This window comes from Bacillus sp. MT94 (assembly GCF_058792475.1).
The window spans coordinates 527,023-642,365 of the sequence record NZ_JBXAEZ010000003.1 but is presented as its reverse complement, the minus strand read 5'-3'; the positions used below and the strand labels follow the sequence as shown (position 1 = coordinate 642,365).

The window sequence follows — 115,343 nt, the reverse complement described above, 5'->3', positions numbered from 1 at the left end:
CATGGAAGAAAAGAGACGGAAGAAGCAATTGCTGATTTAGAAAAAGTTCCTTTGAAAGAAATACAGTATAAAGGAAAGGTATTTTATGAGCTTGATGTGGAAGGAATAAAAAAACGCGCGCCGCAAGTAGTCGTAGTGGATGAACTTGCGCATAGTAATGTTCCTGGTTCTAAATATAAGAAACGTTATATGGATGTGCAGGAATTGTTAGAGGCTGGTATATCGGTATTATCAGCTTTTAATATTCAACATTTAGAAAGTGTTCATGATATTGTAGCTCAAATTACGAATGTAAAAGTAAGAGAACGAATTCCAGATTTTATTTTACAAAAAGCAAATGAAATTCAGCTCGTTGATGCAACACCGGAAGTACTTCGGAAGAGGTTAATAGACGGAAAGATATATAAAGAAGAAAAAATTCAGCAAAGCTTACAAAATTTCTTTACGCTTAATAATTTAGGAGCACTCAGGGAATTATCGCTTCGTGAAGTCGCTGACGATATGGACGAAAAGATTAGTCAAACAGTGATAGAACCAATCGGAGTGAAAGAAAAAATTCTCGTTTGTGTACAATACAGTTCAACAGCGGAGAAATTAATAAGACGGGGATGGCGCATGGCTGATCGGTTAAATGCTGAATTGTATGTATTAAATGTTGAAAGAGAAAATATAGACTCTCTTTCAGCTGGTAAAAAACAAACAATTGAAGAGTGGAAGACGCTCACGAATCAATTTGATGCAAGTTTTGTATTAGAAGAAGCAAGAGGGAGAAAGCCAGCGGATGTTATTATTGAGGTTGCGAAAAGATTACAAGTAACGCAAATTTTACTTGGGCAATCGGCAAGAACTCGTTGGGAAGAAATACGAAAAGGTTCGATTGTAAATGAGATTATGAGGCAAACGAGGTATATTGATATTCATATTGTTGCGGATCAAAGAGGATAAATAGAGCCGACCTTTTTGGGGGCTCTATTTTGCTTTTTGTACAGAATGAAAACTTAGCATTTTCATTGCATATAAGATTACAAGTAAAAACATAATTGCGCCTAGGAAGAAAATCCAAAAGTAATTTTGGTTAAATAAAAGAAATCCACCTATAAGTGGCCCTGTGCCCATACCAAGATAGCGGATGAAGTTGTACATACCGATAGCTGTTGCACGTTCTTGCACGAATTCTTCTGTTAATAAAGTAGTGTGAGTTGGCATAGAAAGTCCCATACTAAAACCGTACAAAGATGTAACGATAATGATGAATGGGATATTGATGCTATATGTGAAAGAGAATAAAACGACACATATAATATTGAAGAAACTCGTAATAAATAAAGTTTGCTTTGTTGTGAGGCGTTTTTGCAAAAACTTGTAGCAAAAACTTCCTAGCATGATAGAAAGAGACATTGGTACAAACATAAGACCAATTTCATTTGCAGCTTGATGAAATGAATTTGCTAAAATGCTCGGTAAAAAAACGAGAAAGCAAAAGTAAATACAAAATTGAATGAAGCCAATAAGAGTAATAGAAAATCCAGTTTTATTTTTTAAGATAAGAGAGTAATTCTTTTGTGCTTTAGACTGCTTAATTACATTCGGCTTTGTTTCTGGAAGTAGTGAAATGTTTATAATTAATAAGATAATGCCAAGTGTAGATAAAAAGAGAAATACAGATAAGTGACCATTTATACTGCCAAGAAATCCACCTATGAGAGGAGCCATTGTAGGTGCGAGGGCAAGTAACATTTGGTATAGGCTCATCGCTTCTCCGCGTTCTTTTCCTTCAAATAAATCGCCGATAATCGTTGCTGAAACTACAGGTATAGCCGCTATTCCTATAGCTTGAACAGCTCTAAAAAAGAGAAATAAATAAATGTTTGCCGAAAAAGCACATCCGATTGAACCAATTGTACTAATGACTAAACTAGGGATAAGGACAGATTTTCTCCCTTTTGTATCAATTAAAGGTCCATATACGAGCTGCATAATTGCAAGAATGAATGTGAAAAGTGAAACTGTTACATTTACAAGATAAAGAGAAGTGTGAAAAGAATTTTGAATCATCGGTAAGATAGGTGTGTAAATATTTTGAGCGAAGGAACCGAGTAAGGCACTAATACAGACAACATATAAAATGAAAGTTAGTTTAGATTTTTTCATCTTGTTAACCTCCTTGTATTTTAGTTTCCTCGGAAACTAAATTTATTTTAACATGATTTTCTCCCTTGTAAAGATGAAAAAATAATTTTAAAATGGTATATAGTTAAATTGTTTCTTCGGAAACTTAGGAGGCGAACGGATTGAAGCATACAACGAAGCAAATGGAAATACTGTCGGACATTCGTACACTTTTGCATAAAAAAGAAGAACATTTAAAACGACAAAACGAGAAGTTTCTTTATGAGACAGGTGTAAGTAGTATGTCTTTATCTGAGTTACATGTAATCGAATGTATCGGAAAAAATGGTTTGATGAATGTAACGGCAATTACGACAGAAATGGGCATGACGAAGGGAGCAATCTCTAAAATTTGTACGAAGTTGTTTCAAAAGCAATTCGTTGAGAAGATGCAAATGTTAGATAATCAAAAAGAAATCTTCTTTCGCTTAACGGAAAGCGGCAATGAAATATATAAAGCTCATGAAAAATTGCATAAGCAAGCTGAAGAAAAGTGGTTGTTACTTTTAGATGGATATACGAAAGAAGAGCAAGACTTTATTCAAAGGTTTATAAAGGATGTCTCCGATCATTTGGAAATATAATTGGAAGAAAAAACTCCTTTTTCTCAAGTCTTTTAAATATAATTTCTGAAAGAACTCATATATAATAGAAAAAGATACTTAACATGGTGAATAATTAAAGAGTCAATATATATAGAGGAGAGAGTAACATGCTTGAAAATACGGGGTTAGTATTAGAAGGCGGCGGTATGCGTGGTGTATATACGGGTGGGATATTAGAATACTTTATGGAACAAGGTTTATATTTTCCATATGTAATCGGTGTATCAGCTGGTGCTTGTCATGCAGCGTCGTATCTTTCCAGACAAAGAAATAGAAATAAAACGGTCAATATTGATTATGCATCACATCCGAAATATTTGTCGTATAAAAACTTATGGAGAAAACGTCAGCTATTTGATATGGATTTCATTTTTCATGAAATTCCAGAAAAGCATGTTCCGTTTGATTTTGAAACATACTTTAATAGCCCAGAACGTTTCCTTGTAGGAACGACGGATTGTGAAACAGGACAATCTGTTTATTTTGAGAAAGAAGGAACGAATGATGATGCACTAAATTTATTACAAGCGTCTAGTTCATTGCCTTTCATTGCACCAGTAGTAAATTATCGTGGTAAGCAGTTATTAGATGGCGGGATTTCTGATCCAATTCCAGTTCGTAAGGCACAGGAAGATGGATTTAAAAAATCAGTCGTTATTTTAACGAGAAATCATGGTTACGCGAAGAAAAAATCAAAATTCGGATGGATTGCAGGAAAAGCTTATAAAAAATATCCGAATCTTGTTAACACGATGTTGAATCGTTATGAAGTGTATAATGAAACACTTCACTATATTGAAAAAGAAGAGCAAGCTGGTAATTTATTTGTTATTCGCCCAGAAGTGCCGCTTCAAGTAGATCGTATGGAAAAAGATACAGCAAAACTACAAAATTTATACGAGCAAGGCTATGAAGATGCAAAGAGACAGTTTGCAGATTTGCAGGCGTTTTTGCAAAAATAATAATTAGGCTGTGGAGATGGAGTTCTCTGCAGTCTTTTTTATTATTGGTTTCAATACCGAATGTTGGTTATACACGCTTTTAGGTTATGGTATAATATGGATGAAAGTATGTAGAGAGGTGATACATATGGAAAATGTATATAAAGGACTTGGACATACTGGATTTATCATGATGCTTATTTTTGGTGGTGTATTTTTACTTCGCTGGTTTATTCATGATGAAATATTATTAGATCAACTTATTGGTTTTAGTGTGGGCATAGTAATGGTTATTTCATCAGTGTTCATTCAAAAGTATAGTAAAGAATTACAGGTAGAAGAGAAGTATTAAAAGGTTATAAGCTCCTTCATATTTTGGAGGTGCCTTTATAGTTTGAATGATTGTTATAAAAGAAAAGTAGAGCATCGGATTTCGATGCTCTACTTTTTTAATGTGGTAAGAAAATCAATTGATAAGCGAACAAGATGCCGAATACATACACAAGTGGGTGAACAGCACGGAATTTACCTTTTGCTACTTTCATAAGTGGGTATGAAATAAATCCAAGTGCGATACCTGTTGCGATACTTGATGTAAGTGGCATGCTTAAGATTACTAAAAATGCTGGGAATGCTTCATCAAATGCGTCCCAATCGATGTGGCGAACTGAACCCATCATAAGACTACCAACGATAATTAATGATGGTGCAGTAATAGCTGATACACCAGAAACAGCACTTACTAATGGGCCGAAGAATGCTGTTAGTGCGAATAGAACAGCTACTGTAACAGTTGTTAAACCAGTACGACCACCAGCTGCAACACCAGCAGATGATTCAATGTAAGCTGTTGATGGTGTTGTTCCGAACATAGAACCAATAGTTGCTGAGAATGAGTCAGATAGAAGAGCTCGTCCTGCTTTTGGAAGCTTTCCGTCTTTCATAAATCCACCTTGTTGTGCAACGCCAAGTAATGTACCTGTTGTATCGAATAGTGTAACAAGGAAGAATGAGAATACAACGCCATATAATCCGTAGTTAATTACGTCAGATACAGCAGTAATTGGATTTGAAACGATAATTCCTTCTGGTAATCCAGGCATTGATGTAACACCGTTTGAGAATGTTAACTGTCCTGTGAAGAAAGCGATAATACCAGTTAATAGCATACCGATAAATAGTGCGCCATTTACATTTAAAGACATAAGAACAATAGTAATTCCAAGTCCAGCTAGTGCTAGTAGAACTGGAGCAGAGTGAAGATCACCAAGTCCAACTAAGTTTGCATCATTTTTTGTAACGATACCTGTTAAACGTAAACCGATAAAGGCGATGAAAAGACCGATACCAGCAGTAATTGCATGTTTTAAGTTTTCAGGAATTGCTTCCATTAATTTTGTACGGAAAGATGTAAATGATAGCAAAATTAAAATCATACCTGCTACGAATACAGCAGAGAATGCAATTGCGAAAGTCATGCCTTCATGTGCTTTTACAACAGAGTAAGAGAAGTAAGCATTTAATCCCATACCTGGCGCGATTGCGATTGGTAAGTTTGTAAAGATTGCCATAAATAATGTTCCGACAACAGCAGCAATAATTGTTGCTGTAAATGCTTGTTCAAATGGAACACCTGCATCTCCAAGGATAACAGGGTTTACGACAATGATATATGCCATTGTTAAGAAGGTAATAATACCTGCCATAATTTCAGTTTTAATAGAAGTTTTATGTTTTGAAAGGTTAAACATATAAACATCCTTTCTGTTTACGAATAATTTTCACAACAGTTATATATAATATTCGTTTTTTAACTATTTTGCAATAGTTTTGCATAAAAAGTTTATAACAATTCATATTTTGTGTCTTAAATTCGAATATTAATCGTAAACCAATGTGTGAATTTCAGCTTTTTATTGTGCACATGCTAAGAAAAAGGAGTTGAAAGTAGCTATGCCACAGCAAAAAAACTTTGTAACAATGCCAGCGCAACATCAAAATAAACAGCCGGGGATTGAATCATTAATGAATCCACTTCCGCAGTTTGAAGATCCAAATTATAAAGGAAGTGAAAAGTTAAAAGGAAAGAATGTGTTAATTACGGGAGGAGATAGCGGAATTGGACGCGCAGTTTCCATCGCTTTTGCAAAAGAGGGAGCAAATGTTGCGATTGCTTATTTAGATGAGGAAGAAGATGCTAATGAGACGAAGCAATATGTTGAGAAAGAAGGTGTAAAGTGTGTATTGTTGCCGGGTGATTTAAGTGATGAACAGCATTGTAAAGATGTTGTTCAAGAGACCGTCCAGCAGCTAGGTAGTTTACAGGTTTTAGTAAATAATGTCGCGCAGCAATATCCGCAGCAAGGACTAGAGTATATTACAGCAGAACAGCTAGAAAAGACTTTTCGTATTAATATTTTTTCTTATTTTCACGTTGCGAAAGCCGCACTTTCTCATTTAAAGCAAGGGGATGTTATTATAAATACCGCGTCTATCGTTGCATACGAAGGAAATGAAACTTTAATTGATTATTCCGCAACGAAAGGAGCAATCGTAGCTTTTACAAGATCACTTTCACAATCGTTAGTGCAAAAAGGGATTCGTGTAAATGGTGTTGCACCAGGACCGATTTGGACACCACTTATTCCATCGAGCTTTGATGAGAAGAAAGTCTCTCAGTTTGGGAGCAATGTCCCTATGCAAAGACCTGGTCAACCATATGAATTAGCGCCGGCATACGTATACTTAGCGTCTGGCGATTCATCTTATGTTACTGGACAAATGATACATGTAAATGGGGGCGTTATTGTAAATGGATAGTTTTCATTTATAAGAGCAAAGTAATGTTAATTCCACTTATTATAGTGAGCGCTAGGGGGGATATAGCTGAAAAAGTTATGTTTCGTCATACTATTATTTTTCATCCTACCAGTTAGTGCTTTTGCTAATACAGATCATTTAATATTAGTGAATCTTACGACAAATCAATTGTCTTTTTTTGAGAATGGAAATTATACAAAAACATTTCTAGTAACGACTGGAAGAGATCGTACACCTACGCCTGAAGGTAATTTTTGTATTATAACTAAATTTAAAAATAAAGAATACCATCGAAAAAAAATACCTGGGGGTGCACCGAATAACCCTCTCGGTACGAGGTGGCTTGGACTAGATAAGAATGAATATGCGATTCACGGGACGAACCGGGAATGGACGATTGGAAGTAGGGAATCAAATGGCTGTATTCGCATGCATGACAGGGATATACAATGGTTATATGACCGAGTACAATTACAAACAAAAGTAATCATTTCTCGTTTTCATACGAGCCCCGAATATGAAGCGAATAAGCTTGGTTATCGCGTTGTGAGCTGGAATGGTCGAAAAATAGAAAAAGAACAAATTGGAGTACTTACGTTAGTAGACCGCGCGGATATATATTGGCAAGAACCAAATGGACAGTTAACGAAAGTAAAAACTGTATTGCCAAATGAAAGATATCCGGTGTACTCAGAACGAAAAGATGGAATATATTATATAGGAAACAATTCGTATATTATAGATGAAACAGGAGAGAAAGTTCGTTACGAGCAAATTCCTTCTTCAATTTTAAGTAATATATATAAACGGAAATACAATGTTCCGTAATGGCTACCGTATTATAGACGGTAGCTTATTTATACTTGGAGTTTAACTGCAACTATTGTATTTTGCTGAATATAATACAGTACAGATAGGGGGCGGTTATATTATGAAAAGTGAATTTGCGTTTAAAGTTTTCTTAGTAACGACCTGTTTATTTATCGTGTATTTATATGCGTTTCTCGTCTTTTCTTTTTATGTTCCATATGTTGATTTAATATTGTTCTTCGGATTTATTTGGGCGTTTGTGAAAGCGAGGGAAGGAGAGAAGAGTATATATCGGCGCATTACCCTATGCGGGACGGCCGTTCTCGTTATTTTGTACTTTTTTATTATGCATGATTTTTGGAGAGGGATGTAAAAAAGCATACGATGAATCGTATGCTTTTTATGTTTAATATTTAGGCTTAAATGTATGACAACAAGTCTCTACACTCGTTGCTACAGAACTTTCTAGCGTCTCGTTTGTTAAAACAGCAGCTGTATATGAATCATTTTCAGTTTGACCAGTTTCATCTGCATCAGGCTGAACGATGATCGCACTTGCTTGACAAAAGTTACCTTGTCCCCAAAAAGAACAGTTGGAAACAGAACATCTTACTTCTGGCATAAAACCCCCTCCTTATACATTAGTGTGGGATTTTACGCCCATTTCATGTGTAGAAGGAGTTTCCTTTTCTCGTTACTTTTTCGTTTGCTCAAGCCATTCTTTTAATTTGTCTTTCGGCTGTTCACCACTAATACGGCTCACTTCTTTGCCATCTTTAAAATGAATGATTGTTGGTGTACCTTGAATTTTATATTCATCCCAAGGAGCATCTAATTTTTCAATATCCATAACTTTCATATCAACGTTCAAGTCTTTAGCCATTGGCACTACGACAGGAGATAATTTTTGGCAATGAACGCAAGAGGTTTGATAAAAGTATACTGTTTCTTCTTTTTTCTCTTTTAAATTCTTTTGAAGATCTGAAAGAGAGATTTTATTTGTGTAGTAGTCAGGACCATCTGTTTGACTACCAGTAGCACTTCCTCCTTCCATTTTTTGGCTGGTAGTAGTTTTTTCTTCCATTTGTGTTACAGCGAAAATTGCCGCAAACAAGGCGATAATAATACCACCAAATATGAGCATTTTTTTCATTCTTTCATCTCCTTATTTGTTTTTGATGACAATAAAGCTACAAACAGCGATTGTAATAAAGCCGATAAGTGCTAAAAACGGGATTGTCACAAAGCCGAACCAGTTTATGTATTCTCCCGTACATGGTACACGTCCACAAGCTGCCCCAGCAGCTGAAAATGCTGCGACTTTTTGAATTGCATAGTGATATAAAGAAATACAAGCACCAATAGTTGCGATTGGTAAAGAATAATTTGCGATGCGATAGTCTTTCTTTGCCACAGCGATACCGAGCCATAAAACGAATGGATACATAAAAATACGTTGATACCAACAAAGAACACAAGGCTCAAATTTCATGATTTCGGAAAAGTACAGACTTCCTAGTGTAGCGATAAAAGAAGCTCCCCATGCGGTAAGTAAAGCATATTCTTGCTTTTTTTCTCGTCCCATATTTTATACCTCTCTTATAATAGTTACATACTAAATTATAGTATGAAGTGGTATGGAAAAGAAAGAAAAAATATGTTTATCAATAAAAGTTTTATAAGGAGAAACTTTTATTGATATAAATATTTTAAAAAAGCGCCATTCTCCGGAAGAGAATAGCGCTATAGTTTACATTTGAATTTGTTCTACTTCTTCTACATGAGACTTTTGGGATGCGTGGTCAATATATTGAAATAGGAGCTGCAATTGTTTATCAACTTCTGGGAGTTCTTTACTGTATTGATAAGCGTGTAAAAAATGCTCAATACGCTTAGAAAATAATTGATCGTTCGTTTGAACCATGAGAACGAGTAATTTATCCCAATTACAGCAATACGTGTAATAGAGAGCTTTATCATAGTCGTTATATGTTTGCACTGTGTACCCTCCTTACCGAGAGTTATATATAGTGTGTGATAAGTAAGGAGAAATACACTTGAAAGAATTTGTTAAGAAAAAAAGTGAATGAAAAGAAAAAACGAGGAGTTTCCTCGTTTTTTAAGCTTTTGGCATTGGCGTAGGTGTTGGTTTACCATAGCCTTCTTTGTATTTATTATCGATATAGTTACGAATTTCAAGCGTTGATTTTCCTTTTTGTTTCATGGAAGCAGATTCAACTGCGATTTCTAGGCAATTGACGCAAGTCGTTGCGTGGGAGTCCCAAACAACTTCACCATTCTTTTTAATTTCACGAATAAAGCAGTTTTTATTATTTTTATGTCCTACACTTTCACCGCAACCACAATAGCATGGAATCCAATCTAATAGCTCTGCATTTTGTCCAGCGACAGTGTAGATATCTTTCATTTGTGGATCAAGCTTATCTAGGAAGGTAGGAAGTGTGTCGACTCCTTTTGTTTTCTCTTGAATGTCAGCTTGCTGAGTGTGCGATGCGTGGTCATGTTCTTCTTTTTTTGATTCAGAAGATTTTTGGTCATTTGTACCAGTACTTCCGCATCCAGCAAGAATTAAGCTTAGTACTGCAAGTAAAGAAAATACATACTTTTTCATTCGCTTGTCCCCTTTACAAATGTATTAATCAAATTGTATCAGAGATTACGGTGTATCGGTTGAAGATTTTTTTGACTGATTTTTGAAGCGCCATCTTAGCGAATGGAATAGAAATAAAATTGGGATATAAGCGTATACAATATATAAACCCGCTTGAGATAGTACGGTATTTAATGTGTTGATACTTTCACGGTTTGTGAAAAGTAGAGAAGCTGAAAATATGATGAAAATAAAAAACGGTAATGTAAATTTAAATGAAATATGAAAGGAACGCTTCATCGTTTGACATGATGACCAAATGGTTAAGCAAAGGTTTGGTAAAATAATTAAAAACCAAACGAAAATAATAATATATTCAAAGCGCTGAATAAAAGGAACTTTAATTATTTTTAACATCGTTAAAGTAGGCCAAATAGTACGGTTTAATTGACCCTCACTATAATACATAAAAGATACGATAGCTAAAACTACATAAATTAAGGTGCTAAAAGCAATTCCAGCATGGGCCCATCGCTTTAAAAATTTTCCTTTTTCAATAAAGGGATAAAAGATAAGAATTGTTTCAAACCCTAGAAATTCCAATGCAGAGTGTTTTGCAGATATAAGCATGTCAAAAGGTGAATGTGTAAAAATTGGTAAAATATTACGGAAATGAGCATATTTCATTGGATAGATTAAAAAGAATACAACGAAAATAGGAAGAACAATACCCCAAAAACATATCCCTGTCACAGAACGGAAGCCACCTTTTATAATGTAGTAAGTGACTAACAAAAACATAAGCGTAAGTTTCCATAACTTAATGGTAGGGAAAATCCAAACTTGTATCACTTCCATATATGTACGAAGAACAGTAAGGCAAAATAATAAGCAATAAAGAGTGAAAATTACAGAAAATATAGAGCCAAACCACTTTCCAAAGGTTGTTGTATGGATACTAATTAAATCTCCGTCTTTTTCAAGCATTTTTAACATACAAAACAGCACAATATGAGTTGCAATTCCCGCAATAATAAGAGAAATCCAGGCATCATAACCAGCGTTTTTTAAAATTACACGTTGATATCCGAGAATTCCTATACCAATCTGGAGAGAATGCAATAAAATAAATGCAAAATATGGAGAGACTGTCTTTGTTTTATTCATTGTATTCATTGCTTATTTCACCTCACTATTCTCCGATTCCAGATTGTACAATATTAAGATCTAAATTTATATCTACCGCTATATTTTTATACATATTTCGAATTTGTTTTATATTCCATTTTCTCGTATGGCTTCTAATTTCATCTCGTATTCCTAAAGGATCAATTTCCTTTTCTTGAAATTGTTTTATTAAATCTTCACAGTCTTTTTCGACATTTCGTTCAATTTGTTTTTTTATATAGTTGATATTTGTTTTTTTTCTTAGATCAATCCAATTAGGAGAGTTTTTAATTAATCCATTTAATTTTAAATGGATTTTTACTTTTGGTATGTCGCCAGTTTGATCTATATCATACTTATTTTCCCCAGCTAAGTTTTGTATAACAACCATACCTTTATGTTTATCCTTTGTTATCGCTGCTTCGTAACGTCCATTTTTCGTAGGGTTAATAAGTAATTTTGCTAAAACAGAATGTCTTTTATCCGTATACATGACGACTTTATCGCCTTTTAAAAAGGCAAGTCCTTTGACAGCGACAGAATGATTATCGTCCATTTTAATATAAGGAACATAGGCATCACATACAGAAGAGTAATAATTATATAAAAAAATGTTTAATTCAGTTTGTGGAATGTTCTCATTTCTTATATTTTGCTCGAGTAAATCAGCAATATATAAAGACCCATTTTTTTTTCCGTAATTTAAAAGCTCTTCAGCCGATCCATCTACAATTGCTAGTTGTACATCACGCCCGATATTTGGGTCACGTTGTAAGTTAGTAATAATCTCTCCCATTCCGCGTTCCCCTAGAGCCTTTCCAAATAGGACGACACGCATTTGACCTACAACAACATTGTGAGGAGATTTCGCATTTAATCGTGAAGCAATTGTTTCAAGTGAACGGGCAGATGTTGTTTGCGTCTCTGGTTTAGACTTTACACCATGTGTGTACTCTGGGAATAGAATAGTTCCTTGGAATTTTTTGTTTTTTGTGATGTCAAATCCAGCAATATGAATAATACGCTGTGCATCCACTATATACGTTTGTGTACAGCCAGTTTGTAAAACGAAGAAGATAATGATAAGGTGCAATAAAAATTTTTTCATTCATTCTCACCATCACGTTTTTGCTTCGATTTGTTTGGATTGTAGCGCCATTTTGATTTTGGTCTAAGAAAAGAAGGTCTTTGTGCCGTTTGACTAAATGGTAATCGAAGAAAACCTTCTGCTGTACCTAAACCACGAAATGGATATAAAGGTAATAAATAAGGTGATCCAAGTGATTTTAATTTAATTAAATGAGCTAAAATAAATACAAATCCGACAATAAGGCCTAATCCTCCGAATGCACCGGCTAAAAGAATAAGAGGAAAGCGTAACAACCGGATAGTAGAAGACATCTTTACAGTCGGTGTTGTGAAAGATGCAAGAGCGGATAAAGCAACTGCAATTAATAAAATTGTACTTGTCAAAGCCGCTTCAACAGATGCTTGGCCAATTACAATCCCCCCAACAATCCCAATCGTTTGTCCAACTTTTGTCGGTAAACGCGCTCCCGCTTCACGAAGCAATTCGATTGTAATTTCTAAAAAGAGTGCTTCTAGAATAGGAGGGAAAGGTACGTTAGCTCTCGAGAAAATAATAGGACCTAGTAAATCGGCAGGAATCATTTGATAATGATATGTTAAAGCCGCTGTATAAATAGCGGAGGAAAACAGAGAAAATATAGCTCCGAAAAAACGAATAATACGAAAGAACGATCCAATCATCCACGGTAAATAATAATCTTCTGGTGAAATGAAAAAATCCAGTAACGTTGTTGGTCCTGATAAAGCATATGGAGAGCCATCTGTTAAAATTAAAACTTCCCCGTTAATTAACGCAAATACAGCTCGATCTAATCGCTCTGTAGGTAATAAAACAGGAAAAGGTGAATTGCTATTATCACTAATAAATTGCTCAATCATAGTTGAATCAAATGGGACATCAAAGTCAATGTCTTCTAGCCGTTGTATTGCGGTGTTGATGAATTGTTCATTTGTAATTCCTTCTATATAAGCAACTGCTACTTTCGTTTTTGATATAGATCCGACGGTAACTTCTTTAAAAATGAGTTGCTCCGTTACGATATTTCGGCGTAATAAGTGGATATTTGTATCAAGGTTTTCAACGAAACCGATTTTAGGCCCGATTACGCTATACTCATTTTCTGTATCGTTATATAATCGTTTTCCTAAAACAGTACTTTCGGCACGAATTAAAGCATATTGATCAGGATTCGAATTGTTTTTTAATCGTATTAAAATATATCCACCTAATAATTTTTCACGAATATCATCAATAGAAGGGGAGGTAATAATGTCTTCAATAGAGATGATATTACATAAATCAGAGATGTTTTGGATTTGTTCCGATTCCTTTTTTATAGGAGTTAAAATGAATTGTTTAATAATAAGTGCTTCCACGACAGATTTATAATAAAACAAGCACAACGTTTCATCTTTAAGTATGTTATAAGAGACAAAATCGCTTGATTCTTTCATGGTTTGTATAAATTCTGGAATAGAACAAAGTGTTTTTGTATTAGTCTTTTTTGATTTCTTAGATGATAAACCGAACATTTTCTCACCCCTAACTTACATCATTTACTTGTGTTAGTTTTTGGGAAAGACGGGAATTTATACTTAAAAATTGAAAGTTCATAAAGAAAAGGAAGAGTGGTGAATGGCTCTTCCTTTTTAGCATTTTAATTTGTTTTTTGTTCTTTAATAGACTTCACTAATTTCATCATTTCCGCTCGTATATCTTCTTTTTTTACATTTAATTTTTCGGCAATTTGTTTAATGTCCATTCCATCTTTTTTCATTTTTAATACATCGTCAAGAGGGGTATTGCTTTTTTGAGAGATGATTGTTAACACAGTAAGATGACGCAATTTGATGTTATATTCTTTCATTTTTTGCTTTAGCTGATCCGGTGTGGATTTTTGCATAGTTGCTAACTGTTGTAGCAGTGCTTGCTTTGTTTCTTTATTCATATGATGCTTTTTCAGCTTACTTGGATCTACACCGAAATGCTCGGCTGTTTTCTCCCAAGATTTATTTTGCTTATAGTAAGCTAAAACATCTTTTATTCCTTTATTACTAATTCTTGCAATATGAGCAGCTTTCCAAATTTCATGTTTGTTATAGCCGATTTTTTCTAGCGATTGCATTTCTTCTTCTGAAATTGGTTTATGGTGATGCATTGTTACTGCTTTTGGCGTGGCAGCGGATGTAGGGAAGGTGGATATCCCGCATAATAATGCTGCCATAGTCATACAAACAGCGATTTTTTTGTACATGTAAACTCCTCCTAGATGGATAATGTAGAAAACTGTACACATATCATTTCCATAAAATGTGAAATACTTGTGAACAAGTTAAGTTTTTTTATTCACAGCATAGAATGACGTTTTTAGAAGTTTTCCAACATAAAACATTGATTAATAGTAAAAAACTAAGGTATAATCGAAATTGAAAATCAATATCAATACTAACGATAAACTTATACATATAGATAAAAATAAGGGAGAGATAAATATGACTACATATACTTCCATCGCTAATGTGATTAAAGAAAGACGCTCTGTTCGTACATTTACAGACAAAGCAGTAGAAAAAGATTTATTAATTGAACTATTAAATGATGCAACATGGGCACCTAATCATAAGCACCGTGAACCATGGAATTGTAAACTATACATCGGAGAAGGCCGCAAGAAATTAGTAGATGCAGTATTAAATTCTTTCACAGAAGAAGAAAGAGCGAAACGCGGTAAAATTTTATCAGATCGTTTCTTAAGCACGCCTGCACAAATCGTTGTATATATAAATGAAGATCCGCGTCAAATTCAACGTGATGAAGATTACGCTGCAACATGTGCATTTATGCAAAACTTCCAACTTCTTGCTTGGGAACGTGGATTAGGTTGCGTTTGGAAATCAGGCGGATTAAACTACAATCCATTATTTATAGAAGGAATCGGTTTAACAAGAGGCCAACGTATCGTTGGAATTCTTCATATCGGCTATTTCGATAAAGCGCCAGAAGGAAAAGCTCGTACTCCGATTACGGAGAAGATGGAGATTATTGAAGGTTAATAGATGAGACATTCTCGTTTTTGCGGGGGTGTCTTTTTATTATGCAATCAATCCTCATGAAAGCTTGTTTTTCATCATACACTTTCTTAAGGGAAAGTGTAAGGAGGGAAAATAATGAGAGCAAGTGACGATAAAGCACTGCAATATGCGATTGCGGAAATTACGGAAATTGCGACTGGATTTGGGCTTGATTTTTATCCAATGCGTTATGAAATATGTCCAGCGGAAATTATTTATACATTTGGTGCATATGGGATGCCGACAAGGTTTTCACATTGGAGTTTTGGAAAACAATTTTTCAGAATGAAATTACAATACGATTTGGGACTTAGTAAAATATACGAACTCGTTATTAACTCTGATCCATGTTACGCCTTTTTATTAGATACGAACTCTTTAATTCAAAACAAATTAATTGTAGCGCACGTTTTAGCACACTGTGATTTCTTCAAAAATAATATTCGTTTTTCAAATACGAAGCGAGATATGGTAGAGAGTATGGCGGCAACAGCGGACCGTGTGAAAGCGTATGAGCATAAGTACGGAAAAGCAGAGGTAGAAACATTTTTAGATGCCGTACTTGCCATTCAAGAGCATATTGATCCGTCGCTTATGCGTCCGAAGCTCGCATGGAGTATTGATGATTTAGAAGAGGACGAAGTAGAAAAGAAAAAGGTATCACAATACGATGACTTATGGAATTTAGATAACCGAAATAAAAAACAAGAACGCTCTAATATACGTAAAAAGAAGAAAATCCCGCCGCAACCAGAGAAAGATTTACTCCTCTTTATTGAAGAATATAGCCGTGAGCTAGAAGATTGGCAGCGTGATATATTAACGATGATGCGTGAGGAAATGTTATATTTTTGGCCGCAGCTTGAAACGAAAATCATGAACGAAGGCTGGGCGTCCTATTGGCATCAACGCATACTTCGTGAAATGGACTTAACATCTGATGAAGCAATTGAATTTGCGAAATTAAATGCGGGTGTTGTACAGCCATCAAAAACAAGCATTAACCCATACTACCTTGGGATTAAAATGTTTGAAGATATTGAAGACCGTTACAACAACCCAACAGAAGAAATGAAACGACGAGGCGTAAAACCAGGATCTGGCCGTGATAAAATGTTTGAAGTACGCGAAATTGAATGGGACGTATCGTTCCTAAGAAACTACTTAAATAAAGATCTTGTTATGCGAGAAGATATGTACTTATTCCAGCGCCAAGGAAAAGAATATAAAGTAATAGATAAAGAATGGGAGAATGTGCGTGATCAACTCGTAAATATGCGGACAAATGGTGGGTTCCCGTACTTAGTAGTAGAAGATGGAGACTACTTAAAGAACGGAGAATTATACATTAAACATAGTTACGAAGGAATCGAGCTCGATTTAAAATACTTAGAAAAAGTATTACCATATCTTCATCAGCTATGGGGAAGAACGGTGCATATGGAGTCCATCGTGGAGAGTAAGGGCGTTGTGTTTTCTTATGATGGGAAGATGGTGCACCGGAAGTATGTGTGAGGGGAAGAACGGACATAGGATACTGTGTCCGTTCTTTTTATTTGGAACCAAGTTAAATATGCTATTCTTGAAAAAAGGGAGTTATATAGAGAAATGGAGCGATTAAAATGAGCAAAGTAGGGGTATGTAAGGTTGATATTACGCCGCCTGTAGGTATTGATTTTGTCGGATATCATAGAGAGACAGGCATAAATAATGTTGAAGAGCGTATTTATGGGACAGTTTTTGTATTTGAAAAAGATGAAATGAAAACGAATCCATTTTGAAAAATATGAATCAAAGTGGATTCGTTTTTTGTTTACCAGACAGGTCGTATATTTGATGATAATTTCTCTGTATTTTCTTTAGTAACGAATGTTGTTAAATCCTCTTTCAGCATTTGCATTCGTTCTGTACCTATGTTTTCAATCCATCGCTGTTCTATTTCAGCTACTATTTCTTCTTTTGCTCTCATTACTGACAAACCACGTTCGGTTAAAACGATGATTTTACCTCTTTTATCAGTAGGATGTGTTTTGCGTGTAACGTAGCCATTACTCTCAAGAGAATCCACCATTTTACTTACAGCTTGTTTGGAAATCCCCAAATACTCAGCTAGCTCTATACCAGTTGCCCCATTAGGAAGGATGCGTTTGAACATAAAACCATGTGCTGGCCTAATATCTTCAAATCCTAATTCACTTAATTTGTCATGTAGCTCAGTGATTAATGTGCTAAATGATAATGATAAAAGCGATGTAAGATCTAACTCGTTGAATGTTTGATCCATGTATATAACCTCCGCGTTTGTAGTCAATTAAGTTGACTATATGTAATACCTATTGTACTATGTATAATATAGTCAATCAAATTGACTATATTATGTTGGTAGAACAAATAATGATTTATATAATATAGAATCAATGGAGGTTTCACATGGTTAATATCGTGAAAATTAGAGGGAGTGTATTTGCACCGTATGCATCGCTGGAACCTATTAAGGACCCTGCAACAGGAAGAGTGTTTGAATATGCTGGAGATGCACGTGAGTTTACACCACAAGCTGTGAACACAAAGCGTTCAAGGTTAGAACAAGAAGTAAATATTGATTTTTATAAAAGAGAAATTTTCACATATGCAGATGCTTGTATCGTCACCGTGAAGATTACAAATCCAGATGGCTCAATTGAGTATCAAAAGGGAGAAACAAGTACAGAAAACATTGTATGTACAAATATTGTATGGAGTGAAGATGAAGTTTCATTTGAAATGAGAGCAAGTGCAAGTAATCCTTTAAACGCAGCAGCACCTGCAGCTGATTATTTTTTGACTATACGAGCTAATGAAAGTGGTACTGTGAATATTGAAGGTGTACATGATGGTTTCCCTTGCTATGAATTTTATAAACAAGTAGATTTTGGTTCGTTTGAATTGATATACAAACATGATTTCAGAAAAACGGATGATACCCCAGCAGCACTAGCTGGAGAGATGGAATATAGCTTTAAAACGATAATCTAGCTGTAAATATAGCGCTATTTTTCAGAAGGAAGTAGCAAGCGTAAAAGAGAAAGCTATTTATTATGATAGCGAGATTGTGGGCTGTTTTACTCAAGATTATGCCGTATCTAAAATAAAATTATAGAGGTGTTTCTTATGACTAATATCGTGAAAATTAGAGCCAGTGTATTTATTCCAATGTCTTGGACTGAGGCTAAGAAGGATATGGAAACAGGAAAAGTAATTCAATTCGAAGGTGATTCACGTGAATTCACACCGTATGCGGTAAATGCGATGCGCTCTAGAGTTGAGCAAGAGGTAGTAGTGGATTTTTATAAAGAAGAAGTGTTTTCATATGCGAACACGGGTATTACGACAGAGAAGGTTACGAATCCAGATGGTTCTGTGAATAAAAGAACAGGAAAAGCGAGTACTGAAAATATTGTGTGCACGAATATCGTATGGAATCCTGGTGGTGTGCAATTTAAAATGAGTGCGAGTGCAAGTAATCCATTAAATATATATGCACCTCCTGTAGATTATTTATTACATGTATGTGTGAAAAAGGATGGTAGTATTGATATTCAAGGAGAGCATGATGGATTCCCTTGTTTTGAATTTTATAAGCAAGTAGATTTCGATTCATTTGAAAAAATATATACACATGATTTTAGAGAAACTGGTGATACAGCTGCAGCACTAGGCGGGAACATGGAGTATAGTTTTACAAAGAGATTATAGGAAGTATGAAAATGGAACGATGGATTGCTTCATTCGTAAAGAACTTGGAGATATCTAAGTTCTTTTTTATTTGTTTCAAATTTGTGAAAGAAAGACATATTGATTGAAATTAAATTTTTTATACTCTATTATATACCCATACGGGTATATGTTTTTGTGGTACATGAGAAAATTAAATAATATGGAGGTTTAAAATATGTCCAGAAAAATAGTTGTAGTAGGCGGAGTTGCCGGCGGGGCATCAGTAGCTGCAAGGCTTCGTCGTTTAAGTGAGGAAGATGAAATTATTATGGTTGAACGCGGTGAATACATTTCATTTGCAAACTGTGGATTGCCATATTATATTGGCGGTGTCATTACAGAAAGACAAAAATTATTAGTACAAACTGTTGAAAGGATGTCAAAGCGTTTTAATTTAGATATACGTGTATTGAGTGAAGTGGTAAAGATTAATAAAGAAGAGAAAACAATTACTATAAAGAATGTAACTACAGGTAAAACATATAACGAGGAATATGATGTTTTGATTCTTTCACCAGGGGCGAAACCAATTGTTCCACCTATTCCGGGCATTGAAGAAGCGAAGGCGTTGTTTACGTTACGAAATGTACCTGATACAGATCGTATAAAAGCGTATATTGATGAGAAGAAACCACGCCATGCGACGGTTGTTGGTGGTGGATTTATTGGAGTGGAAATGGTTGAGAATTTAAGAGAACGTGAGATTGAAGTTACTCTTGTAGAGATGGCGAATCAAGTGATGCCACCAATCGATTATGAAATGGCAGTATATGTACATGAGCATATGAAGGTGCACAATGTTGAGCTTGTTTTTGAAGATGGTGTAGATGCATTAGAAGAGAGCGGGACTGTTGTACGTTTAAAAAATGGTTCAATTATAGAGACAGATATGATTATTTTAGCAATTGGTGTACAACCAGAGAGTAGTTTAGCGAAAGATGCAGGATTAGCATTAGGAGTTAGAGGAACGATAAAGGTAAATGAGAAATTTCAAACATCTGACCCATATGTATATGCAATTGGTGATGCGATTGAAGTGAAAGATTTTGTTACAGAAACAGAAACGATGATTCCTTTAGCTTGGCCAGCTAATCGTCAAGGTCGCATGTTAGCAGATATTATTCATGGTCATACGGAGTCTTTATATAAAGGTACGATGGGAACTTCTGTGGCTAAAGTTTTTGATTTAACAGTTGCTTCGACTGGAGTAAATGAGAAAATATTAAAACGATTAAATATACCCTATGAGGTAGTACATGTACAGGCAAATTCTCATGCGGGATACTATCCGAATGCTACGCCAGTGCTAATAAAATTAATCTTTAATAAAGAAAGCGGAAAAATTTACGGAGCACAGGCTTTAGGGCGTGATGGAGTAGATAAGCGTATCGATGTTATTGCAACGGCAATGAAGGCAAATTTAACTGTAATCGATTTACCAGATTTAGAATTATCATATGCCCCGCCGTATTCTTCTGCAAAAGATCCAGTAAACATGGTGGGATATGCTGCAAGTAATATAGTAGATGGTTTTGTGGACACAGTGCAATGGCATGAAATAGATCACATTGTTGAAAATGGTGGGTACCTTATTGATGTTCGAGAACCTAATGAACTAAAACAGGGAATGATTAAAGGCTCTATTAATATTCCGTTAGATGAATTACGTGATCGATTGGATGAAGTACCAATGGACAAAGAAATTTATATCACTTGCCAACTTGGTATGAGAGGGTATGTTGCAGCGCGTATGTTAATGGAAAAGGGATATAAGGTAAAGAATGTAGATGGTGGTTTTAAGTTGTATGGGACAGTATTGCCAGAACGTGTTGTATATTGATATTTTTCATCTTCTACTTCAAGATTTAGTGGAAGATGAAAATCTATAGATTAAGGTTTTATTTTTTGGTTTGCGAACATATAAGACAAAAATTAAAAATAGGGGTTTACAAAATACCCTATAGGGTATAATATATTGTCATAGGTTATAAATGGTGACATAATGGTAATGAGGTGATTATAGAATGGAATATAATCAAGATATGAAAAATAGATTGAAACGTATTGAAGGTCAAGTTCGTGGTGTGCTTCGTATGATGGAAGAAGGAAAAGATTGCCGAGAAGTTATTACACAGTTAACGGCATCTCGTTCTGCCCTTGATCGTACAATTGGGCTCGTTGTTGGAACGAATTTAGAGCAATGTTTGCGTGAACAGTTTGAAAGTGGTAATGGTTCAAATGAAGAGTTAATTAAAGAAGCTGTTCAATTACTTGTAAAAAGCCGATAATCTGTCAAACATAATTGTTGACAGATTTTCAAAAACGTTTTAATATACCCCTGCAGGTATATGTATATGGATTGTGGAGGAATCGATTATGAGTATAAAAGTGGATATGAGTTTAGATTGTAAAGGTTTGGCTTGTCCGATGCCTATTGTGAAAACGAAGAAGGCGATAGAAGGATTGGCACCAGGGCAAGTGATTGAAGTTAAGGCAACAGATAAAGGATCTACGGTAGATATAAAAAGTTGGGCGAGTAAAGTAGGACATCAATATATCGGGACGAAACAAGAGGGGGATGTATTGGTGCATTATGTTAGGAAAGCAAACGAGCATGAAGTGAATGAAGTTGTGAAATATCCTCATACAATTACGAATGCAGAATTACAGTCTATATTGTCTCATGGAGAAGAGAGCATTGTATTAGATGTTCGCGAAGCAGCGGAATTTGCTTTTGGCCATATTCCATCCGCCATTTCGGTACCATTAGGTGAATTAGACAGCGCAGTGTTAGATGAGACGAAGCAAATTTATGTTATTTGCCGAACTGGTAATCGCAGTGATATAGCTTGCCAAATGTTGAATGAGAAAGGTTATTTAAATGTGAAAAATGTCATTCCAGGTATGGTAGAGTGGCAAGGGAATATAGAGAAGTAAATTTTTTTGAACGAAAATATACCTATGGGGGTAATTAAATGAATGTTAAACCGTTACAAGCAAAAGATGTGGCAGAGAAAGTTTTATTCGGAGAGTTATTTATTTTAGATGTTCGCAATGAGACGGATTATGAAGATTGGAAAATTGAAGGGAAACAAGTTTCTTCTATTAATAGACCTTACTTTGATTTGTTAGATGGTGTAGATCATATTGTAAGTGAATTACCTAAAGATAAAGATGTTTTAGTAGTATGTGCAAAAGAAGGGTCTTCTATATTTGTAGCAGAGCAATTAACAGAGGCGGGATTACAAAATATTTATTATTTAGCTGGTGGTATGAAAGCTTGGAGTGAATATGTGAAGCCGTTAAAAGTAGGGGATGTACAGGGCGGAGGAAGTATATATCAATTTAATCGTCTTGGAAAAGGCTGTTTATCTTATATGGTTGTTTCTAACGGTGAAGCAGCAGTTATTGATGCAGTAAGAACGGTTGAAGCATATGAGGAGTTTGCGAAAGAGCATGGCGTTACGATTACGAATGTAATGGATACACATTTACATGCAGACCATATTTCCGGAGGACGTAAGTTAGCTGAAAAGGTAGGTGGTACGTATTGGTTACCGCCAAAAGATGCCGAGGAAGTCGTTTTCTCATATGAACCACTTGTAGAAGGATCTGTTATTACGGTGGGGGGTACAAAAATTGAAATTGACGCGTTATACTCACCAGGGCATACGATTGGAAGTACGTCATTCATTGTAGATGATTCTTATTTATTATCAGGTGATATTTTATTTGTAGATTCAATTGGGCGTCCTGACCTTGCTGGTAAGGCTGAAGATTGGGTGAGTGATTTACGAAATACGTTATATACGCTGTATAAGGAACTGTCTCAAGATTTAATTGTTTTACCAGCTCATTATTCAAAAATAAGTGAAATGGATGAAAGAGGCATTGTGAGTGCGAGCTTACAAGAGCTATTTAAAGAGAATGTAGGGTTAAATATTGTTGATGAAATAGAGTTTCGTAAAACTGTGACAGAGAACTTACCGCCACAACCAAATGCATATGAAGAAATTCGTCAAACGAATATGGGGAAAATTCATCCGAGTGTGGAAGAAGAGCGTGAAATGGAGATTGGCCCAAATCGTTGTGCAGTGCATGAGTCATTATAAAAATAACAAATTGGAGGAATTGATGATGAATATAAAACAAGTATTAGATGCGAAAGGTTTAGCATGTCCAATGCCGATTGTAAGAACAAAGAGAGCAATGGATACTCTACAAACTGGAGAAGTGTTAGAAATACACGTAACGGATAAAGGGTCAGTTAAGGATATTCCAGCGTGGGCAAATAAAAGTGGTCATGACATCGTAAAGCATGTAGAAGAAGCTGATGTGCTGAAGTTTTGGATTAAGAAGGCGTAGGAAAAAAATATTGTTATAAATGCAGAGAGGTTGGTTATATGAACACAATATTAAGTACGCTTTTCATTGTACTTGCTGCATGGTTTGTTATTTCACGATTTTTACCAGTGAAAGGTGTGCAAAATATCAGTGGAAAAGAATTAAAGAATATAGTGGAAAAAAAGGGGAAACAACGTATCGATGTTCGTACAGTAGGTGAATATAGAGGAAATCATATGAAAGGATTTCAGAATATCCCGTTAAATGAGTTAGCTAGTAGAGCAAGTCAGTTAGATAAAAATAAGGAAGTAATCGTTATTTGCCAAAGTGGAATGAGAAGTAAGCAAGCTGCAAAGATGTTGAAAAAACTAGGGTTTCAGCAAGTAATAAACGTTTCGGGTGGTATGAATGCTTTGTGAGGAGGGACTTTAAAATGAAAGAAATGACAGCAAAAGAATTAGAAGAAAAATTGTTACGTAAAGAAGCAGTAAATATCGTAGATGTCCGTGAAGTAGAAGAAGTAGCAGAAGGGAGAATTCCAGAAGCATGTAATATTCCGCTAAGGCTATTAGAGTTTCGAATGCATGAGTTGGATAAAAAGAAAGAGTATATTATCGTTTGTCGCTCTGGCGGAAGAAGTGGAAGAGCAGTTCAGTTTCTAGAGAGCTACGGTTTTCAAGCAATCAATATGGTAGGTGGTATGTTAGCGTGGGAAGGTAAAGTCATATAGTGAAGTAAGTGATTTGGGCCTTTTTATAAATAAATAAATACCCCTATAGGTAATTGGAGGGAGAACAATATGGAACAACAGAAGAAAACAACAATCGTTTTATTTAGCGGGGATTACGATAAAGCAATGGCTGCTTATATTATTGCAAATGGCGCAGCGGCGTATGATCAAGAGGTAACTATTTTTCATACTTTCTGGGGATTAAATGCTTTAAGGAAAGATGAACATGTGAATGTAAAGAAAACATTTATAGAAAAAGTATTTGGAAAAATGATGCCACGCGGTGCTGATAAGATGGGATTATCCAAAATGAATTTTGCTGGCATGGGGCCGAAGATGATTAAAGGCATTATGAAAAAACATAACGCAATGCCTTTGCCAGATTTAATTGATTTGGCGAAAGAACAAGGAATTAAACTTGTAGCTTGTCAAATGACAGTAGATTTATTAGGGTTAAAAGAGGAAGAGATTATGGAAGGGGTAGAGTTTGCAGGTGTAGGGGCATATTTAGCAGATGCTTCGGATGGGAATGTAAACTTATTCATTTAAATCACCTTCTTTTTAGAAGGCGGGGGATGTAAGATGAGCTTAGTCGTATTACTTTTTATAATTGGGTTTATAGGATCGTTTATATCAGGAATGGTTGGGATTGGTGGCGCGATTATTAATTATCCGATGATCTTATACATTCCAGTATTGCTAGGATTTACTGGCTATACGTCACATGAAGTGAGCGGTATTACAGCGGTACAAGTATTCTTTGCAACTTTTGCAGGCGCGTGGGCATACCGGAAAAGTAATGACATGAATAAAACGTTAGTTATGTATATGGGAGCTAGTATATTAATAGGAAGCTTCATAGGGAGTTTCGGTGCTAACATATTAGAGGAACATACAGTCAATGTTGTTTATGCAGCATTAGCTACAATTGCAGCTATTATGATGTTTGTACCGAAACAAAATAATAGTGGAGATGTGAAGTATAATAAATGGTTAGCAAGCTTGTTAGCGTTCGTTGTAGGGGGAGCTTCAGGCATTATAGGAGCTGGAGGTTCGTTCCTTTTAGTTCCCATTATGCTAGTTATTTTAAAATTACCACTGCGCATGACGATCGCGACATCTATCGCTATTACGTTTATTTCCTCAATAGGGATTACTACAGGAAAAGTGATTACTGGGCAAGTAGTTATCATTCCAGCTCTAATTATTGCGGTTGCCAGTATATTTGCTGCGCCACTTGGAGCACGAGTCGGGAAGAGGCTAAATCAAAAAGTACTGCAATATGTATTGTCCACTTTAATTGTAGGCACTGCTGTTAAAATGTGGATCGATATGATATCAAAATAAAAGGATGGTGCTGCTTACAGCCCATCCTTTTATTTATTGTCCGTAAACCTAACGGATTATAGTTTTACTTTATGCCCAAATAACTTTCATTAAGTTTTTATATTCGTCATTTGCTAACTTATATAGCATTCTCGTATGTTCAAAGACAAGTGCTGGATTAAAGTTTGGTTCTGAGAATGCAAGAGATGCTGAAATATCAATTGCATTTTGCTTGTTTAATGTGAATTTTGCAAAGCGATAAGATGTGTTTAATTCATTAATAACATGTAAAATATCATTTGTTGATGTTGCATCAGGCACGTGAGCAACATTGAAGCAGTATATATCTACCGTAGGATGTTCGTTTTGGAAAGCAGCGATAAGTTGAATTTTTGCGCCAGCTTCTGTCTCTAATCCTACTGAAAAATGAACAGAGCCATCATTTTCATCTATATTTTCTTCCATGTATATATCGTTGGATTTTAAGTAGTCTTTAAAATCTGAGATGTTATGTTTTACTGCAGCTTTCATATGTATGAGCCCCCTGATAATTGGAATAGATTGCTACTATTTATTATAATTTAAAAATATTAAAAAAGATAGTTAGAAAGTTCTGATTTTTGATTCTGAAGAAATAAAAAGAAGCAGTACTCTACCTCCATAGAGTACTGCTTCTTTACTATTCATTGTCGTTAGACGATGGTTCTGTATCTTCACTGCTATTTTTGTTCTTATTTTTCACTTCATTGTTACTTGATTCGCGTTCACTTGAATTTTCAGACTTAGATTCTTTTGTCTTTTTCGAATCAGAGTCTGAGTCAGACTTTGTATATGCAGGTAGCCCAAGATGAGTACGAAGTTCATTTGTAACATTAGCTAATTCTTTTTTATCTGGATTGTAGTAGTAAGTTCGACCACCACCAGCAGATTTGCTACATGTATCGTCACCTTTTGCCATATAGCAATCATCACCTTGGATTTGTAATTTCTCAATTTCCGAATCCGATCCATATTTATAGAATGAAAGCATATCATCAAATGTTAAGTTTGTAACGAATTGTCCGTTAATATCATCAATGATGTTGCCAACTTTTGTTACAGAACCAACACTTGTTAGTTTCTTTAAAATAGCCTCGATAACGAGTTGTTGACGTTGTCCACGCATTGCATCGCTATCGATGTGTCTTGTTCTAGCAAGAGCAAGAGCTTCTTCGCCATTTAACTTTTGAACACCTTTTTCTAGATGAATTGCCTCAGCATTATCATTGCTATCTTGCTCAGTAAATTCAACTGGTACATCAACTTCAACACCGCCCAAGTCATCGACGATTTTTATAAATGATTTAAAGTTAAATTTCACAAAATAATCGACAGGAACATTCATTAATTTTTCAACTGCATCAATGCTTGCTTGTGGTCCGCCATTTTTTCCGTTTTTAGCAGAACCGAATGCATGAGCGTGTGTAATTTTATCTTTTTTCTTTTCTATTGGAATATAAGTATATGTATCACGTGGGATACTCAATAGTTTAACAGTTTTGCTATCTTTATTAAATGTTGCAAGTAAAAGCGCATCTGTTCTTATAGCTTCACCATATTCTTTTCCTCGGACATCGCTTTCATCAACACCCATTATTAAAACAGAGACGTTATTTGTAATAGGTTTTACAGCTTTATCTCGTAAATCAGATTTATCACCGCGTGCTAAATCGTGTGCGGCATTTCGAACAGCAGAAGATGCTTTATTTACTAAAAACCAAGTATAACCGCCGCCTATTAATAAAACGAATAGTATAGCGCTTATAATAATTTTTATTTTTTTCTTATTTTTTTTCGGTTTACTGCGTGTATTTTCTTGCAAAGATGGGTTTTGCTCCATTTCTTGTACTCCTTCATTTGGATTGAAATACGACACTCATATCCACTTATTATAATGAAATTTAGCGAAAAAAAACATTACAAATCATTTACATTTCGTAAAAATTCAATTTATTTATAAAAAGTCAGATTTTCTATATATTATTTTGTAGATGTAGAATAAGTATAAGGGCTATTAGTAGAAATGAAAATATATATTATGAGAAAGAGATAGGGAAGTAAGATTTGTTGAAATATAGCCAAGAAGAAATGAGTAAGCTTACTTATTTCTTCTATATAATAAAGAAGAATTTGACGGATAAAGGAGAGAGCATAATGAATCATACATCATTCCGAGCAATCGTTGTGAACGAAACGGGAAATCATCAGTTTATAAGAAAAGTTGTTGAGAGAGAAGTAAGTAGTTTACCTGAGGGAGACGTACTCATACAAGTTCATTATTCTTCATTAAATTATAAAGATGCTCTTTCAGCTACTGGTAATAAAGGTGTTACGAGAACGTATCCCCATACGCCAGGAATTGATGCCGCAGGAGAAGTTGTGAGTAGTGAAGATAACTCCTTTAAGGTAGGAGATCAAGTTATTGTAACGGGATATGACTTAGGTATGAATACTTCTGGTGGTTTCGGAGAATATATTCGCGTCCCATCATCTTGGGTCGTGCCTTTACCAGAAGGAATGTCATTAAAGGAAAGTATGATGTATGGGACAGCGGGTTTTACTGCTGCTTTATCGGTATATAAGCTTATTGGAGCAGGAATCAAGCCTAGTATGGGAGATGTTTTAGTAACGGGTGCTACAGGCGGCGTAGGGAGTGTAGCTGTTAGTATATTAAGTAAGTTAGGGTTTAACGTAGTAGGAGCGACAGGGAAAATGGAAGAGGAAGAAATGCTACTACGTCTAGGAGCGAAAAAAGTGATTCATCGCGCGGAATTAAATGATGAATCAGGAAGACCGATGTTAAAAGGGATATACGCGGGAGTTATCGATACTGTAGGTGGACATATGTTAGAAACAGCTTTAAAAACAGTAAAGTATGGTGGTTGTGTAACGACATGCGGTAATGTGGCAGGCCAGGAACTACAAACCACGGTATATCCGTTTATTTTACGAGGTATAAGCCTTTTAGGGATAGATTCCGTGCAATGCCCAGTAGATGTGAGAAGAGATGTGTGGACGCTTTTAGCGAAAGAATGGGGAAATAAAGAATTACTATCTTATACAGAAGAATGTACATTAGAAGAATTAGAGAAGAAGTTTGCACTTATATTGCAAGGAAAGTTAAAAGGAAGAACAGTTGTTAAAATATAATGAAAAAAGAGACGCTTAAGTTAGCGTCTCTTTCTTATTATAATGATTGTTTTAAATTGATTTTTCCTTGTTCGCCTAAAACACCGTCAGCGATATTTACAGCGTGATCGCCAATGCGCTCTAAGTTACTTACCATATCGACGAAGATGATACTTGCATCACCTGAACAGCTGCGTTCGTTTAGACGTAATACGTGACGTTTACGAAGAACACGTTCCATTTGATCGATTTTGCGTTCTTTTGCAATAACAGTTTGAGCTAGTTCAGTATCGAAGTTTGTTAAAGCTTCAACTGCGTCTTGCAGTGTTGAAATCGTTAATTCTAGCATTTCGTTTAATTCAGCTAATGCTTCATCTGATAGTGAAACACGGTTTGAAATTTGGAAATCTACAAGTTCTACAAGGTTTTCTACATGATCACCGACACGTTCAATATCTCCAACAACACCTGCTAAAACAGAATGTTTTTCAGAATCCGTAGGTGAAAGTGGCTTTTCTGATAGTAAAACTAAATACTCGGTAATTTTTTTATCTAAATTGTTAATAGCTCCTTCTAATTGAGTAGCCATGTTTGCGTGTTTTTTGTCTTGTGTATTTAAAAATTGATTTGCTTCTTTTAATCCATGTAATGAGAACTCAGCCATACGGATAATCTCTTTTTGAGCTTCAGTTAAAGCGATGGCTGGAGATTGTTCAATAAAGATTGGATTTAAATGTTGCGGTTTGAAATTAATAGCAGAATCTTCGCCGCGAATAATTTTTGTTACAATCCATGCTAATACTGCAATGAATGGGAACTGAATGATTGTATTTGTTACGTTAAATGTTCCGTGTGCAAATGCAATGGTCATTTCTGGATTCAAGTTTAATGATGTTTGGAAATATTGAATTAAACTTGTAAATGGTACTAATAAAATTGTAAAGATAATGGTACCGATAATATTAAAGATAACGTGAACTAATGCTGCACGTCTTGCTGCAATTGAAGTACCGATTGCTGCTAATACTGCTGTAATTGTCGTACCGATGTTATCACCGAATAATACAGGAAGAGATGCTTGTAAATCGATTGCACCTTGACCGAATAGTTCTTGTAAAATACCGATTGTTGCACTTGAGCTTTGTACAATTAAAGTGAAGACTGTACCGACAACAATTCCTAAAATTGGATTATCACTCATGCTAATCATTAAATCTTGGAATGACTCTAAAGAACGAAGAGGTTTCATACCTGCGCTCATTAATTCTAAACCGAAGAATAGCATACCAAAACCGAATACAACTTGACCTACAGAATGTACTTTTTTATTTTTAAAGAAGAATAGTAAGATCGCTCCAACTGCCATAACTGGGAGAGCATATTCTCCGATTTTAATTCCGATAATAAATGCAGTAACTGTCGTACCGATGTTTGCACCCATAATAACACCGATTGCTTGTCTTAATGTCATAAATCCGGCACTTACAAGTCCGACTGTTAAAGCGGTTGTTCCTGAACTGGATTGGATTAATACAGTAACTAACATACCTGCTAGTACACCCATAAGTGGGTTTGTTGTAAAACGATCTAGAATATCACGAAGACGATCTCCAGCTGCTTGTTGCAGTCCATCGCCCATGTATTTAATCCCGAATAAGAAAATACCTAATCCACCAATGAACTGGAAGATCATATCTTGAACATTATATTCCACGCATTCCACTCCTTAAATTTCATGTACGATGTAATTATTAACTGAACCTTGAGGCACTGTAAACGGTTTGGTAGTAAAATTTACACTAATTTTACAAAGAGAAGAAAAGTTTACAATCCCTTAAAGAAACAGCTGTATTTTATTGGTTTTCATCTTGTATAAATCTTAATTTTGTAAAGAAATCACACTTTTTAGAATAATAATGTCCAGTTGAATATCAAGGAAAGCGTCTGCGAGTTCATCGTATATTTTTTGATGAAAGTTAAAAAAATATGTAGGAAAATGCATGTAGTTTTATAACAGCAAAACGAGGGGGAATAATTTTTTAACACGATAAAAAAGCCACTGATTTATCCAGCAGCTTTTTCCGTGTTTTTATCGCTATGCTTTTGTTTTCTTATGCTTGTAATGTAAATGAAGAGAAAAGCAATAAGTAATAGAGAGGAGTAACGATATACAGTTGCATAGTTTGTAAAATGAGCAATAAATCCAAATATAATAGCTCCAGCGCCGATTCCAAGGTCAAATGCGGAGAAGAATGTAGCCGTTGCTACGCCGCGTCGATGCGGTGCTACGCGGTCAATCATCCATGCTTGTAGTGCAGGTTGGATCGCTCCAAAACCACTTCCGTAACATGCTGCAGCAATAATTAAGCTCGGAATTGTCGTCGTATACGACAATAAAATAATACCTGTAAACGTTATAATAACTCCCGGAATAATGACGAATGTATGGCCTTTTGCATCATATAGCTTTCCAGAGAATGGACGAGTTACAGCGATTGCTAGTGCGTTACATAAAAAGAAGAGGCTAATATCAGCTATGCCCACTTCTGTAGCAAATAGTGTGATAAAACTTCCGATTCCTCCGTACATTAATGTAATACATAATATTAATAATGAAGGAAGTAAAGCTTTACGCTCAATAAATCCATCGAGAAAAGTACTAGATGATTGTTGTGGAGGCTGTTTCGTTTTTTGGATTTGAAGTAGTTTCGTTAATATTAATGAAACAATTGTGCACGATAATGCACATAAAAAAAGAATTGTGAAGTTATATGTTTGCATAAGCCATAGTCCGATAAGTGGACCGAGGGCCATTGCGATTGTTCCAGAAAGACCAAAATATCCCATGCCTTCTCCGCGGCGAGCTGAGGGAATTAAATCAGAAACGACAGTTCCATATGTAGTCGTTGTAATACCGAAACCAGCTCCGTGTAAAATACGAACAGCAAGCAAGAGAAAGATAGTTGAGGCGAAAAGGTAACTGCCCATAGCAAGTAAACAAATAGCAGTACCGATCATTAAAATGATTTTTTTATTGAATTTTTGCAAGGCGTTCCCAGTTAGCGGTCTAACAAAAAGTGCCGCAACGGTAAACATGCCGACAACCAATCCGATATTGGAACTTGTGCCACCAATTTCTTTCACATAAACAGGTAAGGTTGGAATTAACATTTGAAACCCTAAAAACATACATAAGTTTGCAAAAATTAAAGCAACAAACTCTTTTGTCCATAACGGTTCTCGTTTTACGAGTATTGCTTCTCCCATATATTCATCCCCTATATAAAATTTTCTCTTTTCTTTCGAGTATATGTATTGGCCAATGCAACAGTCAAGGAAGGTGTCTTGAAAACGGATAACAATTTTTAAGGTGAAAAACTGACAAATTTGTGTAAAGGCTACACAACTATGAAAAAAAGATGTAAAGTATAGATGTATAGACTTGTAGGTGTTAAGAATGATAGAAATTGTTTTTTCTTTAAAGAAAGCGGATTCAAAGGAGTAGTGAACAAGAAGGGGATATATACTTTTTCACTACATATATTTGAAAAGGTTTACAATATGATGAAGAAAGAGGCGTGTACATATGAGACGATTAGGTATTTCTATTTATCCAGAACATTCAACAGTAGAGAAAGATAAGGAGTATTTAACATTAGCAAGTAAATATGGATTTACACGTGTGTTTACATGTTTATTATCTGTGGATGGAGAAAAAGAGAAAATTATAGAAGAATTTAAAGAAACGATCTCTCATGCGAATGCATTAGGGTTCCAAGTATTAGTTGATATTAGTCCATCTGTTTTTGAACAATTAGGTATTTCGTATAATGATTTATCATTCTTCCATGAATTGGGTGCGTACGGTATTCGTTTAGATGTTGGTTTCTCAGGATTAGAAGAATCAATTATGACTTATAATCCGTATGGTTTGAAAATTGAGATTAATATGAGTAATGGTACGAAGTATGTAGATAACATTATGAGTCATAGACCAAATCGTGAAAATTTAATTGGTTGTCATAATTTTTATCCGCATCGTTATTCAGGGTTATCATACGATCATTTCATTAAATGCTCGAAACAATTTAAAGATTACGGTATGAGAACGGCTGCTTTTATTTCATCATTTGATGCAACATACGGACCTTGGCCAGTAACAGAAGGGTTATGTACATTAGAGCAGCATCGTGAATTACCGATGACAACACAGGCGAAGCATTTATTTGCGACGGAATTAATTGATGATATTATTATTGCAAACGCATATGCGTCAGAAGAAGAATTACAAGCACTAGGTGCATTAAATAAAGAGAAACAAACATTTGATATAGAACTATATGATACAACGACAGAATTAGAAAGAATTATCGTATTAGACGAACCACATTTTTATCGCGGAGATGTATCTGAATATATGATTCGTTCTACACAAAGTCGTGTGAAATATAAAAAAGAAGAGTTTAAACCTCATAATACGCGTGAAATTAAGCGTGGAGATTTATTAATTGATAATGAACAATATGGCCAGTATAAAGGCGAATTACAAATTGCATTAAAAGATATGGTGAATACAGGAAAAACAAATGTAGTTGGTCGAATTGTAGAAGAAGAGATTTTCTTACTAGACTATTTACAAGCATGGGATAAATTCGGATTCACATTAAAGAAATAGAGAGAATATAAAGGGGAAAAACTACTGATTTCAGCAGCTTTTCCCCATTTATATATAAAGAGCGAGAGGAAGAGCTATGACAAAGGTGCATCAGCGATTAATTTCTATTTTAGAGGAGTTTTTAGAAGAGAAATCGATGTTAAATCGAGCTTTTTTAGCGGGCCGTTTACATGTATCGACGAAGACGATTCAAAAGGATATAAAATTATTAAATGATATATTGGAAGAAAACGGAGCGAAAATCGAATCGCAAAGAGGGACTGGGTACGAATTAGAAATTATACAAACGAAGAAATTTGAAGACTTTTGTGTGAGTCTATTTCAAAAACAGACGGAAAAGATCCCAACTTCTTATGAAGAAAGAATAGCGTATATTCTGCATCGTGTTTTAACGACAGAGGGATATGTGAAGCTTTCAGAATTAGCAGAAGAGATTTATGTGAGCAAATCAACGGTCAATTTAATTATGAAAGATGTTACAGATATATGTAGTCGCTATAAATTACAAATTGAGAAGAGACCGTATTATGGTATACGTATTGTTGGAGAGGAATTTAATATTCGTTCTTGTTTATCACAATATGGTTTACCGCGTTATGACCATACTCCGTTTCATGAGCAATTTGAGCAGACGGAGACGTATTTATCGCTACCTCATATATCACTCATTCGTTCAATTATATTAAAGTATATTGAAGGCGGAACAATATATTTATCTGATATAGAAATTGATAATTTGGTCATTCATATTGCAATCGCATTAAAGCGTTGTCAAAGTCAACATTATATGAAAGGACTGCATGCGGAGCAATCAGAACTTATAATAAAGAAAGAATATACAATTGCGAAGCAGATTTTAGGAGATTTAGAGAAAGAGTTAAAATTTTCATTTCCAGAAGAAGAAGTATTATATGTGACGATGCATTTATTAAGTACTGCTGTTACAACGAGAGATCGCTATGAAAATGTAGAAGAGCTATTAGGGAAAGATATATATGCATTTATGCAACATATTCTTTTTAAAGTAGCGGAAGAACGGAATCTTATTTTTTATTATGACGAAGAATTATTATTTGGATTTGGTATTCATTTAAAAACGTTATTAAATCGTTTGAAGTATAAGTTAAATACGAGAAATCCTCTTTTGGCAGAAGTGAAAAAGAATTATCCGTATGCTTTTGAAATTGCGGTTCTTGTTGGAGATATCATTGGTGAATATACGGGTGAATCGATCCCTGAAAGTGAAATTGGCTATATTGCAATTCACTTCGGCGGAGCGATGAGCCGTTTGCAGGAGCAAAATCAAAAGAAAAGATGCTTATTAGTTTGTGCGACTGGTCAAGGAAGTGCACAACTATTAAAATATAAAATTTTATCACAGTTCCGAGATAAATTAGAGATTGTAGGTATTACAGGCTATTATCAATTGAAAGTAGAAGATCTTTATAAAGAAAAAATAGATTGTATTATTAGTACGATTCATATACCGAGTGGCTTGCCTGTTCCAGTTATAAAAGTGAATTCAATATTTGATGATAAAGAGATTAAATCGATTGGTCAGCGGTTGTTTACGCATGTGAATACTAGTGTGCAGCCTTATATTAAGGAAGATTTAATCTTTTTAAATCATAGTGCTTCTACGAAAGAGGATGTTATTCAGTTTTTATGTGAGAAAGCTGCTGAGAAACATTATGTACAAGAAAACTTTTATGCTTCTGTTATGGAAAGAGAAAATACGTCTCCGACAGCGGTTGGGAATTCAGTTGCAATCCCGCATCCGATGCAGTTATTAAGTGAGGAAACTTTTTTGATGTTTTGCACACTTGAAAAGGCTGTTGATTGGGGAGATAAAAAAGTACAAGTAATTATTTTATTTAGTGTAAAGCGCAATAATAATGAAGATTTGCAAAGGCTTTATGATTTTTTATATGATATTATGTCTAGTCAAACTACGATAGAGAAACTTACTCAGACCGAGGTAATTGAAGATTTTCAAGAGATTTTATTATCATTTTGAAAAAGTATATAAAAACTTCCGTTACATAACGGAAGTTTTTTATGTTTAATTGTATGCGTTTTCATAATAAGATAAAAATATAGAAAACATATAGCTTGGGGGAATTTAAAATGGCTGATATGCAAACTCCATTTGCGTTAATTTTACATGGTGGCAATGCGAGAAGTGCAGCGCTTGAAGCAATCGCTTTTGCAAGACAAGGAGATTTTGAGAATGCGGGTGAAAAGATGAAACTTGCTAGTGAGGAAATTTCAGCAGCGCATCGTATTCAAACGGATTTAATTCAAGAAGAGGCAAGAGGAATTCATGCAGAAATCAGTTTACTGTTAGTGCACGCACAAGACCATTTAATGAATGCAATTACAGTGAAAGAACTAGCTGAAGAATTTATTACTCTTCATAAACGAGTAGAAGAGAAAGTGACAGTATAAGATGTATATTTTATTATGTTGTGCAGCAGGTATGTCAACGAGTATGGTCGTAAGAAAAATGCAAGAAGAGGCAAAGAAACAGGGGAAGAATTATAAAATTAAGGCGGTTGATTCAGAACTTGTGAAACTTGAAATAAAAGAAGCCGATGTCGTTTTAATCGGTCCACAAGTGAAATATTTATTTCCAGCTGTAGAGTTTCTTGCAAACTCATACAACATACCAGTTGCAATTATAGACCAACGAGATTATGGCATGTGTGATGGTTTGAAAGTGCTTAGGCAAGCAGAACAATTAGTTTTAGCATAATTATATCTTTTTAAATATAAACATTATAATGTTATAAAGTTTATTTCATTCTTTTATAGTAGAGAGAAAGAGGAGGGCTATTGATGAATGGGTTTATGAGTTTTATGGAACAAAAGATTATGCCAACAACGCAAAAAATTGCAGGACAACGACATTTATTGGCAATTCGAAATGGGGTTATTTCTACATTACCGTTAACGATCGTCGGGTCATTTTTCGTTATCTTTTTAAATTTACCAATTGATGCATATATGGAATGGATTGCACCGTTTCGCCATATTTTAGATATTCCATTCCGATTTACAGTAGGACTAATGGCCTTATACGCAGCGTTTGGAGTAGGGGCTTCGCTCGCGAACTTTTATCAGCTCAATCAATTAAGTGCAGGGCTACTATCTGTACTCGCCTTTTTACTAGCATCAGTTGAACCAATTCAAATTACGAAAGCTGTACCAGGTGTTATTGATGCAGGTCGATATATTTCAGTAGGAACATTAAGTGCAACGTCTTTATTCGGCGCAATTGTTACAGCATTAATTGCAGTAGAAATTTATCATTTTATGATTAAGCATAATATTTCAATAAAATTACCAGACAGTGTACCACCAGCAGTTTCAAATTCGTTTGCAGCATTAATTCCAACATTAGTAGTTATTCTTTTATTTTGGGGCATTCGCTACGGTTTGAAATTCGATGTAAATACAACAATTACATATTTAATCGCACCATTAAAATCAGTACTAGTAGGAAATAACTTATTCGGTGGTTTATTAACAGTATTCTTAATCGTGTTCTTCTGGTCATTTGGTATACATGGACCGGCGATTTTAGGACCAATCATTCGTCCGATGTGGGATTCAGCAATTCTTGAAAATATGGAAGTGTTCACGGCTACAGGAAATGCACATCAGTTACCAAACTTATTTACAGAGCAATTCATTCAATGGTTCGTATGGATTGGCGGATCAGGCTCAACGTTAGCTTTAGTAATTATGTTTATGTTCTCTAAATCTAAGTTCCTAAAAGAGTTAGGTAGATTATCATTCGTACCAGGTTTATTCAATATTAACGAGCCAATTATTTTCGGGGCTCCGATTGTAATGAACCCAATCTTAATTATTCCGTTCGTTATTACACCGCTAGTGACAACGACAGTATCATATTTCGCAGTTGTTTCAGGTATGATTCCACTCATGATGGCGAAACTGCCATTTACGATGTTAGCACCAATTGCAGCGATTATTAGCACGGACTGGACAATTATGGCTGGTGTACTTGTACTTGTTAACTTTGCGATCTCATTCGTTATTTACTATCCATTCTTCAAAATGTATGAGAAACAACAATTAGCAGGAGAGGAGAAAACAGAATGCTCGGAGCAATTATCATCTTAATTACATTCGTGGTCGGACAGTGTATTGCCCATTATTCGAAATGGGTACAAAGTAAATCTTTATTAGTGTTACTACTAGTATCAGTTTTATTTATCAGTTGTTCAATGGGTGCATATGTAATGTTAGGATTGCAATCACCTTACGTAATTATTGTACCGACAATTTTATGTGCAACGTGTTTATCTGCAAAATATAGATTTACGAGCATGGCATTAATACAACGTGTGAAGGAGATGCAAAAGCATGGAGCGTAAATTAGGAATTTCACTTTACCCAGAACATTCAACGAAAGAAAAAGATATGGCTTATATTTCCGCAGCGGCACGACACGGTTTTTCAAGAATATTTACTTGTTTGTTATCTGTGAATCGTCCGAAAGAAGAAATTGTAGCTGAATTTAAAGAAATTATTAATCATGCGAAAGATAACAATATGGAAGTTATTTTAGATGTAGCTCCGGCTGTGTTTGATCAGCTTGGTATTAGTTATAGCGATCTATCATTTTTCGCAGAGTTAGGCGCAGACGGTATTCGTTTAGATGTAGGTTTTGACGGATTAACGGAAGCGAAAATGACGAATAATCCGTACGGTTTAAAAATTGAGTTAAATGTAAGTAACGATATTGCGTACTTAGAGAATATTCTTTCGCATCAAGCAAATAAATCAGCTTTAATTGGTTGTCATAATTTTTATCCGCAAAAATTCACTGGTCTTCCGTACGATTATTTCATTCGTTGTAGTGAACGCTTTAAAAAGCATGGTATTCGCAGTGCAGCATTTATTACATCACATGCCGCAAACATTGGTCCATGGGATATTAACGACGGATTATGTACGTTAGAAGAGCATCGTAATTTACCAATTGAAGTACAAGCGAAGCATTTATGGGCAACAGAGCTAATCGATGATGTCATTATCGGAAATGCTTATGCGAGTGAGGAAGAGTTAGAGAAACTAGGAAACTTAAATCGCTACATGTTACAGCTAAAAGTGCACTTTGTAGACGAAGTGACTGAAGTAGAGAAGAGAGCTACGCTGCAAGAATTACACGTAAGACGCGGCGACATAACAGAGTATATGGTACGTTCTACAGAAGTACGTAAAAAGTACAAAGACTATGACTTCCCAGTGCGTGAAAGTGTGCTACAGGAAAGAGGGCAAGTTGTAATTGGAAATAATTCATTTGGTAAGTATAAAGGTGAACTGCAAATCATTTTAAAAGAAATGCCGATAGATGAACGGAAAAATATCGTCGGTACAATTGCGGAAGAGGAGCTATTCTTACTAAATTATGTAGGAGCTTGGACGCAGTTTACTTGTGTGGAATAGGGAAGATAGGGGGCGTTCCAAATTTTGGACCGCCTTTTTAATATTAAAGTACTTTTAACGTCAAAATTTGTCGGTAAATCGATATCTCTTGTCGAATCGTTGATATATTATAAGTTACGATAGATATATTCGAAAAATCGTTGATATATTGTAGGTTACGATAGATATATTTGAAAAATCGTTGATATAATTTCATTTACTATGTCATTTTTCAGTAGTTTAATAGAGTAAAAAAAGAGCCAGCCTCAACGATGAGACTGACTCTTTTTTACTAACTAGTTTAATACTTTAACTGTAACTGTTTTACGTCCCCAGCTACTTGATGTACCTTTATCTGGCATTAAAACGTCGATTTTATTACCTTTAATAGCTCCACCAGTATCACCAGCGATTGCTACTCCGTAACCTTCAACCCATACTTTTGAACCTAATGGAATTACACTTGGATCAACTGCAATAAGTTTCATGTTTGGATTAGCTGTTAAGTTATGACCTAAAGCTGATTTTACTTGGTCGCCTGCTTTATAACCATTTTCAAGTGGATCTGCTGTGTAAGCTGTTGCTACAACTTGGAATTCACGAGAAGAAGATTGTGTGTTTTTCTCAGTTTCTTTTGCAACAGGTTGTTGTGTAGCTGGTTTTTGAACTTTATTAGCCGCTTCACGATCAGCTGCCTCTTGAGCCTTAGCTGCTTTACGAGCCTCAGCTGCTGCCTCTTGAGCTTTAGCTGCTTCACGAGCTTCAGCATCTGCCTGAGCTTTAGCTTCTGCTTGAGCCTTAGCTGCTTCTTGAGCTTTAGCCGCTGCTTGAGCTTCAGCTGCTGCCTGAGCTTTAGCTGCTTCACGAGCTTTAGCCGCTTCTTGAGCTTTAGTTTCTGCTTGAGCTTCAGCGTCTGCCTGAGCTTTAGCTTCTGCTTGAGCCTTAGCTGCTTCACGAGCTTTAGCTGCTTCCTGAGCTTTAACTTCTGCTTGAGCTTCAGCCGCTTCACGAGCTTTAGTTGCTTCTTGAGCTTTAGCTTTTGCTTGAGTTTCAGCTACTTCCTGAGCTTTAACTGCTTCACGAACTTTAGCTGTATCTTGAACATTAGTCGTTTTTTCAACTTTAACTACTGGTTGAACTTTAACTGGTGCTTTACCTGTTAAGTAAGGAACATGAACATAAGCTGTTTTTCCGTTATATTCAAATTGAATCCAATCATTCTGTACTTGGTGTGTTGTTTCAATTACATCATCTTTTTTCAACTTACCAAGAATTTCTGAGTCTGTGTTTGCTCCAGCACGTACGTTTAATACGTTTGCTGTGACGTAGTAAGTGTCTTTTGTATAGTCAGCGCTTATGAAAGCTTCTTTACCGCTATTCAATTGAACTTTTGACCAACCATTTTCTGTATGTAAAACATTTACTTTATATCCATCTAATAATTTTCCTACAACTTTTGATTCAGTAGTTGGGTTTTCTCGTACGTTTAGTACGTCAGTCGTTACGATCGTTTCTGCTTTAGCAGATGTTGTGAAAATCCCAAGACCAAAAACCGCTGCTGTTGCTATACCCATAAATTTTTTCATAATAGCCTCCATTGCATTTGTTTTCGTTGACCTCATTATAGCAACCATTATTTTCTTATTTGCGAAAAACATATAATTACAAAGCTTTCGTAACGGGGCATTAATATTCTGTAACAATTCCATAAATATCCTGATAGCGCTTCCTTGTTGTTTTTTGGCGTATCAGGGCATGTAAAACACAAAATGAGTAGTATTTCAATTACTGTAACATTAATAATGTTACAGTAATGTTTCTTGAGGATATCTATAGTGTTACGAAAACAGCTTATTTTACTGTTTAAATGAAAAAATAGTTATGGGATAATAACCTTTTTAGATGTGAAAAGATATAAATGAGGTGAAATTTAATGAAATATCGATATAATTGTTACAAAATCAGTCGAAGCATGGAAAAAATTACGCCTTGATTTTCGTCTGTTACATAGTATTTTTGCAATAATAGGATTAGATAATAGCCTTAGTACCTATAAATAATGAAGAGTATTAGAATGATAGTTGTAACATGAAACATATATAATAGAAGAAACTCGATTTAATAGGTAAATAAAAAACGTAGGAGTGTAAACTCCTACGTTTTTGTTTATTCATATCGTAAACATTCAATTGGATCAAGTTTTGCAGCTTTGTTAGCTGGTAATAGTCCGAATGCAATACCGATTAGCATTGAAATACCTACTGCAAGAAGTCCAAGTTCTTTTGAGACAACGAGTGGCCATCCAGCAAAGATTGAGACGATCCAAGCGAAGAAAATACCGAGCATGAATCCGATGAAACCACCAAGTCCTGTTAAAATACAAGATTCGATTAAGAATTGTGTTAATACTTTACCACGTGTTGCACCAAGTGCTTTACGAATACCAATCTCGCGTGTACGTTCTGTTACAGATACAAGCATAATGTTCATTACACCGATACCACCAACAAGTAAGGAGATAGCAGCAATACCACCGAATACCATTTTCATCATACCGATTGATTCGTCTAGTTGTTTCGTAAATTCACCTAAGTCTTGTGCTTCGAATTTGTGCTCAAATTTAGGAGCTTTCATTTCGTTTAAAACAGAAACAGCTTGTTTTTCTACACTTTTACGTTCTGTCGGAGAGGTCATTGTTAATCTTACAGAGTCATACTCATTTACTCCTGAAATGACAGGCGCATTTTCAAGTGATGTATAACCTTCAGGCATAGGCATTCCAAAGTCGTTTTTCGTTTCGTATACACCAACTATTTTATACGGCTTTCCTTTTATATCTGTGTATTGATTGGATTCCCAACCACTACTAAATAATTTGTTGAAAGCTTCTTCATTTAATATAACAGCAGGGATTGCTTGGTTTAGTTCACTGTCATTTAATTCACGACCGTGAACTAATTTTATTTTCGAATCTGTCATAAAGGAGCCTGTTCCACCTTTTAAATCAAGATTTACATCTTTTGAACCAGCAGCTGCTTTTACTTTCATACTTACGTCTGGATACACATCTTTAACGCCTGGTACAGTTTGCAGACGGTTTAGCATATCAGGTGTGATTTTGGCACTATCTGTTCCGTAATCAGGATTGTTGTAGTAAATCGTTACTTCATTATCTTTTCCTTGGCCTAATTCTTTTTTAAACTTTGCGTTTGTACCATCACCCATCGAGATGATAGTAATAATGGCACTAATACCGATAATAATACCTAACATTGTTAAGATAGAACGCATCTTATGAGCAAAGATAGAGGAAAGGGCCATGCGTATATTTTCACTCGTATTCAAAATTAACCCCTCCAATCTTGGACGATATTTCCGTCACGAATTACAATTTGACGTGCTGCAGCTTCCCCGATTTCACGATCATGGGTAATCATAATAATTGTTGAGCCTTGTTTATTTAATTCGTAAAAGAGGTCCATAATTTGTGTGCTTGTTTTCGTATCAAGTGCTCCCGTCGGTTCATCGGCTAAAATGAATTTTGGGTTATTTACGATTGCACGTGCAACAGCGACACGCTGCTTTTGCCCACCGGACAATTCGTTCGGTAAGTGAGTAGCGCGATCAGCTAAGCCTACTTTTGTTAAAGCAGCTAACGAGCGCTCACGTCTTTCTTTTTTATCGACTCCAGCGTAAATAAGAGGTAGCTCTACATTTTGAAGTGCTGTAAGTCTAGGTAATAACATGAAGTTTTGGAATACGAATCCGATTTCTTTATTACGTACGTGTGCAAGTTCTGTTTCAGACATGTTTGAAATGTTTTGACCAGCTAGTTCGTACGTACCTGTCGTCGGTTTATCTAAGCAACCGATAATGTTCATTAATGTTGATTTACCAGAACCAGAAGGTCCCATAATCGAAGTGAATTCTCCTTGGTTCAGTGTTACATCAATTCCGTGTAATATTTGAACGGACTCTGCACCATTTTGGAAGGATTTCGTGATGCCTTTTAAGTTAATCACTGGGCGACAACCTCCATACCATCTTTTAAGTCTTTTTCAGGCTTAGAGATAATTTCCTCTCCTTTTTTCACTCCAGAAACTTTTGCTTCGCTATCAGTCTCGAATTCAACAGTAACTGCTTGTTCTTTCGCTTTACCGTCTTTTACAACGAAGACAACATTTTTGTCACCTTTTTTCACGATACTGCTTTTCGGAACAATTGTACCAGTTGCTTCGCCAGATTTACTTGTTACGTAAACGTGGAAGCCGTTTTGTAGTTCGTCACTATTATCTAATGTGACAGTGAATTGGTAATTAGAAACAGTTTTATTTTCATCCATGCTCTTTAAAGGTGTAGAACCGATTTCTGTTACTTTTCCTGTCCAAGTCTTACCAGCGACAGTTTTTGATGAAACAGTTACTTCTTGCCCAACTTTCATACTAGCAAGCTCATATTCAGAAAGTTGACCTTTTACTTTAAATTGACCAGCGTGACGAAGAGTAATTCCGCTCATACCTGTTTTTTCGTCAGCAGTTTTTACGATATCATCAATTACGCCATCAGCAGGACTTGTTACAGAAAGATTGTTTACTTTCTCTTTTGCTGCTTTAATCATTTCATCAGCTTTTTCAACTTCAAACTTTTTCATTTCAATTTGTGATTCTAATTGCCCAACTTCGGCTTCTGATGCTTTTAATGCTTCAGCAGGAAGGCCTGCATTTTTATCTTTTTGTAATTTTTGTTTCGCTGCATCAATTTGTTTTTGGAGCAACGTTACTTCTTTTTGTGCGATTTTCTTTTGCATTTCTGCTTCTGTTACACCTTGTTTCGCAGTCGGATCATTGTATTTAAATAGAAGCTGACCCTTTTTCACTTCATCGCCTTTTTTCACAGCTAATTCATATGTTCCTTTTGTTGGATCGAATGAAATAGTTTCAATTCCGTTTGGAATAACTTCGCCACCAAATTTTTGCGCGTTTTGGATTTGTTTTTCAGTTACTTTATATCCGCTATATGCCATCGCTACATCTGAACCGCCCCCAGCAAATGCAAAGTATGATCCAGCTGCAATTCCGATTGCTACTACACTAGTAATTAACACTTTATTTTTCTTCTTCATCTATTTATCACCTTTTCGTTCGTTTTAGTATCTACATTAAGTATAGAAGAGGTGAAGAATCTGACAAATCGTTTTAGCTTACAATAACCTTACAGTTTTGTAAGGTATGAATATGTAAATGTAAGGTAGAGCTTGTCCAAGTGTAAGCAAATGAATTGACTCGTCGTTTCTTTCTTACAATAATATTGTATGAAGGAGAGGAGGAAGGAAGATGGAAGCTTATTTTAGTGCGCATCCATTAAAATCGTTTATTCCATACTCAAGGCAACATGCCATTATATTATTTATTATGTTGGTGGGGATATTTTTTCTGTATCAATACCAAGATGTATTACGTCAAAGTGAGTGGAATATAACGGTTCGATATGCAATTGCATTTTTATTTATAGGTAGTGAAATTGGGCTTCATATGTGGGAGTGGAAAGCGGGGATTTTTGAGCTAGCTACTTCATTACCGTTTGAATTATGTACGATTAGTTTATTATTAGCGTCGATTATGATCGTAACGAAAAGTTACCGCATATATGAGATTGTATTTTTCACGGGAATTATTGGTGCATCACAAGCTATTTTAACGCCAAACTTGCAGTATGCTTTTCCGCATTTTCGTTTCATTGAATATTTTATCGCGCATATATTGCTCATTTGGGCACCACTCTTTATGACTTGGGTGGAAGGATATCGTCCGACAGTACAATCTATTAAACGCACAATGATATTTTTAAACATATTGATTCCAATTGTTTCGTTTGTAAATTACAAAACAGGTGGTAATTATATGTTTTTAGCTCATAAGCCAGAAACAGCTTCATTACTTGATATGTTAGGGCCGCATCCTTACTATATTATTTCATTAGAAATAGCTGCGCTTATTGGATGTTTTATTTTGTATATGCCATTTGTGAAAAGAGAAGGGCATGCGCATAAAGAATCACTAGGATCATAACCTAGTGATTTTTTTATATAAACATTTACAATTCAGAAAATTAAGAATAAAATTAGGGGGTAAATTATATAGAGAGAGAAGGGAAAACGTGGTCAAAAAAGTTTTTCTGAATGGGATGGAAGTGACGGTTCAATTTATTATTTCGATTTTGGGTATTATTTGTTTAGGGGCACTGCCGAAATTATTTTATGGATTTGAGCTGCATGCATCAAGGTACATACAGAGTTTAAAAGAAGTGTTTGTGAACTTAATGGATATTTCCAATTTGCAATATGTGAAAGGTAAATTTTTATTTCCGCAGTTGTTCGTCCATTATAAAGAAACGATTATTATTTTTTTAGCGGCTTTTTTTATTTCATTATTTGTAGCATTTTGTATTGTTTATGTAATTATGAGTAGTTCACCGCGTATACAACATCGAATTAAATCATTTCTTATCTTCCTAGAATCCATTCCAGATATCCTTCTTATTTTAGTATCACAAATTTTAGTTGTATGGTTTTTTAAACAAACAGGTTTTTTACCTTTTCAAATTGCTTCAATTGGAGGCGAGTCGATTAGGGGGTTGCCAATATTGTGTTTGAGCATCCCGACTACGATTATGTTTGTAAAAATGGTCGTGCTTCGTTTTGAAAATGAACTAGAAAAAGATTATGTACTATTTGCTAAGGCGAAAGGGCTGGGGCGCTTTCATATTTTAAATCGTCATATTTTACGAAATGTGTTGCTTAGTACATTATTCTTTGCGAAAACGAATATCTTTTTTATGTTATCTAATTTATATATTATAGAATGGATTTTTAATACGGGTGGTATTTTTATGTTTTTGAAATCGTATTTCGGTATTAGAGTTGAGGTTTTCATCGTTAGTGTGCTTCTTATATATATTCCGATTTTTATTTTATTTAAATTGTTTCATTATCTCATTCCGGCTGCGATGAAGGAGAGATTATAATATGTGGACGTATATAAAACGTGATAAAAGATTTTGGATAAGCATTGGGTTTCTTCTCCTATTAGTTCTTTTGAGCATCGGAAATACGTTATGGAATGATGGACATATTAGACAAGTTACATTGCAATATGATGCGGATGAAAATCCACAAGTGCCACCGTTTCCACCTTCATTACAATTTTTACTCGGGACAGACCGGAAAGGGTATGACCTGTTACATTTAGTCATTGAGGGCGCGAAGTGGACGATTGGTATATCTATTTTAATTGCGGCACTTAGAATGGTAATAGGTGTGTTTTTCGGTGTCGTACTCGGAACGTATATAAAAAGAGGATTTTCAAAAATTGAGGCTTTCTTTGATAGTTTTACAGTTATTCCGACAGTTATGATTGCGTATTTTTTTCTTCAATCTGCAAATACATTTGGAAGCGGAGAGGAGACAACAACCTTTTTTGAAAGGGCTTCGTTTCAAGTGGTATTACTTGTACTGCTTGTAATGCCAGTTATTGCACTGTATGTGGCGAAGGAAGTTCGTAAATTGCGAACGGAAGAATTTGTTGATGCCGCGCGCATATTAGGTGGATCGAGAAGACATATTGTTATAAAGCATATTTTCCCGCATCTCTATATGACGTTTATACTTGTATTTTTTCAGCAGTTTACGCAAACTCTTACTATTTTACTGCACTTAGGATTACTGGAAATATTCTTTGGCGGAACAGTTCAGTTTTTAGGACCGATAGAAGAAATAGACTCTTACACACATGAATGGTCAGGTTTAATTGGAGTCTATTTTAGATCATTAACAGTGAATCCATGGATCCCTCTCGTCCCAATTACATTTTTTGGACTTACTATTTTTTCAGGAAATATGATTGTAAAAAGTATCGAAGAGGCGATGATGAAAGTAAGGTTAGGAGGAGAGCTAAAGAAGGATGTTGTAGAAGAGGAACAATCTGTTGTGCAGTCGAAAGAAGAGTTGTTTACGTTTAAACATACGATGTAAAGAACCTAGGAAACTAGGTTCTTTTTATTTTATTATATTACAATATCGTAAGAGAGATGTAATGAAAATCGATAGGGGAGAAATACAATTTCGTATACACTTTATGTATAGAGAAATACGAGAGCGGGTGAAGGTATACGATGGATTTTTTAGAAGTATCAAAACGTAGTATAAAACGAAATATAAAAGATTATTTTCTATACTTTATTTCATTAGTAGGTAGCATTATTATTTATTTTACATTCGTATCGATTAAACGAAATGAAAGTGTAGTAGCTCTTTTAAAAGAATCGGATAAGGTGGAAACGACATTTACGTTTGCACAAATATTGTTAATTATCTTTTTAACGGTATTTATTTTTTATTGTAATAGCTTCTTTTTGCGAAAGAAGAAAAAAGAAATTGCGCTATATAGTTTACTAGGTATCCGTAAAGAGGAAATCGCGAAGTTACTTTTTTATGAAACATTATTAGTTGGTGGTGCGGCAAGTGTATTAGGTATTCTTGCTGGTTTATTTATAGCGAATATGTGCGCGGGGCTTCTCGTGAAGTTAATGGGAAGTGCGTTTACTTTTACATTTACGATTTCATTTGTATCTATAGTAGAAGTTCTTATAACGATAGGCGCAATTTTCTTTATTGCATCATGGAAAAGTAAAAAGTTAATTTATGAGCATCGTTTAGTTGAATTACTATATGGTGAAAATCAAAAAGAAGAGGCACCTACGTATTCAAGTAAGAAGGCAAAACGAGCAATTGTTTTATTAATTACAGGTTATATCATTGCGTTACTTACACAAGTTTTTGGATTTGGAGCAATTTTTATTACAGGTCTACTTATTTTTGGCTGTATTGTAAAAGGTACGTTTTTACTATTTGAGCAATATACAGTGAAATCACTCCATACAATCAAGGGAGATAAAACGAAATATTGGAATGGAACGAACATTTTATCGATTTCTTCATTGTTCTTCAGAATAAAAGGAAACGTAAAGATGCTTGCGTTATTATCTTTATTAAGTGCGGTAACATTATGCACCATTGGGGTGAGTTCCAGTATGTATTATGGGGCGCAGAAGACAGCGACCTTAATGAATCCAGTTAGTTATGAGTATGTAACAACTGGAAAGGAACTAGATAAGAAGGTTAGAGAAGAAATTCAAAAACATGAATTAGCAATTAAAAATGAAACGTCTGTAGCTATGCTGTCTATGCAAGGGAAGATAGATGGAGAACAAATATTAACAGGGTATTTAATAGGTAATGGTAATGTGCAAATGATAAAAGTGACAGATTATAATAAATCAGCTTCTATATTAGGCAATAAACAAGTTATTCTCGGTTCTGAAAAGGAAGTTGTTTTATTAGATCCGTATAAATCATATAACATCGAAAAGAATTCGCTTGAAGGAAACAATGTGTTCTTTGAAGGGATGAAGGACGATATTACAATCGTTAATCATCGAGAGGAAACAATTATGAGTGCGAAACTTGCACCAGTGGGGCTTGTTGTTCGAGATTCGTTATTTAATAAGTTGCAGCAAGGAAAGGATGTTTCAACAGTTAGTGGATTTATCGTTGAAGGAAACGGTAATAGAGCGCTAACGAAAGAGCTAGGGACAATCATTCCTAAAGAAGTGAAATTCCAATCATTTGAAGAGGCGAGCCAATCTGAATTGCAAGATGGTGCAGTGTTATTATTTGCTAGTATATTTTTAGGGATTGTCTTTATTCTTGCAACAGGCTGTATTTTATACTTTAAACAAATAACAGAAGCGATGGCAGAGCGACCGGCGTACGGAATGTTAAAGAAAATCGGACTAACGAAAAAGGAAGCAAGGGAATCTGTAAGAAAGCAAGTAGGTGCAATATTCTTAGTACCACTATTTCTTGCGATTGTTCATACGTTCTTTGCATTTTTAAGTTTGATGGGTTTTACAGGAATGTTTGAATATAGTCTTCCCTTACTAGGTAGTATAGGAGTGTATATCATAATCTACTTTGGTTATTATATGTTAACTGTTCGTTCTTACACAAATACTGTATTTAATAATAGAAGATAAAAAGAAGCAAGCATGGATTTCATGCTTGCTTCTTTTCTTTATTTTGTAGAGACTTCGCCTTCCGCTTCTGTTTGCGGAATAAAGTATCCAATTATACCACCGATTATTGCTGGAATGATCCAGCCAATTCCTAAGTTATAAAAAGGAATCGTGTGTACAATATTAGCGATAAAACCTGGTATCATTTCCACATTATCAAGTGCATGAATACAGCTAATAATAAATGCTGCGATCATCGCTCCAATGTAGACAGAAGGTTTACGTTTCGTATATTTATCGATAAATGATACGAAAACTAAAATGATCGTAATTGGGTACAAAATAATTAATACAGGTAGTGTGATTTTAATTAATAAGCTTAATCCTAAGTTTGAAATAACGAAACTAAAGATACAAACGTATAGCACAAGCTTTTTGTATGAAACATTTGTTAGCACTGTTGTGAAGTAATTTGCAAATGCACTTACAACACCAATTGCCGTCGTTAAACAAGCGAAGATAATGGCGATACTTAATAAAATATTACCGCTTGTCCCAAAGAATTGATACATAACAATAGCTAATAGTTGACCACCGTTTTCGAATTGCCCTAAGTTCCCGTTTGAAGCTCCGATATAACCGAGTAAGAAGTAAACAATTGTTAAGAATAGAGCAGCAATGCTTCCGCAAATGATTGTATATTTTGCGATAGATTTCTTCTCTTGTATACCGTTTTGACGAATTGCATTTACAACAATTGTTGATAGTACGAGAGCGCCAATTGCATCTAATGTTAAAAATCCTTCAAGAAATCCTTTGAAAAACGGGATGTCTTTATAGTCACCGATAGGCTCTGCAAACGTTCCTGGTGAAAGAATCGCTTTTGTTGCCATAATTGCAATAATTACAAGTAAAATTGGCGTTAATATTTTACCGATATGATCTACTAGCTTGGATGGATTTAATGATAAGAAGTAAACGACTGTGAAGAAAATCGCACTAAAAACTAACATAGAATACCATTGATCTGGGAAAAGTGGTGCAATCCCGATTTCATAAGATACAGATCCAGTTCGTGGAATAACAAATAGTGGGCCGATTGAAAGATAAATAATGATAGCGAATACTGCTGCGAATTTTGGATGAACACGGCTCGCTAAAGTGTTAAAACTACCACCAGCAAGGGCAACAGCAACGATAGCAAGTAAAGATAAACCGACGTCTGTAATAATAAACCCTGTAATGGAAACCCACATATTTTCTCCGGAAGAAAGACCAAGAAGGGGCGGGAAAATCATATTACCAGCACCGAAGAAAACTGCGAATAGTAATAAACTAATCGAAAGTATTTGCGCTGGTTTTAAAGTTGTATGCATATAAAGAAAATCCTCCTAATGAGTGTTTTTGTCGAAAATTCAAATAATTTGTCGAGTAACTGTTATTATTTTAAAGGTCTGATGACTAGAAAGCAATAGGGAATTTTGAAAATATTAAAAAATAATGCATTAAATCGAATAAATATACTATTTATATGTTTAATAGGAAGGATTTAACTTTTAACATAAAAAAACACATATCGCTAGGATACGTGTTTTAAAAAAATATTTTTTTATCGCGTTCTTCTTTTAAAATTTCAACTGCTTCTCGGAAACGTTGTGAATGGACAATTTCTCGTTCACGTAAGAAGCGTAGGCTGTCATTTATATCTGGATCATCTGATAAGTTAATGAGCCATTGATATGTTGCGCGTGCTTTTTCTTCAGCTGCAATATCCTCGTATAGATCGGCAATTGGATCACCTTTAGCCTGTATATAGGTTGCAGTAAATGGAACACCAGCAGCGTTATGGTAATGAAGAGCACTGTCATGATCAGCGTAATGAGGGTCAAGACCAGCAGCTTTCATTTGTTCAGGGGTCGCATCTTTCGTCAGCTTATAAACCATCGTAGCAATCATTTCAAGGTGAGCAAATTCTTCTGTACCAATATCAGTAAGTAGGCCAATGACTTTATCAGGAATTGTATAACGTTGATTTAAGTAACGTAGTGCAGCAGCTAATTCTCCATCTGCACCACCGTATTGCTCGATTAATAATTTTGCAAGTGCGGGATTACAAGTTCCCACTTTAACTGGGTATTGTAATTTCTTTTCATAAATCCACATAGTTTCTCTCCTTTATATTTGCCATGGCCAAGGACCTTTACTCCATTCCCAAGGGGCATTAGAATAGCTGTTTCCAAACTGTTGGAGTGGTCCGTATTTTTCTTCCATCTTTTGTTTTAATACTCTCCGCTTATAGGAAAAGTCATTAAATTGATTAATCGCGGCGGTGTCATCTGGATGTGTATCTAAATAAAGAGTGAGTTCAACTAGTACAAAGTCTAATTCTTGAAGCTCCAGTAAAAGCTGATAGTATTCTTCTGGTAGCGATTGATTCACGTCAGTAGTCACCGCCCTTTTTTATAAGGATTTTCATAATAGTCATAAAAAACAGGCCATAAAGTCCCTTTTTGTAGTGCTTCTTTTGGTGTGAATTGAGGCAAGTTTGGCGGTTGAAAGCCTAAAAATAAATTAGGAGGAGTAGAATAATATTTTTTTCCGATAGGAGGACAAGGATCGAGAGGACTATGATAGGGCACGAATGATCTCATATATTTATTCATGAATAAACCTCCTTACATTTTCATTACTACGTATTGTATTCAGACATAATGAGCATTTATGACACATATAAAAAAGTAATAAGTACAGGGGGAATGAATGTGGAGAATGTAAAGAATTTAATAGTGTTAGAAGTAAAGAACTTAAAGGAAACTCTGTATTTTTATGAAGGGATTTTAGGAATCAAGCCTAGTTTAGAAAGACCCCAATTAGATGTAACAGGGGTTTGGTATGATACTGATTCAACGAGAATTAGTTTTGTAATGAATCGTAGTTTGGGTGGGCGTGAGAAGAGTGTTACGGATGCGGTTGATGTTCTAATGTTTTCAATTTCTAACATAGAGAATTTAAAGAAGAGGTTAGTGTTTTATAAAATTGCATATACAGAAAACAAAAGTGAGAAGAGTATTGTAGTACAAGACCCAGATGGATATAAACTTCAAGTGATAGAGAAGGGTGAATAAACGGAGGTGATTTAGTGGAGAGGAATTATGAAGAAAGTGCGTTGTTTGAGCATCAATTTTGGCTAAGGGTGCTTACTGATCATTCGCAATTTTTACTTGATGCATTAGCTCCGAAGGAAAAAGAAGATATAAAGAAGGCCACATATTTTCTTGAAACATTTACGAATCTTTTAAATAAAGTTCATAATGTGAATCTCATTGCATTTTCAAAAGAGGCAGAACGAGCCGCAAAGGAAATACGAACGTTTAAATTAAGTATTATACAGAAACAACTCGAGGGAAAAATCACTATTCATTTTACGCCAACTTTCATCAATCATATGGTAAACGAAGTAGAAGAATATATAACGGTGTTAGAATTTTTAAAGAAAGGAGAAGTTCCGCCTGTTTTTCATGAATTACATTACCATCTCGTTTGGTTAACGGATGCGGCTGGTCATGCAGGCTCTATTTCTGGTGGATTAGATCTTGTTGAAAAAAGATTGAAAGAGAAAAGTGAAGAATTTACGAAGCACTTTGAACAATTTTACTTAAAGGCAGTTGAGATGACAGGTTATTTACGGACAGAGCTTCATCATTTTCCTGCATTAAAGAAGTTTACAAAAGATGTTTCACTTGAGTTAAAATTATTTTCGCATTTTCTCCATGAGGTTGAAGAGATGGAGTTATCGAATGAAATATTAAGTGCATTATCTGCTAGAATGGCGGATCATATGGCAAGAGAAGAATGTTATTACTTATTAAAATTAGCACAATCTTCTGGACTTGAGATGCCAAAATGTAATCCGCTTTAAAGAAAAAAGAGGTCAATTTTATTTGGCCTCTTTTTCTGTTTTATTGTCTCTTTTTATTTTTGCTTGTTCAATACTTGCCTGTAATGTCTCCATAATATTGATGATGTTTGGAGCAGGAGAGATGGTTTCGGTTTTTTCCTGTTGTTCAATTTTATTTTCGATTAATTCGGTAAGAGCTTCTTTATATTCATCTGTATATAACTCTTGTTCGAAAGGATTTGTAAGATGGTGGATTAAATTGATTGCTGCTGTGAGTTCTTGTTTTTGAATCGGATAATTTTCATTACTTGGTAAGTTAGGTGTATTTGTTATATCGCGAATTTCATTAGGGTAGTGAATAGTTTGTAATATAAGCCCATCTTCAAAGTTACGGATAATAGCTAAATGTTGTTTTTTTCTAATGGAAATATGGATAAGACCAAGTTTATTCGTACGTTCAAGAGCTTCTTTTAATAATAAATATGATTTTTCATGTCCTAGGGTAGGTCCTATAAAATAAGAGCGATCATAGAGAACAGAATCAATTTCGTTATTTTGGACAAAAGATATAATACGAATGGATCGTGGTTCATGAGCTTGTTGTAATTCAGTTAATTCTTTTTCATCCATAATAATATATTTATGAGGTGCGTATTCATAGGCTTTTACAATATCTTTATCATCAATTTCTTCATCCGTACAATCAGGAGCAAATTTTTTATATTTAATAGGTGTTAAGCATTCTTTATGAAGACTTAAAAATTTTATGTCGTTTTCTTCTACGGCACTATATAGTTTGATTCCTATATTTAATAGTCCAAGTGAAAGTGCACCTTTCCATACAGTATGCAAATGAAACATCTCCTTTCGTTCAAAAATGATTATGTATATTATGAGATAGTAAGAAATTTCCTATACGTTTTTTGTTTTTTACGAAAGGGATTGGGATATAAAATATATTGACAAGCCCTCTGAAATATTTTAATGTGAGTGTATAAAATTGTGTATAAAGGGGAGTAACTTATTACAGTAAAGTCGTCATTACAGGGAGAAACCCTCGGCTTTATTGGCAACGTTTCGTTGTTAGTGAGACCTTTACCAGCAATGGTAAAGGCCCCTTTCTGTCTTTTTGAGGACCCTTACCATATTTGGTAGGGTCCTTTTCGTATACAAAGAGAGGAGATATAAAAATGAAAAAACTTATTAGTAGATTAAGAGTTGTATTTCATGTTCGCCGATTTGTTCCATTCCTATTTGACTTTTTCACTTCAAAAGAGGTTTCAATAAAGAAGAAAATTTTATCTATTGCGTTTTTAGTTGGTTATGTTGCGATGCCGCTCGATTTAATTCCAGACTTCCTGCCGTTTATCGGTATTTTAGATGATATTGGAATTGTGTTATTTATTTTGAACCGAATTGTAAAAATGGCGCCAGTTCAATTACAAGAAAAGCATAACGTAAATGTAGGATAGGAGTTAAAAATATGGAGCAAATTATTTTAGATATAATCGAATTTTTAAAGCAGTTTTCTTATTTTGGAGTTGTGTTAGCATTAACGTTTGAATTTATTCCGGCAGAAGTAGTTTTGCCTATGGTTGGGTATTGGGTATACGAGGGTGATATGAATTTTTGGCTTGCTGTACTAGCCGGAACGCTTGGCGGAACGACAGGACCGTTAACGTTATACGCACTCGGTTATTACGGTGGTCGTCCGCTATTAATAAAATACGGAAAATACTTCTTTATTAAAGAAGAACAAATTCAAAAAGCAGATGATTTCTTTGAGAAATATGGACCAGTTGTAGCATTTGTTGGACGCTTTGTACCAGGAGTTAGAACGCTTATTTCTGTTCCATGCGGTATGGCGAAAATGAACATATGGAAATTCAGCATATATACATTTGTAGCAATGTTCCCGTTAACGACTTTGTATGTTTATTTTGGAATGAAATTAGGTCCGCATTGGGAAAAAGCAGCAGATGTTGTTGGGCAATATATGCTACCGATATTAGGGGGCGTTATTCTTATCGTTGCTAGTATCTTTGTCTATAAATATATGAAGAAAAGAAACAAAACGGAATCTATCTAGTCATTTGAATATTTTTTGAAAATAGATGAATAGTACAGGCAAAAGACTCTGAGGGACATACACATATAGGGAATATAAAAGAGAGAGGGGAAACAACTATGTCTTGTGAGTGCTCAGGGTCAGCATTAACTTGTTGTCCAGATAAAAATTATGTGCAAGATAAAGTGTGTAGTCCGTGGTCTGCTACTGTAGTTGCAACAGCAATTGATAATGTTCTCTATACAAATAATATTAACCAAAACGTAATTGGTACTGGTTTTGTTAAATATGATGTTGGACCAGGCCCAATTACTGTAGAGGTACTTGATTCTGCTGGGGGTACAATTGATACACAAACATTAAACCCAGGAACGAGTATTGCTTTTACGTATCGCCGCTTTGATAGTATACAAGTTGTGTTACCTGCAACACCTGCTGGAACGTATCAGGGAGAATTTTGTATTACAACACGTTATCCACTTTCATAGCAGAATAGGAGAGGATCGAAATGGGAATGAGAAGTTCCAGTTTGTCTTGTTGTTCTAATAAAACACTTGTGCAAGACCAAGTATGTACAGACTGGTCTATTACAGGTGCTGGTACTCAAATTGTATATACAAATAATATCACGCAAGAAGTATATGGTTCAGGTTACGTGAAATATGATGTAGGAGCCAACCCGATTACAGTTGATTTTTTAGTAGGTGCAACAGTAGTTGATACAATTACTGTACAACCACAAAGCAGTGGTACTTTCACTGTCCGATATTTTACTACTGTCCGAATTACTACGACAGGAACGACTGTTAATCAAGGCGAGTTTTGTATTACAGTACGTTATCCAATTTCATAAAAAAGCATACCGTAAATGGTATGCTTTTTTTAGAAAGTAATGAAATTGGTATTCTATAAGCAACATGTAAATTCGCAACAGTACTTGCCTTCTAAATATAGTGAAGGATTACTTGTTATATTGATAATATTGACAGAATGTAGGTCTTTTCCTGTGTACGATATTGTATTACCAGGAAAAACAGTGAAAATATTGGTTACTGTTCCAACGATTTGAATTGTAATTGCTTTGGTGCTGCTAGTACTATTGTAAACCGAGACAGTACCTGATATAAGTAGTATCCCATCACTTTGCCATAGTATCATTGATTGTGACGCATCTTTGGCAGAGGGGATGGTGTTATTAGTTATGAGGAAATTCCCTGCAAATTCATTTGTTACTCGCTCGCAATTTGGATTTGGAGGAGGGGGCGGTGGACAAGGGTCTGGACAAATGATAGATAAAGGAGCGAAACAGCCGATATTTTTTTTATTCTTCAATACAACCCCTCCTTTTAAGTTGTCTTTTACTACTATTAAATGTAAAAGCATGGCCGATGTGTTAAAAAAGAAGGAAATATTAAAAATTAAGATTGTCTAATAGGCTTAAACCTTAACTTATCATTAGCGTTATAGAAAAGATTATATGTGAATAGTCATAGGAAAAGAATGATCAGACTCTTTTAGACAAAAGGTGGTTGTATACAATAGTATGAGGAATGTTGGACTTAATTTCTAATTAACTGTATATTTACAAAAATCTAATAAAGTTCATTTGTTATTTAAACGACATTAACATGTATTAGATAAAATAGCCCTTGTAATGAATCAATTATTATGAGGAGGATTCACGTGGACAGAAATGCTTTAAGAAAAGTAAAAGGCCTTATTGGATTATTAATGGTTTTTGTATTAGCGTTCGTATCATTTCCGTGGAGTACATCAGTCAAGGCAGAAGAGAAAAAGCAAGAAAAGGCATCAAGTGAGAAGAAGATAGTTTTTCCAGTTGTAAGTGATGTGCATATTAAAAATAGTGGAACGGATGATACGTTTCGCTGGAAAAGAGCGATTGAACAGTTTAATACATTAGCACCGAAGCAAGATGCGTTCGTAATTGTGGGAGATTTTACTGATTCAGGATCGGTACAACAGTATGATCGTTTCATGCAAGTATATAATGAAAATGCAAATAAAGATGCGGTACGAATGAATTCTCTAGGTAATCATGATTATTGGAACGGTTTATCAGTAGAGGGAGCACAGAAGCGTTTCTTAGAAAAAACAGGAATGGAATCAATTTATTATCATAAAGTGGTAAAAGGGTATCACTTCCTTGTTATGTCTCCAGAGAATGGAACAACTCATGGATATTATTCAGACAAGCAAATTAATTGGTTAAAAGAAGAAATGGCGAAAGCGCAAAAAGATGATCCAACAAAACCAATTTTCGTATTTTTACATCAACATATTAAAGATACAGTGTACGGTAGTCATGAATGGGGAACACAAGATAGCGCAAAAATTAATACAGTATTAAAGGAATATCCACAAGTTATTACATTTTCGGGTCATTCGCATTATCCGTTAGACGATCCAAGATCGATTCATCAAAAAGACTTTACATCAGTTGGTACTTCTTCAGTAAGTTATATGGAAGTTGAAGGTGGTAAAGTACAAGGGAATATCCCGCCAGGAGCTAGTACGTTAAGCCAAGGTTTATTAGTAGAAGTAGATGATGAAGAAGTAACGATTAATCGTCGTGATTTCCATACGAATTCTTGGACAGGCGAGCCTTGGAAAATTAAATTACCAGCAAAGAAAGAAACATTTACACATGTAGAAGATCGTGATAAAGAAAAGCCTTACTTTGCTAAGGATGCAAAGCTTGCTGTATCAAATGTAACAGAAAATGCGGCAACAGTAACATTCCCGCAAGCATTGGACAACCTTCTTGTTCATTCTTATCGTGTACAAGCTAGAGATAAGCAAACGGGAGAAATAAAGAATAAATTGTTAGCATTCTCAGAGTTTTATCGTGATCCAGTGCCAAAAGACCTTACATTTACACTTGCAGGATTAGATGGCGGGAAAACATATACACTTGAAGTCGTTGCAATTGATTCATTTGGCAATGAAACCGCACAGCCGTTAACTGCGGAAATTACTACGAAAAAAGATAATATTGACCCGAATGTGAAAGTACCAAAAGCTGATGTTTTCGATGTAAACTTTGCAGATGGTACATTTAAAGACAATTCACCATTTGGTACAAAAGGTGATGTGAAAGGCAATGTGACTATTGAATATGATAAAGCATTGAAAAAGAATGTGATGAAGTTAAACGGACAATCTAATACATTTGGATACCTTCCATTTTCAGCAGCACAAAAAGAGAAAGTAGCAAATACATTTACGCTAGAAACGGTATTTTCAATGAATCAAATCCGTGGCCAAGGTATTTTGCAAAATACAGAGAGCGGCGGAATTGGATTTGAGTCTACAGGAAGTGGATATGTTGAATTATGGGCTCACATTGGTGGTAGCTATAAACGTGTTGGCGTTCAATTAGAAGCAAACAAAACATATCACTTAACAGGAACGTATAACGGAAGCGAAGTGGCAATTTACGTAGATGGTAAAAAAGTAAATAGTCAGCCAGCTACTGGGAAAGTGTATCATCCAAACGTACCATTTGCATTTGGAGCGGATCCTGATAGTAACGGAAATGGTGGTATTCCGTTAAATGGACAAATCGCGCTTGCGAAATTATATAGTAAAGCGTTAAGTTCTTCAGAAGTATTAGCGGCGTACAATGAGTTCTCTAACCGTACGAAGTTAGAGCAAGTAAATGCGTTATTTGAAGAGCTTGGAAAAGTAAAGGAAGTGCTAGCTGGTACGTATGAATTTGGTGATAAACCAGGTCAATATTCAAAGGAAGCATTTCAAGAACTAGAGAAAAGCTATAATAATGCAAAACAAGTGTTTGAAAATGTAGGGAGTACGGGAGAGCAAATCGTTCAAACATATAACGAATTAAAAACAGCTAATGTAACATTTGTACAATCTAAAGTAGTAGAACAACCGAAAACACCGAAAGAAAAATTACAAATCAATATTGAATCTGCAAAAGTAGTAGTGAAAAAAGCGCAAGATGCAAATGTAACGGACGGTTCAGTGAAAGCATTGAGTCAAAAAATTACAGTGGCCGAAGCTGTAGTGAAAGATGTAAAAGTAAAAGATGCACAGGTAGAAACGATGAATCGTACATTAGAGTATACGATTTCACTTGTTGAAAAAAGCATAAACAAATAAGAGAGAAGAAAAGAAGCTTATCATGATAGGCTTCTTTTTTGTTATACTAAAAGTAGTATAGAATGAAGGAGCGAATAATTTGGAACAGAAAAAGCTAAAAAGAATTCTTGAATATGTATGGATTGCGGTTGTGCTCCTTGTAGGATATTATTTCTTAAAAGAGAAAAGTATTTGGGTTTTATTTTTAATGACTTTCTTATTAGCAGGACTAGGAACGTTATTTATTAACTTTTTCTTTGATAGTTTAAATGCATGGAAGAATAAAAAGAAGGGAACGAAGTAAAGGAGGGAATATATGCAAAAGTGGAAGCTCATATATCAGGTGATTATTTTCCTATTGCTTGTAGGTATTGGAATTGTTAAATAAGCAACGCCAATAGGAAATTGGGCATGGTTTACAGCTTGCATTGGCATATTTTTCATTTTACAATCGTTAACGAAAAAATATAATAGTACAGAAAAATAGCTCGCCGCTAAAACGGCGAGCTATTTTGTTATGCTTTTTTCTTTTCATCATTCGTTTTTTCGGTAGCTAAATGACTATGTTTCCTAGAGTAGAAGAAATAGAAGCATAAGCCGACTATAAGCCAAATTGCAAAGCTAATCCATGTTGTTTTAGACAAATTGATCATTAAATATAAGCAGCAAAGAATCGCGACAACTGGTAATACAGGTACGAAAGGTGTACGGAATCCACGTTTTAAATCAGGATGTGTTTTTCGTAAAATAAGTACTGCGCAGCAAACGAATGTAAAGGCTGTTAACGTGCCGATGTTTACTAAATTCGCTAGCAAATGTAAATCTAAAAGTCCTGCTAATAAAGCGGCAACAACGCCAGTAATCCACGTATTTAATAAAGGGATTTTTACTCTTTTATTTACACGTGCTAACGCTTTTGGAAGTAGACCGTCACGGCTCATTGCATACGAAACGCGAACTTGTCCATACATAACGACTAAGAGAACGGTTGTCATTCCAGTCATCGCTCCGACAGCGAGTAGTCCTGCAATTGTATCCTCACCAACGAAATGCAATGCAAATGCAACTGGATCAGAGACGTCTAATTGCGTATAAGGAACCATACCTGTTAAAACGAAAGATACAATCATATATAAAACAGTACAAATAAGAAGAGAACCGATAATACCAATTGGTAAGTCACGCTGCGGTTTTTTCGTTTCTTCTGCAGCGGTTGCGATTGCATCAAAACCTAAAAAGGCGAAGAACACAGTGGCAGCCCCAGTAATAATACCGTCGTATCCGAATGGGATGAACGGTGTCCAATTTTCAGGTTTTACATATTTTGCACCTGCTACGATAAAGGCAATGATAACAGCTAGTTTAATAAGAACCATAATATTATTAATGCGTGCACTTTCACGTATACCAAAACTTAAAAGGCCAGTAATAAGAAGTAAAATGCAGACAGCTGGTAAATCGATGAGACCACCTTTTCCTACGCCGGGGGCCGAGGCGATTATGGCGGGCAGGTGTATATTGAACCCTTGTAGTAATGATTGCAAATAACCAGACCAACCGACAGCTACTGCTGCAACGGCAAGTAAATATTCGAGCATTAAACACCATCCGACGATGAAGGCGACGACTTCTCCGACTGTCATATATGCGTAAGTATACACACTTCCTGAGACAGGAATAGAAGAAGCAAATTCAGCATAACAAAAGGCTACACAAGCACAAGTAAATGCAGCAATAAGAAATGATAGCATAATACCAGGACCAGAATGTTTTGCTGCAACAATACCTGTTAATACAAAGATCCCTGTCCCAATTACGGCGCCGATCCCTAAAAACGTTAAATCGAGTGCAGTTAATGTTCTATCTAGCTGCTTTGGTGATTCAGTACTAAGCGCTTTTTTTCGTAATAATGACTTCACTGTGGACTCTCCCCCCGTTTTTTCATTTCCATAACTGCGACTATAGTATGAGCCCATTAAAAAAGAGTATGTAAGGAAATGGAGGTACAGTTATGGTATGTAGTTTTTTAAAATTGCTGGATTAATCTTAATATAATTCAGAATATTTTGTCAAATAAAAATATGAAAAATAAAATTCGGATCAATAGGGGAAACTACTTGCAGAAATGGACGAGGGTTAACGACCCACTGATTAAAGTTAAAGTAGGAGCAGATGCTATGTTATTTTATTTTGAACTTGTCGTCATTTTACTTTGTACGAAATTAGCTGGTGACATTAGTGTGAGACTTGGTCAGTCTTCTGTACTTGGTAAGTTAATTGTTGGTATTATTATCGGTCCGGCTGTACTCGGTATTATTAATAGTTCTGAACTGATTGATGAACTGAGTGAGATTGGTGTTTTGCTACTTATGTTTATGGCGGGACTTGAAACAGATTTAGAAGAGTTAAATCGGAATTTGAAATCGTCATTTGCAGTAGCGGCTGGTGGAATTATTTTTCCTTTCATCGGTGGTTATGTAACAGGGTTACTGTTTGGATTAATACAGTCCCATGCCATTTTTTTAGGGTTATTACTTTGCGCAACATCGGTTAGTATTACGGTGCAGACGCTACGTGATCTAGGAAAAATGAATACGAGAGAAAGTACAACAATTTTAGGTGCTGCCGTATTTGATGATGTCATTGTCGTTATTTTATTGGCATTTGTAATGAGTTTTTTAGGAACACAAGATGTGAATATAACACTTGTCATTGCAAAGAAAATTATTTTCTTTGTAAGTATTGTTTTTATTGCTTGGAAAGTCGTTCCTTGGATTATGAAAATGCTTGTCCCACTTCGTGTAACAGAAGCGTTAATTAGCGCGGCTCTTATTATTTGCTTTTCTTTTTCTTATTACAGTGAAATGATGGGAATTGCAGGTATTATTGGAGCATTTGCAGCAGGAATTGCTATTTCTCAAACAGAGTATAAGCATGAAGTGGAACATAAAATTGAACCGATTGCTTATGCAATATTTGTTCCAGTATTCTTCGTAAGTATCGGAATGGAAATTACATTTCAAGGCATTGGAAGCCAGCTTTGGTTCATTATTATTATGACCCTCATTGCAATTTTCACAAAGTTAATTGGATCAGGTTTAGGAGCGAGATTGACAGGTTTTAATCTTCAATCTTCTATTAGTATTGGCGCGGGGATGGTATCACGTGGTGAAGTAGCGCTTATCATCGCAGCAAATGGACTTACGGCGAATTTATTAGCGAAAGAAAATTTCACAGCGATTGTTATTGTTGTTATATTGACGACGATTATTACACCGCCACTTTTGAAGAAATATTTTGTATAGAGAGGAAGGGCTTATCTGATGTAGGTAAGCTCTTTTTTTATTCCAAAAAGCAATGGTCATATAGCATGAAGGGTTTGTAATTATGGTAAAATCTATGTATGTGATATGACAAGGAGAGGGAAGTGTGAAGATTACGAAGGAGAAGGTTATCGGTGTAATCGTACTTATTGCAGTATGTATACCATTTACTGCATGGAAAGAATCAAAAGTGAAAGATTTTCCGGTTTCTATTTTTTCGGAAGAAGCAGATGGTGAGTACGGTCAGAAGCTGAAATATACTGCTTTTTTACCTGATGTTGCGATTTGGATGAACGGTTGGAAAGAGAAGTGGACAGAAGGAGAAAGAACTGTTTATCAAAAAGGGAATCGCATTGTAAATGTGTTTCATCCTCCTGGCGATGATGGTTTTTACCTTCTTGAAGCAAGAGAAAATAAGTGAACGCAACCGTAAGAAGTGGAGGTTAAATAGTGAAAGCTTCAACATTACTATTTAAAATTGAAAGTAATATGGATCAATTTTCACCAGCTGAAAAGAAGGTTGCCATGTACATAATGGAGAATGCAGAGATTGTTCCGAACTTAACGACGAAAGAAGTGTCAACGAATGCAGGCGCAAGTGAGGCGAGTGTCGTTCGTTTTTGTAAGTCGATTGGGATCGGAAGTTTTAAAGCATTTAAGATAGCACTCGTTCGTGAATTAACGATTGCTGATTATAATATTAACGATTTTTCAGTGATGAATACGGAAGATGGACCGTACGATTTGTTTAATAAAGTCACTTATGTGAATAAAGCTGCAATTGAGGCGAGCGTTACTGCGATAGATAAGAAGGAACTTGAGAAAGCTGTAGATCGTATTGTCAATGCGGGCAAAATTATATTTTACGGCGTAGGTGGATCAGCTACGCCAGCAATGGATGGGGCGTATAAATTTACACGGCTTGGATTTACAGCGATGATGCTATCTGATTTTCATATGATGTTGCCGCTTGTGACGAATTTAAAAGAAGGCGATATATTTGTTGCGATTTCAACATCTGGTCGAACGAGAGATGTGCTTGAAATGGCGCAGTATGCAAAGAGACAAGGTGCAACTGTTATTGGAATTACGAAGCTAGATCAATCATCCCCCTTATATAAAGAAGCGGACATTCGTCTTTGTATGCCAGATGTAGAACAAGATCATCGTATTGCAAGTATTGCGTCGAGAATGACGCAACTGAATATGATTGATGCTTTATATGTGATTACTTTCAACCGAATTGGTAATAAAGTATTGGATCAATTTATGGAGACGCGAGAAGAAGCGTTGCGGTTACGGAAGTTAAAGTAGAAGAAAAGATGAGGAGACTCATCTTTTTTATTATCTTTGACACAAATATGTCATGTTGTGAAATTTTATTTCATAAAATAAGAAAGAGTTATTGATTTTTAGTTTCTTAAAGTTATAATAAAAGTGTGAAATATAATTTCAAAGAGGGTGGCAATATGTTAGAAAATTTATCGACAGAACATCGTAATGAGAAAACAATGAATCTGGATGAAATGAGTATAAAAGAAGTGTTGCAAAGTATGAATGAAGAAGATCGAACTGTTGCGTTAGCAGTTGAAAAAGAGATAGAACAAATTGAAAAGGTTGTACAGACTGTTATTAAATCTTTTGAAGAAGAGGGACGTTTAATTTACATTGGTGCTGGTACGAGTGGTCGTTTAGGTATTCTAGATGCAGTGGAATGTCCGCCGACATTTGGCACGGATGATAAAATGGTGCAAGGATTTATAGCAGGTGGGTTGAAAGCGTTTACTAAAGCGGTGGAAGGTGCCGAAGATCGCGAAGAGTTAGCAGAAGAAGATTTAAAAAGTATTGGATTAAATGAGAAAGATACAGTGATTGGAATTGCTGCAAGTGGCAGAACTCCTTACGTAATTGGCGGCTTGAAATACGCACAGAGCGTAGGAGCGAGTACAGCGAGTATTTCTTGTAATAAAAATGCTGAAATAAGTAAATATGCAAAGTTAAATGTAGAAGTAGAGACAGGTGCAGAAATATTAACAGGATCAACGCGTTTAAAAGCTGGTACAGCACAAAAATTAGTGTTGAATATGATTTCAACAGCTTCGATGATTGGTGTAGGAAAAGTATATAAAAACTTGATGGTAGATGTTCAATCCACAAATGAAAAGTTAGTAGAACGGTCAAAACGAATTATTGTGGAAGCAACAGGCGCTAGTTATGAAGTAGCGACAGAGTATTATGAAAAGGCAGAACGTAACGTAAAAGCTGCCATTGTTATGGTGTTGTTGCAGTGCGAATATGGGGAAGCACTGGAGAAACTAAAATGCGCAAAAGGGTTTGTGAAGAAAGCACTATAAAATAATAGGGAGGGGGATTCTATTATGAAGAAAGAAGAGAGAATGGCCAAGGAAATTTCGGAGCAACTTGGAGGAATAAAAAATATTCGTAGTATTGCTCATTGTATGACGAGACTACGTTTAACGCTTCATGATGAAAGTAAAGTAAATATGGACCTTTTGAAAAAAGTTGAAGGCGTTATGGGTGTTATAGAAGATGAGACGCTTCAAGTTGTCGTTGGTCCAGGAACAGTAAATAAAGTAGCAGCTGAAATGGAAGGTTTGACAGGACTACGAATTGGTGAGGTAGCAGATCATCACCTTGAAGATATTGGGCAAGAGATGAAATCAGAGATTAAGAAGAAAAATAATACACCGGTGAAAAACTTTTTACGAAAAATAGGAAGTATTTTCATCCCATTAATTCCGGGGCTTGTTGCGTCAGGAATTATAAACGGGGTTGCTAACTTTGCGAAAAATGCTGGTGCTGATCCAAATGCAACGTGGTTACAAATGTTACTACTCATTGGCGGCGGTATCTTTACATTCTTAGGAATTTTAGTCGGCTGGAATACAGCGAAAGAATTTGGCGGGACACCGGTTCTTGGGGCAATTGCTGGTATTTTAATTTTCAACCCGGCGATGGCAAACGTAAAATTGTTTGGTGAAGCATTAGTGCCCGGACGGGGCGGATTGTTTGCAGTTATTTTTGCAGCATGGCTTATGGTTGTAGTGGAAAGACAAGTACGAAAAGCAGTGCCAAATGCAGTTGATATTATTGTAACACCGCTTATTACTGTATTAGCTGTAAGTATAGTTACGATGTTAGCGATTCAGCCGGCAGCGGGATTCTTATCTGATGGTATTACGAGCGGTATTAACGCAATTTTAAATGTTGGTGGGGCATTTGCTGGGGCAGTGCTAGCTGGAACATTTTTACCACTTGTTATGGTCGGATTACACCACGGTTTAACACCAATTCATATGGAATTTATTAATCAAACACACGTAACACCTTTATTACCAGTGCTTGCAATGGCTGGTGCTGGCCAAGTGGGCGCAGCGATTGCGATTTATGTGAAAACAAAAAACAAACGACTTCGAAATGTAATTAAAGGTGGATTGCCAGTTGGCTTTTTAGGAATTGGTGAGCCGTTATTATACGGGGTGACATTACCACTTGGGAAACCGTTTATTACTGCTTGTTTAGGAGCGGCTGTCGGTGGTGCATTCCAAGCAGTTATGCAAACAGCTTCTCTTGGAATTGGCGTATCAGGGCTATCTTTAATTCCGTTAATTGCTGAAAATAAATATTTACTCTATTTCTTAGGTTTAGTAATTGCATATGCTTTCGGATTTATCTTTACGTACTTCTTCGGATTTAAAGAAGAAATGGCAGAAAACATATAGAGAAAGGGATTCCTTTCTCTTTTTCTATTAATAGAAAGGGAGATTTATATGATCGGAGTTTCCATTTATCTTTCAAAAGAACGAGTAGAGAAACAAGAAGAGTGGCTAAAAATAGCGAAGGAAAATGGGTTTACATCTATTTTTACATCACTGCACATTCCAGAAGATGATCCAAATACGTATAAAGAGTTAATTCAAATATTAGGGAAACAAGCTCTTGCACATGAAATGGAGTTAATGGTTGATGTTTCTCCAAAATCGTTACATCATTTAGGGCTAACATATGAAAATGTGGAAGAACTATTGGACTGGGGCATTACCGGTTTAAGAATGGATTACGGCATTGCGCCAAAAGAAATTGCAAGCGTATCTCATAAGATGAAAGTAGCTTTAAATGCGAGTACGATTACAAAGCCATTTTGGAAAGAATTACTTACAGAACATATACGAGTAGAGAATGTAGAAGCGTGGCATAATTTTTATCCACGTCCAGAGACGGGACTAGCAAAGTCCTTCTTACAAAAACAAAATCAATATTTACAGGAGTGCGGAATAAAAACGATGGCATTTATTCCAGGAGATGCGGAAAAACGTGGTCCGTTATATGAAGGGTTACCAACGTTAGAAAAACATCGCAATATGCGCCCGCTTGAAGCGTACTTAGAACTTGTTCAAGATTGTGGTGTTGATAAAGTATTGATTGGAGATATAAGCGCAAGTTTGGAAAGTATGCAAGAAGTAGCTAGTGCGAGTAGAGGGATTATTCCATTGCGTTACAAATCATTTATAACTGATAAAGAAGTATTAAAAGTGGTGGAGCAAGTGCATACAAATAGACTAGATCCGGCTCGTGATGTTATTCGATCTGTAGAATCAAGGGAAGGAAATAGAGTGGTTTTACAGCCGATGCATACAATTGTAAGAAAGAAAGGCAGCATTACAATTGATAATGAATTGTACGGTAGATATGCAGGGGAGATGCAAGTTGCTACACATGATTTACCTGTAGATGAGAAAGTGAATGTTGTTGGAATAGTTGTGGAAGAGGACGTTTCTTTACTGCCTTATATTGGCGCTGGAAAAATGTTTCAACTTTTTCTATGCGATAGAATAAAAGCTTGAATTAGCGCTATTTTGTAGGAAAACATTATCCGTAAAACGGATAATGTTTTTTGTTTTCTTTAAAAAAGTATTTGACGAATGAAATAAAATACCGTATTGTTTTGACTTGTAAATAAAAGTTCACCATAACAAAACAAAAAGGAGAGTTCAAAATGAATCAATATATTGGGAATTTAATTATTCGTATCGTGTTAGGAGTTACGTTCTTTGCACACGGTTTAGCAAAGTTTCAATCAGGTATCGATAATGTAGCAGGATGGTTTACGAGCATCGGTTTACCAGGTGGCCTTGCATACGGCGTAGCAACTGTAGAATTAGTTGGTGGTATATTATTAATTATCGGTTTAGGTGTACGATATGTAGGATTGTTATTCGCTCTTATTTTAGCTGGAGCTATCGTAAAGGTAAATGGAGCAGCAGGTTTATTAGGAGATGGAAAGAATCCAGGATATGAATTAGATCTTGCATTATTATCAATGGGTGCGTATTTATTCGTAGTAAAAGCAGAAGGATATGTAGATCGTTTCTTAAAAGAGAAAGTAATGAAAACGAAGTAAATTTTATTTATAAATTGTTGACTTGAAGAATTATTGTAACTATAATGATTACAACTAATAAATTACGAATGAAACAATTTAAATATTTTTTTGCACAAGATGTAACTACATTGGTTACGTCTTGTGTAAAAATAAATAAACGGGAGGAAGTAATATGCCTAAATCAAATTTAGAAATTATTCAAAGCACGTATGAAGGATCAGCTTCTTCGAATGCAAAGCATTTAGCAGAAGCCTTCTCTGAAAAAGTGGAATGGACAGAGGCAGAAGGTTTCCCGTATGGCGGAACATATACAGGCGTAGAAACTATAATGGAAAATGTATTTAGCCGTTTAGGATCAGAATGGGATGATTATAAAGCAAGTGTAAATACATATCATGAAGTAAACGGAAAAGATGTAATTATTGCTGAAGGTATGTATTCTGGAGTTTATAAAGAAACAGGAAAATCATTTGAAGCAGAATTTGTTCATGTATGGCAGCTTGAAAATGGAAAAATCGTGAAGTTTAAGCAGTATGTAGATAGTCATATTGTTAGGGAAGCGATGAAGAGCTAATGCTTTTTAAATGGATTGTAGGTATATGTATTACCATTATGGTAATCATCTCTTCTATAGTTGGCGGAAAGAAATTGCTTGCATATGTGGAAAAAGAAAATACAAATATTCAAACCGAGCGAGCGGCAAACGAAAAAGAGAAAAAAGCTGCAGAAGAAGCTCCGCAAATTAGTGAAGGTGAAATTATTTCTACTATGCATAAAATGGTGCACCAAAAGGTAAAATCCTCTGAAAAATGGGGATTTGTAGAGATGACAAAAAAGGAAATTTCTAATGTGAAAAGAGATATTGAAAATAGTACAGGTTTTCAATATAAAATGAAGTTATTTTCTATTATAAATAGATGGGAAAAAGGAGATTTTTCTCAAACTGTTGAGGAGCATAACTTTTTATGGAGCCTTCAAGGTGGAGATACTGGCAAGGCGACGGAACGTTTATCGCCAGAAGAGGAAAAGCGGTATATAAAAGAAATGAAGAGTAAATAAAAACATCGCCAACCCAGATGACGATGTTTTTTTATTAAGAATGTTTGCGCATTAAAGGTCTAACAGGCTGAACGGCAACAGTTTTGAAATGAGAAAATAAATAACATCCTGTTACAACGACAATTGTCCCTAAAATTTGTATCCACGTTAATTCTTCCCCGAGAAATATGAAGGCTAAAATGGCTGTGAAAATTGGATTGAAGTTTAGAAAAATACCTGATGTAGTTGCGCCTAATTTTTGTACGCCAATATTCCAAAATACCATACAAAGAACTGTCGAAATAAGCCCAGTATATAAAAGTGATGTGATGAAAGAAGTATTTATATTTGAAACAGTGAAGCTACCTATGTTAAACGGTAGTAATAAAATAACGCCGAAAATACCAGAGTACAACGTTGCCATAAGTGGTGTAGTTGTTTTTGTTGCCCATTTACTACAAACAGAATAGATTCCCCAAATACAAACTGCTGCAATCATCCATAAATCACCGCTATTAAAATGTAGTGAAAATAAAAGCGAGAAATCACCTTTTAATAGGACGAGGATAACCCCGAAAAATGAAAGAATCATGGATAGGATTTGAAGTGTATTTACTTTTTCTTTTAGAAATAATACTGAAAATAATGCAATTGAAATTGCATTCAAAGTAGAGATAAGACCTACATTCGTAGCGGATGTTTTTTCTAATGCTAAAAATTGAAAGATGTTAAAAAGAGCGACCCCTGAAATTCCCATCAATATTAACGGAAGTATTGCGGTACGTGGTGGAAGGATTTTCTTTTCTTTAAACCATACCATTGGTAATAAACAAACAATCGCAATCATCCATCTTAAATTTGTCAGTGTCATCGGCGATGCATGATCGACGAGTGATTTTCCAACGACGAAATTTCCTCCCCATAATAAGCTCGTTAGTAATAGTAAAAAGACGTAAAAATAAGGCATGATAAAATCCCCTTTTTTGTAATCAATACTTATTGTAAATAATTTTAGCATTTTTCTTTATTGTGTAATATATTCTTTTGTATAATGGTGAAAACTCGATAAAACCTTTAGTTATGAGTGATATTTACGGAATGATATTCAGTTTCGCGTGAGGTATAAGGTGTTTTTTCGAATAATCATCGGTAAGAAAAAAGGGGGAATTGTAATGGAGTCGTCTGTTATTAAAGTGTTGGATGATTTGGATGTACAAATTTTAGATATATTGCAGAAGGAGTCACAAGTAAGTAATGCAGAGCTGGCACGTCGCGTTAATTTATCACCGGCTGCGATGCATGCAAGAATAAAAAGGTTAGATGGGGAAGGTTTCATCGATAAGCAAGTTGCGATTTTAAATCAAGAAAAGCTTGGGTTTGATTTATTATGTTTTATTTTTATGAGTACGAATATTCATCAATTTGACAAGTTGGAAGTGTTGGAGAAAGAATTAGAATCGATGCCGGAAGTGTTAGAATGTCACTGTTTAACAGGAGAGTACGATTATTTATTAAAGGTTGCAAATCGTGATCGTAAAGAACTGGAGCAGTTTATTAGAAAGCTGAATAAGCTTGGTATTACAAGGATACAGACAAGTTTAGCACTTCGTGAAATTAAATATTCGACGGTATTGCCGATACGAGATGAGGAACCGAGCATCAATTAGATTGCTTGGTTTTTTGTTTGCATAAAGTGATTGACGAGGAGAAAAGAGAGCTGTATTATTATATGAAATTATGGATTAAAATTCATTTAAAGTTATAAATATTAATATCGAGGGCAAGGGGATGTAATATGAAAATCTGTAATGCGGTGACGAGTGATGTGAAAGAAATTTATAGTCTTATTGAGGTTTATGCAAAAGAGGGAGTGGTTTTACCACGTTCCCTTTTGTCTCTTTATCAATATTTGCAATGTTTATATGTTATGAAAGAAGACGAGAGAATTGTTGGAGTTGCTGGATTACATGTATTAGGGGAAGATCTTGCAGAAATACGATCGTTAGTAGTTTCGCATACATATGCAGGGAAAGGGATAGGGCGTATGCTCGTAAATCATGTAATGGAGGAAGCTACGAAAATAAATGTAAGAAGAGTAATTTCCTTAACATATGAAACAGTATTTTTTCAAAAGTGTGGATTTGATTTTATAAACAAAGAAGCGTTGCCAGAGAAAGTATGGATTGATTGTAGACATTGTCCAAAGGTGGATTATTGTGATGAAGTGGCGATGGTGCGGTATGTTGGATAAAAAATTTATAGGGAAAAAGTTCCCACTATTATTTACATATATAGTGGGAATATATATTTCCATAAGAAATGGACAGGTTATTAAGAATTTGAATTCTTTTGTCTCACGGCAAAATTATAAAGTGGATCTTTAAGTTCATAGTTATACGTTAAACCGTCGACAATTCCTACAACTTTATCATTATCATAAAGGTCGAGCATAAATTGTGCCATTTGTTTTGCAGTGTGGAATTTTGGTACAACATTATCGTATTGGAATTCATCAATATCAAATGAACGCTTCGCAAATTCTGTTTCAGTTGCAGCAGGAGCTAAAACTTTTGCTTGCAGTTTTGCGCCTTGTTCTTTCAGTTCGTGAGACAGCCCTTCTGTAAATGCACTTACATAGAATTTCGTAGCGCAATACGTAACAGCATCAGCAACAATCGTGTATCCGCCGCCCGATGAAACGTTAATAAGCTGTGTTCCATCAACCATTGAATAATCTCGAACGAAAAGAGAAGAGAGTATTGTTAGTGCTTCTATATTTACATGTAACATCGTTTCGATTTTATTTAAATTTTGTTCAGCAATTGAGGCGAAATTACCAAAACCTGCGTTGTTAATCCACGTTTCAATTTGAAAAGCTTGTAGGCTTTCATAAAGTTTATAAACATCTTCAGTAACAGATAAATCAGTTCTTCGAATGACAACATCCAACTCCGGATGCATTTCGTTAATTTTTAATTTTAATCCGTTTAATTCTTCTTGTCTTCGAGCTACAAGTACTAAATTTTTTCCGCGAGATGCAAATGCTAAAGCTGCTTCATAACCAATTCCGGAACTTGCGCCAGTAATAACAGTGTATTTCATATAAAATCCCCCTAAATTCAAATTCATTTATGGTTAGATTGTATTTGTTAGAGTATACTCTAAGTCAAATGTTTTTTATAAATTTGATACGGTCATAAAATATATGAGGGTAAGCATGTGGAGGGAGCTTTAGTATGTACACAATTAGTGAGGTAGCAAAATTATTAGGCGTGAGCACACATACACTACGTTATTATGAAAAGGAAAATATATTAATTGCAAATCGTGATACAAATGGAAATCGACTTTACGAAGAGTCACATATAAAGTGGTTGCAGTTTGTAATGAAATTAAAACAAACGCAAATGCCAATAGCGAAAATAAGAGAATACGCTAGATTATATACAGAAGGGGAGCATACAACAGAAGCTCGTTTACAGCTCCTAGAAGATCATAGGAAATCTATTCAGATTCAAAGAGAAAACTTAGAGGTTACAGAGAAGATGCTTGAGAATAAAATTCGTACATACAAAAGCTCATTGGAAAATAAATAGATGTTGTTATGTGATGAAAAATGGATTTGAGCTATGAGTATTTCATCATAGTGTGCGGATAAATAAAAAAGAGCAGCTAGCAAAAGCTAACTGCTCCATTCAAGGGATCTCTCCAAGGGGGAGTGGAGAAAATATTATGTTACTAGCATTATTGACAGATTATTAGGAAATATACAAATCAGATGAAAGAAATTTTAAATAAACTTTCGGCATTGACAGTTTTTAAAATGTTCATGTACAATATATATGAATGACATTCAGTCATTTTGTATGACAGGATGCAGTTTACTTGGAAACGGAACAAATATAAATGGTAAATGAGGATGATATTTGTTTTTATATAGTATTGATGAAAGAGTATATTTTTTTAAAATAAAAATGACTGATAGTCAGTCATAAGAGGTGAGAGGTATGAAAAATAGAGCTTGGTTATATGTCATATTAACATGTATCTTTGAAATTTTTTGGGTGTTTGGTTTTAATACGGCTAATACTTGGTGGCATTGGATTATTATTTTAGGAGTTATCGCTGTTGATTTTCACTTCCTTTCTAAAGCGTGTGAACATCTTGCAACAGGAACTGTATATGCTGTTTTCGCTGGAGCTGGTACGGTAGGTACTTTCTTAATGGATGTATTTCTTTTCGGTGGAAGTTTCAGCGCAGGCAAACTATTCTTCATTCTTATGGTAGTAGCCGGCGTTATCGGTTTAAAGTTAGCTGACAATAAAGAAGAAACTGTGGAAGGAGCTGCTTAAAAATGGGTTGGTTTTTCGTATTTTGTGCTGCAATTAGTGAAATAGTCGGTGTGATAGGACTTAAAATGTATAGTAAAGATAAGACATTAGCCAATGGTGCGATTTATATAGGTGGGTTTGCTACATCCTTCGCATTTTTGTATACTTCCTTCTTATTTTTACAAGTAAGTGTCGCGTATGCGGTTTGGATTGGTATCGGAACAGCAGGTGCAGTTTTGTTAAACATGTTCTTGTTTGGTGAGTCGAAAAGTAAAGCGCGTATCATTAGTGTGTTTCTTATTGTATGTGGAGTGACAGGATTAAAGGCACTTTCTTAAAGGTATATTGTATTTTTATCTCCTAATTGTTTATTAGGAGATTTTATTATAAAAAAATGATTTCCTCTTAGAGTTCACTATCATTGACAGTACAATCGATTATCTTATAAAATGAGTGACAGTCATTCAATATGCGTGTGAAAGGGTTTAGATGATGAATAAAAAAGAGAAAATTGTCTATGCAGCTATTGAAGTGTTTCAGGAAAAGGGCGTCGAAAAAACGAAGATTTCTGATATCGTGAAATTAGCTGGCATTGCGCAAGGAACTTTCTATTTATATTTTCCTTCTAAGTTATCTGTTATGCCTGCAATAGCAGAAGTGATGGTTGAAAAGATGATACTTGCAGTGAAAGAAAAAGTGCAAAACGATGCGCCTTTCTCAAGTAAAGTGACGCAAGTAATAGATGCGGTGTTTCACTTTATAGCTGAATATCGTGAAATACAAGCTTTAATGTATGCTGGTCTTGCATCTACAGAACATATAAAAGAATGGGAAGCTGTGTATGAGCCCCTTTATATGTGGCTAAGTGAATTTTTAAATGAGGCAAAAGAAGCTGGTGAAATTCGTGATTCGGTTCACGCAGAGCGAACAGCGAAGTTATTTATCGCTCTAGTTGAATCAGCAGCGGAACAAGTGTATCTATATGATCATAAAGATGATGAGCAAGTCGAGCTACAAAAGGCAGAAGTACTAGATTTTTTAACACATGCACTACATATAAAGAAATAGTGAGATGAACCTGTCTGAAAAGGTAGGTTCATTTTTGAGGAAAACTGAATGATAGTCATTCACCTAATGCGTATGTATGTGTGGAAGGATAGTGTGAAATTCTAACGAGTAGGGGGCATCTCTACTCATGACTAGCCCACAAATAGAAGGATAGAGAAAAAGCTTCTTGGGCATTATTTTTTGAGAGGAACTTACGGGAAGAGGTGTTAAAAAGTGAAGAAACCGATAAAAGAACAAAAGATGGTATTGGTCATTCTTTTGAGTAATATATTTATCGCTTTTTTAGGGATTGGATTAATCATTCCGGTTATGCCGTCCTTTATGAATGATATGGGTTTAACAGGGAAGACGATGGGATATCTCGTTGCAGTGTTTGCAATGGCACAGCTCATTACTTCACCTATTACAGGCCGGTGGGTTGATCTTTACGGTAGAAAGAAAATGATAATCATTGGATTATTTATTTTTGGTGTTTCAGAGCTTCTTTTTGGATTAGGAAAAGATGTATGGATGCTTTATGTAGCAAGGGTATTAGGCGGAATTAGTGCTGCTTTTATTATGCCTGGTGTTACGGCATATGTTGCGGATATTACATCTATTCAGGAACGTCCAAAGGCGATGGGATACTTATCTGCGGCTATTAGTACTGGATTCATTATAGGGCCTGGAATCGGCGGATTTATTGCAGAATACGGTATACGTGTGCCGTTTTTCGTTGCAGCAGTAATTGCTTTTATAGCATGTGTGATTTCGATCTTTATTTTAAAAGAACCGTTAACGAAAGAAGAACTTGCAGAGATTTCTTCTAATACGAAAGAATCAAGTTTTATTGGGGATTTAAAGAAATCATTACATCCAATGTATGCAATTGCATTTATTATCGTATTTGTACTCGCATTCGGATTATCAGCGTATGAAACAGTGTTTAGCTTATTCTCTGATCATAAATTTGGTTTCTCGCCGAAAGATATTGCGGCAATTATTACAATTAGTTCAATCTTTGGGGTAGTTGTGCAAGTATTTATGTTTGGCAAATTGGTAGACATGTTCGGTGAGAAAGTGTTAATTCAAATATGTTTAATTGTAGGTGCAGTATTAGCATTCGTCTCAACTGTAGTCTTTAATTATTGGATTGTACTTCTCGTTACTTGCTTCATTTTCTTAGCATTTGATTTACTTCGTCCAGCTTTAACGACATTTTTATCAAAAGCAGCCGGAAAAGAGCAAGGATTCGTCGCTGGTATGAACTCGACTTATACGAGTTTAGGAAATATCGCAGGACCAGCGATGGGCGGAATATTATTTGATATGAATATTCATTATCCATATGCATTTTCAGGCGTTGTTTTAATAGTTGGTCTCGGCATTACATTTATGTGGAGAGAGAAACAGTTGGCTGAAAGTTTTGCGAAGTAATAAAACCCCTTACGACGGTAAGGGGTTTTTGTTTTATCCTGATTAAAGTTTCATTTTATAAGCTTAATCCAAACCGTTTTAATTCAATAAAAATCCCCTCTAATTGCTTTCCTTTATCCGTTAATGTGTACTCTACACGAGGCGGAACTTCTGGATATACTTTTCTCGTTATAATGCCTTGAGACTCTAATTCTTTTAGTCGAAGCGATAATGTTTTTGGACTAATACCATCCATTGATTTTTGTAAATCACTAAAGCGTAATGTTCCTTCGATAAGAAGATCACGAATGATTAAAAACGTCCATTTTGTACTAATTACATCAAGCGTTTTAGCGATGGGACAAGGTATGCCAGGTAAACCTTTCGTTAATTCAACTGGATTTATATCGTTCATGGAACTAGCCTCCATAAAATTTTTTTGGATGAATTTGCTTTATAGTATCACAAAACTATACTTTTGGTAACTATATGAAAAAAATATCACTACTTCCATAAAGGAAGTTAGTGCATATACAATAGCAATACGAAACAAAAAGGATTTATATAAGGAGGTGGTGATTTCCATGGGGATAAAAAAGTTATTTAGATTTCTTAGTTTGTTTGTTATTTGTATTGTGCTTGTAGCATGTGGTGTGGAACAAAAAACTGAAGTTCAGTTATTAAAAGAAATGCCAAAGCCAAAAGCAATGACAATTGATCCCTCACTAAGTAAAAAAGAAGCGACAGAAATGGTTCATGCGGCGCAGCGTTTTTATGCATTTTGGGATACAGGTAAGGAGGAACTTATTCCGCAGACTGTTACTAAAGATTTCTTCGATAATACATTGCCGAAAGGGCGACCACAAGGCATTGAAGGATTAAAGTTTGCAGCGCAAAATTTTCGTAAAGTTGTGCCTGATATACATTGCGAGATTGAAGACTTATTAGTTGTTGGTGATAAAGTAACGGCCCGTCTTTCTTTTACAGGAACGCATAATGGTAAGAAAATTAATTTTTTTGCAATTGATATTTTACATGTGAAAGACGGAAAGATAACGGAAGATTGGCATTTAGAAGATAATCTTACACTACAGCAGCAACTCGGCTTAATAGCTGAAGAGTAGATCATATAGGGGAGAGAAAAACGATGAAAAATACGGTACAAAGGAAGGACGATTAAATAAAACGTTAGTAGATTATATGGTTACTGTATTAGGCGAGAATCATCATGTGAAAACAACAACGATTCAAGATGGTTACAATATTAAAGAAGAACAAGAGAAGTTTTTATGGTCTGATGTTGTGATTTATCAAACACCAATTTACTGGTTTAGTGTTCCAGGCTTATTTAAAACGTATATGGATGAAGTATATGAATACGGTTTGTTCTTTAAAGGTGCAGATGAATATGGAACAGGTGGTTTATTAAAAGAGAAAGAGTATATGTTCTCTACAACTTGGAATGCACCTGAAAAAGCATTTGGAGATAAGACGAAGTTCTTTGAAGGAGAAAGTTTAGAATCAGCGCTTAGTCATTTACACCGAGTGCAAAAGTTTCTCGGTATGAGTCCGTTAAAGAGTTTTGCTTGTTATGATGTGGTGAAGAATCCGGATATAGAGAAGTATTTAGGGAACTTGAAGAATCATTTAGAAGAAGTTATTCAATAATTAGAGTCATCCCCGTATTTAATGCGGGGATGACTCTATCCATAACTTCGCAAAATTTGCCCAGCTGAATGAATCAGTTGTTACGTTTTTTTAGGAAGGGTGATATGTTATTCTTTTTAAAACGGATCAACTTCAGCCAAATCAGGGTTAGCATTCGGATTTGTTAATAAGGTTTTCAGCTCACCTACTTCAGAGAGCGCAACGAGGATATAACCACTAATAAGGACGACGAGTCCGATGACCCTTAATGTTTGCAGTGTAATATCACGGCTATTGTTTTCGGAGTTGTCTTGGGGCGTTGAAGGTGGATTGTTATTCATAAATAAGGCTCCCATCTTTTGTATTTATATATGTGCGAAATCATTATTTAACTTATGGATAGGAATTATATAGTCATTTTCACTATATGAGAACTGCCTATGAAAAGTGATAAGGAATTTTGGGGCGAGAAAAGGGGGGAATCCAAAAGATTATTAAAACTGAACTTTTGGATTCCCCTCTTTTTATTTATCTTGCTATTTGTGGTGGTCGGATTTCCTGTAAACGACCAGTTGATGAGGGCTAATGAATCAGTGGGGGATGAATAAAACCCCACTGATTCATTATTTTCATGTAAATAAAAGGAGGTTAGTTAACCGAAGTAGTTATCCTAATATACGCAACGATTCTTCAATAAACGCTGGGATGTCCTCTGGCTGTCTACTTGTTACTAGCTGATTTTGACATACGACAACCTCTTTGTCATGAAAGTTCCCGCCGGCATTTTTCAAATCGACTTCAATAGATTTATATCCAGTTACATCGCGTCCTTCAAGTGTTTGTGCAGTGATGAGTAGCTGAGGTCCGTGACAAATAGCGAAAACAGGTTTTTCCGCATCCATAAATGCTTTACTAAAGCGAACAAAACGTTCATCGGCACGAAGTATATCTGGAGAAAATCCACCCGGTATGAAGAGGGCATCAAAGTTCTCTGGAGAAACATCATCAATACTTTTATCAATCACGACTTCACTTTTTCCTTGCTTACCGTGTACCGTTTTACCTTTTTCTGCTTCAATAGTTGTTAATTCATATCTCTTTTGTTTAAAAGCTTCTGCTGGCTCTGTGTATTCTGTGTCCTCGAAATAATCCGTTATTAAAATAGCAATTTTTTTACTCATTCTAATCCGCTCCTTATATTATATTATCGGCTCCAGAATCTTCCTTGGGCAATGCCTTCTATAAATGATTCAATTGAAGTATTTGTTAAGTTGTAAACTCCTGCTCCATCCAGTTTAATCTTACTATGGTCCAAAGCATGAGGATTACTAAGGACATGAGCTATCGGTTTAAAATGTTTAAAAGTAGTTTCTGCAAATTCTAAAACAGGGGGTTGAATGACAGACTCACTACTAAACACTAATACTGCATCAAAAAGGGAGGAGTCTGTTGTTGTATAAGTATCAGTTACTTTAATGGAATCATTGAACTGATAAATTTTATTATCTATGATGCTATAGTTAATTCGGTGTTGTACAAAAGTTTGAATCCATTCGGACAGAAGTGAGACGCTTGGGTCACCATTTAATAGAATTGCAACATTTTTGGAATCAGATTTAAAAATAGTATTGGACATACTTAGTGCAGGTGATTTTGCATCTGAATTTACTTCGTGATTTACCTTAGGTAAAGGAGCTCCAATAATGTTAGCGACTTCTTGTGCTAATTGACGATCGACGTGGTTTAGAAGAGCAATTACATTTGCCTTCACCATGTCTGATTTACACTTCCCAACTTCAAAGCAAAAAGCTTCTTTTATGTGCTGCTTTTCAATAGGGCTCATACTATTGTAGAAAAGTTTAGCCTGAGAATAGAAGTTAAGAAAGCTTTTACTGCGACCTCTAATTTTATGCCCATCAATCTTTTCTTGATAATGTTCATATCCTCCTTGTTCGGCTTGGACGGTTGCAGGTTGATTGTTATTTAATCCATTAGGATGATAGCTTGTTTGACCGCGATGAATCTGCATTTGATGCATACCATCACGTTGATTATTATGAAAAGGACATACAGGCTGATTAATAGGAATTTGATGGAAATTAGGGCCCCCTAAACGAGATAATTGTGTATCTGTATAGGAGAATAATCTTCCTTGCAGAAGAGGGTCATTTGAAAAATCAATACCTGGTACGACATGACCAGGGTGAAAAGCTACCTGCTCTGTTTCAGCAAAGAAGTTATCAACATTTTTGTTCAGTGTCATTTTACCAACTAATTTTACGGGAACTTCTTCTTCTGGCCATAATTTCGTTGGATCTAAAATATCAAAATCAAATTTATGTTCATCTTCTTCTGGAATTAGCTGTAATCCAAGCTCCCATTCAGGATAATCCCCTTTTTCAATTGCTTCGTATAAATCTTGACGATGAAAATCAGGATTTTTCCCGGCAATCTTTTGAGCTTCATCCCATACTAATGAATGAACCCCGAGGGTAGGTTTCCAGTGAAACTTTACGAAATGGGCTTTTCCTTCTGCGTTAATGAGTCGAAATGTGTGAACTCCAAAACCTTCCATCATTCGTAAACTACGCGGAATAGCTCGGTCGCTCATTTGCCACATGACCATATGAGTGGACTCAGGACTATGCGCAACAAAGTCCCAAAAGGTATCATGAGCGCTAGCTCCTTGAGGAATATCATTATGTGGTTCTGGTTTAACTGCATGGACAAAATCAGGAAATTTAATAGCATCTTGGATAAAGAATACTGGCATATTATTACCCACTAAATCATAGTTTCCTTCATCTGTATAAAATTTTGTGGCGAATCCGCGTACATCTCTTACTGTGTCGTTGGATCCTTTAGAACCTTGAACGGTTGAGAACCGTACAAATACAGGTGTTTTTTTTGAAGGATTAGTAAGAAAATCTGCTTTCGTATATGTTTCTAAAGATTCATAAAGCTGAAAATAACCATGAGCGCCAACCCCGCGTGCATGAACAATCCTTTCGGGAATTCGTTCGTGATCAAAATGGGTCATTTTCTCGCGAAAGTGGAAATCCTCCATTAAGGTTGGGCCTCTTAAGCCCATCTTTAAAGAAAATTCATCTTCAGCTATTTTTACCCCTTGATTTGTTGTTAAAGCATGTTTGCATTGATTGTCAGTAACGTGATGCTTCAATTGTTCCGTTTTTTTATTCACAATATAGGCCCCTCCTTTACTCTGTTAATTAATAGATACCCTTTTTATTAGGTCGTAAACATGTATTATCGTCTTTGTATGTAAAAATCATAAAATACCGGTTGTTTCAATGATTCTTGTTTGAGGAAGAAAAATAAAAAGCCAAGGAGAAAATTTATTTTCTCCTTGGCTTTTAAGATAATTCTTTTCGTTAAAATGCGGAAATTCTTTGCTTCGTTTTTGGTACAATAATAAATTTGATCCAGAGTAACCCAATAATCATAATGATAAGGCTATGTAAAAATTGACCTGTAGCAATGAGTATAACAATTGAAAATACAATGAGTTGAATGCTTAGTAATATGAAAATTAAGCTAAGAAATTGCTTCATTCTTTCTTCAGTACCAATCGGATATAATGCTACAATAATATTTCCCGAAAAATATTTCCACAGTGAACGGAGCTGCATAGAAATCATATATAGAACGATGTAAGCGCTAGCGCCTTTTACGTATATGTTTGGTATGAAATATAAGGCGAAAGCACCGATCAATCCTAAGCGAATATATATACCGAAATAATCATTTCCACGTAAAAATGCTAGTGTATGTAAGTAGAAGAAAGTTGCTCGTTTTTTATGTAATAAAGGTTCAATCCAATTTGTAAGCCATTTTCTTTTATTTACTTGTTTATTCAGTTGCGGAACATCTGTGAAAATGCTAGCAAATTGATAAAAACGAACGTTCATTTTTTCTTCTTGCTCGATTATGTAATCCCAAGGTATTCGTTTTGTAGGCTGTTTTTTCGTATATAGAAGTAGGAAAGCAAGTAGTAAGAGTAGTCCGCCCAATATGAGAACATTTGCGGAATAAAACAGCATGTAAATGATTAAGGCATTACAAGTAATACGGATGATCAGCCATATGTTTTTGTCGTGACTATCACGCCACATCCAATGTATGTACATGTTCCAAGCTTTCGTAATCATTAATACGATAAAGATTGTACACAAAAAAGGTACAGTTAATTGCAATGATTGCATAGCAAGTGGAACGAGAATAAGGAACGTAAATAACAATGGGAAAAGCTGAATGATGTAATTGTATAGAAGAGATTTTTTGAAATAAGATGTTAATTTCTCTTCTAGTGCTAGTAAATAGACAGCATCAGGTTTTTGAATAAATGTACGGATAGGGCATCTCGTTATAATGAATGTAAGTACAATCGTGATGAGTAGTAAAGATATTCCTTTAGAAGGAGATGTTTTTAGAAACTGAGCATAGTAGTATGCGCCAACGCATGAAATAAAGATAAAGCTATATAGTAAACCGTTAATCATACGTGCAAAGTATGTAATGATATTTTGAATATGTTGTTGGAAGCGACTGCTCCAAAGCGATTCGATTGACATGTTTTTCACCTCTTTGTTCTATTATATATGTTTTACAAAAGAAAAAACGAGCAAATTGCGTTATGCAACTTGCCCGTTTTTCTTTTCGTTATTTTTTTTCTGATCACGATTCATTAATGGATAGAAAGCAAATCCAATTACGAATAAACCAATTCCGAGAAGGAACGTTTTTATATCGGATGCGCCGGTTTTAATAACCCATAGTGCGTAGCAAAGTGCGATAACTGCGACTATGCCATCTGTAATTCTTGCCCGCATTTCATTTTTATATGTTTCACCAGTTGCGACTAGTTTTAACTGGAAGATTGGTGAAACGAGATATGGAATGAGGTAGGCCAGTGTTGATACGGTAATAACGAATGTATAAGCTTCCGCAATGGTTCCTGATAATGTTGAGAATAGGAACACTTGCGACATAATGTTTGTTAATCGTAATGAGTAAATTGGACTTCCTTTTTTGTTTGTTTTCGTGAAGAAGGAAGGGAAGAAACCTTCTTTTGCTGCTTGATAAGGTACTTCTGAGCTTAATAAAATCCAGCCTAAGATAGAACCGAACAGGGAAGTAAGAGCAAGTAATGCCATCAGTTTCCCACCGCCATGACCCATTGCAGCGTTTAATGCATCTGCTAATGGACGTTCAGAAGCTTGTAATTTATCAACGTGAAGTACACCCATTGTTAAAATTGTAATTCCTAAGTAAATCGCAACTGTAATAAGTAATCCCGCAACTGTTGCACGTTTTACCGTTTTTGGAGAAACAGCACGGTTTGATAAAAGAACGGCTGATTCAATTCCGATAAACGCCCAAAGCGTTGTAAGAGCCGCTAAATTTACTTGTGAAAGAAGACCGTGTGATGCACCTGATTTATCGATCATCGGTGTGTACCATTGTCCAAATTTAGAAGCTTCGAATGCAAATAACGTAACGACGATGAATAAAAGGAATCCAGTTACTTTCGTTGTTGTTGCTAAGAAGTTTAGTTTTCCAGCTCCGCTTACACCATTTGTTAATATAATATGAGTTCCCCAAAGTAAGATGGAACAAATCGTAAATGTAATTAGTTTTCCGACTTCTATGTTAAAAGAACCGATTGAAAATAGCAGTCGCGTATCTTTCATAATTGGGAAGAAGAGTGATAAATATCCCGCAAATGATGTAATGATGGCAACGTTACTTGCCCAGTTTGCAACCCAATATCCCCATACCATACTGAAACCAGCCATTTTTTTCTTTTTTGGTGTTGAGAATAAAGCATATGCATGACTTTGTGGTCCTGTCGTTAAATCAGGACGACGAATTGCTAAATTACCGAAAACAAGAGCTAGCATTAAAACACCAAATCCTGTTGTTAACCAAGCTAAAGTGACACCGAGTGGGCTTGCTGTTTGTGCCAACGTACTTGGCACCATGAAAATACCAGCGCCAACCATGTTACCGACAACGAAAGCTGTTAGTACCCAAAAGCCCCATTTTTTTTGTTGCATAGAAAATACCTCCAAAGTTAGTATAACCAAGTCAAGCGAGGAGATATGTATGTCTTCCTGAGTCAGGAAGAGAAGTCCCAAACAAAACAAAAAAAGCACGTAATCTGCCGCTACATGCTTTCTATCTTATAAGAAACCCACGACATACCTCTCGATAGCTCTCCACAAACGAAACGTTTGTGACAGTTCTGCACTTATTAAATGCAGACCCAGCAAGCGTGCATGGTGGACACGACTTACTTCGGCAACCATTCCTTTCTCATTCCTTCATCAATGCCACTACATCTCCTGAAATGATACTCTTAATGATTGCAACCTCTACCTCACCGAGATACGAATGAGGATTTAAATATTAAATTAACGTCTTTAAGAGTAACAAATGTATTTTTATACGTCAATGGATATAGTAATAATCAGATTATAGAGAAGAGTTTGTGATTAAAAAGGGGGTTAGGAGAAGATGTAACGATTATTAGTTCTGCAGAAGAAACAGCGATAGAGTTAAGTACCATTTTACAGCACAAAGGAATTTTGTCTGACAATCTGAATCCGAAGCATCGTTTTTTTACAACGGGATCTGTTTTATCATTTGAACATATTGCTGAGCGATGGCTAGGATATCACATTTCTGTAGAATGTGTGGATTTACCCGTAAAGAATGCTCGTATCTGTAATTAGACTGTATTAAAGTACTTTTTGTTCAATAAATTAGGTTAGTTGCATAAGAAGGAAAAAATGCACTTTTAATTGAAAGGATTAAGGTCATTTCAATTAAAGGGGAGATTGGATTATGGAATTATCAAGATCTCAATTATTTGCTTTAGAATATATTTCAAAATATGCAGAGAACGAAAAACGTAGGGCTAAAGCAACGATTAATCATATACTTAAAATGTCTAATATTACAGATGAAATATTTGAAGAAGCTGTCGCTAATTTAAAATCTCATGCAAGGATTGCTTTACACTTTCATCCAGACAGACTAGATTCGAATATGAAAAGAGTTGCTGAAGCACTGTTTGAGCAAGGAGTATATAAAAGTCAATTTGAAACGTTGCTATCTAATGGAAGCGTATCTGCTTACCCTGGTGGTGAACGTGACCTTTGGGAAAAGAGAATATTTGGAGGGGCATATCAATTAGAAGGCGTAACGAATGATCAACGTCCAAAATACGGAGCGCTAAATTTGATGTTACATCCAGATGGGCCGGCTCCGCGTTTTGGATCCTGTTATTTTCTCTTATCTCCAAAAGTTTCTTCGCGCTCTACATATACATATTTAGATTCACATCAAGATCCGAAAGAAAAGGGGACTTATGAGGAGTTTGATATGATTTTAGCTGCTCTTTTGGAAGAGGCATTCGTAAGAGATTTTGCAATTGGTGAAGGAAATTTGACTCCAACAATAATAATTAATCATTTATTGGCTAATCTGAAAAGGCCGTTTATAGATTTAGTAAGCAAAGAGCCAGCCCGTAATCTTAATCATTATATTGAAGCGCAGATTCATGGAGAGATTTCTCTTAAAGAAGACGTAGAGGTGCTTGTTGCAGATCCTTCATTTAAGGGTACGGATGTAGGAAGAGTTTTAGAAGAAATTTGCCTGAAGTATGCTATTGATTTGTATTGGCACATCGGTTTTGTACTTGCGGTAGACGAAGTTCCGATGGATTTTAGAGGTTCAAAAATGCCATCTTTAGCAAGACGTATTGCACGGAATCATTGTATCGATGCAAATATAATTGGCTCTGCTGTAGTGGATTTGAAACGCAATCCATTATCTTGGAGTGATCGTGGAACTTATGAAGAAGTGCTTCAGGAATTAAAATTATTATGGCATGTTTTAGTTCGATTTGGAAAACCAAATCAGAAGTAGAACGAAATACTCCGTTTTTGGAAGTATTTATATAGAAAAGAAGCTGATCTATTTATAGATCAGCTTCTTTTTATAAGATTAAACTAAGTTTAATACAGTTACTTTTTCACGTGTCATAGACTCAAGGCTCTTACGAATACCTTGTGCGCCCATACCTGAACCTTTTACACCGATGAATGGGAAGTGGTCAGGGCCGCGCTCTGTACGTCCGTTAATTTGAACAGAACCAGTTTCGATTTTGTTAGCAATTGCAAATGCTTTGTTAATGTCTTTTGTGAAGACACTTGCTTGCAGACCGAACTCTGATTTGTTAGCAATTTCAATTGCTTGCTCGTCTGAAGAAACACGGATGATTGGAAGGATTGGGCCGAATGGCTCTTCCCAAGCAACTTTCATCTCTTCTGTTACGTGATCGATTAATGTTGGGTAAATTAAGTTACGCTCACGTTTGTTACCGATAACGATTGTAGCACCTTTTTCTACAGCGTCGTCAACTAAACCTTGAACGAAGTCAGCAGACTTGTCGTCGATTAATGGAACGATTGTGCTATCTTGTTCTGGAGATCCAACTGATAGTTCAGCTACTTGTGCTTTTAATAAGCTAACAAGCTCGTCCGCTACGTTTTCGTGTACAAGTACACGTTTAATAGCTGTACAACGTTGACCAGAGTAAGAGAATGCACCGCTTACGATATGGTTTGCAGCATCTTGTAAGTCAGCATCTTCACGAACGATACCAGGATCTTTACCACCAAGTTCTAATACAAGTGGAATCATTGAAGCTTTTTTCGCTAAATGTTTACCTGTGTTTGTACCACCTGTGAACGATACCATATTGATGCCTTCGTGTTCTACTAAGTAGTCACCAATTACAGAACCGCGTCCTGTAGCTACGTTTACAAGACCTTTTGGAAGGCCAGCTTTGTGAAGTGCTTCAACCATTTTAATACCACTAATTGCACCTTGAGTTGCTGGTTTGAAAATAACAGCGTTACCCATAATTAATGCTGGTGCAAGTTTTGCAGCAGATAAGTTTACTGGGTAGTTAAATGGTGCGATTGCTAATACAACACCAAGTGGTGCGCGTTGGATGATCGCAAGTTTCGATTTCGTTCCGCCAGGGAAGCTATCGCCCATCATGCTTTCTCCGTGCATATGTAAAGCTTCTTCGATCGTGTAACGAATGAAGTCAGCTGTACGAACAACTTCTTTCTTCGCATCTTTATAGCCTTTACCGACTTCTTTCATAATGATATCGGCAATTTCATCCTGCATATTTACGAGCTCATCAGCCCATTTATATAAGTATTTTGCGCGATCTTGTAGGGAAGCTTCAGCCCATGATTTTTGAGCTTCTTTTGCAGATGCAATTGCTTCATCTACTTCTCCGCGAGTAATTGCTTGTACTTGTCCAATTACTTCGTGTAAGTATGGAGATGGAATTTCGATTGTTTCTCCTGAAGAGCTTTCTCTCCATTCTCCGTCTAAATAAAATTTGTACGTATTGCTAGTTGTCATGATTAGTCCTCCTAAAATAGCAACTTGTAAGAGTGAGTATAAGGTGATTGTAGGGGGTTTGATAACATTTTTCAAATGAAATGTTTGTGAAAACGATTTCTTATTCTTTTTTTATTTTGTATGCCCTTTCTTACAGAACATTCTTTTATTTCAAACTGATTTATTATGTCATGAACCATTTGCATTTTCGTGCATTTTACTTTATGTGTAAAAAAACAATTGACAGAATACTCAATAAAGTTGTAAGATTATAAATGGAAAATAAATGAAGGGGGTGTGCGTAATGATTGTAATTGTAAATGTAATGAGCTTAGGTCTGTTAAATGGCAGAAAACATTTATATCATTACGCAACCCGTGCGGATATATAGGGCATCTTTGTCTTATAAAAAGCGTACGTTGCGTATATCGTAACGTACGCTTTTTATGCATTCCTGTGCATATCGTCAAGCGGCGGTATGCTTTTTTTTGTTTATTTTCCATATTCCTATATAAAACTTTGGAAGGTGGAAAAATGTGATGAGATTGTATGGGTTACGAAATGTAAATGTAATGGGTTTGGATAGTGGATAAAGAAATGAGAAGTAAACGAGAACGAGAAGGGAGAGGTTACATTGTTATCAGTATTACTAAAGTTAAAGTGGTTTTTTAAAGAGCACTGGAAGAGATATAGTATTGCCATTGGAGCTCTTTTAATTGTGAATATAGTTGAAGTGATTCCCCCGAAAGTGTTAGGGGTTACGATAGATAACATAAAAACAGGAACGTTATCAAACGAAGCTATTATACAGTCTATTCTTATTTTAATAGGGGTTACGATCGTTGGATATGGCCTCACTTTCGTATGGCAACATCAATTGTTTGGCGGTGCATTTGTACTTGAGAAAACGATGCGCTCTAAATTTATGGGTCATTTACTTAAGATGACGCCGACTTTTTATCAAAAAAATCGTACTGGCGACTTAATGGCGAGGGCAACGAATGATTTAAAAGCAATCGCTATGACAGCTGGTTTTGGTATATTAACGCTTGTAGATTCTAGTTTATACATGCTTACGATCGTTTTTATGATGGGATTTACAATTAGTTGGGAGCTTACATTTGCAGCGCTTATCCCGCTTCCAATTATGGCGTATGCGATGAATATATATGGAAAGAAATTGCATGAAAGATTTACCGTTGCGCAAGATGCGTTTGGTGATATGAACGATAAAGTGCTTGAATCAATCGCTGGTGTGCGCGTTATTCGTGCATACGTACAAGAGAATGCAGACGAGGAAAGATTTCATCATTTAGGAGATGACGTCTACGAAAAAAATATGAAGGTAGCGAGAATTGATGCATTATTCCAACCAACTGTGAAAATGCTTGTCGGTCTTAGTTATTTAATCGGTTTAGTGTACGGTGCATACCTTGTGTTCCAGTCAAAGGTGACGCTTGGTGAACTCGTTTCTTTTAACGTGTATTTAGGGATGATGATTTGGCCGATGTTTGCAATTGGTGAATTAATTAATGTTATGCAAAGAGGAAATGCTTCGCTTGACCGTGTGAATGAAACGTTAGCGTATGAGCCAGATGTAAAGAATCCGAAACATCCAAAGCTTGTGCAAGAGCCGGATTATATTCAGTTTGATGATGTGTCTTTCTCATATCCTTCATCAACTGAAGAAAATTTAAAAAAGGTTTCTTTCACATTAAAGCAAGGAGAAACGCTAGGGGTTGTCGGAAAAACAGGAAGCGGGAAAACGACGCTTGTACGTCAGCTTCTTCGCCAATATCCGCTTGGAGATGGAGATATTGCAGTTTCTGATGTGACATTAGATAAAATAACGAATGAAAATGTACTCGGGTGGATTGGCTATGTACCGCAGGAGCATATTTTGTTCTCAAAAACAGCGCGAGAAAATATTTTATTCGGAAATAGGGAAGCGACTGAAGACGAACTCGAGAAAGCGATTGAAATTGCGGCGTTTAAAAAGGATTTAGAGTTTTTACCAGAAGGGTTAGAAACGCTCGTTGGAGAGAAAGGTGTTTCTTTATCAGGAGGGCAAAAACAAAGGATCTCGATTGCACGAGCTGTTATTCAAAATCCAGAAATTTTAATTTTGGATGATTCTTTATCAGCTGTAGATGCTCGTACGGAAGCAGCGATCATTGAAAATATAAGAACAGAAAGAAGCGGAAAGACGACGATTATTACGACGCATCGTTTATCTGCAGTGCAACATGCGGATTGGATTCTCGTTATGGACGAAGGTGAAGTAATGGAAGAAGGTACACATGCTCAGCTTATCCAAAAGGGAGGCTGGTATGCTGAACAGTTTGAAAGACAACAAGGTGAAAGTGAAAGTGCGGATAGTGGGGTGAAAATATGAGCGTTTCAAAACGATTGTTTCAATACGCGATGAAAGTGAAAGGGACGATTTTTGCAGCGATGCTGATGTTATTAATTTTCGTCATTGCAGAGCTTGCTGGTCCTTTCGTCGCTAAAACGATGATTGATGATCATATCGTCGGGATAGAGAAACCTTGGTATGAAACAGAAAAGAGTGAAGAAGCTGTTTCATATAATGGCGCGTTTTATAAGCGAAGTGATCGCTTTGAACAAGGCGAGACAAAAGGTAAAGAAGTACGCGTAATGCAAGTCGGTTTTCAATATTACTTTGTACCGAATAAAGTGAATATTGAAGGATCACGTACTGTAAAAGGAGATATGATTACCGTTCAAAATGGTAAGGCGGTGCAAGTGTATAAAGCGAAGGCATTAACGAAAGAAGAAGTGTTTGCGTTTTATAAACCAGAAATAAACCGTCTATTATTACTTGGTGGTGGCTATTTCGCTTTATTAGTAGTCGTATCATTATTTGCATACGGAAAGCAGTTCTTTTTGCAGAAGGCAGCGAACAAAATTATTCAAATTATGAGGGAGGATGTTTTCTCTCATATTCAAACGTTGCCAATTTGGTACTTTGATCATTTACCGGCAGGGAAAATTGTTTCGCGTGTGACGAATGATACAGAGGCCATTCGTGATTTATATGTAACGGTGCTGGCAACATTCGTTTCTAGTATCATCTATATTATTGGGATATTCGCTGCGCTATTTTTATTAGATGTGAAGCTCGCTTCATTATGTTTATTAATTATCCCAATTTTAATTGTTTGGGCGATTCTTTATAGAAAATATGCGTCTGTATATAATCATAAAATGCGCTCTCGTTTATCTGATATTAATGGAACGGTGAATGAATCCATTCAAGGGATGCCGATTATTCAAGCGTTCCGTCAAGAGCGTGAAACGAAAAAAGAGTTTGAAGAATTAAATGGCGATTATTTTAAGTATCAAAATAAAATTTTAAATTTAAATGCAGCAACTTCACACAATTTGGTATCCGTATTAAGAAATATCGCTTTCACAGGAGTGATTTGGTATTTTGGCGGTGCGTCATTAAGTGCTACAGGTATTATTTCACTTGGGGTACTGTATGCGTTCGTCGATTATTTAACACGATTATTCTCGCCAATTACGAATATGGTGAATCAGCTTGCAAACTTAGAGCAAGCGCGCGTTGCATCAGAACGTGTCTTTGAATTGTTAGAGGAAAAAGGGGAAGCGGTAGAAGAAGAACGTATGCCTCGTTTAAAAGGAAATGTGAAATTTGATAATGTATCATTTTCTTATAATGGAAAAGATGAAGTGTTAAAAAATATTTCTTTTGAAGCGAAACAAGGCGAGACAGTGGCACTTGTCGGTCATACTGGATCAGGAAAAAGTTCTATTATGAATGTACTCTTTCAATTTTATGAGTTTGAAAAAGGAAAGCTTACGATTGATGGTCATGATGTAAGAGAAATGCCGAAACAAGCAACTCGTGAGCATATGGGAATCGTATTGCAAGACCCGTTTTTATTTAGCGGGACGGTCGCTTCCAATGTAAGCTTAGAGAACGAAAAAATTTCAAAAGAGCGTATCATAAAAGCATTGCATGATGTTGGTGCTGAAAGATTTGCAAACAATATAAATGAAGAAATTACAGAAAAGGGAAGTACGCTTTCCACTGGAGAACGTCAGCTTATTTCATTTGCTAGGGCACTTGCTTTTGATCCAGCTATCTTAATTTTAGATGAAGCAACGTCTAGTATTGATACAGAAACAGAGGCGATGATTCAACAAGCACTAGAAGTTGTGAAAAAAGGAAGAACGACATTTATTATTGCTCACCGTCTTTCAACAATTAAAAGTGCGGATCAAATTATTGTACTCGATAGAGGAACAATCTTAGAAAAAGGCTCTCATGATGAATTGATGAAAAAGCGTGGGCGTTATTACGATATGTACAAAACGCAAATGGAAGGAAACCAGAGCGCTTAATGCGGGGAAGAACTTGCGATTGTCGCAAGTTCTTTTTTGTTGGCAAAATGTCGGCGATAAAGGTACATAATTAAGAAGTATTATTTTACCTTTCCTACAATTGATGCTATATTAAAAAATGTTACTTATTTTTTGTATGTATCGTTATTTTTCCCTTTTGTTTGATTATGAAGAAAAAGGATAAACTAAATAAGAACATTTTCATTGAAAAATTGTTCAAGATTGCATACAATCAATATAGTTTTTAAATTCCTATCAGAATACTTGGAGGATTACAATCATGAAGAAATTATTTTCAGTGCTTGCAGTAACTACATTAGCGATCGGGATTGTAGCCGGCTGCGGTAAAGAAGAGAAAAAAGATACAGCTAGTCAAGACGCGTTACAAAAGATTAAACAAAGCGGTGAACTTGTAATTGGTACAGAAGGTACATACCCACCATTTACGTTCCACGATTCAAGCAATAAATTAACTGGATTTGATGTTGAACTATCAGAAGAAGTTGCAAAACGTTTAGGTGTAAAACCTGTATTTAAAGAAACACAATGGGATAGCTTACTTGCTGGTCTTGATGCAAAACGTTTCGATATGGTTGCAAACGAAGTTGGTATTCGTGAAGATCGTCAAAAGAAATACGATTTCTCTAAGCCATACGTTTCATCTTCAGCGGCATTAGTTATTGCAAAAGATAAAGATAAGCCTGCTACATTTGCTGATGTAAAAGGACTAAAAGGAGCACAATCTTTAACGAGTAACTATGCAGATATCGCTAAGAAAAATGGTGCGGAAATTATTGGTGTAGAAGGATTTAGCCAAGCAGCAGAATTATTAGCTTCAGGACGCGTTGATTTTACAATTAATGATAAGTTATCAGTATTAAATTATTTAGAAACGAAAAAAGATGCGAAAATTAAAATTGTAGATACTGAAAAAGAAGCTTCAGAAAGTGGATTCTTATTCCGTAAAGGTAGCGATAAGCTTGTACAAGAAGTAGATAAAGCGTTAGAAGATATGAAAAAAGACGGTACGTATGACAAAATAACGAAAAAATGGTTCGGTGAAAATGTATCTAAGTAGTGCATTGGTTTCAGATCGATTGTCTACTTGGATAGATATTATGCAGACTTCCTTCATGCCTATGCTGAAGGAAGCTGTTTTTACAACAATTCCATTAACGCTTATTACATTTATTATCGGGATTATACTGGCAACGTTAACAGCGCTCGCACGTATTTCTGGTAGTCGTATTTTACAATGGATTGCTCGTATCTATGTATCTATCATTCGCGGAACGCCACTTCTTGTACAATTATTTATTATTTTCTATGGACTTCCAACTCTTAATATTGAAGTTGAGCCATATACAGCAGCAGTTGTTGGATTTTCATTAAATGTCGGTGCATATGCATCGGAAATTATTCGTGCTTCTATCCTTTCCATTCCGAAAGGGCAGTGGGAAGCAGCTTACACAATTGGGATGACATACCCGCAAGCGTTAAAACGTGTTATTTTACCACAAGCAACGCGTGTATCAATCCCGCCGCTTTCGAATACATTTATTAGCTTAGTGAAGGATACTTCATTAGCATCGTTAATTTTAGTAACAGAAATGTTCCGAAAAGCGCAGGAAATTGCGGCAATGAACTATGAGTTTTTAATTGTTTATTTCGAAGCAGGTCTTATTTATTGGGTTATTTGTTTCTTATTATCAATCGTACAACAGATGTTAGAAAAGCGTTCAGAACGCTATACGTTAAAATAATCCTTTTACAAAAGGAGTTTTTGTTTTTATGATTTCAATTCAGCACTTACAAAAAAGTTTCGGAGATAATACCGTACTAAAGCATATAGATTTATCAGTTGAGAAGGGCGAGGTTGTTGTTATTATTGGGCCGTCTGGATCTGGTAAAACGACATTCTTGCGTTGTCTCAACGTACTAGAAACACCGGATGCTGGTAATATTAGCATCGGTAATAAAGAGCTTAATTTCGCTCAAAAAGTATCGAAGAAAGATATTGTAAATCTTCGTACACAAACAGGTATGGTCTTCCAGCACCATAACTTATTCCCTCATTTAACAGCACTTCAGAATGTAATGGAAGGGCTCATTACAGTGAAAAAAGTAGGGAAAGAAGAAGCAAAGAAAAAAGCAAACTATTTCCTTGAAAAAGTTGGTTTAGCAGATAAAGTGGATTTATATCCATTCCAATTATCAGGTGGACAACAACAGCGCGTTGGAATTGCGCGTGCGCTTGCGATGGAGCCAGAAGTGTTACTATTTGATGAGCCGACTTCAGCGCTTGATCCTGAACTCGTTCAAGAAGTTTTGAAAGTAATGAAAGAACTTGCTAAAGAAGGCATGACGATGGTTATTGTAACGCACGAAATGCGTTTTGCACATCAAATTGCCAACCGTGTTATTTTCATGGATGGTGGTGTCGTTGTCGAACAAGGTACACCAGAAGAAGTATTTACAAATCCAAAAGAAGAACGTACGAAGAAGTTTTTACAAATGTTGCAATAAATTAAGGAAGGTCTCAAGGCATATGCCTTGAGACCTTTTTGCCATATATATTTATTTGTGGAATCCGCCAAGGCTTTGCTCAGCCATTGCAACTAGACGTTTTGTAATTTCTCCACCAACTGAACCGTTAGCGCGAGCCGTAGAATCTGCTCCTAATTGTACACCAAATTCTTGAGCGATTTCGTACTTCATTTGATCGATTGCAGCTGTTGCACCTGGTACTACTAATTGATTTGAAGAATTTTGGTTTGCCATAGGAATATATCCTCCTTAGAGTTATAAAAATTTTTTTGGTTGGACTAGCTGGAGTTGAACCAGATTATCGCCCCGGTTGGCGCTAATCCATCGGTAATTAAGTTTGTACTCATAGTATGGATGTTACCTAGAAAGATATACAAAATAATAATTTGTAAATTTTGTCAAAAAAACGTATTGATTTCGTAAATTATGAAATAAGAGTAATCGTTGTATTTTTAAGAAAACAGGCCAAACTAAGGAGGATATTAAATATAATTTTCTCATTGTAGCCTGCTACTTGTAGGCTAATCATTAGCTTCTTATTTATGATTTATTGAAATGAAATCGGTAGCAACTTCATAGTTCTATTTTTAAGTAGGGATGGAGTGATCGCTCCTATGCATGGGTAGGTGCTCTCTTCAATCTAAAAAAGAGAGGCTTTAAACGATAACGTATGGAGGAATCATGATGGGGATTTGCCCGCTTTGCAACGCATTAGAATCACAAACATATTCTTGTCAAAATTGCCAAAGTATACTCCAAGATTATGGGAAGTCTGTAGATTACATAGACGATTATAGTGCCTATATGGATCAAGAATTATTAAGTGCAGTAGATGGTTTAACGCATAATAATTCAAATGAATATTGCAATCATATTTTTTATTGCGGAGTATGTAACGTGGAAACTGAGGTTGTAGTGAAACTTGTGTAAATAGAAAACTTCCACCTTATTATCTTGGTGGAAGTTTTTGTTTTTGTATTTGTGAGTGAATCATAGGGGAAGGGATATGTTCGGTGTTTGATGAAGTCCCGGATTTGATTTGAGACATTTTTTCTTTTGTATCACGTAAAGAATGTTCCGTTAAGTAGACGGCATATTCGTAAAATAATTGGCGCGTCATTTCACTTTGTTCTTTTAATTTTTTATCTTGAAATACAGTTCGCCCAGGTTTAGAGTTGGCTTCAAAGAGCCACGGATTTTCCTTTGTGTCTAAACCGATATCAAAACCGATTTCTCCAATATTTCCGGTTACTTGTTCATCGAGCGCGTAACTTATTTGTAAGGCAGTATGTTTTAATTTATTTTCAATTTGAACTTGTTTCGTTGAATCTGGAAAAAGTTCTTGTAGCAATTTTGTATCACCGCCGCTATTTACGTGCGTTGTTAAACTGCCTTTGCCGGCAATTTTGGCGACGATTGCACTAACTATCCAATTACCGAAATGATTTTTATTTGTATGAATGCGGAAATCAACAGGTTGCCCATCAAAGCGAAGTAACGAAATACCTTGCTGTACGATAAACTTTTTTAAATCATGTCCTTTTAATACGTGGTTTAGAAGAGTTTCTAATGATTGATACTTTCTCAGTTTATTTTCTTCATTTTCGCGATAACGACAGTAGTAGCAATTCTCTGTTTGAGAATAAAATATTTGATGAATATTTCTACCAAAGCTCCCGTGTATTGGTTTCATGTACACAGATTTATACGTGCCAAGAAACCGTTCTACTTGTTCAAAATGCTGAAATGCTTCTGTGTTTGGTAATAAGGGTCTAATTGATTCGTCTTTCATAAGAAGTTGATGAACTTCCCATTTATTAAAAAAACCTGGGTTAAACCATGGGATAGAGTAGTCATGTTCTAACTTTCTTTTTGCTCTGACGATCGGTTTATAATTTTCTGCTTGTCGATTCGGTAATCGATCGTAAATGACATTTGGTAAAGGGACTTTTTTCTTTATCCATTGTTTCTCTTGAAAGAAATATCCTTCAATCGTTTCTTCTTCCCAGTTTATATGTTGAACGCCAAAGACGAATACGAACGGTCGTAATGAGAATGGTGGTGTTAACAACTCACTGAGAGCAATTGAACGATTTCCTAAAGGGTTAGAAGAATCATCGTTAAAGCCAGTTGTAAAAATGCCGATTAATGGTCCGAAAATAATTGTTTGGTTTTGTGTGAATGCATGAATAGTAGTGGATTGAGGTAGTAAAAGTTTTTCGGCAATATGTTTTCCGATAATAATTTCGCGAGTAAAGGAATAATGAATTTTCACCTCTTCACTTGCAATGTGACGTATACCGAAGGAGAGGGATGTAATAGGTGGCGTAATAGAAAAAACGTAAGGTAAAGTAATACTATTTGGATGTTCATCTGAAATGTTTAATGTATATATATGTTCTTTCAAAATAGGTTTACCTCCTTTCATTATGGTGTAAAGCGACTGAATTTAAGTGGTCCGTGAAATATCTTTTCAGCTAATGAATCACTATGACGAATGTATTGTTCGTAAGGGGGAATCGTGTTGACATACATAAGCCAAATTGCGCCTTTTTGATCCATAATTGTGGAAAGTTCTAGTTCAAATAACGAAGAATAAGACTGATCTAGTGTTTGGAATACTTCATTTACAATGTCGTGTAAAGCATCTTGCAATAGTTGCACACCCGTACTAGATAGTACGTATTTAATTTTTGAAAATGAATGTAATGAATCATCGGCCGTTGCTGAGGGTAAAAGTTGATTAGGAAATGAGCTTTTTTGTATAAATTGACCGATAACAGTCCAAGTTTGTTCTTTGTTTTTTTGCAAAATGGTTCGAATGTGGAGTGGATATGTTAATTGATTTGGTGGTTGTAGCATAGTGTGTGCTATGTAACGGGATGAACGTATGTTAGATTTACACCAAGATATAAATTCGTCTGTCCGTTTGTTTGTAATAGAAGTATGGTATTTTTCATTTACTGTATCGATATGAAACGTTTTATTTTTGTAAGCAATTCGATATAAGTTATCCTTAGAATGTATATTAGTGGGGCGTATAATAATATCTTTAGTTTTTAACAACAGTTTGAAAATGTTTTGTATCGTTGCAATTTCAAATTTTGGTATATAAGGAGACAGTTTTTTATTAGTGAGAAATAAATCATGTAGTTCACTTAAATTAATAAGTGTGTTATTTAAAAAGGTAGTGGAAGGACGATTGTGCAAAGAGTGAATAATTGATTTTGCTTTTTCAAAGTCTGTTTCCTCGTGAAAAGAATAACGATCATATATATAAGAAGGAATAGGGAATGTTTGCTCTTTCCATTTTCCTGTATCTGTATCGTAAATAAGACCAGAAATAAGGTCTGTTTTAGAATCAATACAAAATGGCGTAAACTGGGCAACGACATTATGATAAAGCCGAGCGCGTTTAGCGATTTCGGTGTAATACGTTTGTTCGTAATGAAGTTTAGAAGCTAAAAGACCGAGAACCAACGAAATCACTCCTTTACTACTATTTGCATAATAGGCGAAGCTATATATTGCAAATACGTTTTTATACCATTATACTTTTGTCCGTATGATGATATGCTATAGTTTTGGAGAAGTGAAAGGTTGATTGTAATGAATATATGGTTAAATATGTTAACGACGACAGGACTCGGAGCAATTATTGGGGGATATACGAATCATTTAGCGATAAAAATGTTATTTCGTCCTCATCGTCCTATTTATATCGGAAAGTTTCAAGTTCCATTTACACCAGGGTTAATTCCGAAGCGTCGTGATGAACTTGCTGTTCAATTAGGAAATATGGTTGTAGAACATTTGTTAACACCAGAAGGAATTGAAAAAAAGCTAACAAATGAAGAGTTTCAAAAAGGTTTAATTCACTGGGCGCAAGTGGAAGTGGATAAAGTAATTACGAATGAACAATCACTGCGACATATGTTAGAAAAATGGAATGTAGCGCATGTAGAAGAAGAAGCGACTCGAAAAATCGAACATGTTATTACAGAAAAAATTCATGCATTTTTAGCAGAGTATTATACATATACATGGGAACAGGCTTTACCTCATTCTGTAAATGAAAAAGTAGAGAATGCGATTCCGAATGTCTCGGCGTTTATTTTAGAGCGAGGAATTAGCCTTTTTGAAAGTGAAGAAGGGAAAGCACGTCTTTCAAAAATGATTGATGATTTCTTTGCTTCTCGCGGAACGCTACTTAACTTAGTCGGAATGTTTTTAGGAAATGTAAGTGTAGTGGATCGTGTGCAGCCAGAAGTTATTAAGTTTTTAGGTCAAGATGGTACAAAGCAGCTTTTAACTGACGTACTGCAAAAAGAGTGGGAAAAGTTAAAAGGAAGAGATGTAAAAGAATTAGAAGCATTTGTAGAGAAAGAAATGATTGTAAGCTCCGTGCTGTCAGCAGTTAAAGTAGAGGAAACAGTGAGTAAGTTTTTAAATCAATCTGTTCAGCAAGTATGTGAGCCGGTTCGAGAAACAATTATTGAAAAAGTGGTTCCGAGTGCAGTAAAGAAAGGCTTGAAGTGGGGAACAGAAAACGTAGAGAGTATACTAAATAATCTACACCTTGCGGAAATTGTTCAGCAAGAAGTGTCTACATTCTCAACAGAAAGATTAGAAGACTTAGTTCTGTCTATTACGAAAAACGAATTGAAAATGATTACGTATTTAGGAGCATTATTAGGTGGAATGATCGGTCTCATGCAAGGATTGTTACTATTGTTTCTTAGATAATAAGGTGAGTACATAGAAATAAAAGTGAAATTTCTTCACATCTCTTGCATAGTTTGATATGGTAAGAAGAGGTGCGTATGTAAATGCACTGAAAAGGCAGTGCGTATGAAAAGCGCTAGCCTTCTAAAGGAGGAAAAATAAAATGACAAAGAACATTCATGATGTTGCATATGAATTACAAAAAGCAATCGCTGAAAACGAAGACTTCAAAACTTTAAAAGAGAGCTACGCAGCAGTTCAAGCTGACACAGCTTCAAAGAATTTATTCGATGAGTTCCGTACAATGCAACTTAGCCTACAACAAAAAATGATGCAAGGCCAAGAAATCACTGAAGAAGACAACCAACAAGCACAAGAAGTTGTAGCTCGCATTCAACAAGATGCTAAAATTACAAAATTAATGGAAACTGAGCAACGCCTAAACGTTGTAATCGGTGACGTTAACAAAATTATCATGAAGCCACTTGAAGAATTATATAGTGCGCAACAACAAGCTTAATAGTGGAAGACGCTCCTAGTTTAGGAGCGTCTTTTTTGTTGTAGAAAAAGGCTTATATTTGGAATAAGGGGAACTGTACGTTTTATATTATATATCCGAATAACTCATGTTCGGTAAAGCGTAATCAATTTTTGATGAAATATGAATAAACTTTCATTAGTATTAACTAAGGTTTTTCTTTAAAATTACATATTAGGACAAGGAGGAAGGTGAACTGTGAGGCGTTGTATCGAGTTATATCACTTTAAATATGAAATATCATTAAAAAAGTTGGTACATGTGATGATGGAAAGTGATTTTTTATCAAAATTCTCAGCTATTAGGAATTTTACTTATAAATGAGTCTGAAATTAGGATAAATAATATTAGTATTACAACTAACAAAGTAGAGATTTATTGAATGAATGATAAATTCTATCTAACAAATGTGAATGATAATGTGAAAGTTATTCTATATTAGAGGATAACTATATTTTTTGTGCTTATAACCGTTAAATGAAATGTGTATGCTTTAATTTATGATGACAAAATGTAGAAAATGGAGTTATTGCTGTAGTTAAAAAGGAGTTTTGTACAAAAGTGATTCGAGTATTTAAGTATGAATATCAATTGATTGTAACGTTACTATCGCTTAGTTTATTTAGTTATTTTGCAATCGAAATTATGTTATATCCTAGGATAGGGATTGAGATAGAGCATCAAGAAAATCATTTGGTGATTAATAATATTGTGAAAAATAGCTGGGCAGCAGAACAAGATCTAGCAGTCGGGGATATTATTGAAAAAATAGATGGGATTCTCCCTGATGATAACTCTAATATTTCATTATATGGTGCTACTGAAAGGGTAAAGAAAATTACAATGAAGAAAGGGGGAACAATAGAAGAATATAAAGTAGAGTATAATCCGTACGATAAGCAATTGGTTTATCATCTTTTTTTACCAACTGTGTTTTATCTAACGTGTTTTTTTGTGGCTACATATATTTTAATACGTGCTCCATACTTGAATGCAGGAACGAAAGATTTAATCTATTTTCTGCATTGTTTAGGAATGAGTTACATTAGTATTATGGCGGGGTTACGAAAAGATTCAATAGCGTATATTGTAGTTGCTATTTCTTTAACGTACTCAGTTGTCTTTTTTATAAAATTTATGGACATGTTTACGAAAAACTTGAAGATAAGGTTTATAACAAAAACAAAATTAATCTACATAAATATAATAGCGTTTATTTTAGTTTGTTTAACCATTTTTGTTTATTTAAAATATAATGATTTATCGACGAGTTATATTATATTGTTAAGTTCTGTTTTGTTTTTATTAACAGTATATGTATTGTTTAGATTTTATTTTAAAAGTAGAAAAAGTTATTATTTTAAGTTTATAAGAGTTATTATTATGAGCACAATCATATCAGCCATGCCATTTATATTCTTATTTTTAATTCCTAATTTGATAAATTACAAAGAAATAATAAGTGTCGAGACGACAGCGATCTTTTTTTTATTGGTTCCAATTTGTATTTTTTATATGATTATTGAAGGGAAAATATTTGATTATAATTTTGTTATTCATAGAGTTCAATATTATGCTTTACTGTCGATATGTCTAACGGGTTTCATCGTTATACTAGGGATTTTAATTTTCCACAATACTAGCGATAACATATTAGATGTTATTCGATTTGCTGGTATCTTGTTTGTTTCGTTAATGCTTTCTTGCTTTATAAAGGATTATTTGGATTTTAAATTAAGGAAAAAATTATATCATTCTCAGAAAAATTATCAGTTTAGTTTACATAGATTTTTACATCAGGCAAAAAATGAATATAAGTTTTCAAACTTAATTGTTAGCATAAAGAGAGAAATCAATGATGTATTAAGAATAGAAGAAATATGCTGTATTGAAGTGAGTAAAGGGGATAATTCGCTCCAAATTATTGGGGATGGAAATGTTTCTGAAGATGTGCTAAAGCAATTGAATGGATATCAGTTAGAGACATATACTGTTGGTTCCATTATACAATTAGAAGATCATTTTGTGTTTGTTTTGTCCATTTCAGCAAAAACAATGATTATATTGTTATGTAAATCTAATAATAGGAGAGGTTTGAACATTCAAGAAATTGGATGGTTAGAGACATTGTGTAGTTATGCTGATTTATTATTAGAATGCTCATATCAAGTGGAAGAATTAGTGAATCAGTTGCAAACGATAAATGAACCGAAACAGCCTCCAATTTGGCTTTCAAAGTTACTATTTAATTTGTCTGAAAAAGAGCGGACAAATTTGGCGAGTGATATTCATGATGGTGTATTACAAGACCAAATACGCTTGTCTAGGAAATTAGAGGAATATCATAAAGATATTCCAGATGTCGATATGAAAAAAATAATTAACGAAGTATATGAAGATGTCTTAGATCATATTTATGTCATTCGTGAAACATGTAATAACTTACGTCCTCCATTTCTATATGAATTAGGTTTGAAAAAAGCATTATTAGATTTATTTAAACAAGTAAATCTTAAAGCTACATTTTTCTTCTATTATGAAATTCAAGATAATATTATTCTACCTAATGTAGAATATGAACAAGCAATTTATAGAATTATTCAGGAGTTATTAAATAATGCACTAAAGCATTCAAAAGCTTCTAAAGTTACAATTCGATTATATGAGCAAAATGGATATTTGAATTTAACTTATGATGATGATGGGATAGGAATGGGGATAGATTTAGACGAGTTAAATCATTCTTATAGTAGTTTAGGTTTATCCGGGATTGTAGCTAGAATTCATAGTTTAGGTGGAGAAATGTCAATAGATTCAAAGGTGAATAATGGATTAAAGATTAAAGTTAGTATGAAAATTGATTAATTGATTCAATCTTTAGATGTGGAAGGGATGAAAAAATGATTTCTGTTCTTGTTGTAGATGATCACGTTGCAGTTGGCCTAGGGACTAAAGCATTAATTGAAAGATATGATGATATAGAGGCTGATGTTTTCCATGATAGTGAAGAAATAAGAGAAGTTATGCATAATAAACAGTATGATGTATATTTAATAGATTTACAAATGCCAAAAATAAATGGTTTAGAGCTTTCTAAATATATACTTAGTGTGCAACCAGAAGCAGCTATTCTTATTTTTACAGGATTTGATGTGCTTGCACATTATAATTTATTAATAGATAACGGAGTACTTGGTGTATTAAGTAAAACTTCTTCTGAGAAAGAAGTGGTAAACGCAATCCGCCATGCAGTGAAAAAAGAAGTAGTTCTTTCTCATCAACTTGTAAGACAGTTAAGGATAGTAGAAAATGCATCTAATATAAATGTAGAAGGCGAAATGAAAAATATAATTTCTTTAAATGATGAAGAGAAGATGATTCTAGTTGAAGTTGGTAAAGGAAAAACAAATAGAGAGCTTGCCGAAATATTAAACTTAAGTCAAAGATCGGTAGAATATAAATTGACCGACATATTTCATAAGTTACAAGTTTCATCAAGAATGGAAGCAGTACAAAAGGCGAAAGAACTATGGTTTATTCCAACTATAAATTTTTAATGTAGCTCTTTATTAAGTTGCGGTATTCACGCAAGAAAAATGCGTGAATACGAGAGGAATGTTCGGTGATATAAATGGAAGAATATAGTATAGTTACATTAAAGGCAAAATAAACTCGCGAGGACTAACAGCTTAATATATTGCCTTTTATTAGGATGTATAGTCGTATTCAAGTATATACTAATTAATAACAATCAATATAAATAGAATTATTTGAAAGACAGTCAATTATTTTAAGACACGGTAAAAAATTGCTGTAATAAGTTATTAGTATTGCATTGTTAAAAGAGTAATTTAGGGTTGAGTTACTCCAATTGATAAAAATCCTATACTTTGTCAATATAGTGATTTTATCGTCCATTATTTGTTGTTATTTTGCGTTTGTTGTTTTTACTTGGGCCTCCTTTAAGGAGGCCTTTTTTTATGGGAAACGGATGAAGTGCATCCTTACACATAATAAAGCGTCTTTAAAATTCCCATATGTTGGGCTGTTTTAAAGAGGGATGTATAATCTAACATGTATTATCACTTACTGAAATACTCAGTTTTAATGTTCTTTTCCTTCAAAAACTCTTCAATTTCTTTTTGCTTCCTACCATTAACTTTCTCAAAGCGCTTTGTAAAAGAGAAATCAGTTTTGAATAAGTTACCATCTTGAGCGAATTTTTCCATTTCCTGATCTAATTCTACTGAAAGTGCTGTAGATGCTGAAATATAATTATGAATTTCCTTCGAAGGCTGTTTGTAATCAGCAGGAATCGTATTGTTACTAATAAAATGATGGAAGTTCGCATCGTTTTGTTGAGCTAAATCTATTAGTTTTTGTAATTTATCCCGGTCGGACTCAGTAACCTTCTCGTCAGACATGGCTGACGAAAGTGGAACGATGTTTTCGTATAACTCTCCGCTATAATCTAAATAAGTTTTTATATTTTGCTTCATTTCGTCTTCATTAATAGTTTCGTTTTTCTTTGAGGAACTAAATATATTTTCTGGAACTTTAATAGCAACATCTTTAATAGATTGTACATCGTTTTCTTCCTTAGGTTGTACACTGTTTGAACAAGCTGATAGAAATAAAATTGTAAGTAACGTGAGTAGGTATAAAATATACTTTTTCATATTAATCTCCTTTTACATTCATTAGTATCTTTGTAAAATAGCTAAATTCCATTTTAAATACTTAACTAAAAGTGAGTATATATGTTTTATCATTTGATAAGATATGACGGATATTAGTAAGCCGATGCAAAAGGCTATGAATACATTGTAAACATCGGAATAACTGATTTGATGAAACCCTTTAAAGAATCCTAATCCTATTAATAAGATAGGTGAAATAATTAATAACGGAGTGGCAATTATAAGTGCTAGAAGAAGCGGTAATAGAAAGAGTAATAGGAAAAAGGCGATAATGATACATATAAAGTTTAAAACACTTAAGCTCATAACAGAAAACAGTGCTGTCATAATATTTTTTAGGCTGCGCCTATTGTCAGCGTTACTTATTACATATGAAATATTAAGTTCTTTAGCGATAGTTTTAGGGTTTCCTAGCTTTTTAGAAATTTCCTCTTCAGATATTCCATCTTGTTTACCACTAATAAAATGAGTTTCGTACTCCGAGATAATATCCTCTTTTTCTAAATTAGGCATATTCCGTAGGGAAGAACTAAGTTGCTCTAAAAATTCATTTTTGTTCATAACAATCACTTTCCTTTATAAAATGATGAATTATGGCTGAAAATCCTATCTTTTTTCTAAACAGCACACTCAATCTATATCTACTTTTTGAAAGGAGATATACTAATTGTGAATAAAATTCCAAATAATGGGCATCCCGTTATTTACAAATATATCACTTACTATTATTCTTTGCAAGGTACTATAAATTTGTTAATAATGTGAATAGGTGGAAGTATTTTTGTACATTTTTAGAAGAGATATAAAAATGTTATTTTAAGATAAACAAAAGGTTGTAAGCGTATTCTTTAAATCTTGTCAAAATAATGTCGAATTCATATTGTTGGAAAAATAATGCATTTGTAATATAATGATAAATGATACTTCACCACATTAATTAACTAGGTGAAATTAAAAATCTTTATTACACAAATTATGAAACAAAGGGTAACTAACTGTTACGATTTATTTAACCAATTATAACGAAAGTTAATTAAATATATCAGTAAGCCCTGCTAGTCAAGTAATTGGCTAGTAGTGAGGGTTAACTGCGGGCAATCCCTAAAGCTGATTGAACTACAACGTGGCTAGAAATAGCGAGCGTGAATGTCGCGAAAGCAGAAAAAATCAATCAGATGATGCAAGGTTAAATCCTAAACATTAGAACAATGGGTCTTCCGCCTCGAATCATCTAAGTCAAAATGGATAGGATGAACGTTCAACGACTATCTCGTATAACTGACGAGAGTACATCACAAGCCTATGGTGGTGGAAAAATCCTCTATCTCTAAAGAGATAAACATATAGTCTGCGCTCATGTGAAAACATGAGAAGTTCATAAGAGAACTGGCTAAGGAATTGCGCCCTTAGTTGAACGAGATACATTTAATTAAATCTATCAAACCTCATTGAATCCATCGAACGTATGTGCTATGGTAGATTCAATGAGGTAAGAATAATAATGAAATTTTTACGAGTTAGTCAAGTATCAGAATTAACAGGTTTGCATCCGAGTAGTCTTACGAGAATGCTGGTGGAACACGCTACTATTCAGAAGAACAAATCTTTCATTAAAGGAGTTACATTCTGATGATATTGGCGAAGAAAGTCAGACTAATTCCAACGCCTGAACAAGAAAAATTGCTTAGAAACCATGCTGGTGCTGCAAGATTCGCTTATAACTATTGTAAAAGAATGAGTGATAGATACTATAAGCTATTTGGAAAATCTGTTTCACAGTTAGCTTTACAGAAACGATTTACAAAGATTAAGAAGCGAAAGAGATATGAGTGGTTAAAAGACATTAATGCACAAGTTCCCAAACAGGCTTCAAAAGATTTTGATACGGCGAGAAAAAATTCGTTCAAAAAGTACAAAAATGGTTCTCACACTTCTTATAAATCCAAAAAAGATTTAATTCAAGGATTTTATGCCAATTATGAAAGACTGGTTATAGGAAAGAAAGTCGTTCATATTCAGTCTATTGGAGAAGTGAAAACAAGCCAACAACTACCAAGAAATAAAAAACCATCCAACCCAAGAGTTACCTTTGACGGTCGTCACTGGTGGATTAGTGTAGGGTTCCAAGAAGACTTTGAATCACAAGAACTAACCGATGAGTCGATTGGTGTGGATGTTGGTTTAAAAGAGCTGTTTGTAGCTTCTAATGGTATGAAAGAACGAAATATAAACAAAGATGCCAAGGTTAAAAAACTTTTGAAAAGGAAAAAGTCAGCACAAAGAGATATGTCTAGGAGATTTAAAAAAGGTGTAAAAATTCAATCTACCGGATATGAAAAAGCGAAAGCTGAGCACCTGCGGTTATCTAGGAAAATTACGAATATCCGAAATAACCATATCCATCAAGCAACAGCTAAATTGGTGAAAACCAAACCAATGAGGATTGTTGTGGAAGACTTACCTATCTCAAACCTGTTAAAAAACAAAAAACTATCGAAAGCATTTTCATTTCAAAAATTAAACTTCTTCTTTCAATGTTTATCATACAAGTGTGAGAAGTACGGCATTGCGTATGTAAAAGCTGATAAATGGTTCGCTTCAAGCAAGATTTGTTCATGTTGCGGCGTTAAATACGACCATTCAGTTCAACCAGAAGGACAGTGGAGTTTAAAGATTCGTGAGTGGCGTTGTGCTTCATGCAATAGCTATCACGATAGGGATGTAAATGCGTCGATAAATTTATCAAGATGGGTAAAATAAATGCTTGATAATAGGAGGTAACGATACTGCCTCGTGTGGAGTGTTATACCCCTCGTCCCTTTGGGGTTGCGAGAACACGATGAAGCACTAACTCGTGTAAATTTGATTGAATTGTATAGATTTAGTTAAGTTTATCGTATCGGATGATTAGTTTGAGTACAGGTGTAAAAGTAAACGACGTGAAGACAAAAACAAAAGGAGCAGATCTTGTTGTTGATTGTTTAATTAAACAAGGTGTTACACATGTTTTCGGTATTCCAGGAGCAAAGATTGACTCTGTATTTGATGTATTGCAAGAAAGAGGACCAGAGTTAATAGTTTGTCGTCATGAACAAAATGCAGCATTTATGGCAGCTGCTATTGGTAGATTAACAGGGAAACCGGGCGTATGTCTTGTAACTTCAGGACCAGGGACATCAAATTTAGCGACAGGTCTTGTTACTGCGAATGCGGAGAGTGATCCCGTTGTTGCTTTAGCTGGTGCAGTACCGCGTACGGATCGATTAAAACGTACGCATCAATCTATGGATAATGCTGCACTATTCGAACCAATCACAAAATATAGCGTAGAAGTAGAGCATCCTGATAATGTGCCAGAAGCACTTAGTAATGCATTTCGAAGTGCGACTTCCACAAATCCGGGAGCTACTTTAGTAAGTCTTCCGCAAGACGTTATGACTGCGGAAACAACTGTAGAGTCTATCGGTGCGCTTTCTAAGCCACAGCTTGGAATCGCTCCCACACATGATATTACATATGTAGTAGAAAAAATAAAATCAGCGAAATTACCAGTTATTCTACTTGGTATGAGAGCGAGCACAAATGAAGTGACGAAAGCTGTTCGTAAATTAATTGCGGATACAGAACTTCCTGTTGTTGAAACATATCAAGCAGCTGGTGCGATTTCACGTGAGTTAGAAGATCATTTCTTCGGCCGCGTTGGATTATTCCGTAACCAACCAGGTGATATTTTACTAGAAGAAGCAGACCTTGTTATTTCTATCGGTTATGATCCAATCGAGTATGATCCAAAATTCTGGAATAAACTTGGCGACAGAACGATTATTCATCTTGACGACCATCAAGCAGATATCGACCATGATTACCAACCAGAGCGTGAATTAATTGGTGATATTGCCTTAACGGTAAATAGCATCGCGGAGAAATTACCGAAACTTGTATTAAGTACGAAATCAGAAGCGGTATTAGAACGATTACGCGCGAAATTATCAGAACAAGCAGAAGTTCCGAACCGTGCTTCGGAGGGTGTTACGCATCCACTTCAAGTGATTCGTACACTTCGTTCTTTAATTAGTGACGATACAACTGTTACATGTGACATCGGTTCCCATTCTATTTGGATGGCGAGATGTTTCCGTTCTTATGAACCACGTAGATTATTATTTAGTAACGGTATGCAAACGTTAGGTGTTGCACTTCCTTGGGCAATCGCAGCTACTTTAGTAGAACCAGGTAAAAAAGTAGTTTCCGTATCAGGTGACGGTGGTTTCTTATTCTCAGCGATGGAGTTAGAAACGGCGGTACGTTTAAATTCTCCAATCGTCCATCTTGTTTGGAGAGACGGCACATATGATATGGTTGCATTCCAACAAATGATGAAATACGGTAGAACATCAGCTACAGAGTTTGGTGATGTTGATCTTGTGAAATATGCGGAAAGTTTCGGAGCGTTAGGTCTTCGTGTTAACACGCCTGATGAATTAGAAGGGGTATTAAAAGAAGGATTAGCAGCAGATGGTCCTGTCATTATTGATATTCCAATTGACTATCGTGACAACATTAAATTAAGCGAAAAATTATTACCAAACCAATTAAACTAATGGAGGCAGATTTGAGATGACTGTTGCGCAATTAATTGATATTGATGCAAAAAAAACGAAAATGAGTAATGAAGTATATCAAACATCTACAATGCTTGCGCTATTAGATGGTATATATGATGGTGTGATTAGCTTTGAAGATTTGAAAAAACATGGTGATTTCGGCATCGGCACATTTGATCAATTAGATGGTGAAATGATTGCATTTGATAATGAATTTTATCATTTACGTTCAGACGGTTCAGCGGAAAAAGTAGAGCCAGAAGAAACAACGCCATTTGCGACTGTAACGTTTTTTGAAAAAGAAATGAGTTATACGGTAGAGCATTCGATGAATCGTGAAGAAGTTGAAGCATTATTACATGAATTAATGCCAAGTAAAAACTTATTTTACGGTATTCGAATGGACGGTACGTTCCGTGAAGTAAGGACGAGAACTGTTCCAAGACAAGAAAAACCGTATACACCGCTCGTTGAAGTGACGAAATCACAACCAATCTTTTCATTTGAAAATACAGAAGGTACGCTTGCTGGATTTTGGACACCAGATTATGCGCAAGGTATTGGTGTAGCTGGATTCCACTTACATTATATTGATGATGAAAGAAGCGGAGGTGGACATATTTTCGACTATGTTATAGAAAACTGTACGATCCAAATTTGTCAAAAAGCTCATATGCATTTAGCACTTCCAGAAACAGCTGATTTTATGGCGGCTGAATTATCAAGAGAAAACTTAGAGGATAATATTGCAACTGCGGAAGGCGCAGAGTAAAAAGGGAAGCCAATTCGGCTTCTCTTTTATTTTGAGTTACTCCCGATATGCGGAATAATGCTCATCAGAAATAGAATAGTTCTCTTTACCAGTTAAGGCTGATACTTCTACTAATTGATGTCCAAGCCCATCCCATACTGTAACAGTATATAAGGATGACCATTTAATATTCCCACGAGCGAGTCGGAAAGAATAATAGTCGTTATCTGTTGTTACTAAAACTTTGTTATAAATAATATTTTTCGTTTTTTTATTTTGTAAAATAAGGACAAAGTCTAGTTTATCTTCTTGTTTCGGAATTTGTAGTATTCTTGCTATAAACATTCCATTTGGATTTTTCTTCGTTTTATATACTTTTTCTGATTCTATTTTTAGTTCAGGTTTGCCTCTCATAGTCTCTCCCTTTACATATGTTTATTTCTTTGAAACAAACGGATGCCCGTCATAATAAAAACGCCACGGATAATGTACAGCTTCTTCTGCATAGTCGATATTAATACGAGGTCCTGCTGCTATTTTATATTGTGATGATATATGTTCATCTTTTGGGACCAGTTCAATATGCAATGTGTCACTTTGTAATGATAAGCCTCGTTCTTTTAAAGTAATTCCGAGTGCACGGCATAGTTTGCCAGGACCGCTTGTTAAGTTTTTATATTGCGCTTTTGTAATGTCTGTTTTGTTGTAGCGCGCTAGTTTTATTTCTTCAATACCGTCTACTGGCTCAAGGGCTCGAATGAGAACACCTTGCGGGGTGCCAACTGGTGCTGTAATAACGTTAAAACAATGGTACATACCGTAAATTAAATATACGTAAGCATGCCCTGGTGCGCCAAACATAACTTCTGTGCGATCTGTCCGTCTGCCGCCGTAACTATGTGCGGCCTTATCATCTGGGCCTTTATATGCTTCTACTTCTACAATGATTCCGCTTCGCTTTATTCCGTCTACAATATGAACAAGTTTTTGCCCGAGTAATTTTTTTGCGACTTCTAACGTATCGCCTTCATAAAAAGAAGGAGGTGCCTGCATTGTACTATCTCCTTTACTAAGTGTATATGTATATAGTAAACCAAATTTTCAGTAGTAATTCTAACTCGTTCTATTTGCTACATTTATTTCATAAATTATGGATAGAGTACAACAGCGAAGAGGGGGAGTGCGACATGATTTATCGCTTACTAGCTCTTAATATAGATGGGACACTACTATACAACAATGGAAAAATTGCAAAAGGATTAAGAGAAACAATTGAATTTGTGAAAAGAAAAGATGTATACGTTACGTTATTTACGAGCCGTAATTTTCAATCCGCTCATAAAGTAGCAAAGGCTTTAAAATTAGATTCTATATTAGTGACACATGGTGGTGCTTTCGTTTCAGCAACGTTAGATAAGCCGTACGTTCAAAGAAGATTGTCCGAAGAGAAGACTTTTAACATTGTGCAAGTGTTAGAGCACTTTGATTGTAACGTACGTATTTCTCATGAACGGTTTTCGATAGGAAATCGTGAGAGAACTACACCAAACTTAATTGCGCGCACTGTATTATCAAGCGCAGATCCGTTATTTTATCCAGTTCAATTTGTAGATTCGTTAGGTGACGCGCTTCGTGACCATCCGGTAGCGGCGCCAAAAATTGATGTTCTTTTCCAAAGTAAAGGTGAAAAAGAACGCGGGCTAAACACATTAAGAAAAGCATTCCAAGATGTAGAGTATGTTGAATGTGATTCAAAACGAATAGAAATCTTGCCGCAAAATGTATCAAAGTTACGCGGATTACAATTGCTTGGAGAGCATTTAAATATTTCGCTAAATGAAATGGTTGCGATTGGAGATAGTATGGAAGATTTAGAGGTTATTGAAAACGTGGGACTTGGTGTAGCGATGGGGAACGCACCTGTAGAGTTAAAGCAAGCAGCAGATTGGATTACACGTTCAAATAGTGAGAACGGTGTAGAGTACATGATTAAAGAGCATTTCCGTAAGCAATTCCCGCTTCCGTTTTTGAAGAATCATAAAAATACACCGAAACGATGACAGAAAAACGTAGCTTTTTGGCTACGTTTTTTTGTTTATCTTATTAAAAATAGTGAAAGCGTTTTAAAATATGAATTGTGTATGAAATCTATACAATTCACTTGAATCCTTTAGAAAACTAATGTAAAGTGGATGATGTTGCCAAAACAGTTACACCACATGAAATATTCTTCAGATTAATTTTATTGGGCTCCCATACGTAAAAGTATTTCCGCATGACAGTTTAGTTCACGTATTATTTCAAAAATGAATTGTAGCAATCTTATTAAGTAGTTGTAGTGTTTCTTTGTTTTATTTAAATGGATTATTTTAAGTTAATGTGAGTAAGGTTTGGTACATATGATATGTACTTCTTTTTGTGGTTTTAGGAAGTTTAAAAGGGGGAATGAATTTCTTGAGGAAATCATTTAATCAAAAAATTAAAAAGTTAAGTAGTAGTTTAATAGTTGTATTACTAATATGTATGAATTTTTTAATCCATTTACCATTAAAAGCAGAGGCAGCTACAACAGAATTAAAAGGTTTAGGTGATGTATCTTATTACAACGCCATCATTTTTGGAGATCATAGTGCAACGAGTGCGGATATTGAAGGTGCGATGGCTGTTCAGAAAAATATGAACGCATCAAGTTATACAGTCGTAGCGGCTGCAACTGGAGCAAATAACTTAGCTGGAGCAACTTGGGTAGATGAAGGATATCCATCATTATTACTAGGCGGTCAATTTACGAAAGCGGGAGCAGGACAGGTAATTATTCAAGATGGAACAGTGGCGATGACAAAAGACGGTGACCCAGATGGAGCAATGAAAACGTCATATGACCGTATCTCTTATAAAGAGCAAGCGGAGATTGATGCTAAGTTTAAAGAATTTAGAAAAGACGTTGATGGTGTAATTGGGGATGCAAGTAAACTATACACTGATAAGCCAAAACCTAATATGAGCTTTGGAATCGGTGAAGATGTAAACAACCCTAATATTTATGTCTCTTCAGGCCAGACGGGAAAGAAAGCATTTGATGTAAAAGACGTTTTTCTTCCGAATGTAGAGAATAAAGACTTTATTGTTATTTATTCAGATGCAGAAGAAGTGAGTTTTGGTGGCGGTGCAATTTTGTATGATACAAGAAATACTGGGATGGCGACGGATTTAATTAATACATCTCAAGCATACGATCCTAATTCATCTTTTACTGAGTTAGCTAGTAAGGTAATTTGGGTATTTCCTAATGCTACAAAGATAACAACTAAAGGTTATGGTGTAGTAGGTAGTGTGTTTGCACCTAATGCAGTTGTAGAAACAAAAGGTGGTTCTATTAATGGACAAGCCTATGTTGGAGGATTACACCAAAGAGATGGTTTTGAGGTTCATAACTTTAAATTTAACTGGCCAAAGTGGAATAAACCAGCAGTTGAAAAAGGACATTTACAAATTAAAAAAGTTGATGAAAACGATGAAAACATTGTTTTAAAAGACGCAAAATTTGATGTTATAGACAAAGATAATAACGTTGTGGCTACTGTTACAACAAACGAAAAGGGTATTGCGGAAGTTAAAGATTTACCACTTGGTGACTATTTTGTAAAAGAAATAAATGCACCAGAAGGATATATAAAAGTTGATACACCAGTCAAAGTAACAATTGATAATACAAACGTAATTGAACTTGTTATGAAGAATACGAAAAAAGTAGAGAATGGCCAATTTAAATTATTGAAAAAAGATAGTGAATCTGGTCAACTTCTACCAGGTGCAAAATTTGATGTTATCGATAAAGATGGGAAAGTTGTGGAAACAATTGTTACAGATGATAAAGGTGAAGCCTTATCGAAACGACTTCCAGTTGGAAGCTATACATTAAAAGAAGTAGAAGCACCGAAAGGATATGAATTATCATCTAGTTCAGTTTCTGTTGATGTAGAGGCTAATAAAGTATTGACTGTAGATGTGGTGAATAAAAAGATCCCCGAAAAAGTAACAGGTCAATTTGAAATTGTGAAAGTAGATGCGGAAGATAAAACGAAAGTATTATCAGATGCAGAATTCGAAGTATATAAAGATGGTAAAAAAGTAGATACGTTACGAACAGATAAAACTGGTAAAGTAGTTTCTCAGAAATTAGAACCAGGAACATATACATTAAAAGAAACGAAAGCACCACAAGGATATAAATTGTTAAAAGAAGAAATTGAAGTCGTTGTGGAAGCGGACAAAGTAGTAGAAGTACAAGTAGAAAATGCAAAAGAACTAGGAAGCTTACAAGTAATCAAAAAGGATGCAGAAAGTGGAAAAGTTCTAGCAGGTGCGGAATTTAAATTAAAGAACGAAGCTGGTCAAGTAGTTGGAGAAGCGAAAACAACGAATAAAGACGGCGTTGTGAAATTCGAAAGCTTAGTGCCAGGAAAGTATACGTTAGAAGAAACGAAAGCGCCGGAAGGTTATAAAGCGCTAGAAGTGACAGTAGAAGTGAACGTTGTAGCGAACGAAGTAGTAAAACAAGAAGTTACGAATGAAAAAGTAACGGGTCAATTCGAAATCGTGAAAGTAGATGCGGAAGATAAAACGAAAGTATTATCAGACGCAGAATTCGAAGTATATAAAGATGGTAAAAAAGTAGATACGTTACGAACAGATAAAACTGGTAAAGTAATTTCTCAGAAATTAGAACCAGGAACATACACATTAAAAGAAACGAAAGCACCACAAGGATATAAATTGCTAAAAGAAGAAATTGAAGTCGTTGTGGAAGTAAACAAAGTAGTAGAAGTACAAATAGAAAACGCAAAAGAACTAGGAAGCTTACAAGTAATCAAAAAGGATGCAGAGAGTGGAAAAGTTCTAGCAGGTGCAGAATTTAAATTAAAGAACGAAGCTGGTCAAGTAGTTGGAGAAGCGAAAACAACGAATAAAGACGGTGTTGTGAAATTCGAAAACTTAGTGCCAGGAAAGTATACGTTAGAGGAAACGAAAGCGCCGGAAGGTTATAAGGCGTTAGAAGTAACAGTAGAAGTAAACGTTGTAGCGAACGAAGTAGTAAAACAAGAAGTTACGAATGAAAAAGTAACAGGTCAATTCGAAATCGTGAAAGTAGATGCGAATGATAAAACGGAATTGTTATCAGGTGCAGAATTCGAAGTGTATAAAGATGGTAAAAAGGTAGCGGAACTGAAAACAGATGAGAGTGGAAAAGTGATGTCACCAAAATTACCGCTAGGTGAATACACAGTGAAAGAAACGAAAGCACCAGCGGGCTACAAGCTTTCAAATAAAGAATGGAAAGTAACAATTCAAAACGAGAAAGAAGTAGTAAAAGTAGAGGCAGAAAACGAAAAAATCTTAGGTTCTCTACAAATTATTAAAATGGATGATAAAGATCAAACGAAACGCTTAGCAGGCGCAGAATTTACATTGAAAGATGCGAAAGGAAATGTTGTAAAAGAAGGAATTACAACAGATAAGTCTGGAACGGTTAAAGTAGACGGACTTGTGCCAGGGGAATATACGTTAGAAGAAACAAAAGCACCAGAAGGTTATGAGTTAACAAAACAAATAATTCATGTAACAGTTGACGGTGAAAAAGTTGTTGATGTAAAAGTAACGAACAGTAAGAGTCTTGGTCAATTCGAAATTGTAAAAGTAGATGCGGAAGATAAAACGAAAGTATTATCAGACGCAGAATTCGAAGTGTATAAAGATGGTAAAAAAGTAAATACGTTACGAACAGATAAAACTGGTAAAGTAGTTTCACAGAAATTAGAACCAGGAAAGTACACATTAAAAGAAACGAAAGCACCACAAGGATATAAATTGCTAAAAGAAGAAATTGAAGTCGTTGTGGAAGCAGACAAAGTAGTACAAGTACAAGTAGAAAATGCAAAAGAACTAGGAAGCTTACAAGTAATCAAAAAGGATGCAGAGAGTGGAAAAGTTCTAGCGGGTGCGGAATTTAAATTAAAGAACGAAGCTGGTCAAGTAGTTGGAGAAGCGAAAACAACGAATAAAGACGGTGTTGTGAAATTCGAAAGCTTAGTGCCAGGAAAGTATACGTTAGAAGAAACGAAAGCACCAGAAGGTTATAAAGCGTTAGAAGTAACAGTAGAAGTAAATGTTGTAGCAAATGAAGTAGTAAAACAAGAAGTTATGAATGAAAAAGTGAAAGAAGAAATTACAGGTCAATTAGAAATTACAAAGGTAGACGCTAATAATACAAATAAAATATTAGCAGGCGCAGTGTTTGAAATTTGGAAAGACGGAACAAAAATCGACACATTAACAACAAATAAGAGCGGTAAAGCGACTTCTAAGAAGTTAGAACCAGGAGATTACACTTTAAAAGAAATCCAAGCGCCAGAAGGATATACTTTATCCGATAAGGAAATGAAATTTACGATTTCTAATGAAAAAATTGAATTTGTAAAACTTCAAATTACAAATAAAAAAGATACAGAAAAAGGTCCGGAAAAACCAGGT

Annotated in this window: 120 protein-coding genes, 2 pseudogenes and 1 riboswitch (1 of these 123 running past the window's edge); of the genes and pseudogenes, 79 read left to right on the top strand and 43 right to left on the bottom strand. The window is 35.3% G+C overall.

Annotated elements, in window-relative coordinates; translation table 11 throughout:
• Positions 1-945 carry the 3' portion of a KdpD-like non-kinase potassium sensor gene (gene kdpDN / locus AC1Q51_RS15010; RefSeq protein ID WP_072939968.1) on the top strand. It extends 210 nt beyond the left edge of the window, so the window shows 945 of its 1,155 coding nt (coding positions 211-1,155); its start codon lies beyond the left edge, outside the window; its stop codon occupies positions 943-945.
• A gap of 24 nt (positions 946-969) precedes the next feature.
• Here the strand turns inward: kdpDN and AC1Q51_RS15005 are convergent, their stop codons facing one another.
• Entirely contained in the window at positions 970-2,151 is a 1,182-nt protein-coding gene (locus AC1Q51_RS15005; RefSeq protein WP_375363107.1) for an MFS transporter, read from the bottom strand.
• 140 nt (positions 2,152-2,291) lie between these two features.
• Between AC1Q51_RS15005 and AC1Q51_RS15000 the strand changes: the two genes are divergently transcribed.
• The 3 genes from AC1Q51_RS15000 (at position 2,292) to AC1Q51_RS14990 (ending at position 4,067) form a co-directional block, all read left to right on the top strand.
• Positions 2,292-2,753: a MarR family transcriptional regulator gene (locus AC1Q51_RS15000; RefSeq protein ID WP_000683328.1), complete on the top strand. Its 462-nt coding sequence runs from the start codon at positions 2,292-2,294 to the stop codon at positions 2,751-2,753.
• Between the two features lie 128 nt (positions 2,754-2,881).
• A complete protein-coding gene (locus tag AC1Q51_RS14995) occupies positions 2,882-3,736 on the top strand; it encodes a patatin-like phospholipase family protein (RefSeq protein WP_110497856.1) in 855 nt (284 codons plus the stop codon).
• A gap of 127 nt (positions 3,737-3,863) precedes the next feature.
• Positions 3,864-4,067: a hypothetical protein gene (locus AC1Q51_RS14990; RefSeq protein ID WP_090978450.1), complete on the top strand. Its 204-nt coding sequence runs from the start codon at positions 3,864-3,866 to the stop codon at positions 4,065-4,067.
• Between the two features lie 97 nt (positions 4,068-4,164).
• Here the strand turns inward: AC1Q51_RS14990 and AC1Q51_RS14985 are convergent, their stop codons facing one another.
• Positions 4,165-5,466 carry an NCS2 family permease gene (locus AC1Q51_RS14985; RefSeq protein ID WP_000482717.1) on the bottom strand — a complete coding sequence of 434 codons (1,302 nt, stop codon included), beginning with the start codon at positions 5,464-5,466 and terminating at the stop codon, positions 4,165-4,167.
• Between the two features lie 202 nt (positions 5,467-5,668).
• On the opposite strand from AC1Q51_RS14985, the gene AC1Q51_RS14980 reads away from it, so the two are divergent.
• The 3 genes from AC1Q51_RS14980 to AC1Q51_RS14970 all read left to right on the top strand — a co-directional run bounded on the left by AC1Q51_RS14980 (position 5,669) and on the right by AC1Q51_RS14970 (position 7,718).
• A complete protein-coding gene (locus AC1Q51_RS14980) occupies positions 5,669-6,535 on the top strand; it encodes an SDR family oxidoreductase (RefSeq protein WP_001136286.1) in 867 nt (288 codons plus the stop codon).
• Between the two features lie 66 nt (positions 6,536-6,601).
• Positions 6,602-7,363 (top strand): L,D-transpeptidase, encoded by a 762-nt coding sequence (locus tag AC1Q51_RS14975; RefSeq protein ID WP_090978452.1) that lies wholly within the window; start codon positions 6,602-6,604, stop codon positions 7,361-7,363.
• Positions 7,364-7,466: 103 nt separating this feature from the next.
• Entirely contained in the window at positions 7,467-7,718 is a 252-nt protein-coding gene (locus AC1Q51_RS14970) for a hypothetical protein (protein ID WP_000834195.1), read from the top strand.
• A 33-nt stretch (positions 7,719-7,751) separates the two neighbouring features.
• Here the strand turns inward: AC1Q51_RS14970 and AC1Q51_RS14965 are convergent, their stop codons facing one another.
• The 9 genes from AC1Q51_RS14965 to AC1Q51_RS14925 all read right to left on the bottom strand — a co-directional run bounded on the left by AC1Q51_RS14965 (position 7,752) and on the right by AC1Q51_RS14925 (position 14,467).
• Positions 7,752-7,967 (bottom strand): DUF1540 domain-containing protein, encoded by a 216-nt coding sequence (locus AC1Q51_RS14965; protein ID WP_001115481.1) that lies wholly within the window; start codon positions 7,965-7,967, stop codon positions 7,752-7,754.
• A 72-nt stretch (positions 7,968-8,039) separates the two neighbouring features.
• Positions 8,040-8,498, bottom strand: a complete 459-nt coding sequence (locus AC1Q51_RS14960) for a thioredoxin family protein (protein ID WP_090978455.1) — start codon at positions 8,496-8,498, stop codon at positions 8,040-8,042.
• A gap of 12 nt (positions 8,499-8,510) precedes the next feature.
• Positions 8,511-8,930: a disulfide formation protein C gene (locus AC1Q51_RS14955; protein ID WP_000532261.1), complete on the bottom strand. Its 420-nt coding sequence runs from the start codon at positions 8,928-8,930 to the stop codon at positions 8,511-8,513.
• Between the two features lie 165 nt (positions 8,931-9,095).
• Positions 9,096-9,344, bottom strand: coding sequence for a YhdB family protein (locus AC1Q51_RS14950; RefSeq protein WP_001195459.1), 249 nt, complete (start codon positions 9,342-9,344; stop codon positions 9,096-9,098).
• Between the two features lie 120 nt (positions 9,345-9,464).
• Complete coding sequence (locus tag AC1Q51_RS14945) at positions 9,465-9,977, bottom strand: PCYCGC domain-containing protein (protein WP_000761026.1); 513 nt, start codon at positions 9,975-9,977, stop codon at positions 9,465-9,467.
• 45 nt (positions 9,978-10,022) lie between these two features.
• Positions 10,023-11,132, bottom strand: coding sequence for a GerAB/ArcD/ProY family transporter (locus AC1Q51_RS14940; RefSeq protein WP_110497862.1), 1,110 nt, complete (start codon positions 11,130-11,132; stop codon positions 10,023-10,025).
• A 16-nt stretch (positions 11,133-11,148) separates the two neighbouring features.
• Positions 11,149-12,231, bottom strand: coding sequence for a Ger(x)C family spore germination protein (locus AC1Q51_RS14935; RefSeq protein WP_492331581.1), 1,083 nt, complete (start codon positions 12,229-12,231; stop codon positions 11,149-11,151).
• Positions 12,228-13,745 (bottom strand): spore germination protein, encoded by a 1,518-nt coding sequence (locus tag AC1Q51_RS14930; RefSeq protein WP_072939951.1) that lies wholly within the window; start codon positions 13,743-13,745, stop codon positions 12,228-12,230. Before AC1Q51_RS14930 ends, AC1Q51_RS14935 begins: the two co-directional genes overlap by 4 nt.
• A gap of 125 nt (positions 13,746-13,870) precedes the next feature.
• Positions 13,871-14,467: a hypothetical protein gene (locus tag AC1Q51_RS14925; protein ID WP_492331580.1), complete on the bottom strand. Its 597-nt coding sequence runs from the start codon at positions 14,465-14,467 to the stop codon at positions 13,871-13,873.
• 238 nt (positions 14,468-14,705) lie between these two features.
• On the opposite strand from AC1Q51_RS14925, the gene AC1Q51_RS14920 reads away from it, so the two are divergent.
• The 3 genes and pseudogenes from AC1Q51_RS14920 to AC1Q51_RS14910 all read left to right on the top strand — a co-directional run.
• Entirely contained in the window at positions 14,706-15,266 is a 561-nt protein-coding gene (locus tag AC1Q51_RS14920; RefSeq protein WP_000214819.1) for a nitroreductase family protein, read from the top strand.
• Between the two features lie 114 nt (positions 15,267-15,380).
• A complete protein-coding gene (gene spoVR, locus AC1Q51_RS14915) occupies positions 15,381-16,799 on the top strand; it encodes a stage V sporulation protein SpoVR (RefSeq protein WP_110497866.1) in 1,419 nt (472 codons plus the stop codon).
• Between the two features lie 107 nt (positions 16,800-16,906).
• Positions 16,907-17,053 (top strand): annotated as a pseudogene (locus AC1Q51_RS14910) (neutral/alkaline non-lysosomal ceramidase N-terminal domain-containing protein); the annotation flags it as partial.
• A 44-nt stretch (positions 17,054-17,097) separates the two neighbouring features.
• Here AC1Q51_RS14910 and AC1Q51_RS14905 read toward each other — a convergent pair.
• Positions 17,098-17,568 (bottom strand): MarR family winged helix-turn-helix transcriptional regulator, encoded by a 471-nt coding sequence (locus tag AC1Q51_RS14905; RefSeq protein WP_000372892.1) that lies wholly within the window; start codon positions 17,566-17,568, stop codon positions 17,098-17,100.
• 146 nt (positions 17,569-17,714) lie between these two features.
• Here AC1Q51_RS14905 and AC1Q51_RS14900 point away from each other — a divergent pair, with 146 nt between their 5' ends.
• From AC1Q51_RS14900 to AC1Q51_RS14850, 11 genes are all read left to right on the top strand, one after another.
• The gene (locus tag AC1Q51_RS14900; RefSeq protein ID WP_000247262.1) at positions 17,715-18,299 is read left to right on the top strand and encodes a DUF3238 domain-containing protein; all 585 of its coding nucleotides are present in this window, start codon (positions 17,715-17,717) and stop codon (positions 18,297-18,299) included.
• 135 nt (positions 18,300-18,434) lie between these two features.
• On the top strand, positions 18,435-19,019 hold the full coding sequence (locus tag AC1Q51_RS14895; protein ID WP_000182102.1) for a DUF3238 domain-containing protein: 585 nt from the start codon (positions 18,435-18,437) through the stop codon (positions 19,017-19,019).
• A 196-nt stretch (positions 19,020-19,215) separates the two neighbouring features.
• Positions 19,216-20,880: a CoA-disulfide reductase gene (gene cdr / locus AC1Q51_RS14890; protein WP_065482277.1), complete on the top strand. Its 1,665-nt coding sequence runs from the start codon at positions 19,216-19,218 to the stop codon at positions 20,878-20,880.
• 184 nt (positions 20,881-21,064) lie between these two features.
• Complete coding sequence (locus tag AC1Q51_RS14885) at positions 21,065-21,328, top strand: metal-sensitive transcriptional regulator (protein ID WP_000456206.1); 264 nt, start codon at positions 21,065-21,067, stop codon at positions 21,326-21,328.
• 88 nt (positions 21,329-21,416) lie between these two features.
• Positions 21,417-21,977: a sulfurtransferase TusA family protein gene (locus tag AC1Q51_RS14880; protein ID WP_000023953.1), complete on the top strand. Its 561-nt coding sequence runs from the start codon at positions 21,417-21,419 to the stop codon at positions 21,975-21,977.
• Positions 21,978-22,015: 38 nt separating this feature from the next.
• Positions 22,016-23,152 (top strand): MBL fold metallo-hydrolase, encoded by a 1,137-nt coding sequence (locus tag AC1Q51_RS14875; protein WP_001101341.1) that lies wholly within the window; start codon positions 22,016-22,018, stop codon positions 23,150-23,152.
• Between the two features lie 22 nt (positions 23,153-23,174).
• On the top strand, positions 23,175-23,405 hold the full coding sequence (locus AC1Q51_RS14870) for a sulfurtransferase TusA family protein (RefSeq protein ID WP_014481958.1): 231 nt from the start codon (positions 23,175-23,177) through the stop codon (positions 23,403-23,405).
• 38 nt (positions 23,406-23,443) lie between these two features.
• Entirely contained in the window at positions 23,444-23,803 is a 360-nt protein-coding gene (locus AC1Q51_RS14865) for a rhodanese-like domain-containing protein (RefSeq protein WP_063546510.1), read from the top strand.
• 14 nt (positions 23,804-23,817) lie between these two features.
• A complete protein-coding gene (locus AC1Q51_RS14860; protein ID WP_000661802.1) occupies positions 23,818-24,114 on the top strand; it encodes a rhodanese-like domain-containing protein in 297 nt (98 codons plus the stop codon).
• Between the two features lie 69 nt (positions 24,115-24,183).
• Positions 24,184-24,663 carry a DsrE/DsrF/DrsH-like family protein gene (locus tag AC1Q51_RS14855; RefSeq protein WP_000437741.1) on the top strand — a complete coding sequence of 160 codons (480 nt, stop codon included), beginning with the start codon at positions 24,184-24,186 and terminating at the stop codon, positions 24,661-24,663.
• 33 nt (positions 24,664-24,696) lie between these two features.
• On the top strand, positions 24,697-25,461 hold the full coding sequence (locus AC1Q51_RS14850; protein WP_000060742.1) for a sulfite exporter TauE/SafE family protein: 765 nt from the start codon (positions 24,697-24,699) through the stop codon (positions 25,459-25,461).
• 69 nt (positions 25,462-25,530) lie between these two features.
• Here AC1Q51_RS14850 and AC1Q51_RS14845 read toward each other — a convergent pair whose 3' ends face one another.
• Positions 25,531-25,971: a hypothetical protein gene (locus AC1Q51_RS14845; RefSeq protein ID WP_000642361.1), complete on the bottom strand. Its 441-nt coding sequence runs from the start codon at positions 25,969-25,971 to the stop codon at positions 25,531-25,533.
• 148 nt (positions 25,972-26,119) lie between these two features.
• Positions 26,120-27,319 (bottom strand): LCP family protein, encoded by a 1,200-nt coding sequence (locus tag AC1Q51_RS14840; protein WP_086402826.1) that lies wholly within the window; start codon positions 27,317-27,319, stop codon positions 26,120-26,122.
• Positions 27,320-27,633: 314 nt separating this feature from the next.
• Here AC1Q51_RS14840 and AC1Q51_RS14835 point away from each other — a divergent pair, with 314 nt between their 5' ends.
• Complete coding sequence (locus tag AC1Q51_RS14835; RefSeq protein WP_098672378.1) at positions 27,634-28,629, top strand: YhdH/YhfP family quinone oxidoreductase; 996 nt, start codon at positions 27,634-27,636, stop codon at positions 28,627-28,629.
• A 37-nt stretch (positions 28,630-28,666) separates the two neighbouring features.
• On the opposite strand, the gene AC1Q51_RS14830 is transcribed toward AC1Q51_RS14835, so the two are convergent.
• Positions 28,667-30,322 (bottom strand): Na/Pi cotransporter family protein, encoded by a 1,656-nt coding sequence (locus tag AC1Q51_RS14830; protein WP_000456275.1) that lies wholly within the window; start codon positions 30,320-30,322, stop codon positions 28,667-28,669.
• A gap of 350 nt (positions 30,323-30,672) precedes the next feature.
• Entirely contained in the window at positions 30,673-31,875 is a 1,203-nt protein-coding gene (locus AC1Q51_RS14825; protein ID WP_000503255.1) for an MFS transporter, read from the bottom strand.
• Between the two features lie 319 nt (positions 31,876-32,194).
• Here AC1Q51_RS14825 and AC1Q51_RS14820 point away from each other — a divergent pair, with 319 nt between their 5' ends.
• From AC1Q51_RS14820 to AC1Q51_RS14790, 7 genes are all read left to right on the top strand, one after another.
• Complete coding sequence (locus AC1Q51_RS14820) at positions 32,195-33,283, top strand: DUF871 domain-containing protein (RefSeq protein ID WP_353812563.1); 1,089 nt, start codon at positions 32,195-32,197, stop codon at positions 33,281-33,283.
• A gap of 76 nt (positions 33,284-33,359) precedes the next feature.
• Positions 33,360-35,300: a BglG family transcription antiterminator gene (locus AC1Q51_RS14815; RefSeq protein ID WP_090978466.1), complete on the top strand. Its 1,941-nt coding sequence runs from the start codon at positions 33,360-33,362 to the stop codon at positions 35,298-35,300.
• A 110-nt stretch (positions 35,301-35,410) separates the two neighbouring features.
• Positions 35,411-35,731 (top strand): PTS lactose/cellobiose transporter subunit IIA, encoded by a 321-nt coding sequence (locus tag AC1Q51_RS14810; RefSeq protein ID WP_090978468.1) that lies wholly within the window; start codon positions 35,411-35,413, stop codon positions 35,729-35,731.
• A 1-nt stretch (position 35,732) separates the two neighbouring features.
• The gene (locus AC1Q51_RS14805) at positions 35,733-36,038 is read left to right on the top strand and encodes a PTS sugar transporter subunit IIB (protein ID WP_000275645.1); all 306 of its coding nucleotides are present in this window, start codon (positions 35,733-35,735) and stop codon (positions 36,036-36,038) included.
• Positions 36,039-36,121: 83 nt separating this feature from the next.
• Entirely contained in the window at positions 36,122-37,432 is a 1,311-nt protein-coding gene (locus tag AC1Q51_RS14800) for a PTS sugar transporter subunit IIC (RefSeq protein ID WP_001013057.1), read from the top strand.
• Positions 37,408-37,686, top strand: a complete 279-nt coding sequence (locus tag AC1Q51_RS14795; RefSeq protein WP_090978470.1) for a hypothetical protein — start codon at positions 37,408-37,410, stop codon at positions 37,684-37,686. Before AC1Q51_RS14800 ends, AC1Q51_RS14795 begins: the two co-directional genes overlap by 25 nt.
• Positions 37,676-38,761, top strand: a complete 1,086-nt coding sequence (locus tag AC1Q51_RS14790) for a DUF871 domain-containing protein (protein WP_090978472.1) — start codon at positions 37,676-37,678, stop codon at positions 38,759-38,761. The genes AC1Q51_RS14795 and AC1Q51_RS14790 overlap by 11 nt, the downstream gene beginning before the upstream one ends.
• Before the next feature lie 275 nt (positions 38,762-39,036).
• Here AC1Q51_RS14790 and entC read toward each other — a convergent pair whose 3' ends face one another.
• From entC to AC1Q51_RS14770, 4 genes are all read right to left on the bottom strand, one after another.
• Positions 39,037-40,449 (bottom strand): cell wall-binding protein EntC, encoded by a 1,413-nt coding sequence (gene entC / locus AC1Q51_RS14785; protein WP_139213334.1) that lies wholly within the window; start codon positions 40,447-40,449, stop codon positions 39,037-39,039.
• A gap of 457 nt (positions 40,450-40,906) precedes the next feature.
• Positions 40,907-42,061 (bottom strand): ABC transporter permease, encoded by a 1,155-nt coding sequence (locus tag AC1Q51_RS14780; RefSeq protein WP_416135369.1) that lies wholly within the window; start codon positions 42,059-42,061, stop codon positions 40,907-40,909.
• Positions 42,062-42,087: 26 nt separating this feature from the next.
• Positions 42,088-42,762: an ABC transporter ATP-binding protein gene (locus AC1Q51_RS14775; RefSeq protein ID WP_000609100.1), complete on the bottom strand. Its 675-nt coding sequence runs from the start codon at positions 42,760-42,762 to the stop codon at positions 42,088-42,090.
• Positions 42,759-43,862: an efflux RND transporter periplasmic adaptor subunit gene (locus AC1Q51_RS14770; RefSeq protein WP_098251172.1), complete on the bottom strand. Its 1,104-nt coding sequence runs from the start codon at positions 43,860-43,862 to the stop codon at positions 42,759-42,761. Before AC1Q51_RS14770 ends, AC1Q51_RS14775 begins: the two co-directional genes overlap by 4 nt.
• A 211-nt stretch (positions 43,863-44,073) precedes the next feature.
• Here AC1Q51_RS14770 and AC1Q51_RS14765 point away from each other — a divergent pair, with 211 nt between their 5' ends.
• The 4 genes from AC1Q51_RS14765 (at position 44,074) to AC1Q51_RS14750 (ending at position 48,832) form a co-directional block, all read left to right on the top strand.
• Positions 44,074-44,808, top strand: coding sequence for a YwaF family protein (locus AC1Q51_RS14765; RefSeq protein WP_098251171.1), 735 nt, complete (start codon positions 44,074-44,076; stop codon positions 44,806-44,808).
• Positions 44,809-44,896: 88 nt separating this feature from the next.
• A complete protein-coding gene (locus tag AC1Q51_RS14760; protein WP_016082747.1) occupies positions 44,897-45,763 on the top strand; it encodes an ABC transporter permease subunit in 867 nt (288 codons plus the stop codon).
• Position 45,764: 1 nt separating this feature from the next.
• On the top strand, positions 45,765-46,769 hold the full coding sequence (locus AC1Q51_RS14755; protein ID WP_098562287.1) for an ABC transporter permease: 1,005 nt from the start codon (positions 45,765-45,767) through the stop codon (positions 46,767-46,769).
• A 140-nt stretch (positions 46,770-46,909) separates the two neighbouring features.
• Entirely contained in the window at positions 46,910-48,832 is a 1,923-nt protein-coding gene (locus tag AC1Q51_RS14750) for an ABC transporter permease (RefSeq protein ID WP_090978477.1), read from the top strand.
• Between the two features lie 38 nt (positions 48,833-48,870).
• Here the strand turns inward: AC1Q51_RS14750 and brnQ2 are convergent, their stop codons facing one another.
• From brnQ2 to AC1Q51_RS14730, 4 genes are all read right to left on the bottom strand, one after another.
• A complete protein-coding gene (gene brnQ2 / locus AC1Q51_RS14745) occupies positions 48,871-50,187 on the bottom strand; it encodes a branched-chain amino acid transport system II carrier protein BrnQ2 (protein WP_090978479.1) in 1,317 nt (438 codons plus the stop codon).
• 217 nt (positions 50,188-50,404) lie between these two features.
• Positions 50,405-50,974 carry a spore coat protein CotJC gene (cotJC, locus tag AC1Q51_RS14740; protein WP_000265273.1) on the bottom strand — a complete coding sequence of 190 codons (570 nt, stop codon included), beginning with the start codon at positions 50,972-50,974 and terminating at the stop codon, positions 50,405-50,407.
• Positions 50,975-50,986: 12 nt separating this feature from the next.
• Positions 50,987-51,250, bottom strand: a complete 264-nt coding sequence (locus AC1Q51_RS14735) for a spore coat protein CotJB (RefSeq protein WP_001076510.1) — start codon at positions 51,248-51,250, stop codon at positions 50,987-50,989.
• A gap of 8 nt (positions 51,251-51,258) precedes the next feature.
• A complete protein-coding gene (locus AC1Q51_RS14730; RefSeq protein WP_001046257.1) occupies positions 51,259-51,474 on the bottom strand; it encodes a spore coat associated protein CotJA in 216 nt (71 codons plus the stop codon).
• 48 nt (positions 51,475-51,522) lie between these two features.
• Here AC1Q51_RS14730 and AC1Q51_RS14725 point away from each other — a divergent pair, with 48 nt between their 5' ends.
• Positions 51,523-51,936: a VOC family protein gene (locus AC1Q51_RS14725; RefSeq protein ID WP_139213335.1), complete on the top strand. Its 414-nt coding sequence runs from the start codon at positions 51,523-51,525 to the stop codon at positions 51,934-51,936.
• 14 nt (positions 51,937-51,950) lie between these two features.
• Positions 51,951-52,730 (top strand): DUF2935 domain-containing protein, encoded by a 780-nt coding sequence (locus tag AC1Q51_RS14720; protein ID WP_000440991.1) that lies wholly within the window; start codon positions 51,951-51,953, stop codon positions 52,728-52,730.
• Positions 52,731-52,748: 18 nt separating this feature from the next.
• Here the strand turns inward: AC1Q51_RS14720 and ku are convergent, their stop codons facing one another.
• Positions 52,749-53,561, bottom strand: coding sequence for a non-homologous end joining protein Ku (gene ku / locus AC1Q51_RS14715; RefSeq protein ID WP_000557742.1), 813 nt, complete (start codon positions 53,559-53,561; stop codon positions 52,749-52,751).
• A gap of 338 nt (positions 53,562-53,899) precedes the next feature.
• On the opposite strand from ku, the gene AC1Q51_RS14710 reads away from it, so the two are divergent.
• The 4 genes from AC1Q51_RS14710 to AC1Q51_RS14695 all read left to right on the top strand — a co-directional run bounded on the left by AC1Q51_RS14710 (position 53,900) and on the right by AC1Q51_RS14695 (position 55,630).
• A complete protein-coding gene (locus AC1Q51_RS14710) occupies positions 53,900-54,181 on the top strand; it encodes a YkvA family protein (protein WP_000733844.1) in 282 nt (93 codons plus the stop codon).
• Positions 54,182-54,192: 11 nt separating this feature from the next.
• Positions 54,193-54,798: a DedA family protein gene (locus AC1Q51_RS14705; protein WP_000435017.1), complete on the top strand. Its 606-nt coding sequence runs from the start codon at positions 54,193-54,195 to the stop codon at positions 54,796-54,798.
• A 98-nt stretch (positions 54,799-54,896) separates the two neighbouring features.
• On the top strand, positions 54,897-55,265 hold the full coding sequence (locus AC1Q51_RS14700) for a DUF3992 domain-containing protein (RefSeq protein WP_001277537.1): 369 nt from the start codon (positions 54,897-54,899) through the stop codon (positions 55,263-55,265).
• A gap of 20 nt (positions 55,266-55,285) precedes the next feature.
• Positions 55,286-55,630 carry a DUF3992 domain-containing protein gene (locus AC1Q51_RS14695; RefSeq protein ID WP_000525819.1) on the top strand — a complete coding sequence of 115 codons (345 nt, stop codon included), beginning with the start codon at positions 55,286-55,288 and terminating at the stop codon, positions 55,628-55,630.
• A 53-nt stretch (positions 55,631-55,683) separates the two neighbouring features.
• Here AC1Q51_RS14695 and AC1Q51_RS14690 read toward each other — a convergent pair whose 3' ends face one another.
• The gene (locus tag AC1Q51_RS14690; protein ID WP_225988583.1) at positions 55,684-56,064 is read right to left on the bottom strand and encodes an S-Ena type endospore appendage; all 381 of its coding nucleotides are present in this window, start codon (positions 56,062-56,064) and stop codon (positions 55,684-55,686) included.
• Between AC1Q51_RS14690 and AC1Q51_RS14685 the strand changes: the two genes are divergently transcribed.
• The 3 genes from AC1Q51_RS14685 to AC1Q51_RS14675 all read left to right on the top strand — a co-directional run bounded on the left by AC1Q51_RS14685 (position 55,979) and on the right by AC1Q51_RS14675 (position 59,203).
• Positions 55,979-56,209: a hypothetical protein gene (locus tag AC1Q51_RS14685; RefSeq protein ID WP_253695132.1), complete on the top strand. Its 231-nt coding sequence runs from the start codon at positions 55,979-55,981 to the stop codon at positions 56,207-56,209. The two genes, AC1Q51_RS14690 and AC1Q51_RS14685, sit on opposite strands and share 86 nt — an antisense overlap.
• A gap of 251 nt (positions 56,210-56,460) precedes the next feature.
• On the top strand, positions 56,461-58,920 hold the full coding sequence (locus AC1Q51_RS14680) for a LamG-like jellyroll fold domain-containing protein (protein WP_492331579.1): 2,460 nt from the start codon (positions 56,461-56,463) through the stop codon (positions 58,918-58,920).
• Positions 58,921-58,999: 79 nt separating this feature from the next.
• Entirely contained in the window at positions 59,000-59,203 is a 204-nt protein-coding gene (locus AC1Q51_RS14675) for a hypothetical protein (protein ID WP_000435797.1), read from the top strand.
• Positions 59,204-59,414: 211 nt separating this feature from the next.
• On the opposite strand, the gene bcaP is transcribed toward AC1Q51_RS14675, so the two are convergent.
• Complete coding sequence (bcaP, locus tag AC1Q51_RS14670; RefSeq protein WP_071731170.1) at positions 59,415-60,818, bottom strand: branched-chain amino acid transporter BcaP; 1,404 nt, start codon at positions 60,816-60,818, stop codon at positions 59,415-59,417.
• A 162-nt stretch (positions 60,819-60,980) separates the two neighbouring features.
• On the opposite strand from bcaP, the gene AC1Q51_RS14665 reads away from it, so the two are divergent.
• The 9 genes from AC1Q51_RS14665 (at position 60,981) to AC1Q51_RS14625 (ending at position 68,685) form a co-directional block, all read left to right on the top strand.
• Positions 60,981-62,204 (top strand): cation:proton antiporter, encoded by a 1,224-nt coding sequence (locus AC1Q51_RS14665; protein ID WP_492331578.1) that lies wholly within the window; start codon positions 60,981-60,983, stop codon positions 62,202-62,204.
• A gap of 124 nt (positions 62,205-62,328) precedes the next feature.
• A complete protein-coding gene (locus AC1Q51_RS14660) occupies positions 62,329-62,643 on the top strand; it encodes a hypothetical protein (RefSeq protein WP_000704960.1) in 315 nt (104 codons plus the stop codon).
• A gap of 29 nt (positions 62,644-62,672) precedes the next feature.
• Positions 62,673-63,536, top strand: coding sequence for a MurR/RpiR family transcriptional regulator (locus AC1Q51_RS14655; protein WP_071713872.1), 864 nt, complete (start codon positions 62,673-62,675; stop codon positions 63,534-63,536).
• Between the two features lie 155 nt (positions 63,537-63,691).
• Positions 63,692-64,576, top strand: a complete 885-nt coding sequence (gene murQ / locus AC1Q51_RS14650) for an N-acetylmuramic acid 6-phosphate etherase (RefSeq protein WP_000892347.1) — start codon at positions 63,692-63,694, stop codon at positions 64,574-64,576.
• A gap of 24 nt (positions 64,577-64,600) precedes the next feature.
• Positions 64,601-65,965: a PTS transporter subunit EIIC gene (locus AC1Q51_RS14645; protein WP_090978485.1), complete on the top strand. Its 1,365-nt coding sequence runs from the start codon at positions 64,601-64,603 to the stop codon at positions 65,963-65,965.
• Positions 65,966-66,013: 48 nt separating this feature from the next.
• Positions 66,014-67,087 carry a DUF871 domain-containing protein gene (locus AC1Q51_RS14640; protein WP_098251162.1) on the top strand — a complete coding sequence of 358 codons (1,074 nt, stop codon included), beginning with the start codon at positions 66,014-66,016 and terminating at the stop codon, positions 67,085-67,087.
• Between the two features lie 152 nt (positions 67,088-67,239).
• Positions 67,240-67,644, top strand: coding sequence for a DoxX family protein (locus AC1Q51_RS14635; protein ID WP_001077751.1), 405 nt, complete (start codon positions 67,240-67,242; stop codon positions 67,642-67,644).
• A 154-nt stretch (positions 67,645-67,798) separates the two neighbouring features.
• Positions 67,799-68,200, top strand: a complete 402-nt coding sequence (locus AC1Q51_RS14630) for a nuclear transport factor 2 family protein (protein ID WP_492331577.1) — start codon at positions 67,799-67,801, stop codon at positions 68,198-68,200.
• Complete coding sequence (locus AC1Q51_RS14625; RefSeq protein ID WP_090978490.1) at positions 68,200-68,685, top strand: PRK06770 family protein; 486 nt, start codon at positions 68,200-68,202, stop codon at positions 68,683-68,685. The genes AC1Q51_RS14630 and AC1Q51_RS14625 overlap by 1 nt, the downstream gene beginning before the upstream one ends.
• Before the next feature lie 34 nt (positions 68,686-68,719).
• On the opposite strand, the gene AC1Q51_RS14620 is transcribed toward AC1Q51_RS14625, so the two are convergent.
• Positions 68,720-69,631: a DMT family transporter gene (locus AC1Q51_RS14620; RefSeq protein ID WP_001146242.1), complete on the bottom strand. Its 912-nt coding sequence runs from the start codon at positions 69,629-69,631 to the stop codon at positions 68,720-68,722.
• A gap of 205 nt (positions 69,632-69,836) precedes the next feature.
• Here AC1Q51_RS14620 and AC1Q51_RS14615 point away from each other — a divergent pair, with 205 nt between their 5' ends.
• Both AC1Q51_RS14615 and AC1Q51_RS14610 read left to right on the top strand, forming a co-directional pair.
• Positions 69,837-70,331, top strand: coding sequence for an Lrp/AsnC family transcriptional regulator (locus AC1Q51_RS14615; protein WP_000446096.1), 495 nt, complete (start codon positions 69,837-69,839; stop codon positions 70,329-70,331).
• A 128-nt stretch (positions 70,332-70,459) separates the two neighbouring features.
• Positions 70,460-70,915, top strand: a complete 456-nt coding sequence (locus tag AC1Q51_RS14610; protein WP_000686663.1) for an N-acetyltransferase — start codon at positions 70,460-70,462, stop codon at positions 70,913-70,915.
• Between the two features lie 80 nt (positions 70,916-70,995).
• Here AC1Q51_RS14610 and AC1Q51_RS14605 read toward each other — a convergent pair whose 3' ends face one another.
• Entirely contained in the window at positions 70,996-71,766 is a 771-nt protein-coding gene (locus AC1Q51_RS14605) for an SDR family NAD(P)-dependent oxidoreductase (RefSeq protein WP_000878082.1), read from the bottom strand.
• A gap of 134 nt (positions 71,767-71,900) precedes the next feature.
• On the opposite strand from AC1Q51_RS14605, the gene AC1Q51_RS14600 reads away from it, so the two are divergent.
• The 5 genes from AC1Q51_RS14600 (at position 71,901) to AC1Q51_RS14580 (ending at position 75,479) form a co-directional block, all read left to right on the top strand.
• Complete coding sequence (locus tag AC1Q51_RS14600; RefSeq protein WP_000288067.1) at positions 71,901-72,260, top strand: MerR family transcriptional regulator; 360 nt, start codon at positions 71,901-71,903, stop codon at positions 72,258-72,260.
• Positions 72,261-72,671: 411 nt separating this feature from the next.
• Positions 72,672-73,016, top strand: coding sequence for a DMT family transporter (locus AC1Q51_RS14595; RefSeq protein ID WP_000796020.1), 345 nt, complete (start codon positions 72,672-72,674; stop codon positions 73,014-73,016).
• Positions 73,017-73,018: 2 nt separating this feature from the next.
• A complete protein-coding gene (locus AC1Q51_RS14590; RefSeq protein ID WP_000539671.1) occupies positions 73,019-73,333 on the top strand; it encodes a DMT family transporter in 315 nt (104 codons plus the stop codon).
• A 151-nt stretch (positions 73,334-73,484) separates the two neighbouring features.
• Positions 73,485-74,063: a TetR/AcrR family transcriptional regulator gene (locus tag AC1Q51_RS14585; RefSeq protein ID WP_001996782.1), complete on the top strand. Its 579-nt coding sequence runs from the start codon at positions 73,485-73,487 to the stop codon at positions 74,061-74,063.
• A 213-nt stretch (positions 74,064-74,276) separates the two neighbouring features.
• Positions 74,277-75,479, top strand: coding sequence for an MFS transporter (locus AC1Q51_RS14580; RefSeq protein ID WP_000742945.1), 1,203 nt, complete (start codon positions 74,277-74,279; stop codon positions 75,477-75,479).
• A 55-nt stretch (positions 75,480-75,534) separates the two neighbouring features.
• Here AC1Q51_RS14580 and AC1Q51_RS14575 read toward each other — a convergent pair whose 3' ends face one another.
• Positions 75,535-75,873, bottom strand: coding sequence for a winged helix-turn-helix transcriptional regulator (locus AC1Q51_RS14575; RefSeq protein WP_000997917.1), 339 nt, complete (start codon positions 75,871-75,873; stop codon positions 75,535-75,537).
• A gap of 169 nt (positions 75,874-76,042) precedes the next feature.
• On the opposite strand from AC1Q51_RS14575, the gene AC1Q51_RS14570 reads away from it, so the two are divergent.
• Together AC1Q51_RS14570 and AC1Q51_RS14565 are read left to right on the top strand one after the other, a co-directional pair.
• Positions 76,043-76,582, top strand: coding sequence for an ester cyclase (locus AC1Q51_RS14570; protein WP_086387960.1), 540 nt, complete (start codon positions 76,043-76,045; stop codon positions 76,580-76,582).
• Positions 76,572-77,126: an NAD(P)H-dependent oxidoreductase gene (locus AC1Q51_RS14565; RefSeq protein WP_492331585.1), complete on the top strand. Its 555-nt coding sequence runs from the start codon at positions 76,572-76,574 to the stop codon at positions 77,124-77,126. The genes AC1Q51_RS14570 and AC1Q51_RS14565 overlap by 11 nt, the downstream gene beginning before the upstream one ends.
• A 116-nt stretch (positions 77,127-77,242) precedes the next feature.
• Here AC1Q51_RS14565 and AC1Q51_RS14560 read toward each other — a convergent pair whose 3' ends face one another.
• Positions 77,243-77,446 carry a hypothetical protein gene (locus AC1Q51_RS14560; protein WP_016078064.1) on the bottom strand — a complete coding sequence of 68 codons (204 nt, stop codon included), beginning with the start codon at positions 77,444-77,446 and terminating at the stop codon, positions 77,243-77,245.
• Positions 77,447-77,545: 99 nt separating this feature from the next.
• Between AC1Q51_RS14560 and AC1Q51_RS14555 the strand changes: the two genes are divergently transcribed.
• On the top strand, positions 77,546-77,713 hold the full coding sequence (locus tag AC1Q51_RS14555) for a hypothetical protein (RefSeq protein ID WP_175495700.1): 168 nt from the start codon (positions 77,546-77,548) through the stop codon (positions 77,711-77,713).
• Positions 77,714-77,770: 57 nt separating this feature from the next.
• Here the strand turns inward: AC1Q51_RS14555 and AC1Q51_RS14550 are convergent, their stop codons facing one another.
• The 4 genes from AC1Q51_RS14550 to AC1Q51_RS14535 all read right to left on the bottom strand — a co-directional run bounded on the left by AC1Q51_RS14550 (position 77,771) and on the right by AC1Q51_RS14535 (position 83,182).
• On the bottom strand, positions 77,771-78,286 hold the full coding sequence (locus tag AC1Q51_RS14550) for a type 1 glutamine amidotransferase domain-containing protein (RefSeq protein ID WP_492331576.1): 516 nt from the start codon (positions 78,284-78,286) through the stop codon (positions 77,771-77,773).
• 23 nt (positions 78,287-78,309) lie between these two features.
• On the bottom strand, positions 78,310-80,307 hold the full coding sequence (locus tag AC1Q51_RS14545) for a catalase (protein ID WP_492331575.1): 1,998 nt from the start codon (positions 80,305-80,307) through the stop codon (positions 78,310-78,312).
• A gap of 190 nt (positions 80,308-80,497) precedes the next feature.
• Positions 80,498-81,697: an ABC transporter permease gene (locus AC1Q51_RS14540; RefSeq protein WP_492331574.1), complete on the bottom strand. Its 1,200-nt coding sequence runs from the start codon at positions 81,695-81,697 to the stop codon at positions 80,498-80,500.
• Between the two features lie 60 nt (positions 81,698-81,757).
• Entirely contained in the window at positions 81,758-83,182 is a 1,425-nt protein-coding gene (locus tag AC1Q51_RS14535) for an amino acid permease (protein ID WP_023521252.1), read from the bottom strand.
• A gap of 147 nt (positions 83,183-83,329) precedes the next feature.
• A riboswitch (Lysine riboswitch) is annotated at positions 83,330-83,511 on the bottom strand.
• A 109-nt stretch (positions 83,512-83,620) separates the two neighbouring features.
• Here AC1Q51_RS14535 and AC1Q51_RS14530 point away from each other — a divergent pair.
• Together AC1Q51_RS14530 and AC1Q51_RS14525 are read left to right on the top strand one after the other, a co-directional pair.
• Positions 83,621-83,860 (top strand): annotated as a pseudogene (locus AC1Q51_RS14530) (glutamate racemase); the annotation flags it as partial.
• Positions 83,861-83,972: 112 nt separating this feature from the next.
• Positions 83,973-85,058, top strand: coding sequence for a DUF3626 domain-containing protein (locus tag AC1Q51_RS14525; protein ID WP_090978500.1), 1,086 nt, complete (start codon positions 83,973-83,975; stop codon positions 85,056-85,058).
• A gap of 78 nt (positions 85,059-85,136) precedes the next feature.
• Here AC1Q51_RS14525 and gapN read toward each other — a convergent pair whose 3' ends face one another.
• A complete protein-coding gene (gene gapN / locus AC1Q51_RS14520) occupies positions 85,137-86,576 on the bottom strand; it encodes an NADP-dependent glyceraldehyde-3-phosphate dehydrogenase (RefSeq protein WP_000213615.1) in 1,440 nt (479 codons plus the stop codon).
• Between the two features lie 613 nt (positions 86,577-87,189).
• Here gapN and AC1Q51_RS14515 point away from each other — a divergent pair.
• The 5 genes from AC1Q51_RS14515 (at position 87,190) to AC1Q51_RS14495 (ending at position 93,473) form a co-directional block, all read left to right on the top strand.
• A complete protein-coding gene (locus tag AC1Q51_RS14515) occupies positions 87,190-88,950 on the top strand; it encodes an ABC transporter ATP-binding protein (protein WP_098236897.1) in 1,761 nt (586 codons plus the stop codon).
• Positions 88,947-90,947 (top strand): ABC transporter ATP-binding protein, encoded by a 2,001-nt coding sequence (locus AC1Q51_RS14510; protein WP_492331573.1) that lies wholly within the window; start codon positions 88,947-88,949, stop codon positions 90,945-90,947. The genes AC1Q51_RS14515 and AC1Q51_RS14510 overlap by 4 nt, the downstream gene beginning before the upstream one ends.
• Positions 90,948-91,227: 280 nt before the next feature.
• Positions 91,228-92,025 carry an amino acid ABC transporter substrate-binding protein gene (locus AC1Q51_RS14505; RefSeq protein ID WP_000732856.1) on the top strand — a complete coding sequence of 266 codons (798 nt, stop codon included), beginning with the start codon at positions 91,228-91,230 and terminating at the stop codon, positions 92,023-92,025.
• Positions 92,012-92,710 carry an amino acid ABC transporter permease gene (locus AC1Q51_RS14500; RefSeq protein WP_000281499.1) on the top strand — a complete coding sequence of 233 codons (699 nt, stop codon included), beginning with the start codon at positions 92,012-92,014 and terminating at the stop codon, positions 92,708-92,710. Before AC1Q51_RS14505 ends, AC1Q51_RS14500 begins: the two co-directional genes overlap by 14 nt.
• A gap of 28 nt (positions 92,711-92,738) precedes the next feature.
• The gene (locus tag AC1Q51_RS14495) at positions 92,739-93,473 is read left to right on the top strand and encodes an amino acid ABC transporter ATP-binding protein (protein ID WP_000623591.1); all 735 of its coding nucleotides are present in this window, start codon (positions 92,739-92,741) and stop codon (positions 93,471-93,473) included.
• A gap of 51 nt (positions 93,474-93,524) precedes the next feature.
• Here the strand turns inward: AC1Q51_RS14495 and sasP are convergent, their stop codons facing one another.
• Positions 93,525-93,728, bottom strand: coding sequence for a small acid-soluble spore protein, SasP family (sasP, locus tag AC1Q51_RS14490; protein WP_000013338.1), 204 nt, complete (start codon positions 93,726-93,728; stop codon positions 93,525-93,527).
• Positions 93,729-94,178: 450 nt separating this feature from the next.
• Between sasP and AC1Q51_RS14485 the strand changes: the two genes are divergently transcribed.
• Entirely contained in the window at positions 94,179-94,424 is a 246-nt protein-coding gene (locus AC1Q51_RS14485; protein WP_000510474.1) for a hypothetical protein, read from the top strand.
• Positions 94,425-94,443: 19 nt separating this feature from the next.
• Here AC1Q51_RS14485 and AC1Q51_RS14480 read toward each other — a convergent pair whose 3' ends face one another.
• Together AC1Q51_RS14480 and AC1Q51_RS14475 are read right to left on the bottom strand one after the other, a co-directional pair.
• A complete protein-coding gene (locus tag AC1Q51_RS14480; RefSeq protein ID WP_063245587.1) occupies positions 94,444-95,901 on the bottom strand; it encodes a YheC/YheD family endospore coat-associated protein in 1,458 nt (485 codons plus the stop codon).
• A 20-nt stretch (positions 95,902-95,921) separates the two neighbouring features.
• On the bottom strand, positions 95,922-96,974 hold the full coding sequence (locus AC1Q51_RS14475; RefSeq protein ID WP_097925127.1) for a YheC/YheD family endospore coat-associated protein: 1,053 nt from the start codon (positions 96,972-96,974) through the stop codon (positions 95,922-95,924).
• Positions 96,975-97,103: 129 nt separating this feature from the next.
• Between AC1Q51_RS14475 and AC1Q51_RS14470 the strand changes: the two genes are divergently transcribed.
• The 4 genes from AC1Q51_RS14470 to AC1Q51_RS14455 all read left to right on the top strand — a co-directional run bounded on the left by AC1Q51_RS14470 (position 97,104) and on the right by AC1Q51_RS14455 (position 102,314).
• Positions 97,104-98,240: a DUF445 domain-containing protein gene (locus tag AC1Q51_RS14470; RefSeq protein WP_492331572.1), complete on the top strand. Its 1,137-nt coding sequence runs from the start codon at positions 97,104-97,106 to the stop codon at positions 98,238-98,240.
• A 142-nt stretch (positions 98,241-98,382) separates the two neighbouring features.
• A complete protein-coding gene (locus AC1Q51_RS14465) occupies positions 98,383-98,739 on the top strand; it encodes a YlbF/YmcA family competence regulator (protein ID WP_000164614.1) in 357 nt (118 codons plus the stop codon).
• Between the two features lie 579 nt (positions 98,740-99,318).
• On the top strand, positions 99,319-101,622 hold the full coding sequence (locus tag AC1Q51_RS14460; RefSeq protein WP_097925124.1) for an ATP-binding protein: 2,304 nt from the start codon (positions 99,319-99,321) through the stop codon (positions 101,620-101,622).
• A 35-nt stretch (positions 101,623-101,657) separates the two neighbouring features.
• Positions 101,658-102,314, top strand: a complete 657-nt coding sequence (locus AC1Q51_RS14455) for a response regulator transcription factor (RefSeq protein WP_000626498.1) — start codon at positions 101,658-101,660, stop codon at positions 102,312-102,314.
• Between the two features lie 525 nt (positions 102,315-102,839).
• Here AC1Q51_RS14455 and AC1Q51_RS14450 read toward each other — a convergent pair.
• Both AC1Q51_RS14450 and AC1Q51_RS14445 read right to left on the bottom strand, forming a co-directional pair.
• On the bottom strand, positions 102,840-103,436 hold the full coding sequence (locus tag AC1Q51_RS14450; protein WP_492331571.1) for an NDxxF motif lipoprotein: 597 nt from the start codon (positions 103,434-103,436) through the stop codon (positions 102,840-102,842).
• A gap of 21 nt (positions 103,437-103,457) precedes the next feature.
• Positions 103,458-104,018: an HAAS signaling domain-containing protein gene (locus AC1Q51_RS14445; RefSeq protein ID WP_001038638.1), complete on the bottom strand. Its 561-nt coding sequence runs from the start codon at positions 104,016-104,018 to the stop codon at positions 103,458-103,460.
• Between the two features lie 940 nt (positions 104,019-104,958).
• Between AC1Q51_RS14445 and AC1Q51_RS14440 the strand changes: the two genes are divergently transcribed.
• The 4 genes from AC1Q51_RS14440 (at position 104,959) to alsD (ending at position 108,833) form a co-directional block, all read left to right on the top strand.
• Positions 104,959-105,087, top strand: a complete 129-nt coding sequence (locus AC1Q51_RS14440; protein WP_000670740.1) for a hypothetical protein — start codon at positions 104,959-104,961, stop codon at positions 105,085-105,087.
• Positions 105,087-106,217, top strand: a complete 1,131-nt coding sequence (locus tag AC1Q51_RS14435) for an RNA-guided endonuclease InsQ/TnpB family protein (protein ID WP_090978512.1) — start codon at positions 105,087-105,089, stop codon at positions 106,215-106,217. The genes AC1Q51_RS14440 and AC1Q51_RS14435 overlap by 1 nt, the downstream gene beginning before the upstream one ends.
• A 152-nt stretch (positions 106,218-106,369) precedes the next feature.
• Complete coding sequence (gene alsS / locus AC1Q51_RS14430) at positions 106,370-108,058, top strand: acetolactate synthase AlsS (protein ID WP_090978513.1); 1,689 nt, start codon at positions 106,370-106,372, stop codon at positions 108,056-108,058.
• A 16-nt stretch (positions 108,059-108,074) separates the two neighbouring features.
• Positions 108,075-108,833, top strand: coding sequence for an alpha-acetolactate decarboxylase (gene alsD, locus AC1Q51_RS14425; protein WP_492331570.1), 759 nt, complete (start codon positions 108,075-108,077; stop codon positions 108,831-108,833).
• Positions 108,834-108,869: 36 nt separating this feature from the next.
• Here alsD and AC1Q51_RS14420 read toward each other — a convergent pair whose 3' ends face one another.
• Together AC1Q51_RS14420 and AC1Q51_RS14415 are read right to left on the bottom strand one after the other, a co-directional pair.
• Entirely contained in the window at positions 108,870-109,226 is a 357-nt protein-coding gene (locus tag AC1Q51_RS14420; protein WP_001214381.1) for a hypothetical protein, read from the bottom strand.
• A 21-nt stretch (positions 109,227-109,247) separates the two neighbouring features.
• Complete coding sequence (locus tag AC1Q51_RS14415) at positions 109,248-109,865, bottom strand: DNA-3-methyladenine glycosylase (protein ID WP_001148792.1); 618 nt, start codon at positions 109,863-109,865, stop codon at positions 109,248-109,250.
• A 134-nt stretch (positions 109,866-109,999) separates the two neighbouring features.
• On the opposite strand from AC1Q51_RS14415, the gene AC1Q51_RS14410 reads away from it, so the two are divergent.
• Entirely contained in the window at positions 110,000-110,872 is an 873-nt protein-coding gene (locus AC1Q51_RS14410) for a Cof-type HAD-IIB family hydrolase (protein ID WP_061660059.1), read from the top strand.
• A 394-nt stretch (positions 110,873-111,266) separates the two neighbouring features.
• Positions 111,267-115,343: MSCRAMM family protein (locus AC1Q51_RS14405; protein WP_492331569.1), on the top strand; the 4,077-nt coding region annotated here is incomplete at its 3' end.

Coding starts and splice junctions, on each gene's coding strand:
- AC1Q51_RS14990 (WP_090978450.1), top strand. CDS start 3,864: ATGGAAAATGTATATAAAGGACTTGGACATACTGGATTTATCATGATG.
- AC1Q51_RS14810 (WP_090978468.1), top strand. CDS start 35,411: ATGGCTGATATGCAAACTCCATTTGCGTTAATTTTACATGGTGGCAAT.
- AC1Q51_RS14615 (WP_000446096.1), top strand. CDS start 69,837: ATGGAGTCGTCTGTTATTAAAGTGTTGGATGATTTGGATGTACAAATT.
- AC1Q51_RS14820 (WP_353812563.1), top strand. CDS start 32,195: ATGAGACGATTAGGTATTTCTATTTATCCAGAACATTCAACAGTAGAG.
- AC1Q51_RS14925 (WP_492331580.1), bottom strand. CDS start 14,467: ATGTACAAAAAAATCGCTGTTTGTATGACTATGGCAGCATTATTATGC.
- entC (WP_139213334.1), bottom strand. CDS start 40,449: ATGGAATTGTTACAGAATATTAATGCCCCGTTACGAAAGCTTTGTAAT.
- AC1Q51_RS14570 (WP_086387960.1), top strand. CDS start 76,043: ATGGGGATAAAAAAGTTATTTAGATTTCTTAGTTTGTTTGTTATTTGT.
- AC1Q51_RS14610 (WP_000686663.1), top strand. CDS start 70,460: ATGAAAATCTGTAATGCGGTGACGAGTGATGTGAAAGAAATTTATAGT.
- AC1Q51_RS14770 (WP_098251172.1), bottom strand. CDS start 43,862: ATGAAGAAGAAAAATAAAGTGTTAATTACTAGTGTAGTAGCAATCGGA.
- AC1Q51_RS14995 (WP_110497856.1), top strand. CDS start 2,882: ATGCTTGAAAATACGGGGTTAGTATTAGAAGGCGGCGGTATGCGTGGT.
- AC1Q51_RS14780 (WP_416135369.1), bottom strand. CDS start 42,061: ATGGCCCTTTCCTCTATCTTTGCTCATAAGATGCGTTCTATCTTAACA.
- AC1Q51_RS14750 (WP_090978477.1), top strand. CDS start 46,910: ATGGATTTTTTAGAAGTATCAAAACGTAGTATAAAACGAAATATAAAA.
- AC1Q51_RS14790 (WP_090978472.1), top strand. CDS start 37,676: ATGGAGCGTAAATTAGGAATTTCACTTTACCCAGAACATTCAACGAAA.
- AC1Q51_RS14420 (WP_001214381.1), bottom strand. CDS start 109,226: ATGAGAGGCAAACCTGAACTAAAAATAGAATCAGAAAAAGTATATAAA.
- AC1Q51_RS14440 (WP_000670740.1), top strand. CDS start 104,959: ATGAAATTTTTACGAGTTAGTCAAGTATCAGAATTAACAGGTTTGCAT.
- AC1Q51_RS14560 (WP_016078064.1), bottom strand. CDS start 77,446: ATGAATAACAATCCACCTTCAACGCCCCAAGACAACTCCGAAAACAAT.
- AC1Q51_RS14860 (WP_000661802.1), top strand. CDS start 23,818: ATGAAAGAAATGACAGCAAAAGAATTAGAAGAAAAATTGTTACGTAAA.
- AC1Q51_RS14465 (WP_000164614.1), top strand. CDS start 98,383: ATGACAAAGAACATTCATGATGTTGCATATGAATTACAAAAAGCAATC.
- AC1Q51_RS14880 (WP_000023953.1), top strand. CDS start 21,417: ATGAGTATAAAAGTGGATATGAGTTTAGATTGTAAAGGTTTGGCTTGT.
- AC1Q51_RS14685 (WP_253695132.1), top strand. CDS start 55,979: ATGAGGAAATTCCCTGCAAATTCATTTGTTACTCGCTCGCAATTTGGA.
- sasP (WP_000013338.1), bottom strand. CDS start 93,728: ATGGCAAACCAAAATTCTTCAAATCAATTAGTAGTACCAGGTGCAACA.
- AC1Q51_RS14625 (WP_090978490.1), top strand. CDS start 68,200: ATGCTTTTTAAATGGATTGTAGGTATATGTATTACCATTATGGTAATC.
- AC1Q51_RS14850 (WP_000060742.1), top strand. CDS start 24,697: ATGAGCTTAGTCGTATTACTTTTTATAATTGGGTTTATAGGATCGTTT.
- AC1Q51_RS14600 (WP_000288067.1), top strand. CDS start 71,901: ATGTACACAATTAGTGAGGTAGCAAAATTATTAGGCGTGAGCACACAT.
- AC1Q51_RS14900 (WP_000247262.1), top strand. CDS start 17,715: ATGGTTAATATCGTGAAAATTAGAGGGAGTGTATTTGCACCGTATGCA.
- AC1Q51_RS14500 (WP_000281499.1), top strand. CDS start 92,012: ATGTATCTAAGTAGTGCATTGGTTTCAGATCGATTGTCTACTTGGATA.
- AC1Q51_RS14585 (WP_001996782.1), top strand. CDS start 73,485: ATGATGAATAAAAAAGAGAAAATTGTCTATGCAGCTATTGAAGTGTTT.
- AC1Q51_RS14550 (WP_492331576.1), bottom strand. CDS start 78,286: ATGAGTAAAAAAATTGCTATTTTAATAACGGATTATTTCGAGGACACA.
- AC1Q51_RS14505 (WP_000732856.1), top strand. CDS start 91,228: ATGAAGAAATTATTTTCAGTGCTTGCAGTAACTACATTAGCGATCGGG.
- AC1Q51_RS14705 (WP_000435017.1), top strand. CDS start 54,193: ATGGAGCAAATTATTTTAGATATAATCGAATTTTTAAAGCAGTTTTCT.
- AC1Q51_RS14450 (WP_492331571.1), bottom strand. CDS start 103,436: ATGAAAAAGTATATTTTATACCTACTCACGTTACTTACAATTTTATTT.
- AC1Q51_RS14840 (WP_086402826.1), bottom strand. CDS start 27,319: ATGGAGCAAAACCCATCTTTGCAAGAAAATACACGCAGTAAACCGAAA.
- AC1Q51_RS14445 (WP_001038638.1), bottom strand. CDS start 104,018: ATGAACAAAAATGAATTTTTAGAGCAACTTAGTTCTTCCCTACGGAAT.
- alsD (WP_492331570.1), top strand. CDS start 108,075: ATGACTGTTGCGCAATTAATTGATATTGATGCAAAAAAAACGAAAATG.
- AC1Q51_RS15005 (WP_375363107.1), bottom strand. CDS start 2,151: ATGAAAAAATCTAAACTAACTTTCATTTTATATGTTGTCTGTATTAGT.
- AC1Q51_RS14455 (WP_000626498.1), top strand. CDS start 101,658: ATGATTTCTGTTCTTGTTGTAGATGATCACGTTGCAGTTGGCCTAGGG.
- cdr (WP_065482277.1), top strand. CDS start 19,216: ATGTCCAGAAAAATAGTTGTAGTAGGCGGAGTTGCCGGCGGGGCATCA.
- AC1Q51_RS14695 (WP_000525819.1), top strand. CDS start 55,286: ATGGGAATGAGAAGTTCCAGTTTGTCTTGTTGTTCTAATAAAACACTT.
- AC1Q51_RS14870 (WP_014481958.1), top strand. CDS start 23,175: ATGATGAATATAAAACAAGTATTAGATGCGAAAGGTTTAGCATGTCCA.
- AC1Q51_RS14485 (WP_000510474.1), top strand. CDS start 94,179: ATGGGGATTTGCCCGCTTTGCAACGCATTAGAATCACAAACATATTCT.
- AC1Q51_RS14865 (WP_063546510.1), top strand. CDS start 23,444: ATGAACACAATATTAAGTACGCTTTTCATTGTACTTGCTGCATGGTTT.
- AC1Q51_RS14435 (WP_090978512.1), top strand. CDS start 105,087: ATGATATTGGCGAAGAAAGTCAGACTAATTCCAACGCCTGAACAAGAA.
- AC1Q51_RS14540 (WP_492331574.1), bottom strand. CDS start 81,697: ATGTCAATCGAATCGCTTTGGAGCAGTCGCTTCCAACAACATATTCAA.
- AC1Q51_RS14985 (WP_000482717.1), bottom strand. CDS start 5,466: ATGTTTAACCTTTCAAAACATAAAACTTCTATTAAAACTGAAATTATG.
- AC1Q51_RS14795 (WP_090978470.1), top strand. CDS start 37,408: ATGCTCGGAGCAATTATCATCTTAATTACATTCGTGGTCGGACAGTGT.
- AC1Q51_RS14920 (WP_000214819.1), top strand. CDS start 14,706: ATGACTACATATACTTCCATCGCTAATGTGATTAAAGAAAGACGCTCT.
- AC1Q51_RS14710 (WP_000733844.1), top strand. CDS start 53,900: ATGAAAAAACTTATTAGTAGATTAAGAGTTGTATTTCATGTTCGCCGA.
- AC1Q51_RS14525 (WP_090978500.1), top strand. CDS start 83,973: ATGGAATTATCAAGATCTCAATTATTTGCTTTAGAATATATTTCAAAA.
- AC1Q51_RS14895 (WP_000182102.1), top strand. CDS start 18,435: ATGACTAATATCGTGAAAATTAGAGCCAGTGTATTTATTCCAATGTCT.
- brnQ2 (WP_090978479.1), bottom strand. CDS start 50,187: ATGCATACAACTTTAAAACCAGCGCAAATACTTTCGATTAGTTTATTA.
- cotJC (WP_000265273.1), bottom strand. CDS start 50,974: ATGTGGATTTATGAAAAGAAATTACAATACCCAGTTAAAGTGGGAACT.
- AC1Q51_RS14575 (WP_000997917.1), bottom strand. CDS start 75,873: ATGAACGATATAAATCCAGTTGAATTAACGAAAGGTTTACCTGGCATA.
- AC1Q51_RS14935 (WP_492331581.1), bottom strand. CDS start 12,231: ATGAAAAAATTTTTATTGCACCTTATCATTATCTTCTTCGTTTTACAA.
- AC1Q51_RS14410 (WP_061660059.1), top strand. CDS start 110,000: ATGATTTATCGCTTACTAGCTCTTAATATAGATGGGACACTACTATAC.
- AC1Q51_RS14700 (WP_001277537.1), top strand. CDS start 54,897: ATGTCTTGTGAGTGCTCAGGGTCAGCATTAACTTGTTGTCCAGATAAA.
- AC1Q51_RS14885 (WP_000456206.1), top strand. CDS start 21,065: ATGGAATATAATCAAGATATGAAAAATAGATTGAAACGTATTGAAGGT.
- AC1Q51_RS14590 (WP_000539671.1), top strand. CDS start 73,019: ATGGGTTGGTTTTTCGTATTTTGTGCTGCAATTAGTGAAATAGTCGGT.
- AC1Q51_RS14970 (WP_000834195.1), top strand. CDS start 7,467: ATGAAAAGTGAATTTGCGTTTAAAGTTTTCTTAGTAACGACCTGTTTA.
- murQ (WP_000892347.1), top strand. CDS start 63,692: ATGTTAGAAAATTTATCGACAGAACATCGTAATGAGAAAACAATGAAT.
- AC1Q51_RS14510 (WP_492331573.1), top strand. CDS start 88,947: ATGAGCGTTTCAAAACGATTGTTTCAATACGCGATGAAAGTGAAAGGG.
- AC1Q51_RS14645 (WP_090978485.1), top strand. CDS start 64,601: ATGAAGAAAGAAGAGAGAATGGCCAAGGAAATTTCGGAGCAACTTGGA.
- AC1Q51_RS14470 (WP_492331572.1), top strand. CDS start 97,104: ATGAATATATGGTTAAATATGTTAACGACGACAGGACTCGGAGCAATT.
- AC1Q51_RS14940 (WP_110497862.1), bottom strand. CDS start 11,132: ATGAATACAATGAATAAAACAAAGACAGTCTCTCCATATTTTGCATTT.
- AC1Q51_RS14825 (WP_000503255.1), bottom strand. CDS start 31,875: ATGGGAGAAGCAATACTCGTAAAACGAGAACCGTTATGGACAAAAGAG.
- AC1Q51_RS14855 (WP_000437741.1), top strand. CDS start 24,184: ATGGAACAACAGAAGAAAACAACAATCGTTTTATTTAGCGGGGATTAC.
- AC1Q51_RS14635 (WP_001077751.1), top strand. CDS start 67,240: ATGAATCAATATATTGGGAATTTAATTATTCGTATCGTGTTAGGAGTT.
- AC1Q51_RS14595 (WP_000796020.1), top strand. CDS start 72,672: ATGAAAAATAGAGCTTGGTTATATGTCATATTAACATGTATCTTTGAA.
- AC1Q51_RS14815 (WP_090978466.1), top strand. CDS start 33,360: ATGACAAAGGTGCATCAGCGATTAATTTCTATTTTAGAGGAGTTTTTA.
- AC1Q51_RS14875 (WP_001101341.1), top strand. CDS start 22,016: ATGAATGTTAAACCGTTACAAGCAAAAGATGTGGCAGAGAAAGTTTTA.
- AC1Q51_RS14835 (WP_098672378.1), top strand. CDS start 27,634: ATGAATCATACATCATTCCGAGCAATCGTTGTGAACGAAACGGGAAAT.
- AC1Q51_RS14800 (WP_001013057.1), top strand. CDS start 36,122: ATGAATGGGTTTATGAGTTTTATGGAACAAAAGATTATGCCAACAACG.
- AC1Q51_RS14945 (WP_000761026.1), bottom strand. CDS start 9,977: ATGAAAAAGTATGTATTTTCTTTACTTGCAGTACTAAGCTTAATTCTT.
- AC1Q51_RS14960 (WP_090978455.1), bottom strand. CDS start 8,498: ATGAAAAAAATGCTCATATTTGGTGGTATTATTATCGCCTTGTTTGCG.
- AC1Q51_RS14805 (WP_000275645.1), top strand. CDS start 35,733: ATGTATATTTTATTATGTTGTGCAGCAGGTATGTCAACGAGTATGGTC.
- AC1Q51_RS14755 (WP_098562287.1), top strand. CDS start 45,765: ATGTGGACGTATATAAAACGTGATAAAAGATTTTGGATAAGCATTGGG.
- AC1Q51_RS14495 (WP_000623591.1), top strand. CDS start 92,739: ATGATTTCAATTCAGCACTTACAAAAAAGTTTCGGAGATAATACCGTA.
- AC1Q51_RS14555 (WP_175495700.1), top strand. CDS start 77,546: ATGAAAAGTGATAAGGAATTTTGGGGCGAGAAAAGGGGGGAATCCAAA.
- AC1Q51_RS14955 (WP_000532261.1), bottom strand. CDS start 8,930: ATGGGACGAGAAAAAAAGCAAGAATATGCTTTACTTACCGCATGGGGA.
- AC1Q51_RS14845 (WP_000642361.1), bottom strand. CDS start 25,971: ATGAAAGCTGCAGTAAAACATAACATCTCAGATTTTAAAGACTACTTA.
- AC1Q51_RS14980 (WP_001136286.1), top strand. CDS start 5,669: ATGCCACAGCAAAAAAACTTTGTAACAATGCCAGCGCAACATCAAAAT.
- AC1Q51_RS14665 (WP_492331578.1), top strand. CDS start 60,981: ATGAAAAATAAAATTCGGATCAATAGGGGAAACTACTTGCAGAAATGG.
- AC1Q51_RS14725 (WP_139213335.1), top strand. CDS start 51,523: ATGAGCATTTATGACACATATAAAAAAGTAATAAGTACAGGGGGAATG.
- AC1Q51_RS14765 (WP_098251171.1), top strand. CDS start 44,074: ATGGAAGCTTATTTTAGTGCGCATCCATTAAAATCGTTTATTCCATAC.
- spoVR (WP_110497866.1), top strand. CDS start 15,381: ATGAGAGCAAGTGACGATAAAGCACTGCAATATGCGATTGCGGAAATT.
- AC1Q51_RS14605 (WP_000878082.1), bottom strand. CDS start 71,766: ATGAAATACACTGTTATTACTGGCGCAAGTTCCGGAATTGGTTATGAA.
- AC1Q51_RS14630 (WP_492331577.1), top strand. CDS start 67,799: ATGCCTAAATCAAATTTAGAAATTATTCAAAGCACGTATGAAGGATCA.
- AC1Q51_RS14535 (WP_023521252.1), bottom strand. CDS start 83,182: ATGCAACAAAAAAAATGGGGCTTTTGGGTACTAACAGCTTTCGTTGTC.
- AC1Q51_RS14930 (WP_072939951.1), bottom strand. CDS start 13,745: ATGTTCGGTTTATCATCTAAGAAATCAAAAAAGACTAATACAAAAACA.
- gapN (WP_000213615.1), bottom strand. CDS start 86,576: ATGACAACTAGCAATACGTACAAATTTTATTTAGACGGAGAATGGAGA.
- AC1Q51_RS14730 (WP_001046257.1), bottom strand. CDS start 51,474: ATGAATAAATATATGAGATCATTCGTGCCCTATCATAGTCCTCTCGAT.
- AC1Q51_RS14905 (WP_000372892.1), bottom strand. CDS start 17,568: ATGGATCAAACATTCAACGAGTTAGATCTTACATCGCTTTTATCATTA.
- AC1Q51_RS14640 (WP_098251162.1), top strand. CDS start 66,014: ATGATCGGAGTTTCCATTTATCTTTCAAAAGAACGAGTAGAGAAACAA.
- AC1Q51_RS14620 (WP_001146242.1), bottom strand. CDS start 69,631: ATGCCTTATTTTTACGTCTTTTTACTATTACTAACGAGCTTATTATGG.
- AC1Q51_RS14965 (WP_001115481.1), bottom strand. CDS start 7,967: ATGCCAGAAGTAAGATGTTCTGTTTCCAACTGTTCTTTTTGGGGACAA.
- AC1Q51_RS14415 (WP_001148792.1), bottom strand. CDS start 109,865: ATGCAGGCACCTCCTTCTTTTTATGAAGGCGATACGTTAGAAGTCGCA.